At 52.6% G+C, this 115,343-nt stretch carries 101 protein-coding genes, 2 tRNA genes and 3 pseudogenes (1 of these 106 cut by a window edge); 63 read left to right on the top strand and 43 right to left on the bottom strand.

Annotated elements, in window-relative coordinates:
- On the bottom strand, positions 1-1,518 hold the 5' portion of the coding sequence (locus G7064_RS18230) for a DNA topoisomerase (RefSeq protein ID WP_317172861.1). The gene continues 141 nt to the left of window position 1, outside the view; the window shows 1,518 of its 1,659 coding nt (coding positions 1-1,518); its start codon is at positions 1,516-1,518; the stop codon falls past the left edge of the window.
- A complete protein-coding gene (locus G7064_RS23125; protein ID WP_317172786.1) occupies positions 1,515-2,399 on the bottom strand; it encodes a DNA topoisomerase in 885 nt (294 codons plus the stop codon). Before G7064_RS23125 ends, G7064_RS18230 begins: the two co-directional genes overlap by 4 nt.
- 234 nt (positions 2,400-2,633) lie before the next feature.
- On the opposite strand from G7064_RS23125, the gene G7064_RS18225 reads away from it, so the two are divergent.
- The gene (locus tag G7064_RS18225; protein ID WP_166074699.1) at positions 2,634-3,713 is read left to right on the top strand and encodes an NAD(P)-dependent alcohol dehydrogenase; all 1,080 of its coding nucleotides are present in this window, start codon (positions 2,634-2,636) and stop codon (positions 3,711-3,713) included.
- 94 nt (positions 3,714-3,807) lie between these two features.
- On the opposite strand, the gene G7064_RS18220 is transcribed toward G7064_RS18225, so the two are convergent.
- The 5 genes from G7064_RS18220 to G7064_RS18200 all read right to left on the bottom strand — a co-directional run bounded on the left by G7064_RS18220 (position 3,808) and on the right by G7064_RS18200 (position 10,055).
- Positions 3,808-4,881, bottom strand: coding sequence for an SDR family oxidoreductase (locus G7064_RS18220; RefSeq protein WP_166074698.1), 1,074 nt, complete (start codon positions 4,879-4,881; stop codon positions 3,808-3,810).
- Positions 4,882-5,304: 423 nt separating this feature from the next.
- Positions 5,305-6,021 (bottom strand): carbonic anhydrase, encoded by a 717-nt coding sequence (locus G7064_RS18215; RefSeq protein WP_166074697.1) that lies wholly within the window; start codon positions 6,019-6,021, stop codon positions 5,305-5,307.
- Positions 6,022-6,092: 71 nt separating this feature from the next.
- Positions 6,093-7,712, bottom strand: a complete 1,620-nt coding sequence (locus tag G7064_RS18210) for a SulP family inorganic anion transporter (protein WP_166074696.1) — start codon at positions 7,710-7,712, stop codon at positions 6,093-6,095.
- A gap of 160 nt (positions 7,713-7,872) precedes the next feature.
- Positions 7,873-9,291, bottom strand: coding sequence for a sensor histidine kinase (locus tag G7064_RS18205; RefSeq protein ID WP_166074695.1), 1,419 nt, complete (start codon positions 9,289-9,291; stop codon positions 7,873-7,875).
- 86 nt (positions 9,292-9,377) lie between these two features.
- A complete protein-coding gene (locus tag G7064_RS18200; protein WP_166074694.1) occupies positions 9,378-10,055 on the bottom strand; it encodes a response regulator transcription factor in 678 nt (225 codons plus the stop codon).
- 316 nt (positions 10,056-10,371) lie between these two features.
- On the opposite strand from G7064_RS18200, the gene G7064_RS18195 reads away from it, so the two are divergent.
- The 16 genes from G7064_RS18195 to G7064_RS18120 all read left to right on the top strand — a co-directional run bounded on the left by G7064_RS18195 (position 10,372) and on the right by G7064_RS18120 (position 30,225).
- On the top strand, positions 10,372-11,154 hold the full coding sequence (locus tag G7064_RS18195) for a polysaccharide biosynthesis/export family protein (protein ID WP_240935570.1): 783 nt from the start codon (positions 10,372-10,374) through the stop codon (positions 11,152-11,154).
- A gap of 102 nt (positions 11,155-11,256) precedes the next feature.
- Entirely contained in the window at positions 11,257-13,641 is a 2,385-nt protein-coding gene (locus G7064_RS18190; RefSeq protein ID WP_166074693.1) for a polysaccharide biosynthesis tyrosine autokinase, read from the top strand.
- Positions 13,642-13,697: 56 nt separating this feature from the next.
- Positions 13,698-14,792, top strand: a complete 1,095-nt coding sequence (locus tag G7064_RS18185) for a lipopolysaccharide biosynthesis protein (protein ID WP_166074692.1) — start codon at positions 13,698-13,700, stop codon at positions 14,790-14,792.
- A gap of 62 nt (positions 14,793-14,854) precedes the next feature.
- Positions 14,855-16,348 carry a glycosyltransferase family 61 protein gene (locus G7064_RS18180; RefSeq protein WP_166074691.1) on the top strand — a complete coding sequence of 498 codons (1,494 nt, stop codon included), beginning with the start codon at positions 14,855-14,857 and terminating at the stop codon, positions 16,346-16,348.
- 90 nt (positions 16,349-16,438) lie between these two features.
- The gene (locus tag G7064_RS18175) at positions 16,439-17,194 is read left to right on the top strand and encodes a hypothetical protein (protein WP_166074690.1); all 756 of its coding nucleotides are present in this window, start codon (positions 16,439-16,441) and stop codon (positions 17,192-17,194) included.
- Positions 17,191-18,129 (top strand): hypothetical protein, encoded by a 939-nt coding sequence (locus G7064_RS18170; RefSeq protein ID WP_166074689.1) that lies wholly within the window; start codon positions 17,191-17,193, stop codon positions 18,127-18,129. Before G7064_RS18175 ends, G7064_RS18170 begins: the two co-directional genes overlap by 4 nt.
- 40 nt (positions 18,130-18,169) lie before the next feature.
- Positions 18,170-18,400, top strand: a complete 231-nt coding sequence (locus G7064_RS18165; RefSeq protein WP_166074688.1) for a hypothetical protein — start codon at positions 18,170-18,172, stop codon at positions 18,398-18,400.
- Positions 18,401-18,408: 8 nt separating this feature from the next.
- Positions 18,409-19,482: a glycosyltransferase family 4 protein gene (locus tag G7064_RS18160; protein WP_166074687.1), complete on the top strand. Its 1,074-nt coding sequence runs from the start codon at positions 18,409-18,411 to the stop codon at positions 19,480-19,482.
- Between the two features lie 24 nt (positions 19,483-19,506).
- A complete protein-coding gene (locus tag G7064_RS18155) occupies positions 19,507-20,832 on the top strand; it encodes an O-antigen ligase family protein (RefSeq protein WP_166074686.1) in 1,326 nt (441 codons plus the stop codon).
- 4 nt (positions 20,833-20,836) lie between these two features.
- Positions 20,837-21,790, top strand: a complete 954-nt coding sequence (locus tag G7064_RS18150; protein WP_166074685.1) for a nucleotide-diphospho-sugar transferase — start codon at positions 20,837-20,839, stop codon at positions 21,788-21,790.
- Between the two features lie 80 nt (positions 21,791-21,870).
- Positions 21,871-23,052, top strand: a complete 1,182-nt coding sequence (locus G7064_RS18145) for a glycosyltransferase (RefSeq protein WP_166074684.1) — start codon at positions 21,871-21,873, stop codon at positions 23,050-23,052.
- A gap of 30 nt (positions 23,053-23,082) precedes the next feature.
- On the top strand, positions 23,083-23,919 hold the full coding sequence (locus tag G7064_RS18140) for a glycosyltransferase family 2 protein (RefSeq protein WP_166074683.1): 837 nt from the start codon (positions 23,083-23,085) through the stop codon (positions 23,917-23,919).
- 642 nt (positions 23,920-24,561) lie between these two features.
- Positions 24,562-27,138 (top strand): Ig-like domain repeat protein, encoded by a 2,577-nt coding sequence (locus tag G7064_RS18135; RefSeq protein WP_166074682.1) that lies wholly within the window; start codon positions 24,562-24,564, stop codon positions 27,136-27,138.
- Entirely contained in the window at positions 27,105-27,695 is a 591-nt protein-coding gene (locus G7064_RS18130; protein ID WP_133273525.1) for a T9SS type A sorting domain-containing protein, read from the top strand. Before G7064_RS18135 ends, G7064_RS18130 begins: the two co-directional genes overlap by 34 nt.
- A gap of 397 nt (positions 27,696-28,092) precedes the next feature.
- Positions 28,093-29,205 (top strand): GDP-mannose 4,6-dehydratase, encoded by a 1,113-nt coding sequence (locus G7064_RS18125; RefSeq protein ID WP_166074681.1) that lies wholly within the window; start codon positions 28,093-28,095, stop codon positions 29,203-29,205.
- A gap of 57 nt (positions 29,206-29,262) precedes the next feature.
- Positions 29,263-30,225 (top strand): GDP-L-fucose synthase family protein, encoded by a 963-nt coding sequence (locus G7064_RS18120; RefSeq protein ID WP_166074680.1) that lies wholly within the window; start codon positions 29,263-29,265, stop codon positions 30,223-30,225.
- Between the two features lie 74 nt (positions 30,226-30,299).
- On the opposite strand, the gene G7064_RS18115 is transcribed toward G7064_RS18120, so the two are convergent.
- The 9 genes and pseudogenes from G7064_RS18115 to G7064_RS18075 form a co-directional block, all read right to left on the bottom strand.
- Entirely contained in the window at positions 30,300-31,505 is a 1,206-nt protein-coding gene (locus tag G7064_RS18115) for a glycosyltransferase family 4 protein (protein ID WP_166074678.1), read from the bottom strand.
- A gap of 6 nt (positions 31,506-31,511) precedes the next feature.
- On the bottom strand, positions 31,512-32,876 hold the full coding sequence (locus tag G7064_RS18110) for a glutamate-1-semialdehyde 2,1-aminomutase (RefSeq protein WP_166074677.1): 1,365 nt from the start codon (positions 32,874-32,876) through the stop codon (positions 31,512-31,514).
- Between the two features lie 54 nt (positions 32,877-32,930).
- Positions 32,931-34,184: a DUF4910 domain-containing protein gene (locus tag G7064_RS18105; protein WP_166074676.1), complete on the bottom strand. Its 1,254-nt coding sequence runs from the start codon at positions 34,182-34,184 to the stop codon at positions 32,931-32,933.
- 211 nt (positions 34,185-34,395) lie between these two features.
- Positions 34,396-35,718 carry a class I SAM-dependent methyltransferase gene (locus G7064_RS18100; protein WP_166074675.1) on the bottom strand — a complete coding sequence of 441 codons (1,323 nt, stop codon included), beginning with the start codon at positions 35,716-35,718 and terminating at the stop codon, positions 34,396-34,398.
- A 126-nt stretch (positions 35,719-35,844) separates the two neighbouring features.
- A pseudogene (locus G7064_RS18095) lies at positions 35,845-36,385 on the bottom strand (dTDP-4-dehydrorhamnose 3,5-epimerase family protein).
- Between the two features lie 227 nt (positions 36,386-36,612).
- A complete protein-coding gene (locus tag G7064_RS18090) occupies positions 36,613-37,530 on the bottom strand; it encodes an NAD-dependent epimerase/dehydratase family protein (protein WP_240935569.1) in 918 nt (305 codons plus the stop codon).
- 56 nt (positions 37,531-37,586) lie between these two features.
- On the bottom strand, positions 37,587-38,444 hold the full coding sequence (gene rfbF / locus G7064_RS18085) for a glucose-1-phosphate cytidylyltransferase (protein WP_166074674.1): 858 nt from the start codon (positions 38,442-38,444) through the stop codon (positions 37,587-37,589).
- 186 nt (positions 38,445-38,630) lie between these two features.
- Positions 38,631-39,380, bottom strand: a complete 750-nt coding sequence (locus G7064_RS18080; protein WP_240935567.1) for a WecB/TagA/CpsF family glycosyltransferase — start codon at positions 39,378-39,380, stop codon at positions 38,631-38,633.
- 204 nt (positions 39,381-39,584) lie between these two features.
- Positions 39,585-40,979, bottom strand: a complete 1,395-nt coding sequence (locus tag G7064_RS18075; RefSeq protein ID WP_166074672.1) for an exopolysaccharide biosynthesis polyprenyl glycosylphosphotransferase — start codon at positions 40,977-40,979, stop codon at positions 39,585-39,587.
- A gap of 811 nt (positions 40,980-41,790) precedes the next feature.
- Here G7064_RS18075 and rpiA point away from each other — a divergent pair.
- Both rpiA and G7064_RS23335 read left to right on the top strand, forming a co-directional pair.
- Positions 41,791-42,348, top strand: a complete 558-nt coding sequence (gene rpiA / locus G7064_RS18070; protein WP_205711138.1) for a ribose 5-phosphate isomerase A — start codon at positions 41,791-41,793, stop codon at positions 42,346-42,348.
- Positions 42,243-42,539 (top strand): ribose-5-phosphate isomerase A, encoded by a 297-nt coding sequence (locus G7064_RS23335; RefSeq protein WP_205711137.1) that lies wholly within the window; start codon positions 42,243-42,245, stop codon positions 42,537-42,539. The genes rpiA and G7064_RS23335 overlap by 106 nt, the downstream gene beginning before the upstream one ends.
- A 12-nt stretch (positions 42,540-42,551) precedes the next feature.
- On the opposite strand, the gene pgl is transcribed toward G7064_RS23335, so the two are convergent.
- From pgl to G7064_RS18040, 6 genes are all read right to left on the bottom strand, one after another.
- On the bottom strand, positions 42,552-43,298 hold the full coding sequence (pgl, locus tag G7064_RS18065) for a 6-phosphogluconolactonase (RefSeq protein WP_166074671.1): 747 nt from the start codon (positions 43,296-43,298) through the stop codon (positions 42,552-42,554).
- A complete protein-coding gene (gene zwf, locus G7064_RS18060; protein ID WP_166074670.1) occupies positions 43,291-44,805 on the bottom strand; it encodes a glucose-6-phosphate dehydrogenase in 1,515 nt (504 codons plus the stop codon). The genes pgl and zwf overlap by 8 nt, the downstream gene beginning before the upstream one ends.
- Before the next feature lie 39 nt (positions 44,806-44,844).
- Entirely contained in the window at positions 44,845-46,317 is a 1,473-nt protein-coding gene (gene gndA / locus G7064_RS18055) for an NADP-dependent phosphogluconate dehydrogenase (RefSeq protein ID WP_205711136.1), read from the bottom strand.
- A 201-nt stretch (positions 46,318-46,518) separates the two neighbouring features.
- Positions 46,519-46,935, bottom strand: a complete 417-nt coding sequence (locus tag G7064_RS18050; RefSeq protein WP_166075202.1) for an EamA family transporter — start codon at positions 46,933-46,935, stop codon at positions 46,519-46,521.
- A gap of 145 nt (positions 46,936-47,080) precedes the next feature.
- The gene (locus G7064_RS18045) at positions 47,081-47,476 is read right to left on the bottom strand and encodes a two-component system response regulator (protein ID WP_133273540.1); all 396 of its coding nucleotides are present in this window, start codon (positions 47,474-47,476) and stop codon (positions 47,081-47,083) included.
- Positions 47,477-47,483: 7 nt separating this feature from the next.
- Entirely contained in the window at positions 47,484-48,923 is a 1,440-nt protein-coding gene (locus G7064_RS18040) for a PAS domain-containing sensor histidine kinase (protein ID WP_166074668.1), read from the bottom strand.
- A gap of 336 nt (positions 48,924-49,259) precedes the next feature.
- Between G7064_RS18040 and G7064_RS18035 the strand changes: the two genes are divergently transcribed.
- The 8 genes and pseudogenes from G7064_RS18035 (at position 49,260) to G7064_RS18000 (ending at position 59,955) form a co-directional block, all read left to right on the top strand.
- Positions 49,260-49,667 carry a hypothetical protein gene (locus G7064_RS18035; protein WP_166074667.1) on the top strand — a complete coding sequence of 136 codons (408 nt, stop codon included), beginning with the start codon at positions 49,260-49,262 and terminating at the stop codon, positions 49,665-49,667.
- A gap of 65 nt (positions 49,668-49,732) precedes the next feature.
- On the top strand, positions 49,733-51,532 hold the full coding sequence (locus tag G7064_RS18030; protein WP_166074666.1) for a T9SS type A sorting domain-containing protein: 1,800 nt from the start codon (positions 49,733-49,735) through the stop codon (positions 51,530-51,532).
- A gap of 179 nt (positions 51,533-51,711) precedes the next feature.
- Positions 51,712-52,050: a hypothetical protein gene (locus G7064_RS18025; protein WP_166074665.1), complete on the top strand. Its 339-nt coding sequence runs from the start codon at positions 51,712-51,714 to the stop codon at positions 52,048-52,050.
- 171 nt (positions 52,051-52,221) lie between these two features.
- Positions 52,222-53,553 carry a glycoside hydrolase family 28 protein gene (locus G7064_RS18020; RefSeq protein WP_205711135.1) on the top strand — a complete coding sequence of 444 codons (1,332 nt, stop codon included), beginning with the start codon at positions 52,222-52,224 and terminating at the stop codon, positions 53,551-53,553.
- Between the two features lie 126 nt (positions 53,554-53,679).
- Entirely contained in the window at positions 53,680-55,746 is a 2,067-nt protein-coding gene (locus G7064_RS18015; protein ID WP_166074664.1) for a HelD family protein, read from the top strand.
- A 338-nt stretch (positions 55,747-56,084) separates the two neighbouring features.
- On the top strand, positions 56,085-56,711 hold the full coding sequence (locus G7064_RS18010; protein ID WP_166074663.1) for a (2Fe-2S)-binding protein: 627 nt from the start codon (positions 56,085-56,087) through the stop codon (positions 56,709-56,711).
- Positions 56,712-56,721: 10 nt separating this feature from the next.
- Positions 56,722-57,704, top strand: a pseudogene (locus tag G7064_RS18005) (FAD binding domain-containing protein).
- Between the two features lie 13 nt (positions 57,705-57,717).
- Complete coding sequence (locus G7064_RS18000) at positions 57,718-59,955, top strand: xanthine dehydrogenase family protein molybdopterin-binding subunit (protein WP_166074662.1); 2,238 nt, start codon at positions 57,718-57,720, stop codon at positions 59,953-59,955.
- Between the two features lie 91 nt (positions 59,956-60,046).
- Here G7064_RS18000 and G7064_RS17995 read toward each other — a convergent pair.
- Positions 60,047-60,123: transfer RNA gene (locus tag G7064_RS17995), tRNA-Ile, on the bottom strand.
- A gap of 50 nt (positions 60,124-60,173) precedes the next feature.
- Here G7064_RS17995 and G7064_RS17990 point away from each other — a divergent pair.
- The 3 genes from G7064_RS17990 to G7064_RS17980 all read left to right on the top strand — a co-directional run bounded on the left by G7064_RS17990 (position 60,174) and on the right by G7064_RS17980 (position 62,764).
- Positions 60,174-60,875 (top strand): HAD family hydrolase, encoded by a 702-nt coding sequence (locus G7064_RS17990; RefSeq protein WP_240935565.1) that lies wholly within the window; start codon positions 60,174-60,176, stop codon positions 60,873-60,875.
- Positions 60,876-60,989: 114 nt separating this feature from the next.
- Positions 60,990-62,105 carry a site-2 protease family protein gene (locus G7064_RS17985; RefSeq protein ID WP_240935563.1) on the top strand — a complete coding sequence of 372 codons (1,116 nt, stop codon included), beginning with the start codon at positions 60,990-60,992 and terminating at the stop codon, positions 62,103-62,105.
- 35 nt (positions 62,106-62,140) lie between these two features.
- Entirely contained in the window at positions 62,141-62,764 is a 624-nt protein-coding gene (locus G7064_RS17980; protein ID WP_133273549.1) for a hypothetical protein, read from the top strand.
- Positions 62,765-62,825: 61 nt separating this feature from the next.
- Here G7064_RS17980 and G7064_RS17975 read toward each other — a convergent pair whose 3' ends face one another.
- Positions 62,826-64,022, bottom strand: a complete 1,197-nt coding sequence (locus tag G7064_RS17975) for a phosphoglycerate kinase (protein ID WP_166074661.1) — start codon at positions 64,020-64,022, stop codon at positions 62,826-62,828.
- A gap of 108 nt (positions 64,023-64,130) precedes the next feature.
- Here G7064_RS17975 and G7064_RS17970 point away from each other — a divergent pair, with 108 nt between their 5' ends.
- From G7064_RS17970 to G7064_RS17945, 6 genes are all read left to right on the top strand, one after another.
- Entirely contained in the window at positions 64,131-66,881 is a 2,751-nt protein-coding gene (locus G7064_RS17970; protein WP_166074660.1) for a D-alanine--D-alanine ligase, read from the top strand.
- Positions 66,882-66,939: 58 nt separating this feature from the next.
- Positions 66,940-67,725 (top strand): PASTA domain-containing protein, encoded by a 786-nt coding sequence (locus G7064_RS17965; protein ID WP_166074659.1) that lies wholly within the window; start codon positions 66,940-66,942, stop codon positions 67,723-67,725.
- Positions 67,726-67,797: 72 nt separating this feature from the next.
- Positions 67,798-69,651: a T9SS type A sorting domain-containing protein gene (locus G7064_RS17960; protein WP_166074658.1), complete on the top strand. Its 1,854-nt coding sequence runs from the start codon at positions 67,798-67,800 to the stop codon at positions 69,649-69,651.
- 106 nt (positions 69,652-69,757) lie between these two features.
- A complete protein-coding gene (locus G7064_RS17955) occupies positions 69,758-70,054 on the top strand; it encodes a rhodanese-like domain-containing protein (RefSeq protein WP_133273553.1) in 297 nt (98 codons plus the stop codon).
- 212 nt (positions 70,055-70,266) lie between these two features.
- Entirely contained in the window at positions 70,267-70,716 is a 450-nt protein-coding gene (locus tag G7064_RS17950) for a MarR family winged helix-turn-helix transcriptional regulator (RefSeq protein WP_166074657.1), read from the top strand.
- 34 nt (positions 70,717-70,750) lie between these two features.
- Positions 70,751-71,182, top strand: a complete 432-nt coding sequence (locus G7064_RS17945) for an organic hydroperoxide resistance protein (RefSeq protein ID WP_166074656.1) — start codon at positions 70,751-70,753, stop codon at positions 71,180-71,182.
- 65 nt (positions 71,183-71,247) lie between these two features.
- Here G7064_RS17945 and G7064_RS17940 read toward each other — a convergent pair whose 3' ends face one another.
- The 3 genes from G7064_RS17940 to G7064_RS17930 form a co-directional block, all read right to left on the bottom strand.
- A complete protein-coding gene (locus G7064_RS17940) occupies positions 71,248-73,170 on the bottom strand; it encodes an ATP-dependent DNA helicase RecQ (protein WP_166074655.1) in 1,923 nt (640 codons plus the stop codon).
- Between the two features lie 97 nt (positions 73,171-73,267).
- The gene (locus G7064_RS17935) at positions 73,268-74,077 is read right to left on the bottom strand and encodes a hypothetical protein (RefSeq protein WP_240935562.1); all 810 of its coding nucleotides are present in this window, start codon (positions 74,075-74,077) and stop codon (positions 73,268-73,270) included.
- A gap of 269 nt (positions 74,078-74,346) precedes the next feature.
- Positions 74,347-75,000 carry an ABC transporter ATP-binding protein gene (locus G7064_RS17930; protein WP_084444691.1) on the bottom strand — a complete coding sequence of 218 codons (654 nt, stop codon included), beginning with the start codon at positions 74,998-75,000 and terminating at the stop codon, positions 74,347-74,349.
- 160 nt (positions 75,001-75,160) lie between these two features.
- On the opposite strand from G7064_RS17930, the gene G7064_RS17925 reads away from it, so the two are divergent.
- Both G7064_RS17925 and sucC read left to right on the top strand, forming a co-directional pair.
- Positions 75,161-76,195: a glycoside hydrolase family 113 gene (locus tag G7064_RS17925; protein WP_166074654.1), complete on the top strand. Its 1,035-nt coding sequence runs from the start codon at positions 75,161-75,163 to the stop codon at positions 76,193-76,195.
- A gap of 175 nt (positions 76,196-76,370) precedes the next feature.
- Positions 76,371-77,573 carry an ADP-forming succinate--CoA ligase subunit beta gene (sucC, locus tag G7064_RS17920; RefSeq protein WP_166074653.1) on the top strand — a complete coding sequence of 401 codons (1,203 nt, stop codon included), beginning with the start codon at positions 76,371-76,373 and terminating at the stop codon, positions 77,571-77,573.
- Between the two features lie 73 nt (positions 77,574-77,646).
- On the opposite strand, the gene G7064_RS17915 is transcribed toward sucC, so the two are convergent.
- Entirely contained in the window at positions 77,647-78,174 is a 528-nt protein-coding gene (locus G7064_RS17915; protein WP_166074652.1) for an Ohr family peroxiredoxin, read from the bottom strand.
- A gap of 133 nt (positions 78,175-78,307) precedes the next feature.
- On the opposite strand from G7064_RS17915, the gene G7064_RS17910 reads away from it, so the two are divergent.
- Together G7064_RS17910 and G7064_RS17905 are read left to right on the top strand one after the other, a co-directional pair.
- A tRNA-Arg gene (locus G7064_RS17910) sits at positions 78,308-78,379 on the top strand.
- Positions 78,380-80,012: 1,633 nt separating this feature from the next.
- Positions 80,013-80,252 carry a hypothetical protein gene (locus tag G7064_RS17905; RefSeq protein WP_166074651.1) on the top strand — a complete coding sequence of 80 codons (240 nt, stop codon included), beginning with the start codon at positions 80,013-80,015 and terminating at the stop codon, positions 80,250-80,252.
- Positions 80,253-80,322: 70 nt separating this feature from the next.
- Here G7064_RS17905 and G7064_RS17900 read toward each other — a convergent pair whose 3' ends face one another.
- Together G7064_RS17900 and G7064_RS17895 are read right to left on the bottom strand one after the other, a co-directional pair.
- The gene (locus G7064_RS17900; protein ID WP_166074650.1) at positions 80,323-82,686 is read right to left on the bottom strand and encodes a PAS domain-containing protein; all 2,364 of its coding nucleotides are present in this window, start codon (positions 82,684-82,686) and stop codon (positions 80,323-80,325) included.
- 184 nt (positions 82,687-82,870) lie between these two features.
- Complete coding sequence (locus G7064_RS17895) at positions 82,871-83,512, bottom strand: response regulator (RefSeq protein WP_133273562.1); 642 nt, start codon at positions 83,510-83,512, stop codon at positions 82,871-82,873.
- 290 nt (positions 83,513-83,802) lie between these two features.
- Between G7064_RS17895 and G7064_RS17890 the strand changes: the two genes are divergently transcribed.
- Positions 83,803-84,312: a phosphoribosyltransferase family protein gene (locus tag G7064_RS17890; RefSeq protein ID WP_166074649.1), complete on the top strand. Its 510-nt coding sequence runs from the start codon at positions 83,803-83,805 to the stop codon at positions 84,310-84,312.
- Between the two features lie 54 nt (positions 84,313-84,366).
- Here G7064_RS17890 and G7064_RS17885 read toward each other — a convergent pair whose 3' ends face one another.
- On the bottom strand, positions 84,367-84,921 hold the full coding sequence (locus G7064_RS17885) for an NUDIX hydrolase (protein WP_166074648.1): 555 nt from the start codon (positions 84,919-84,921) through the stop codon (positions 84,367-84,369).
- 284 nt (positions 84,922-85,205) lie between these two features.
- On the opposite strand from G7064_RS17885, the gene G7064_RS17880 reads away from it, so the two are divergent.
- Positions 85,206-85,610, top strand: a complete 405-nt coding sequence (locus tag G7064_RS17880) for a hypothetical protein (RefSeq protein WP_166074647.1) — start codon at positions 85,206-85,208, stop codon at positions 85,608-85,610.
- A gap of 25 nt (positions 85,611-85,635) precedes the next feature.
- Here G7064_RS17880 and G7064_RS17875 read toward each other — a convergent pair whose 3' ends face one another.
- Entirely contained in the window at positions 85,636-86,094 is a 459-nt protein-coding gene (locus G7064_RS17875; RefSeq protein ID WP_166074646.1) for a hypothetical protein, read from the bottom strand.
- A gap of 524 nt (positions 86,095-86,618) precedes the next feature.
- Between G7064_RS17875 and G7064_RS17870 the strand changes: the two genes are divergently transcribed.
- Together G7064_RS17870 and G7064_RS17865 are read left to right on the top strand one after the other, a co-directional pair.
- Positions 86,619-87,119, top strand: a complete 501-nt coding sequence (locus tag G7064_RS17870; protein WP_240731753.1) for a fasciclin domain-containing protein — start codon at positions 86,619-86,621, stop codon at positions 87,117-87,119.
- A 237-nt stretch (positions 87,120-87,356) separates the two neighbouring features.
- On the top strand, positions 87,357-87,725 hold the full coding sequence (locus G7064_RS17865; protein WP_166074644.1) for a hypothetical protein: 369 nt from the start codon (positions 87,357-87,359) through the stop codon (positions 87,723-87,725).
- A 71-nt stretch (positions 87,726-87,796) separates the two neighbouring features.
- Here the strand turns inward: G7064_RS17865 and G7064_RS17860 are convergent, their stop codons facing one another.
- A complete protein-coding gene (locus tag G7064_RS17860) occupies positions 87,797-88,081 on the bottom strand; it encodes a GNAT family N-acetyltransferase (RefSeq protein WP_133273568.1) in 285 nt (94 codons plus the stop codon).
- A 196-nt stretch (positions 88,082-88,277) separates the two neighbouring features.
- On the opposite strand from G7064_RS17860, the gene G7064_RS17855 reads away from it, so the two are divergent.
- From G7064_RS17855 to G7064_RS17840, 4 genes are all read left to right on the top strand, one after another.
- Positions 88,278-88,724 carry a hypothetical protein gene (locus G7064_RS17855; protein WP_166074643.1) on the top strand — a complete coding sequence of 149 codons (447 nt, stop codon included), beginning with the start codon at positions 88,278-88,280 and terminating at the stop codon, positions 88,722-88,724.
- 83 nt (positions 88,725-88,807) lie between these two features.
- Positions 88,808-89,047, top strand: a complete 240-nt coding sequence (locus G7064_RS17850; RefSeq protein ID WP_166074642.1) for a hypothetical protein — start codon at positions 88,808-88,810, stop codon at positions 89,045-89,047.
- 194 nt (positions 89,048-89,241) lie between these two features.
- Positions 89,242-89,733 (top strand): GNAT family N-acetyltransferase, encoded by a 492-nt coding sequence (locus G7064_RS17845; protein ID WP_166074641.1) that lies wholly within the window; start codon positions 89,242-89,244, stop codon positions 89,731-89,733.
- A gap of 150 nt (positions 89,734-89,883) precedes the next feature.
- A complete protein-coding gene (locus G7064_RS17840) occupies positions 89,884-90,588 on the top strand; it encodes a universal stress protein (RefSeq protein WP_166074640.1) in 705 nt (234 codons plus the stop codon).
- Between the two features lie 177 nt (positions 90,589-90,765).
- Here the strand turns inward: G7064_RS17840 and G7064_RS23330 are convergent, their stop codons facing one another.
- Positions 90,766-90,909: a hypothetical protein gene (locus tag G7064_RS23330; protein WP_166074639.1), complete on the bottom strand. Its 144-nt coding sequence runs from the start codon at positions 90,907-90,909 to the stop codon at positions 90,766-90,768.
- Between the two features lie 68 nt (positions 90,910-90,977).
- A complete protein-coding gene (locus tag G7064_RS17830) occupies positions 90,978-92,885 on the bottom strand; it encodes a TonB-dependent receptor (protein ID WP_166074638.1) in 1,908 nt (635 codons plus the stop codon).
- 145 nt (positions 92,886-93,030) lie between these two features.
- On the opposite strand from G7064_RS17830, the gene G7064_RS17825 reads away from it, so the two are divergent.
- The 3 genes from G7064_RS17825 (at position 93,031) to G7064_RS17815 (ending at position 96,077) form a co-directional block, all read left to right on the top strand.
- On the top strand, positions 93,031-93,843 hold the full coding sequence (locus G7064_RS17825; protein ID WP_166074637.1) for an alpha/beta hydrolase: 813 nt from the start codon (positions 93,031-93,033) through the stop codon (positions 93,841-93,843).
- 227 nt (positions 93,844-94,070) lie between these two features.
- Complete coding sequence (locus G7064_RS17820) at positions 94,071-94,823, top strand: hypothetical protein (protein ID WP_166074636.1); 753 nt, start codon at positions 94,071-94,073, stop codon at positions 94,821-94,823.
- 21 nt (positions 94,824-94,844) lie between these two features.
- Entirely contained in the window at positions 94,845-96,077 is a 1,233-nt protein-coding gene (locus G7064_RS17815) for a PQQ-dependent sugar dehydrogenase (protein WP_166074635.1), read from the top strand.
- A 17-nt stretch (positions 96,078-96,094) separates the two neighbouring features.
- Here G7064_RS17815 and G7064_RS17810 read toward each other — a convergent pair whose 3' ends face one another.
- Positions 96,095-96,502: a hypothetical protein gene (locus G7064_RS17810; RefSeq protein ID WP_166074634.1), complete on the bottom strand. Its 408-nt coding sequence runs from the start codon at positions 96,500-96,502 to the stop codon at positions 96,095-96,097.
- The gene (locus tag G7064_RS17805; RefSeq protein ID WP_166074633.1) at positions 96,466-96,903 is read right to left on the bottom strand and encodes a hypothetical protein; all 438 of its coding nucleotides are present in this window, start codon (positions 96,901-96,903) and stop codon (positions 96,466-96,468) included. Before G7064_RS17805 ends, G7064_RS17810 begins: the two co-directional genes overlap by 37 nt.
- A gap of 282 nt (positions 96,904-97,185) precedes the next feature.
- On the opposite strand from G7064_RS17805, the gene G7064_RS17800 reads away from it, so the two are divergent.
- The 7 genes from G7064_RS17800 (at position 97,186) to G7064_RS17770 (ending at position 102,281) form a co-directional block, all read left to right on the top strand.
- Positions 97,186-97,743: a hypothetical protein gene (locus tag G7064_RS17800; protein WP_166074632.1), complete on the top strand. Its 558-nt coding sequence runs from the start codon at positions 97,186-97,188 to the stop codon at positions 97,741-97,743.
- Positions 97,744-97,950: 207 nt separating this feature from the next.
- A complete protein-coding gene (locus G7064_RS17795) occupies positions 97,951-98,253 on the top strand; it encodes a hypothetical protein (protein WP_166074631.1) in 303 nt (100 codons plus the stop codon).
- A 10-nt stretch (positions 98,254-98,263) separates the two neighbouring features.
- A complete protein-coding gene (bamE, locus tag G7064_RS17790) occupies positions 98,264-98,581 on the top strand; it encodes an outer membrane protein assembly factor BamE (protein WP_166074630.1) in 318 nt (105 codons plus the stop codon).
- A gap of 190 nt (positions 98,582-98,771) precedes the next feature.
- Positions 98,772-99,695 (top strand): alpha/beta fold hydrolase, encoded by a 924-nt coding sequence (locus tag G7064_RS17785; protein WP_166074629.1) that lies wholly within the window; start codon positions 98,772-98,774, stop codon positions 99,693-99,695.
- 96 nt (positions 99,696-99,791) lie between these two features.
- Positions 99,792-100,400 carry a DUF7010 family protein gene (locus tag G7064_RS17780; protein WP_166074628.1) on the top strand — a complete coding sequence of 203 codons (609 nt, stop codon included), beginning with the start codon at positions 99,792-99,794 and terminating at the stop codon, positions 100,398-100,400.
- A 79-nt stretch (positions 100,401-100,479) separates the two neighbouring features.
- Positions 100,480-101,556: a sensor histidine kinase gene (locus G7064_RS17775; RefSeq protein WP_166074627.1), complete on the top strand. Its 1,077-nt coding sequence runs from the start codon at positions 100,480-100,482 to the stop codon at positions 101,554-101,556.
- On the top strand, positions 101,553-102,281 hold the full coding sequence (locus G7064_RS17770) for a LytR/AlgR family response regulator transcription factor (RefSeq protein WP_166074626.1): 729 nt from the start codon (positions 101,553-101,555) through the stop codon (positions 102,279-102,281). The genes G7064_RS17775 and G7064_RS17770 overlap by 4 nt, the downstream gene beginning before the upstream one ends.
- Before the next feature lie 82 nt (positions 102,282-102,363).
- Here the strand turns inward: G7064_RS17770 and paaN are convergent, their stop codons facing one another.
- On the bottom strand, positions 102,364-104,043 hold the full coding sequence (gene paaN, locus G7064_RS17765) for a phenylacetic acid degradation protein PaaN (RefSeq protein ID WP_166074625.1): 1,680 nt from the start codon (positions 104,041-104,043) through the stop codon (positions 102,364-102,366).
- 150 nt (positions 104,044-104,193) lie between these two features.
- Between paaN and G7064_RS17760 the strand changes: the two genes are divergently transcribed.
- A complete protein-coding gene (locus G7064_RS17760; protein ID WP_166074624.1) occupies positions 104,194-107,040 on the top strand; it encodes a S8 family peptidase in 2,847 nt (948 codons plus the stop codon).
- 185 nt (positions 107,041-107,225) lie between these two features.
- Here the strand turns inward: G7064_RS17760 and G7064_RS17755 are convergent, their stop codons facing one another.
- On the bottom strand, positions 107,226-107,699 hold the full coding sequence (locus tag G7064_RS17755; protein ID WP_166074623.1) for a LexA family protein: 474 nt from the start codon (positions 107,697-107,699) through the stop codon (positions 107,226-107,228).
- A 234-nt stretch (positions 107,700-107,933) separates the two neighbouring features.
- On the opposite strand from G7064_RS17755, the gene G7064_RS17750 reads away from it, so the two are divergent.
- On the top strand, positions 107,934-108,182 hold the full coding sequence (locus G7064_RS17750; protein ID WP_166074622.1) for a hypothetical protein: 249 nt from the start codon (positions 107,934-107,936) through the stop codon (positions 108,180-108,182).
- A gap of 244 nt (positions 108,183-108,426) precedes the next feature.
- A complete protein-coding gene (locus G7064_RS17745; protein ID WP_205703427.1) occupies positions 108,427-108,837 on the top strand; it encodes a hypothetical protein in 411 nt (136 codons plus the stop codon).
- A 91-nt stretch (positions 108,838-108,928) separates the two neighbouring features.
- Here the strand turns inward: G7064_RS17745 and G7064_RS17740 are convergent, their stop codons facing one another.
- Positions 108,929-111,223: an aconitate hydratase gene (locus tag G7064_RS17740; RefSeq protein ID WP_133273590.1), complete on the bottom strand. Its 2,295-nt coding sequence runs from the start codon at positions 111,221-111,223 to the stop codon at positions 108,929-108,931.
- Between the two features lie 270 nt (positions 111,224-111,493).
- On the opposite strand from G7064_RS17740, the gene G7064_RS17735 reads away from it, so the two are divergent.
- Complete coding sequence (locus G7064_RS17735) at positions 111,494-112,684, top strand: peroxiredoxin family protein (protein ID WP_240935561.1); 1,191 nt, start codon at positions 111,494-111,496, stop codon at positions 112,682-112,684.
- Between the two features lie 110 nt (positions 112,685-112,794).
- On the opposite strand, the gene G7064_RS17730 is transcribed toward G7064_RS17735, so the two are convergent.
- The 3 genes and pseudogenes from G7064_RS17730 to G7064_RS17720 all read right to left on the bottom strand — a co-directional run bounded on the left by G7064_RS17730 (position 112,795) and on the right by G7064_RS17720 (position 114,798).
- Positions 112,795-113,343 carry a GNAT family N-acetyltransferase gene (locus G7064_RS17730; RefSeq protein WP_166074620.1) on the bottom strand — a complete coding sequence of 183 codons (549 nt, stop codon included), beginning with the start codon at positions 113,341-113,343 and terminating at the stop codon, positions 112,795-112,797.
- Positions 113,344-113,411: 68 nt separating this feature from the next.
- Positions 113,412-114,133: pseudogene (locus G7064_RS17725) on the bottom strand (cytochrome P450).
- Complete coding sequence (locus tag G7064_RS17720) at positions 114,028-114,798, bottom strand: cytochrome P450 (RefSeq protein ID WP_166074618.1); 771 nt, start codon at positions 114,796-114,798, stop codon at positions 114,028-114,030. Before G7064_RS17720 ends, G7064_RS17725 begins: the two are co-directional and overlap by 106 nt.
- Before the next feature lie 232 nt (positions 114,799-115,030).
- On the opposite strand from G7064_RS17720, the gene G7064_RS17715 reads away from it, so the two are divergent.
- Positions 115,031-115,342: a hypothetical protein gene (locus G7064_RS17715; protein WP_133273594.1), complete on the top strand. Its 312-nt coding sequence runs from the start codon at positions 115,031-115,033 to the stop codon at positions 115,340-115,342.
- Position 115,343: the final 1 nt, after the last annotated feature.

Here is a 115,343-nt window from a genome sequence, read left to right as displayed (position 1 = left end):
CGTGAGCATACGTCCACACAGCTCCAGCGGCACCCGAAACTGGCAGTCTTCGCGGAAGCGGGAGCAGCCGTAGGCCGCCTTGCCGCGCAACATCGTACCTAAGCGGCACACCGGACACGGAATTTGCTGCGGGGCTTCGGTGGTAGCGGGCTTGCTTTCGGCGGCGCGCACCAGTTCTAGCGTATGCTGGGGCGTCAGGCGCACGGCCGCATCGAACTTCTGGCCCACGTCGTCGATAAAGCTTTTGATGACGGGTGTGCGGCCTTTCGCGAGCAAAGCTGATACTTGCTTATCCGTCAGGTTTTTACCTTCGAATTGACCGGGCAGGCGCATGGCGCATCCTTCCCGCCAGCGCGAGCAACCGAAAGCCGTTTTGCCGCGCACTACATGGCCTTGCCCACAAGCCGGGCACGCGCCTAAGCTTCCCGGCACAGCTGGCGAGGCGGTTGTGGGGGGCGTTTTGCCGGCTGGTGCAGTAACTTTTTGCCCCCCAGTGGCTGTATTTCCCGGCGCACTAACGCTGATACCACGCCCCGAGCCATCAGCTTTCACCTCCAGCACCATCTCGCGCACCAGTGTTTTCAGTTCACCCAAAAATTGGTCAGAGTCAAGGTTGCCGGCTTCAATCTGACGCAGCTTCTGTTCCCACTGGCCCGTCAGCTCCGCCGATTTCAGGGTAGGGTTGCGTATGAGACCAATTAGCTCGACACCGGTAGGCGTGGGCAGAATCTTCTTTTTGTCGCGCCGGATGTAGCCGCGTTTGAATAAGGTTTCGATGATGGCGGCGCGGGTGCTGGGGCGTCCGATGCCGTTTTCTTTCATGGCCTGCCGCAATTCTTCGTCGTCGACGTTGCGGCCGGCGGTTTCCATGCCGCGCAGTAGCATTGCCTCGGAGTATTCGCGGGGCGGCTGGGTTACTTTCTGGTCGAGACGGGGTTTGTGGGGGCCATTTTCGCCTTGGGTAAACGACGGCAGCACGGTGCTCACCACATCGTCGTCGCCTTCACCAGCAGCCTTGGGCGCCGATGGAGCTTGCTGCTTTTCCGGGTCGCCATATACCACGCGCCAGCCGGGATTGAGGATCTGGCGGCCCCGCACGCGGAACGGATGCGCAGCAGCCTCGCCCGTCACGGTTGTGTTGCTGACTTCGCAATCGGGATAAAAGGCAGCCAGAAAGCGGCGCACGATGATATCGTACACGCTGCTTTCGGAGCCGCCCAGGCCGCCGGCACTCGCGCCCGTCGGGATGATGGCGTGGTGGTCGGTGACTTTGTTGTTGTTAAAAACCTTGGTCGACTTCCGGATTTTTCCTTGCAGCAAGGGCGCAGTCAGGCCAGAATAGCCCCCCAGTCCGCGCATGATGCCGGCTATTTTGGGGTATTGGTCGTCGGGCAGAAACGTGGTATCAACGCGCGGATAGCTGACTACTTTCTTCTCGTAGAGACTCTGCACGGTTTTGAGCGTATCCTCAGCCGAGAGCCCCAACTGGTTATTGCACTGCACCTGCAACGATGTCAGGTCGAAGAGGGAAGGCGGCGTTTCGAGAGCCTTCTTGATTTCAACGTTGGTGACGGTGAAAATTGCCCCCGCACCGCCGCCAAGGCCGCATCGGCCTCTTCCTGACTCACGAAGTAGCCGCGCGCTTTCAGGCGAGCTTTCTCATCCGGCTCATCGTCGTCGCCTTTGCCTTTTTTGAGCGGCGCGACGTGGCTAAACATGGTGCCCCGATACTCCGTGCGTAACACCCAGTACGGCTCGGGCTTGAAGTTCTGAATTTCGTGGTAACGGTCGACGAGCAGCGCCAGTGTGGGCGTTTGCACTCGCCCGATGCTGAGCACTTGCTTCTGGCCGGCGGCGTATTTGAGCGTAAATAGGCGTGTGGCATTCAGGCCCAAGAGCCAGTCGCCCACGGCGCGACTCTTGCCGGCCTGGTACAAACGGTCGAACTCGGAGCCTTCGCGCAGATTAGCAAAGCCCTGACGGATTGCCTCTTCCGTCAGCGACGAAATCCAGAGGCGCTTGAAGGGCTTGCGGTATTTGGCTTCAGTGAGTACCCAACGCTGAATCACTTCCCCCTCCTGCCCCGCGTCGCCGCAGTTGATGACTTCCTCGGCGCTGGCGAGCAGGTTTTTAATAACGTTGAACTGCCGCACCACGCCGTCGTCGCGGCGCATGAGCTTGATGCCGAAGGAGTCGGGCATCATGGGCAAATCGTGGATGCTCCAGCGCTTCCACTCGGGGCGGTAATCCTCGGGCTCGCGCAGCTGGCAAAAGTGCCCAAACGTCCAGGTGACCTGGTAGCCGTTGCCCTCATAATAGCCATCCATGCGCCGGTTGGCGCCGAGTACGTTGGCTATTTCGCGGGCTACGCTGGGCTTTTCGGCAATGCAGACTTTCAAATCGGTATTTCTTGCTGACAATACAAAGTTCGCTGAATGGGCTCAGCTCATGATCAACAAAGATAACGCGCTAAAAGGTCGTTCGGCGTGTGCAGTCAGAAGCGGCGGCTATTGAGGTTTATACTGATCAACCCTACGCTTAAGCAGCCGTAACTCCTCAGTACTCAACGCCCCGCGGCCGTTGGCACATACGTCCCTCATTTCCGCCTCCCAAACAACCTTCTTATCTATTCTATGGAAACGATTAAAACCAAAGCCTACGGTGCCACCAACTCTATTTTTAGCGGCCTCTCGCCCATGGAAATTGAGCGGCGCTTGCCTCAAGCCGATGAAGTACACATTGATATTCTGTACTGCGGCGTGTGCCACTCCGATTTGCACCAGGTGAAAAACGATTGGGGCAATACCATATACCCCTGTGTGCCCGGCCACGAAGTAGTAGGCCGCGTGACGGAAGTAGGCAGCGGCGTAACCAAATTCAAAGCCGGCGACATTGTGGGTGTGGGCTGCATGATTGACTCGTGTGGGCAGTGTCAGCCTTGCCAGCACGGCGAGGAAAATTATTGCCAGGGCCCGGTGAGCTGGACTGCGACGTACAATGGCCCAATGAAGCCGGATGGTAGCGGCGCTAACACTTTTGGCGGCTACTCCACCAATATGACGGTGAAGGAATCGTTTTTACTCCGCATTCCGGACGGCCTCGACATCAGTGCCGTGGCGCCTATTCTCTGTGCAGGCATCACTACCTATTCGCCCATGAAACACTGGAAGGTAAAAGCTGGCGACCAGGTAGGCGTAGTGGGCTTGGGTGGCTTGGGCCACATGGCCGTGAAGCTAGCCAAAGCGCTGGGAGCCAATGTAACTGCCATCACCACTTCCAAAGACAAGCAAGCCGACGCCGAAGCAATGGGGGCCGATAACGTTCTGTTCTCGACGGATGCCGACGCCATGAAACAGCACGAGGCCAGCTTCAGCTTCATCCTCAACACCATCCCCGACGAGTACGATATCAATGACTACGTGAGCCTGCTCAACCTAGATGGAGCCGTAGTAGCGGTGGGGCTGCTGGGCGAGTACAAGAAGCCGCTTAATAACATGGATGTCGCCAAATTCCGGCGTACAGTGGCTGGCTCCATTATCGGGGGCATTGCCGAAACCCAGGAAGTGCTGGACTTTTGCGCCGAACACAATATTCTCCCTGACGTGGAAATGATTCGGATGCAGGACATTAACAAAGCCTTCGACAAGATGATGGACAAGGAAGTGCGCTACCGTTTCGTCATCGATATGCAGTCGTTGAAAGACGCCGAATAGGTACTGTTAAGTCAGGTTTTGGCTCTACAAAAAAAGCCCCCCAGAAGCTCTTTCGAGGCGTCTGGGGGGCTTTTTTAAAGATTGCACTTACTAATTAGTGCACTTCGCGAGTACCATCGGGGTAAACGGTAGTACCGTGCTTGGGTCGCTTGGCCGATTTACCGTTTTTTGATGAAACTACCAGCGCCGCTGTAATGGCCACTGCCGACCCAATCAGGGCAGCGGCGGCTAGCGGATGGGTAGTGGCGGCGGTGTAAAAGCTACTCTCACGGGTGTAGCCGGGATAGTTGCCGCGCTCTTCCAGGGCACCGGCGGGTCTATCTAGGCCATTCCGATCAAGTGGCTGTGGCGGATACTCGGCCTTTTCCTGCTTGGCAAACACATTCTCCATAAACTTGTCTACCAGGGCCGGCACCCAGTTGTTGAGCGCCGTAATGGCACGGCCACCACCGCCCACGGTAATTTCGCGCTCAGGCGTTTCGGCGCAGTGCAGGATGGCGCGGGCCACGGTTTCGGGCGCGTAAGCGGGCGGCGCATGCTGGGCTTCGCGCTCCATGTAGTTTTTGGCGTGCAGCGGATACGGCGTGTCGATGGCCGATGGCTTAATGAGGGTAACCACCACTGGCGCTTCGTCCATTTCCAGCTCCATACGCAAGCCATCGGTAAAGCCTTTCACGGCATGCTTGCTGGCGCTATAAATAGTTTGCAGAATGGCCGTGGTTTCGGACAGAATACTACCAATATTAATAATGGCGCCACCCTTCTGCTTTAGGTGCTTCACCGCCTCCAGCGAGCCGTAAATCAGACCCCACACATTAGTTTCGAACAGCTTGCGCATATCCTCGATGGGCACCTCTTCTATCTTCCCATAGATCGAAACACCCGAGTTATTCACCCACGTATCAAAGCCGCCAAACCGGTCGTGGGCAGCTTGTGCAATGCGACGCACCTCGTCCTGGTTACTAACATCAGCCACTACAGAAATAGCCTGACCACCAGCCGTTTCAATTTCCCTAACAAGTTGCTGCAAAGCATCCTCGCTACGAGCGGCCAGCACGAGTCGGGCACCTTTTTCGGCGGCCATCCGGGCCGTCACAAGGCCAATGCCCGATGAGGCACCCGTAATTACAATTACCTGATCAGAAAGCTTTTTTAGTTTGGTTTTCATAGTAGTAAGGATCAATTTGTTCCTCACTCTTACGGCATCGCTACAGGCAAGTGTTGCGCGGCAGAGCTTTTCTATTAATTCGCTCCCCAAAAATTTGGTGCTCTCTCCGACGCTCGCTGACACCAACCGGCCATAGGCTTTGCCAACAGGTCGATACGGACGGGTTCGCTGCTCGCTACGGCCTTTTTATTGGGTAAGCAGGCGATTGGGGGGCTTTTTTGGGCATAAAAAAACCTCCGTGACCAAATAGCCACGGAGGTTCCCAGTTGCCGACGTATCCCCCTCAGTTTACGTCAGCTAGTGGTTATTTGAAGTACCACCCGCAAAGCACTAGCTGCTAATGATACTAAGTAAGAGAGTACCTTGCTGAGCTACCTATGCTGCTTGGTGCATAATAGAGTTGCTCTGGCCTTTCTCTTTATTCTAGCTTTTGGAGTTGCTTGTCTCGGAGGATGTCGAAGCGCCTAAATCTTCCGTAGCCTCTACCTGCTCTTCGAGCACTTCTTCGGCATGCTCCATAGCTTCTGTGCCATAGATGTGCTCAAAGTCGGCCATCATGTTCTCACCCACTTCCAAATCTTTCAGCAAACCAACCCGAATATCGTATACCAACCCGTGCAAACGAGGAGGATTATCGCCTTTCATAGCGTTCTGAATGATATTGGTTTTGCCCAGGTTACGTACCTGCTCAATTACATTCAGTTCTACCAAGCGCCGTAGCTGCTTTTCTTCATCCTTGATACCTGCAAACTCGGTTTCGTGCAGGCGGATAACGTCGCGAATATTAGTTAGCCAGTTATCAATCAGGCCATACTGTTTGCCGGCTGCTGCTGCTGCTACACCGCCGCAACCGTAGTGTCCAACCACCAGAATGTCGCGTACCTGCAAAACTTCCACCGCGTACTGAAGCACCGACAGTAGGTTCATATCAGTATGTACCACCATGTTGGCGATGTTGCGATGTACAAACATCTCACCTGGGCCGGTGCCAGTGATTGCGCTGGCGGGCACACGTGAGTCGGAGCAGCCGATGAACAGGTACCGAGGCTTTTGGCCTTGAGCGAGCTTTTCAAAGTATTGCGGATCCTGAGCCTTCATCTGCTCAACCCAGATGCGGTTATTTTCAAAAATCTTTTCCATTGGAGGTGGGTAGAGGTAAGTCCGACAGCCGCGCGTAGGGCGGTGTATGACATTGCAAGGTGGGTTTAAAATTAGTGCGCGATAAGCTTTACTTCCGGAATATTGCGTAGCTCCAGCTTTATATCACGCTCGGCTGCCGTAGTCCGGTAGTTCTGAATAGCTTCGAGTACATCATAGTCAATATACGATGATTCGGTGCCATCCACGATGACGTGCTTACCAGCAGGAATTCTATCCAAGGTTGTAACGATGCTCGCCTTGTTCAGGAATGAAACGTGCTCCGACAACTTAAGGTGCACGGTGTTAGGATCCTGGCTGGGCTCATGATGATAGAAGTAAGCCGACTCGAGGTTAGCCTTCAGAATGTAGAACACACCCACAGCCAATCCTATGCACACGCCTTTCAGCAGGTCAGTAAACAGGATAGCAACAATGGTGATAATGAAAGGCAGAAACTGGGCTAATCCTAAGCGCCATTGCGTTTTATACAAAGTGGGCTTAGTAAGCTTGTAGCCCACCATTAACAAGACGGCGGCCAAAGCCGACAGCGGAATTTCATTAAGGAAGTCAGCCAGAAACAGTAAGCTAGCTAGCAACAACAAGCCGTGAAAAAAGGCTGAGACCTTCGTTTGCCCTCCGGCGTCGATGTTAGCTGAACTCCGAACGATAACGGCAGTAAGTGGTAAGCCACCAATCAGACCGCTAATAAGGTTGCCTACGCCTTGTGCTTTCAATTCACGGTTTTGGGGGGTGTGACGTTTATGCGGATCAAGCTTATCAACTGCTTCAATACTAAGCAGAGTTTCTAGAGAAGCTACAATAGCAATGGTAGCTGCAACAACATAAGTGGAGCCATTAGACAACGCACTCCAATCTGGAAAACGCAGGATACCAACTACATCGTTAAGGGAGTTGATAACGGGCAGATTAACCAAGTGCCCTGATTGAACTTGTACTTCGGGAGCTACTACACCCAACAATTGGTTTATGGCTATCGAGAGAACAACTACAATTAGAGCACCGGGTATCATACGAACAAATGGCAGGCGGCGCATAAAGCTGGAGCCCCACGTCAACAGAATGAGCAACGACACTATACCAATGAAAGCGGATCCCAACTTAATAGAGCCTAAGGCTGCTCCAATAGCTGAAAAGGTGTTCTGACCATTAAACTGCAAGAAGTCTAGATCTTCAAAATAGTCGCTATCGGCACCTAAAAAGTGCGGTATCTGCTTCAGAATCAGAATCAAACCAATAGCAGCCAGCATTCCCCGAATAACAGAGGTGGGGAAATACATGCCAACAATACCCGCTTTCGCAAAGCCGAGAATGAGCTGTAAAATGCCAGCTATTACTGTCGCCGTCAGCACGGCCTCAAACGAGCCTAATGTGCTTATAGCCATTATCATAATGGCTGTAAGGCCCGCGGCCGGACCACTCACGCTTAACTGAGAACCACTCACCCAGGAGACCACAACGCCCCCTACAATACCCGTGATAATGCCTGACAGCAAGGGAGCATTGGAGGCGAGCGAAATTCCGAGACACAGTGGTAGCGCTACCAGAAATACAACCAGACCGGATGGAATATCTTTCCCGAGTGTCTTTAAGTAGTTGGTAGGTGGTGGCTGCACCTCCGGAGGAGATGCGGACGGAGCTACGCGTGGAGTAGATGAAGCAACTTGTGGCATGAGGGGGAGTGCATTGTAGGTACAACAACTGCCAGCAACTATTGCTGATACAGCTTTTAGATACGATACAAACCTATCCCTCAGTCGTTAAGTCTCAGTTAAAATAGAATTAAAATAAGATTAAAAAGCTTTAAGCATTCAGGTTCCCAACTCCTGCTTATTAGACTTTGACCCTTAGTTTAGTGGAAACAGGCCAATCGAGCCGCACGCGGGTACCAATGTTCAATTCGCTGTCTACCTGTACGGACCCACCATGCAGACTCATTATTTTGGCGGTAAGCGGTAATCCAATACCGTGGCCCGGTACATTTCGCACCGTTTCGGCCCGGAAAAAGGGCACGAATACCTGCTGCCGGTCGGCCTCATTCATACCTAAGCCATAGTCTAGGACCTCAAGTACAACCTGGTCGTCGTTAGTGCTGAGGGTGGCTATAATGGGCTTATTGGAACCGCGAGAGAACTTACAGGCATTCTCCAGCACATTAAGCACAGCAGCCAGCAACAGCGCTTCGTTGCCGTGCACTTCGAATGGTGTACCGTGGTTCGCTTTGCCGTTCTCATGAAAGGCTAGGTCGATACGACAGGTCGGCTGACGGCGCTGCATCTCTTCGTGCGCTTGCAGCAAAAGCTCCTCCAGCCGGACTAAGCCCAGCGTAATTTGGGAAGGGTCGTCGGAGGCGCGTGCTATCTGGAGCAGGCCGTTGGTCAGGTTGCTGAGCAAGCGGGCCGCATCGAGTGTGCTGCGTAAGGTGCGCCGATACTCTTCGGGGGTTCGTTCCTGTAGTAGAGCAACTTCCAGTTCACCCATCAGCGCCGCCAAAGGCGTTCGTAGCTCATGAGAGGCATCGCGAACAAATGTGCGCTGCCCCGCAAACGCCGTTTCCAGCCGATCGAGCAGGCTATTGAAGCGCTGCGCCAAGTGCGATACTTCGTCTTGGCCATCGGCCTGCGACAGGCGGCGGTGCAGGTCGGAGGCCGTGATAGTATCTACTTCCTGCACAATGCGCTGCATGGGGCGCAGGGCTTGCCGAGCGAAAAACCAGCCCCCAATTCCTACAATAGTGAGCGAAGCCAAAAAGCCCCCCAACAGAATTCGCTTCAAGCTACTGAGTTTCTGCTGGCTATCTGTATCAAGAGACGAAGCCACTACTACAAAGTCGCCGCGCTGGGCATCGTGGTAAAGCACGCCAATGGTCTGGCGGAAGTCCTTCTCCAGAACGACAGGCTTCCGATTCAACCGAACCGCTTGTAGCAACTCTAGTGGAACCGACTCCGGCTGGACTTGCCCTTCCCGAAACACCACTTTGTTCTGCGAATCGTAAACCCGGGCTTCCTCTTCAGGCAGCGTCCGATAGAATTGCCGCAGGTAGCGCCGGTACGAGGCTCTACTCGCGGCGTTCGTCCGGTTGGTGCCGTCCAGATAAACGTGGGCAACTACACGGGTGCGGGCCAGCAGGTTAGCCGTAAAAAACTCCTGGCGTGATTGGTAGGTGAAAAAATAAATCACCAGCGAAAACACCAACAGCGTGACGGCCAGAATGGCAGCAAACTGTAGCGCCAGACGCGTCCGAATGGTCATAAGAAATTACTAAATATTCGCTACTGCTGTTCTGCTACTACACGATTAGTGACGGGCACACAGTCAGCACCAAAAAAAGCCCCCGCCTATTCTTCCTTCATCACGTAGCCCATGCCTACCAGCGTATGAATAAGCTTAGGCGAAAAATCCTTGTCAATCTTCTTTCGCAAGAAGTTGATATACACATCAATAACGTTGGATCCGGTATCAAAGGACGTTTCCCAAACCTGCTCCAGAATATCGACCCGCGATACGACCCGTTCTTGGTTGCGAAGCAGGTATTCCAGCAAAGCAAACTCACGGGCGGTTAACTGAATCGTCTGATTGGCGCGCTGCACCAGCTTGCGACCCGGATCTAGGGTCAGATCGGCCAGACGCAGCACAATATCCGGTGAGGGAGTTTCGTGGCGGCGCCGCACCAGCGCCCGAATACGCGCCAGCAATTCCTGGAAAGCAAAAGGCTTCACCAGATAGTCGTCGGCGCCTGCATCTAGTCCCCGAATTTTATCATCTGTTTCGCCCAAAGCAGTGAGCATTAGAATGGGAACCGCAGAGTTCTGGGTGCGGACCTGCCGACATACATCCAAGCCGTTGAGGCCCGGTAGCAGATTATCTAGGATCAACAGATCGAAAGATTCCGCCAAAGCCCGCCGCAAACCAGTAGGACCATCGCTTGCCACTTCTACGGAATGCTGCTGTTCCGTCAAGCCTTTTTGCAAGAAGGCCGCAACTTTGGGCTCATCTTCTACCAACAAAATTTTCATAGACAAGTATACGAACCGCCTTTCTGGAACAAACATTTGCCCCCCAAACGACTCTGATTGAATGGTGGAAAGCTGCTTCTGATCTGCTTATTACACAGTCAAAAAACTATTAGTGTTGTAAATCCGTAAGAACCCAGAATTGTTAAGTACAAAATTTTATTATTAATATTTAACTATTTCTTGATATCACAAAGAATACGAATTACTTTTACTATATAGTACTAAATAAGCTTGTCATTTTTACAGTTTCGCCTGCTTTTTGCTTCTGCTTTTGATTCTCCTTTACTCTACTCTCCTTCGAACACACCATTTTTTTATGATCCGTTCCTTCTACGCGTTGGCTCTCCTGTTGCTCAGCGGCCTATCTTCCTGTATTTCAACCAAGGATATCAGCTATTTACAGGATTCCGATTATTCCAGTACTCAAGCTAAAGCAGTAACCAATGAGCGCCAGGAGTATAAGCTTGCAACCAATGATGTCCTGAATATTACGGTGCAAAGCGCCCAGCCCGAGCTTACGCAAGTATTTAACCTGAACACGGGTCAGGGAACGTTCATCAACGGTGACCCAGGCTCTCAGTATACGAACGGATATGTGATCGATGCGGGGGGCAATATTATGCTACCTACAGCTGGCCGGCTCATGGTAAAGGGACTTACTGTAACAGAGGCTCAGCGCGTTATCCAGAATGCTGTTAATAATTATGTACGCGGTGCTACCGCTTCAGTCAAACTGGTCAGCTTTAAAATTACCGTTTTGGGTGAGGTCAGAAACCCCGGTTACTTCTTTATACAAAATCCGCAGGCTACTATACTGGAAGCCCTTGGCCTAGCTGGTGATCTTACCCCGTTAGGCAACCGTCGCAACGTTAAACTCATCCGTCAGACCCCAACTGGCTCAGAAGTGGTGTTGCTCGATCTTACACGCCCCAATCTGCTCTCCTCCCCTTATTTCTATCTGCAGCCAAACGATGCGGTGTATGTAGAGCCTGAGTCAGCCCTTACGCAGCGTGCTAACATCAACAACTTAAGTATTGTATTCGCGGGCCTGACTACAATCGCCGTAATAGCAAACTTAATTTTATCTGCGAACAAATAGTATAAGCTCACGACAGCCAATGCTTTGCTAACCTACAGCGGCATAAATCCTTAGTTCGTACCTTGTATATAAACGCAGGCCTTTTCTTTTTTAGTTATTCAGATGAATAAGCAAGAATCTTCGGATGAGCTGAACCTGAGCAATTTGCTCTTCAAATTCGGTCGCTATTGGTATCTTTTTGTTCTTGTACCACTTGTGTTGCTGGCTGCCACCTGGGTTAAAGTTCAGACCACGGCGCCAGTTTATCGCTTTCATTCAACCCTTCAGCTGGCCGATCGGGCAACCCCAGGCTCTCGTCAGGCGCAGGAGGTGCTTACGCCCAGTGAAAGCCGCAATGACCTAACCAGCGTAGAAGATGAGATAAGTGTGCTCACTTCGGCTTCCCTGGTGCAGCAAGCCCTCGATAAGCTCGACTTCGAGGTATCTTATTTTGACGTTACTAATTCATTAATTAACAAGCTTGGCGACCTAAAAGTCCAGGAGCATTACCAGGATGCCGGTTACACAGTAAAGCTTGATACAATTGCCCCCCAGGTAACGGGGGTATCGCTGTATCTAGAGTTGCGCCCCGATGGATTTTACCATATTCAGGGTGAGGCGGACAAAGCATACTTAACTGATATGCGCACCGGCGCGGTCCTAGAAACCATCGACAACTTCACTTTTAATGAGGTAGTACGTCCTGGTCAACTGCTACGCACGCGCCACTTAACTCTAACCATCACCCCAACCGATTCTATCCGGTCTTTGCCTGAAGTTGCAAAGCGCTATTTCGTTATCAATCACCCACAAGCCCTAGTTGGTGAATATCAGGGCAAGTTAGTGGTAGAACCTACGGAGCGCTTTGCTCGTGTACTCCGGCTCACGACTAAAGGCTCCGTAGGTGGTAAGGAAACGCGTTTTCTGAACACCCTCATGGAAACGTATGTACTTAACGATCTGGTTGATAAGAACCGAAAAGGCAGCAAGACCTTTGAGTTTATCGAATCACAGATCACAAAGGTTGCCGATTCGCTACGCCGTTCAGAAGCCGCACTTGCTTCTTTCCGAGCTTCGCGTGGCATGGTCGACGCTGGAGCTCAATCGAGTTCAGGTATCGGTAAGATCAGCGAGTTAGAAAACCAGAAGGCTCAATTATTGACTACCCGACGCACATATGAAAGCGTTCTAAGCGCTCTTCGTACAAATTCGAGTGAAGAGGCAGTTAGTACATGGGCAAGCGCAGGCGTAAACGATCCGGTACTTGATAGCCAGCTAAGTGACTTAGCGCAACTCACTAGCCAGCGGGCTGGCTTAGCCGTCAGCGCAAATGATGATAACCCAGTATTGCAGGCTTTAGATAGCCGCATCCAGAGCCGTCGTCAGTCACTTCAGCGCAGCCTCACTGGGCTGATACGCTCATCTGATGCAACGCTTGCTGATATAACCAATCGACTGGCTTCTATCAAAACCGCCATCAATCAGATGCCGGAGAATCAGCGTCAGGAAGCTCGACTGCGCACCCAGACTACGCTGAATGATCAGAACTATAACTTCCTAATGCAGAAACGAACAGAGGCAGCTTTGATGCTGGCGACGAACGTGAGCGACAAGAAAATAGTTGACCGCGCTCAATTGTCTGATAGTGCTCCGGAAAGCCCAAAAGGCAAACAACTGTACATGTTTGCCGTATTGGCTGGACTCATGCTCCCCGCTGGCTTCCTTTTATTGCGTGACCGGACAGCTCAAACTGTCCAAAGTGCTGATGAACTTAAGCGCGTTACAAATGCTCCATTCTTGGGATTGATAGCCGATGCTGGTCGTAAAATCCGGTTAGCTCGAATGGAGATGCCGCGTTCTGCTGTTACAGAGTCATTCCGTACAGTGCGCGTAAATCTGCAATATGTAGCAGCCGGGCCCGATCGACGTGTTATTGGCTTTACCTCCTCTACCTCTGGTGAAGGCAAGACATTTTGCTGCACCAATTTAGCCGCTGAACTGGCTCTTTCAGGTAGACGCACTATTATAATTGAGACTGATATGCGGAAGCCAACCGTAGCGGGCTACTTCGGTTTCGACTCACGTCATGCAGGCTTGTCGTCTTACTTAAATGGGGAATGCACTTTAGCCGAAGCTATACAGCAACCTGATATTCCTAATCTGGCTATTCTGGCAGCTGGGCCTATACCGGAGAATGCTTTGGAGCTACTGGAAATGCCACGCATGGCTTCGCTGATAGCTGAACTGCGTAAATCATATGACTACGTAATTGTAGATGCTCCTCCTCTGGGCCTCGTATCAGAGTATTATATCCTAAATCAATACACAGATGTAACGATCTTTGTCGTTCGTCACCGTTATACACAGCGCAACATGCTATCACAGGTGCAAGAATTGGCTCAACGCCAGACTGGCAATCAGCAGCTTTATGTATTACTAAACGGCGTTAATTTCTCATCTACCTACGAGTACCGCTATAAGAGCGAATCGGCTTACTATACAGCCTAAATTCGCCAGGCGTAACTGTCGAGTTTGACAGTTTTGCTCCCAGATTTCCTGTGTCAATGAGCCAGAATCTATCCTCACGTATCCTGCACAGCATTAAATGGACCACAACGGCCACCTTCGCGATTGCCGCGATGCAGGTAGGCTACAGTGCCTTAATGTCGCGCTTGCTTACTCCGGCCGATTTTGGCTTAGTTGGTATGGCTGGAGTTGTGTTAAGTTTTGGCAGCTATTTCGCTCAAATGGGCTTAGAACAAGCCCTGATTCAACGTACTGAACTTAGTGAAGACGATGTACGGGTAGCCTTTACGGTTTCGGTTCTACTCGGAATTACGTGTACCACAATACTCTGGTTTGCAGCCCCTATAGTTCCCCTTTACTTTAAAAACCCCCATGTAGTACCAATTCTACAGGTAATGGCGGTAAGCTTGTTGATTACCGGGTTATCCGCTACGGCTATAAGCTTGCTCAAGCGCCGCATGGCATTCGAAACACTAAGCAAAATAGAGGTTGCCTCTTATATAATTGCTTATGGTGGTGTGGGCTTAGGAATGGCTTTCCGGGGTCATGGTGTCTGGAGCTTGCTGGGAGCGACAATTACGCAGGGCATACTGTTAGGTATACTGGCTTATTGGAATGTTCGCCATAGCATACGGCCACTCTTCAGCTGGAATGTATTCAAGCCACTGTTTGCTTTTGGTGGTAAGGTTTCAGTCATAAGTTTCCTAGAATTTCTTGGTGCTAACCTCGATCAGTTATTTATTGGTCGACTACTAGGTGTGCGCATGGTGGGTATCTATAATCGAGCATTCATGTTGGTGTATCTACCCGTACACAACATGACGACCAGTATAGCACGGGTACTTTTACCAGCCTTCAGTACACTACAAAATGATCGTAAGAGGCTAAGTCAGTCTTACTTAACTACCCTTTCCCTTACTAGCTATGTGGTGTTGCCTACCTGTGTAGGAATTGCCACTACAGCTGAGCCTTTGGTCCAAGTGATGCTTGGTGATCAGTGGCTAGAAGCAATACCGATTGTTAAAATTGTAGCCTTTGTTGTAGGGCTAAATATGCTATCCACTTTTGGAGGTATTCTATTTGAATCGCTGGCAGATCTCAACTTCAAGTTGGCGCTACAAGGGGATATGTAATAATTCAAGCCCTGCTTATGATCTATGCCAGTCGCTTTGGCCTGGTAGGTCTGACTGGGGCCATGTTATTAGGTGAAGTACTACGTCATTTGGCCTATCTGATAGCTGGCAGACGCTTACTAAGCTATACCTTCTTTGATATTGTATCTACTTACCTACCCGCCACTGTAACAGCACTTGTTGTTGGGCTAGCTTCTTATGGTCTAACAAAAGCCTTTGCTGGTTCAGGAGTACCAGCCTTGGTGCAGTTGCTGGCTCACATATTGCTCTGTGGATCCTTACTGATTGGTATGCTAACAGTTGGTATCAATCGTCCTATCCGCATGCAACTTGATGAGCACGTATTGAGCAAGCTTAGCTTTTTACAGCAGTCGCGTCCTTTTAGCCAGATGCGTCTGTCTGTAGCCAAAGTGCGGGTACGGCTAGCACAAATACTTCAGCGCAAGCTATTAGGCTCAATGGTTGGCAACTTACCTGGCACGGCATTGCGCTCTTTGGAGGAAGTATGTGGTTGGGATGATGTTCGTCCGCACGTTCGCACCATGCGTACGTTATCAGCGCCACTTACGCAGCACTATTCTTTTCCAGCACATTACCCCCCCTACTTTCGGCGCAATAAGGCTTTTGAAGCTCGTCTGGCTTACTGGCTCCGTGATGTATGTGTTGCCCCGGCCAATGGACTTACTTGGCTACCGGATGCTGATTATGTTCTGTCCGAAAGTATAGGTGATGTGCGCCGGTTGATGGGCTGGGGGAATATTTTGCCTCACTTACACCTTCTACATTCTCGTCGTCCTACTCCTCTCGATGAGCAAGGATTAGTAGTAGCAGCCGCTCCCGCTCCTTTTTTCCATTGGATCTTCGAGACGCTACCTAACTTGCTGACAGCACTGGAGCTTGATCCTGAAGTGCGCATCTTGTTACCCGCACAGTACCCTACCTTCGTGCGTCAGGCTTTGGAGCTACGATTGGGGGACAATTTTGATCAACGAGTTTCTATTGCCGAAGGACCTGTACGTGTTCCAAACCTATTGCTGCTGCAAACGGAAGTAGATGCCGGCTTTGTACCGCCTATTGCAGTAGATATTCTTCGAAATTACTACCTCCCCAATCATTCCAGCCTACCTGCCGGCTACCGTGACGTTTATATATCACGACGGTATGTTCCAAGGCGTGCTATGTCCAATGAAGCAGCACTCGAGGAAGCTCTCCGCAAAAGAGGTTTTGAAATAGTTTATAGTGAACACCTCTCCTTCGCTGACCAAGTAAAATTATTCAGCCAAGCTCGAACAGTGGTAGCACTTCACGGGGCTGGCATGAGTAATATCGTTTGGGCTCCGGCAGGCCTGCAAGTGCTGGAGATTTTCCCTAATGGCTATTTCAACGATTGCTATGCCCGGCTAACAGTGCAGCTCGGCCATGACTACGACTACATTACCTGTGGACCATCACAGGGCAAAACTGCTTCCGGCACGATTTCGGTTGCAGATGTAGTTGACCGCCTTCCCGTTGCGCAAGCTCCTCAAGCGGCAGGCTTAGCATCAGCTCTTCAATAGAGGCAAGGCTTTAGGCTCGCCTTCTAACCCTTTGCATTTGATGAAACCCAATTACTCCATCCTAGTTAGCAGCACTGATTCTTATTCTGATTGTTGGGGCCATTTTTTACGCTATTCAAAAAGTACTGGCCAAGTTTTAAAGGCCGAATTTTTCTGAGCACGGAAACTAAGGATTTCTCGTTTCCAGGGCTTGATATTACCTGTACACGGGTGGCACGCTTTACAGGCAGCGCCAAGACTCCTCACGGCTCGCGCCTACTTGAAGCCTTCAAACAGATCGACACTGATATCGTGGTTTATCTGCATGAGGATATGTTTTTGGATCACTTGGTGCCCGAAGCGAAGGTGCAGCAGATGGTTGACACAATGCTAGCGCACCAAATAACCTATATAGGTTTAGTAGAAAGTGGCAATCAGGGGCCATTTCACCCAAGCCAATTTCCGGATTTGTGGGAGGTAGATCACTCGGATGACTACCTGTTTAGCGCCATGGCCTCCATGTGGAATATCAGACGAATTGGACGCTACTTTCGTCCTCACGAAGACCCATGGCAGACTGAGTACTATGTAAATCGACGGGTGAAACGCACTAACGAGCGTTTCTATACGATCAATCGTGACCTGTACTCGTACCCCGACCATGCCATTATTCCATTTGCTCCCATCACCGGGATCTACCGGGGGAAGTGGCATAGAGATGCAGTAGTAGATTTATTCGCCGCCGAGGGAATAGAGATAGACTATTCGTTGCGAGGCTTTTACACACCAGGGACTGATGATGATGCACCGCCACCAAAGGAGTACTCATTTAAAAAGCTCGTCTCAGTAGTTAAGTCTAGAATATGATGGATATCGTAACCAGTCTCTGCGTAGACGACACTACCACGCCGGATTCGCTATATCCCCAATTGCTCGATGTAAGTGCTAGTAAACGTCGGCGGATTTATTGGCAGTGCACGGCCGTATTTTTTGCTACGTCGGTGCGCTGCAATCCAGAAGCTAGGCATATTTTGTATACCAATGATCAAGAGGAAGCAGCTTGGGATGGTACCGACTTTAGAGCATTCCTGACGGGTTTAGGCGTAGTAACCAAGACTTTGGCTTTTGAGTCATTTCGCCCCCCAGAGCATTTCGTTACTGAATTCCGTAATGCTTTTTATAAGCTCGATGTACTAAAATCACTATCACAGCCAGATGCCGGCTCGCATAGCCTGTTACTAGACTCTGACTGCGTTTGGACGCGTCCTGATCCAAAGCTTGTCCGGCTTGTACAGAGCGATACTCTTTTACTACTGGATGCGGAACCAGAGTCGTTACCTGACACTAAAATTCACGGTCTGAGTCGCCGTGATATGGGCGACTTATATCGAGAGTTAGACCCTGAGTATCCGGTAGCCGTGCCCTTACACTTTGGCGGCGAGATAATTGGTGGTAGCCGAGAGAGATTGGCGGAGGTTGCAAACCAACTGACGGCGACCTGGCAACAAATTGTGCGTGAGTATCCGTCAGCGCCGCCTCGTTTCCGTAACAAGCGGAACATTTTTGATGGTGATGAGTACATGACCAGCTTTGTGTGCAACCGTCTTCCGCGCCCTTGGACAGATGCGAGTCCTTTCATTCGACGTATTTGGACTACTTACCAAAATACGAACGTTCGTGCCGCTGATGCAAGATTGACGCTGTGGCATTTGCCCAATGAGAAAACTCAGGGTATTCCAGTGCTTAGTCGATTAGTAGTAAAGCCAAGCTCTCAATTTTGGAAATTGCCCCCACAGACTTAGCTGATTACTTAGGTAGCTATCTGGGTGTTCCGCATCCCGTATGGCGGCCACGGCGCTTACTGACGCTGGCTACGAAGCTTCCACGCTTATTGCTTATTGCAAAGCGGCTACTTTTTCGGCCGGCACCAGCTACCTGACCTTTGCTTTTTCCCTTGCTATGAAAATCGGGCTTTCTACCACCATTGATGTCAATGCGCTACGTTCGCATTTGAACGTAAAAGCAGATGATATCATCCCTAGCGGGATGGGGGAAGCGCTATTACGCCATTAGTACAAGGATTGCTGGAGGCTGGTCATCAGGTATCTATTTACTCTTTAGATCCTAATGTAACCACACCAGTAATTCTACGTGGAGGCCAGCTTACTATTTACATAGGCCACTTCCGCCCCCGCCCCCGCGAGCGCTGTTTCGACCTGTTTAAGCAAGAGGGCAAGGAGTTAGCTCGCTTCATAGATCAAGATCAACCGGACATGGTGCATGCTCACTGGGGATACGAGTTTGCGCTTGGTGCCTTAATGAGTGGTTATCCTCATCTAATTACTCTGCATGATGATCCTTGGCTCATTTTGCGGTATGTACCCGATGCCTATCGGGTGGCGCGATTGCTCCTGAAATTGAAGGTATTACGACAGGGTAAAAACTTCACTGCTGTTTCTCCGTACTTAGCCGATGCACTAAAGAGTGCTACCCGTCAGCCAGTTGTAATACCGAATGCCGTATGGCCGGCCTCAGGCTATCCGCACACTTTTCCGGCCGGTCCGCGACGCCGTATTGTGTCGATGCTTGCTGAGTGGTCGTCTCGTAAGAACGTAAGCTCAGCGCTGTTAGCCTTTCGTGAGGTGCGTCAGCAGCTAGGTCCCGATACGGAATATTGGTTATACGGCTCTGATTATGGTGTAAATGGGCCTGCTCAGCGCTGGGCCGAGTCGCATGGGGTTGCTGAAGGGGTACACTTTGCCGGTAAAGCCTCGCACCGTGAGATAACAACCCTTCTGCCTGGTTTCGACGTAATGTTGCATCCATCACGCGAAGAGTCATTTGGGATGACGCTTATCGAAGCCATGCAAGCGGGTGTGCCAGTGGTAGCCGGGGCTAAATCAGGTGCAGTTCCTTGGGTGCTTGATCATGGAAAGCGTGGGGTACTCACTAATATCAATTCTCCAGCAGCAATAGCTACATCATTGTGCGATTTGCTGACTCACCCCAAACAGTATGAACAACTAAGTCAACAAGGTATCACGAGCGTACAAGAACGGTTCTCGATCCCCATCGTGACCGCAGCTTATGAGGAACAATACCATCGTATACTCGGTCAAAAAGCCCCCCAAGCTGTATCTGTCTTGTCTCTTTAGGCTAATCTTATCACGATTACTGACATGAAAATACGCTATCGGCTCCTATATGCTCTTCCACTACTGTCCATATTAATACTGGATCTTCTCTTCTCAACCCTTATTACGGGCCGCATTGAGATGGACGAGTTTGGACAATCGGCACCGTCACCACTCGATGGGTATCCCCCTTTGGTTATTGCTGGCTGTATACCGCTGAGCATCCTTCTATATAAATACCTAAGCGGAATTGCACGCTATGTGTTCTGGTGCGCTTTGGCGGGTGTAGGGCTTCTTATGGCTGATTCGTACTTAAACTATGACGTACCAGCGGTGTATCCGCACGTATTTCAGAAAGTAATGGTGCTGTTTACTCTCTCAGCCATGTATGGAGTATACAGAGTCGTCGGACGTATTACACTACCCGACCTGATAGGAATGATCTGGGTAGCTTTTCTCCTAAACGTAAGTATTATCAATCCTGATGCCCTTAGCATGGGGGCCTTCGTCAATCATGAACGGGGACTGGTAGCTTCATCTGTTTATCTGTTGGTGCTGCCTTTGCTTTTTCATTTCAACACTTACCTGCAAACGCTGAAACCGCTTCACCTCGCTCTATTTTTCGTAGCTGCTGTAGCTATTCTGTTTTTTCAGCATCGCACAGTATGGGTGGTTTCCATTGCGTCTTTGGCAATCAACCTAGTGTTGTTATTTGGGGCAGCGCGTCAACGTTTAAATTTCAAGGCTTTGTTGCCTCTGTTAGGCATTCCCGCTGTATTGCTATTCTTGGCGCTTACAACATTAGCCGTCTCAAATCCTAAGATTTTAACCAAAATCGCAGACGATATAGCCGATATCGAGAATCACGACAAGCAAGGTACGGGTGGGTGGCGAGCCGAACAGGCAAGATCGTATTGGCCTTTTATCGAACAACATCCGGTAGCTGGCATGCGGTTTAAAGGATTTGAACTACCAATCCAATTTTATGATCCTGACCAACCAACTTTAGTCGTTTTTCCAGATGGCCACGGTCACTTTTTACACAGCTTTTATATTGACGCCCTGTTCTACCTTGGAGTCATAGGGTTGCTCCTCTTATCAATGCCTCAGCTATATGCACTGCTACAACTGCTGAAGCGCCCTGCCATGGATCCGGAAACTTTGACGTGGTGCATTTTCATTGGCACTAGTTTGGTGTATGGCTATTCGTACAGCTTACCCCCTTATTTTTATGGCTTGGCAGGCTTTGGTTTTGTCCGTATCAAAACCTTAGCGGCTATTGCTGCTACCCCTGAAGCAGAAAATGAGGGATCAACCCCTCTTGTCAACAGCCATCCTCAGGCTGAACCGGCCGTTCATTATTCAGCTTGATTCTATGCTCGTCAACTCTTCTGCTCATTCCGCCGACACGACGAACGGTTCAGCACCTCGCTCGGCAGTTTTGTTTCTGGTATTCAATCGCCCCGACGTTACGGAGCAGGTACTTGCTGGTATTCGTGCTGCGCGCCCCCCACGCTTATACATCGCTGCTGATGGTGCCCGAGCAGACCGGCCAAGTGAGGCGGCAGCTTGTGAGGCTGTGCGCAGCTTAGTTATAAATGGAGTGGATTGGCCCTGTACTGTACATACCCTTTTTCGTGAACAGAACCTTGGCTGCCGCCAAGCAGTGAGTTCTGCTATCGACTGGTTTTTTCAACATGAGGAAGCCGGAATTATTTTGGAGGATGATTGCTTACCGCATCCCACTTTCTTCACTTACTGTGATGACCTCCTGCACCATTACCGTGATGATACGCGAATAATGCATATCAATGGTAGCAATATCATGCGCGGTTGGGTTCACGACTCCGATTACTCTTACTATTTCTCTAGGCACGCTGCTATATGGGGTTGGGCTACGTGGCGCAGAGCATGGCGCCACTATAACTCAGCGACCCCGTTGTTGCCCGAAATTCAGCGAAAGAATTATTTGTGGCGCCAATTCTTTAATCCTCTGGAAGCACGTATGATGCTGAATCCATTATGGGCTACCCATAATGGTCAGCTTGACACTTGGGATTATCAGTGGTCTTTTACTCTGCTTGTGCAGTCAGGTTTGAGTGTAATGCCCAACGTCAACTTGATAAGCAACATTGGCTTTGGAGGAGAAGCTACCCATACTTTTAATAGCTCTCATCCTTGGGCCAATCTTCCCGTTGAGTCAATACCCAGACCATTGCGTCATCCAAGCTTCGTGATCCGCGATACAGTTTCCGATTATCGAGAGCTACGCGGCACTCTTCGCGATAAGATAATGGCTCGCTTGCGCTCAGTGGCTGCGCTATTTTAATGCTAGACGCTCAATAGAATATTATTTGAGGTAGTATCGTCCTATGGATACTTCCTGAACGCTCAGCACACTCCCTTTTTATGGCTTCTTCTACCCTGCCTGCTCCAAAGGTATTGCACATATTACACTCGCTACGTTTTAGCGGGGCTGAAGTGATGTTGCGATTAGCTGCTCCAACTGTGCATGCACAAGGTTATAATCAGCATATAATAGCCGACGGTGCTACAGTAGGAGATTATGCTTCTACTTTGGAAGACGCTGGTTTTACAGTATACCACCGGCCTTTCTCCAAGTGGTCAATCTCTCATTGGTGGAATCTGTACCTGTTTCTTAAGGAGAAGGAGTTTACTGTAATTCATAACCACACAGAGCAAAATTTCTTCTGGTATTTACTCGTAGCCAGGTTAGCTGGTATTCCACGTCTTGTCTCAACGGTCCATAGCGCCTTCAATTTTAAAGGAGAAGTACGCCTCCGACGTGGTACTTACCGCTGGATTGCTAGACGCTTACTCGGCACTACATTCACCGCTATTGGACCATCAGTAGCTCTGGTAGAGGCCGAAACTTACAACAACCCAACAGTGCTTGTTCCTAACTGGCTAGATGAGGAACGCTTTATACCAGCACGTAGCGCCGCCGAAAGGGCAGAAGCACGTCAACACTTTGCTATTTCTGATGATACGGTTGTCCTAATTTCAGTAGGAAGCTGCACTGAAAACAAAAATCATGGGGCTGTGCTGGAAGCGTTGGCTGCTTTGCGCTCGAAAACACCTCATCCTATACTTTATTTACATGTAGGGGAAGGAATCACACATCTTGCCGAGCAAAACCATGCTAAGCAGCTAGGGGTAGATGATATTACTAGGTTTGTAGGTCAGCTGCATAATGTCCGTCAGGCTTTGTTAGCGGCGGATGTTTTTGTGATGACTTCATTCTTGGAGGGGCTTGGCAACTCCTTGCTCGAAGCCTTAAGTTGCGCCGTACCAGCAGTAGTATATGATGTCTACGGGCTGCGTGATTTAGTAATAGAGGGCAAGACTGGTCGATGTGTACCACCCAATGTGCCGTCACTTACCCTGGCTCTGCTAGAAATGATTAACCGGCCTGACTTACGCCAGCAATACGGTATGGCCGGTCGGAATTTTGTGCAGGAGCATTACTCTATGCAAGACTCCCTGTCCCAGCTTCTTCCACTATATGGCACTGAAAAGGTAGGTGAACCTTCAGCATCCAAATCGCTTGACTATTCCGTTGTAGGCTAAATAGCACGCAGCAACCCTGTTTTTTTGTTTATGCTCCATATTGTCATTCCCGTTTTCAATCGCCTTTCCTTTACTCTTGCCTGCCTCGACTCATTGCGGGAGCAGACAGACCAAGATTTTAAAGTAGTTATAGTTGATGATGGTTCTACCGACGGTACTGCGGCCACTTTAGCGAAGGATTATCCTGAGGTGAAGGTGCTTTTTGGCTCCGGGTCCTTATTCTGGACTGCAGGTGTAAACCTGGGTTTACGCTACGCCTTAGATCAGGGCGCTGAATGGTTGATGACCATGAATAACGACGTAATCGTCTACCCCGATTTTGTAGCCAATATGAAAAAGGCCGCCGACAGCCGGCCACCGGCGCTTTATGGCGCTTACGAGTTGGATGCCGTTACGCAAGAGCCCATCTATAGTGGGGGCTGGCTCGATTGGCGCACGGGTAGCTTTCGGCGTCTGCTCGATGATCTGGCTCCAGATCAACGCAAGGGACAGTGGCCTAGTCAAAATTTACCCGGCCGCGGGTTAATGATTCCGCGCGTTGTATTTGATAAAATTGGTTTATTTGCGGCCGATGTTTTGCCCCACTACTATGCCGATTATGACTTTACACACCAAGCTCGTTTAGCGGGCTTCGAGGTATATTTGAATTTTGATGCTCGCCTTGGCACATATCCTGACGAAAGCGGCGACCAGCACAACCGCAAGCGAAAGAGCTTAAGTAATTATTACAATCATCTGTTCAGCATTAGAGGTGGTGCGAACCTACGCGACTTCACTCAATTTGCCCGTCGCAATTGCCCGCCGCTTTATCTCCCACTTTTCTTGGCTAACGGGTATATGCGTCGGATTCTAGGTTACTGGCGCTAGAGGTATTTTTAAATAACAGAACCCCAAAAAGCCCCCCGCGGGGCTCTCCCGTCTTCCAAACGACGGGAGAGCCCCGCGGGGGCTTTTTTACTATCATTAACCCCAATATTAAAAGCAGGCACCAAGTAATAATCTTACTTGGCCCGAGGAAGCTTACTTATCAAAAGGGCTTAGTTGTAAAAACAAATTTTATAGTAAAAATCCTATTATTTTTATTTTGCACTTATTTAACATAGGTGATAACGATTAAGCATGTAAACGCTTTTTTTTAATATTCTTGGTCAAGTATATCCTATTCGCATTTACTTCTAGTAAAATTGTTCAAAAAAAATTGTCACTATTATTGCTAAAGAAGGTTTATATCATTTATATTTATAAAAGCGTTGTTACTTCTAGTACTGTAAAATATTAAAAATTTAACAATCTTCTTTCTAACGCTATGTTCAGCAACCTTACATCCATTATGCCTCACTATATTATATGCAATTATAGAATCATAAAGCCCTCTCATTCACAAGAGGTTTTAACGTCTACTAAACAAAGGGCAAATCTTCTTTGATTGCCATTTTTAAAAGAAATCAATAGAGATAACTTAAACTCAAACTAATGAAGCAGTCTTACTCTGGAGCTTTCATCAAATGTTTGTCCTCTGCAATCATGCTACTCTTGATGCTGGGGCCGGGCACATCAGTATCCTCGGGGCAGTCAACTGATGTTGTTTACAATGGACCGATCGCCATTACCAAAGGAGGAACTTACAAGGGCAACTGGCGGAGTCTTGATTCCAAAACACCAGCCATTTCTATTGAGACATCGGAGCCTGTGATTATTGAGAACTCTAATATTCAAAGCGCAGGCATTCTCATCAGAGCGCATTATCAGAATAACGATGTTACCATTCGCAATACGCGTGGCCTAGCTCTTACGCCCACTATAGATAATGTGCGCCAGGGACGCTTTTTTGATGCGAATAACTTCAAAAACGCCCATCTGGAGCACAACTTCATGGAGCAAACCTCTGGTATCTACTTAGCTAACTATGTAGGTGACAAGAGCGCGAAGCAAAGTATTAAAGTGCTGTATAACCAAGCACGTAATATCGATGGTCGTACTCGGAATGGTGGGAAAGAACATGTTCAATTTGTACAGTTCAATGGTGTACAGGGGATACGTGGGGTGGAAATTGCTTGGAATGAAGTAGTAAATACACCGAACAAAAGCTACGTCGAAGACAACATCAATATCTACAAGTCGAATGGTACTTCTGACAGCCCAATCTTAATCCATAACAACTATATCCAAGGAGGATATCCAGTTCCTGCAACAGCGACGAACCATTCAGGGGGGGGCATTTTGTTAGGCGATGGTGATCCCAGTTTTTTTGCAGAAGCCAGTGGTTTTGTAAAGTGTTACAACAACCAGGTAGTCAGCATGCTGAACTATGGCATAGCGGTAGCAAATGGTCATGATATTGAAATCTATAATAACCGTGTTGTTTCAAGTGGCTATGTTGATGGTCAATACCTTAACTCCGCTAATGTTGGTATCTATACCTGGAACAGCACAAACAGCAATGATACCGATGAGTACTATTTCAATATCTCAGCGCATGATAACCAAATTGGCTATATAAAGAAGGGGAATTGGGAGGACAGAAACGACACCTGGTTTCGCAACATTCATGTCAATAGGAATAACACCTCTCTTCCGAACCCTATTACTCCCCAGACGGAACAGGCAGAATGGACTTCTTGGTTAGAGAAAATCAAGAACCAGAATATAACACCGGGATTAATTGTAGCTGCACCTACGCCGGCTCCGGCCCCGAATGTGGCCCCCAGTATTGTGCTGACGGCGCCAACCAACAACCTAGCTTTGCCCCTGGGCCAGTCGCAGCTGCTGACGGCAACGGCTAGTGACGCGGACGGGGCGGTGCAGAAGGTGGAGTTCTTCCAGGGCAGCGCCAAGCTCGGAGAAGTGACAAGTGCCCCATATCAACTCAGCTGGACGGCCACTACGGCCGGCACGGTCGCCTTCAGTGCCCGTGCCACCGACAACGCGGGGGCTACCACCATGGCCACCGCCGTCACCATCACGGTCAATCCGCCCCCCGCGCAGGCCCCTGCCCCCACGCCGACGCCTGCTCCAGCCCCCGTTGCACCTGTTAACGCTGCCTTTTATCGGGCAATCAATATCAATGGCAACGCCCTTACATTAGACGGTAATAAATGGGAGGCCAGCAGCTCCGCATCCAACGTAAGTATTGATGGAGAGTACTTTTCAAACCAGAATGTTACGCTCAATCCATCAACTGATGTGGAACGCACTCAGATGATTCGCTCATCCATAGGAAGCCGGAACGCAGGTATCGAATTTTCGAATGTTTCTAGCGGCACCTATTTCGTGTACCTATATGTATGGGAAGATAATTTCTCCATGCGTTTCAATGTCAGTGTACAAGGTCAAGTAGTTCAGAGTGATATTGTGAGTGGTTCAGCTGGAAGCTGGACTCGCCTAGGGCCATACGCGGCAGCAGTTACCAATGGTCAGCTGAGCATTCGTGCTATTGGTACCGATAATGCGAATATCTCGGGAGTAGAAATCTGGAAATCTACTACAGCACCAGTGCCTGCGCCAGCCCCTGCGCCAGTTCCGGCCCCAAATGTGGCTCCCAGCATTGCCCTGACAGTGCCCACGAATACCCTGACCGTAGGCCAGAATCAACTGCTGACGGCCACAGCCAGTGATGCTGATGGTACTGTGCAGAAAGTAGAGTTCTTTCAGGGCAGCACCAAGCTGGGGGAAGTAACGACCGCTCCTTATCAGCTAAACTGGATCGCCTCGGCCGCTGGCACGGTAGCTTTTACGGCACGCGCTACCGATAATGCCGGTGCTTCGACTACGAGCGCAGCTACCTCAATCACGATCAATCCGGCCACTACCCCTACGCCCGCTCCCGCACCAACACCGACGCCCACACCGGCTCCTACCCCGACGCCATCCCCGACGCCCGCTCCTGCCATAGCTCAACTATATCGGGCGATAAATATTAACGGGGGGCAATTATATTGGATGGCAATAAGTGGGAAGCCAGCAATGGAGCCTCTAACCTGCAACTCAGTGGCACCTTATTCTCTAATCAGAATGTCAAGCTACGCTCGAATCCTGATCCTGTACGTTCTCAAATGCTTCGCTCTTCAGTGGGTGGTCGAAATGTAAAGGTGCAACTGGCTAATGTTCCTAACGGTGTATATAGTGTATATGTATATGTATGGGAAGACAACAAGCCGGAGCGTTTCAGCTTAGCACTTAACGATAAAACTGTCTTAACCAATTATAACAGCGGTACAGCTGGTAACTGGGATAAAATAGGTCCGTTAGCCGTTACCGTTACCGATGGAATCATACGGTTAGCAAGCTCTGGCGGCGACGCCAACATCTCGGGTATTGAAGTTTGGACTGCTCCCGGCGTCACGCCAGCTCAAATCAGCCCACCAACTACTCTAGCTACCACGAACTCGGTTTCCACGCAATCATTTCCGAATCCTTTTGAAGATGTAGTAACTATTCAGACTGAACTAAAAACGGCTGAAACGATGAATGTTGCTCTCTTTAATCAGGTAGGTCGCCTAATTCAGAAACGCAGCATCAGCTTTAGTGCTGGGGTTGCTCAAAGCAGCATTGACATGAGTGCTTTAAATCTGCCTACTGGGCGATACTATTTGATGTTCATGTCAGGAAGTTTGTCAGGTAAAACAATCAAATTGACCAAATAGCTTTAGTTCACTCACTTAGTAAAGACGTAAAAAAGCCCGACCTAAATGGTCGGGCTTTTTTACGTCTTCCTATCTACTAAATGTGGCTAAAAGGCAGGGCTCTAAATCGATAAATAAGTTCAGGATAGCAGCTAGTAGTACATAACTGTGATTCTACCCAGGGGACAAAACCCCATGATGTGTATTTTGATTAGATAGAGTAAGGAAACTGTCTCTTGCTGTTTAGAGATTATTTATGATCAACATTCTAATGATCAGTTATTTAATGATGAATCATTAGCTAAGTAGGACAATAATTTAATTTAATTTTTACAGTAATTTATTGCACTATAAAATATTGCAAGTACATTTATTGATAAATCTTTACAACAAGACTATATAGTTTCCCCATCTGCACATGAAAAGGGCTTTGATAACGGGCATTAGGGGACAAGATGGCTTCTCCTTAGCTCAGTTACTACTAGAAAAAGGCTATGAAGTGCACGGAATCAAAAGGCATGCTTCCCTGTTCAGTTATGAGCAAGCGGATATATCTTATCAAGCTGGCTGTCTGAATAATAGCAGTTTTAATATGCATTATGCTGACCTTACTGATACGGCCACGCTCACGCGACTCGTGCAAGAAATTCAGCCAGATGAGATATACAATTTCGGAGTAGTGTCTTACATGAAATTACCATTTGAGACACCGGAGTATACAGAGGAAGTTAATGGCCTTTGTACACTACGAGTTTTGGAAGTTGTTCGCGCTAGCAACTTAGCTAACAGCGTACGCGTTTATCAAGCAGCGACCCCACAAACGAAGACTGCATCACAGCCAGTAATTGAGTCGGAATCTAAATCTCAGCATACTTTTTTTCCTTCTCCCACAGCCGCACTTTCTTCCCACAAACTAATTGCTAAACACCGTGCGGCCTACGGATTGTATGCTTGCAATGGATATTTATTCAACTATGAGTTTCCGCGTCGTGGCGAAACGACGCTTGTTCACAAAATCACTCAGGGCGCTGTTCGCATCGCTCTCGGCTTACAGGGCACGCTGTATCTCCACTCGTTAGAGGCACGCCACGATTGGGGTTATCCTCAAGATTATGCGGAAGCTATCTGGCGCGTGTTACAGCAGGAAATACCCGAAGATTATGTCATTGCTACGACAGTTATGACCACTGTGCGTGAATTCGTGCGATTGGTTTTTGCTGAATTAGGAGTGGACGTTGTGTTTCAGGGTAATGACACTCAAGAGATTGGCTACGTTGTAGCATCTCACAACAACGATTACGCTTTAATGCCGGGTCAAACGGTTGTTGCTATAGATTCAACCTATTATCGTGCACACACCGTAGAACCCTCATTGGCCGAAGCTAGCAAGTCGCGACGTCAATTAGGCTGGAAACCCCGTCACAACCTTCACTTATTGATACAAGAGATGGTGCAGCACGACTTACACCTTTTCAGTCGTCAGACTTCTTTAATTAAATCTGGTCAGCAAGTACTGCTTCAGCCCAACTAATACGCTCCCTCTTCTACCCAACCTCACCATTCTTTTCTTTCGCTTTACGTTTTTCCGATGGAGTTATCTGCCAAAATATATATTGCCGGTCACCGCGGCATGGTTGGCTCGGCCATTGAACGCCGCCTGCGAGCTGCGAACTACCAAAATTTGGTGATGCGTACTTCCCAAGAGTTGGACTTGCGCGACCAAGCAGCAGTTGCCGATTTTTTTGCCACTGAACGTCCAGAGTATGTTTTCCTGGCTGCCGCTCATGTGGGGGGCATTTATGCCAACAGTACGTACCCATCTGATTTTCTCTATGATAATCTGATGATTCAAGCTAATGTGTTGCAGCAGAGCTATGTGCATCACGTTCAGAAGCTCCTGTTTTTAGGTTCGTCGTGCATCTATCCACGTTTGGCATCGCAGCCCTTGCGTGAAGAATACTTGCTTTCTGGCCCTTTAGAGCAAACTAATGAGCCCTATGCTATTGCTAAGCTTGCTGGAGTAAAGCAGTGCCAAGCATATCGCCGCCAGCATGGCTGTTCGTTTATCTCGGCCATTCCCACAAATATCTACGGTCCCCACGATAATTACCACGCTCAAAATTCGCATGTATTACCTGCGTTGCTACGTAAGTTTCACGAAGCCCGCATGAATGAGTCGCCGACTGTAGAAGTATGGGGAACCGGTACGCCCCGCCGCGAATTTCTGCATGTTGACGACTTAGCCGATGCCTGCCTTCACCTTATGTTGCGCTACGATGGCGCAGAACCGATTAACGTAGGCACAGGCGAAGATATTTCTATTGCCGACTTAGCCCGTTTAATTCAGCGTATTACCGGCTACCGTGGAAAGTTGCGCTTCAATGCATTGATGCCCGATGGAACACCACGTAAAATTCTGGATGTTAGCAAACTAGCGGGCATGGGATGGCGAGCTTCTATTCCGCTGGATAAGGGCTTGGCTTCTGTGTATGCCTTGGCAGAATGGGAGTCAGAGCCTCAGTCAATGGGAGAGTCGGTATCTACGAACTAGCTGTTTTCATTCATACAAAAAAGCCCCCAAAAAGAATTTGGGGGCTTTTTTAGATATATAGCTTCATATGGCAGCTATGAATGTAACGCTTTTCTAACTCCATTTGCGGCCGTCCGCTCCGTTAATACTGATTGATAGATAGAAACTAGCTGCTGGTAATTGCGCTCTGGAGAGTAACGGGTATCGTATGACTTCCGAGCATTTTGCCCAAGCGTTGCGGCCAACTCAGCGTCAGTGCACAACCGCTGGGCTTGTGTAATTAAACTATCGGCATTACCCGCTTCAAAATGCAGGCCGTTGGTTTCATGTTGAATCAATTCGCCCAGTCCGCCCAGTCTCGAAGCTATTACGGGGGTACCCGCGGCAAATGCTTCTAATACTACTAGTGGCATTCCTTCATACCATGTTGAGGCTACAACCAAGGCGCGGGCGTGCTGGAGTGCTAGTGCCACCGTTGCACGCGTGCTGAAACCAGTATAGGTGATAAACGAACATCGGGCAGCCCATTCCTCCACTTCAGCGCGCAGAGGGCCGTCGCCAATTATATGCAAAGGAAATTTGCCCTTTTCAGCTGCATCCAATAAAACAAGAATCCCTTTTTCCGGAGTCAATCGACCAACAAACAACAGTTGCGCTGACCGTTGTGCCGGACCAATTCCACAATCAGGCACTGAGTTTACTTTCACAACTACTTGCTCAGGCCGCAGCTTAAGGGAAGAATTAATAATAATATTTCGGGCAAAATCGGTAAGGACCAAATATCTATCAACCTTCTCACGCCAAGTACCCAGCAGCTTATGCACACCAGTCATAACTGCGACTGAAGCAGTCTGCATGCGAGAGTTTCGATAGACACCCCGTTTGATTGCGTCCCAGGGAAACAGCTGATGTACACTTTTCTCATAAATCTGCCCGTCGGTATACAATATCGCGCTAGGGCAAATCAGACGATAATTGTGCAAGGTCATCACAACGGGGACACCAGCGGCGGCGGCGGCGTAGAGCAGAGAAGGCGACCCAACCGGAAAGAAATTATGTAGATGAATGATATCGGGTCGGAAATCCTCTATTGTTTTCTTCAACAATCGAGCACTGCTCGGATTATATAGACTTCGGGCACCAGTAAGCAGTTTGTCCCACGCAGACTGAATATTATCATTGTCAAACTCTAGGGTATCGACAGGGTGGCCATGAGCCCTTAGTAGTTCTAGCTCTGCCCTAAAAACCACATCCTCACCGCCTGCTTGCTGATAGCGATTATGAAGCAAAAGAATTCGCATACATTATCAATTGCGGGCACGATACACCGATTGTACTGGGCGGCCTACTAAATATTTATCAATTCCTTCATCCAAAGCCCGGCGATAAACCCCTAGGGCCGCATGCACGCGCTCAATGGTAGTATCTACTACGGCTGGGGTATGGGAATAGCTGATTACAAAGGAGGGCAGCAACAATCCGCGACGCAATGTTTCCTGTAAAAAGAGGGTGCGAAAAGCCTGTGAAGGGTGTCCCTGTGCATCACGTGAACCATAAAAAAGGCAGCTGCTTTGCCCAAAAATGGGAACGTTGTCCTCTAAATTATGATCTCGCACGGCGGCCAGTAATCCCTGTCGCAGTCGCTCACCTTGTTCGTTTAAATGTGCTATTACTGGCTCCTGCCGATATATCTGCATGACTGTGCGTGCTGCTGCTAGTGAATGTGATTCGGCACCATACGTTGTAGAAAGCAGGAATACCCGATCCCGGTCCTTCTGACGCAGACCACCTAGTTCCATCAACTCGCGCCGGCCAGTCAAAGCGGCAATCGAAAAACCATTGCCAAGTGCTTTGCCGAAAGCACTCAGATCAGGCCGCACCCCATGTACTCCTTGTCCGCCGCTAATATGGGAGCGAAAACCCGCCACTATTTCGTCGAATATCAGGATTACTCCATTTTGGGTGCAGAGGTCACGAACGGCTTGCAGATAGCCCGGAAGCGGCGGCACATCGCGCTCTACCTCCATTATAGTGGCCGCAATATTATTAGGATGAGCCGCAAATAAGGCCTCTAGGGAAGCGATATCATTGTAGCGAAAGTGCAGGGACTGTTCGCGTACAGCTTTTGGAATACCCGCACTAACGGCTGTGGTACCGATAAACCAGTCATCAACCGAGAAAAATGGGTGGTCAGCACACACGGCTATCAGATCGCGACCTGTATAGGCGCGGGCCAGCTTAACGGCAGCACTGGTAGCATCGGACCCGTTCTTGGTAAACTTAACCATGTCGCCAGCTTGCGTCAGGTCCAGAAATTCCTCTGCGGTTGCCAGCTCAAGGGTGGCCGGCCGGCCAAAGTTGATTCCCCGCGTCATCTCGGCCTGAGCCGCACTGACTACTGGAGCAAATGCATGCCCCAGCGTGACGGAGCGCAGCCCCATGCCGTATTCGATAAACTCGTTGCCGTCTACATCCCACACCCGGCAGCCCGCGCCCCGCTCAATGTACGGCGCCATGTGTTCCGGAAATTGATCATCTCCCTTCGCATACGTGTGACTACCACCAGGAATTACCGCGTGAAAGCGCTCCTGTAGAGCTTTAGAAGCAGTAAAGCTCGGCTCGGCGTGGCTATTGTCTACAGCTATTGTGTTTGGCTTAGCGGATGAATTCATAGCAGATGATACTTAGCAACAAGCAAATGATTTTGATAGACTTACCTGACTGCTCTATGCAGCGTGGGCGAGCAGGCCACAGGCCAATAAAGCGGCAGCAGCTTTCTCTATCAGCCCGTAGGATAAGCCAGATTGCTCCGCTATAGCAAGCAGAGAATGCTCTTCGTCGGAAAGGTTGAGTACCCAAAGTAATGCCATCTGCCAATCGGCCCCTTCCGTACCACCGCCAACACCTTTGTAAAGGCCGCGACGGCCCAATTGAGGCTCGCCATACGGACTTAGGTTACGGTATCGTCTATTGGTTTCGAGCACGTTGCACACCTGGCTGAATATGTCGATGGCTTGACTCAGGTGCTCGGGACGCACAAAATCGAGGTTATCGGCGGAGGTGTGATACTCGGCAAACTCCCCAAAAGGTGTGCGTGAAAAACAACCGACAGGTAAGTTAAAACCTGGTGAGCAATATTGCCGCTCATCGTAGCCATAGGGCGAAAAGGCGCGTATCTCGTGCGGTAAACGCGAATCGCGCAACACTACAGCCACGGCCCGATCAACATCGGCAGCACCGCGGCGCGATTTTTTATAGGTAAAATTACCAGGGCCACCTAACAGCGTGGCAACCAATCCATGCTGAATGTGCTGAACGGTTTCAGTATTTCGGCTTAGCCACGTAATGGAGCCAATAGTGCCAGGAATGAACACGAACCGATACGAATACTGGCGCGACTGCTCCGCTAAGTGCCGCGCCAAGAACGTAGCCACCGCAATACCCGAGAGGTTATCATTAGCGAGCGACGGATGACAGCAATGGCAGGAGATTAGCACTTCCTCCTCGCTGCTACCAGGCAGTAATAGCTCCCCGTAGGTTAAGGCACCCGCAGAGTCTAGCGTACTATCAATACATACCTCATAACGACTATCCGGAAGAGTCAGGCGTGCTTGATGAGTCAGACAAAAACCCCAATTGGGTTGATAATATGAGGTACGATACGGGATAAGGTCGGGCTGATCAGGCAGCGAGAACAAATGCTCGTCCAGTTCAGCGCGCGTAAACCAACCTTGCACGGGCGTACTGTAATTGAGCACATGCAGGTTATGCTGCTGAAAATCAATAACCCGCTCCCCTTGCTCATTTTTCACCCAAGCATCCCGGATGTTCCATTCAGCCGGAACCGTCCAATCGAGTGCGGGTGTACCGCTGGGCACTTCATGAATGACTAGTTCGGGCAGATACTCACGCAGAATACTCAATGTTTCCCGCACACCATTGCCGGTGATACTGCGGCAAATAGGAAACAACCGCTCCATCAATCCAAACGGCGTTCTTGGCTGCTCAGCGCTTTCTACAACGGTTGAGGGAGCCTGGGGGCTTTTTTGGATAGTGGAGAAGTCATGCGCAGAAACAGCAAATGTGAGTTGAACGCTACCTTAAGTCGGAAGCTCCTTACAGAGAAGCTGGGGGCTTTTTTCAACTTCTATTACTCCTATCTCCCCAGCCTCTCTGCTGCCATTAGGTACCTTAATCGTAAACCTTGACCTCGGGAATGGGCACTACAAATTTGCCCCCCCAGCTACGAACCTCCGCCATTTGTTCCATAATTTCTTCCCGCAGATTCCAGGGCAGAATCAGTACATAGTCAGGCTTGGTTTGCTTGATATGATTGGGGTGGAGAATAGGAATACGCGTACCGGGAAGGAAATTACCCTGTTTGTGGGGGCTCAAATCGACCGTATATTCCATGAAATCGGTACGAATACCACAATAGTTGAGCAGCGTATTGCCCTTGCCGGGCGCGCCGTAGCCGGCTACTTTCTTGCCCTCGCGAGCGGCCTCAATTAGAAAATCCAAAAGCTTACGCTTGGTTTCTTTTGTCTTCTCCTCAAAGGCCGCATACAAAGCCAAATCAAGGATGCCGGCTTCTACTTCGCGTTCCCGAAGCTCAGCAACCCGCTCCGTTACCGACTGGGCCTCGTTAGCGGTGTGACGGGCAAAAATGCGTAGCGATCCACCATGGGTTGGCACCTCCTCCACATCAAATAACGTAAGGCCATGATGGGCGAAAATGCGCTCTACCGTGTTAAAGGATAAGTAAGAGAAATGCTCGTGATAAATCGTATCAAACTGATTTCCCTCGATCAGGCGCAGCAGGTGCGGAAACTCCATCGTGATGACACCTTCGGGCTTGAGCAGCACCTGCATTCCTCCCACAAAGTCATTGATATCAGGCACGTGAGCCAACACGTTGTTCCCTAGCAGCAAATCGGCCTGCCCCACCGTTGTTGCGATGTGCTGTGCCGTATCGCGCCCGAAAAAGCGCACCATCGTGTTAATGCCTTTTGCCTGAGCATATTCTGCTACGTTAGCAGCGGGCTCCACTCCTAGCACTGGGACGCCTTTTTCCACGAAATACTGGAGCAGATACCCGTCATTGCTGGCAATTTCCACTACCAAGCTACTGGAATCAAGAGCAAACCGCTCCGCAGCCATATCGGTGTAACGCTGCGCATGACGCAGCCACGATACTGAATAAGAAGAGAAGTAAGCGTAATCGTTAAAAACCTCTGTGGGGCTCACAAACTCATCAAGTTGCACCAAGAAACACTCATTGCACACGCGGGCATGCAACGGGTAAAAGGGCTCAGCCATATTGAATTCAGATGGCCGCACGTGGTTCTGACACAGAGGCGATGTGCCCAAATTGACAAACGTGTGGGTAAGCGGCGTACCACAGAAACGACACGGACTAGCGGGCGGTGGTGCGAATTCAGGGTGAGCGTCTTCAACTGCGTTATTAGGCGTGGACAAGGCAGAAGCAGTGGATGATGGAGTAGATATTCCCATAAGGCGGGGCAAAAAAATTCGTTTAGGATCTAAAAAAGTAACTCAGCGACACAGATTCTATTTCAATTGCAGTTTGATGGTCGACCTATAACGGTGGGTAAAGCCTATCAGCATTACCCTTCCATTTTACAGCTTGACCGCCATCTGAATATCCGGATGAATACGGTCTTTTTCTGAAAGCAGCACAGGTTCAAAAGGCCATTCAATCCCAATAGCCGGATCGTTCCAGCGTAAAGCCCGCTCAGCGCCAGGCGTGTATTTGGCCGATATCTGATACGAAACGTCCGTGTTGTCTTGCAGTGTGATGAAGCCGTGCGCAAAATACTCGGGCACAAATAGCATACGGAAGTTATCGGCGGTCAGCTCCACTCCTACCCATTGCCCATACGTAGGCGACTGTTCACGCATATCCACAATCACATCATAAATGCCCCCCTTGTGCAGCGCACAAGCTTGCTCTCGCCGTGGGGGCAATTTGATAATGCATACCCCGCAAAGTACCGCGCTTGGGATTTGATGATACGCTCGACTGTAGAGGCGGCTGATGAATACCATGCGCGGCAAACTCATCCTCACACCACGTACGAGCAAAAAAACCTCGCTCATCCGATAACCGCTCTATATCGATGATAAAAGCGCCGGCTAGCTTAGTTTCGGTAAAGATCATTACTTATGCGTATGAAAGCCTTCAACAACAATAACGTTTGAGGCCTTGGTAATAAAAAGCTTAAACGTCCGCAGACTCCGTAACAACGGCTGTATCAGCCCATTCCAAATCGGCAGTTAACTGTCCGCTTTCACGCAGGGCAGCAAGCACTTGTAGTCGCATGAGTTGTGACGAGCGGAAGCTGGTATCGTGGAAGCCCATGCTCATCAACCCATCCCGCAGTTCCGCTATGGTATCGGGTAAAGTACGTTGAGGCTGGTGCTGGGGGCTAATTGTCGAAACAAGCTGAAGTCGACGCGATACGACCGCTTATCCGGCGGTGCAGCAGCGTTCAGGCTAACAGCAGTACCAGGAATGGCAGCCGCTACTGCCTCTGCTAACTCACGTACCTGATAGTTCCACTGATCAGAACCCGCGTTTACAGCCAGAAAATCGCCACCATTGTCCGCTTCCCGACTAATGGCCCACTCAATAGCCCGCGCCATATCCTGCACATGAATAAGCGGACGCCAAGGTGTGCCATCACTCAAAATATTGATCTCCCCCGCAGCTACTGCACCAGCCACAAAGTCATTGACGACCAAGTCTAATCGCAACCGATCGCTCCACCCGCAGGCAGTGGCGAAGCGCAGGCAGGTAATACAAAAATTATCATCAGCCAAGGGCGCTAACTCTTGCTCGCTTAGCACTTTAGAGCGTGCATAAGCGGTGAGTGGGTTCAGGGTAGATGTCTCTGTTTTGGCTCCTTCGCCTCCGGCTCCATACATGCTACAGCTGCTGGCAAATACAAACGCACGCACACCAGCCTCTTTAGCCCGTTGCGCCAGTCCAATTCCAGCCTGATAGTTTACAGCTAGGGTTACCTCCTCATAAGCTGAGCCCATCGGGTCGTTGGAAATCGCCGCCAGATGCACGATGGCATCAACACCTTGAAGTAACTCTGTGGGCAAGTCGCGCACGTCACCAAAATGTTGCCGGTCAAGTCGCGATTCAGGCAAGCGGCCTGCCCCGGTAAGACAATGAGCAAAGAAACCCATGTCAAACCCAATCAGCTCAGCCGCAGGAAACTCCCGACGCAGGTGGCGCACGACGCCGGGCCCTACGTAGCCCATATTACCAGTAATGAGAATGCGTTGCGGTTTCATATATCAAGTTAGAAATTGAGCACTATCCAGTAGCTCTGCGCTTGGTGCTCAATAACTTATTTAATTAACAAAGGAGGCTGACCTACATAGTGCTCATGCCCTGAAGTACTAACAACATGGCTGGTAGTAGGATGATCATTCCATACTTTCCACTTCGCTTTACCAGCGGCCCACATTTCCTCCAGCAAGTTACGGTCGCGCAAGGTATCCATGGGTTGCCAAAAGCCGGTATGACGGTAGGCAACCAATTGATTATCTGCTGCCAACTGCTCCAGGGGGCCTTTTTCCCACACCGTTGCATCGGTTTCGATGTAATCTAGTACTTGTGGCTCTAGGACAAAAAATCCTCCGTTAATCCACGGTGATTCTCCACCCTCGGGCTTTTCAGTGAAGTTTGAAATCAGGCTACTATCCTCCGTAAGGTTGAAGACGCCAAAACGGCCGGGTGGGCGTACAGCCGTGAGCGTAGCCAAGGCACCCTGCTGCCGATGATAAGCAATGGATTCACGAACATTCACGTCACTCACGCCATCACCGTACGTTAGGCAAAAAGTGTTGCCGTCCAGATAATCGCGTACTCGGCGCAAACGCCCCCCAGTCATGGTTTCCTCGCCTGTATCGACCAAAGTCACCGTCCAAGGCTCAGCGCGGTTGCGGTGCACAGTCATCTCGTTGCGGTCCAAACGAAATGTTACGTCGGCATTATGCAGGAAATAGTCGGCGAAGTACTGTTTGATCAGATGGCCTTTATAGCCACAGCACACCACAAAATCAGTGATACCATGGTGGGCATATATCTTCATAATATGCCACAGAATTGGCTTGCCGCCCACTTCCACCATTGGCTTCGGTCGGACGCCACTTTCCTCGCTGATACGAGTACCATAGCCACCTGCGAGTATAACTGCTTGCATGAGAAATAAAGTAAGAGAAAGAGATAGATAAGAAATTAGCAAATATTACTCCATCACGGAATGACCTTGCTAATTTACTTACTCATGCTTTATATAATTATAATAAATAATACAAGACTTGTATTTTAATCTATTCCAGTATGAATGGCATCTCCTCAAGTTTCGGTTGTGAAGTGAATACGTCTCTTAGGAAGCGGCTTTCAGGTTATTTCCAGTCCGAAATATGGTCCGCTGCGCCATCAAGTATAGAAAATGTGAATTGGTGACTAAATAGCGACGCCACAGGCGTTTTGGCTCTAGCCACAGCCGATAAGCCCACTCCAGCCATAGCTTACGCGCCCACGTTGGCAAGCGCTGCTCTAGGCCCGCATACACTGGGAAAGCTTGTCCTACTCCCAGCATACAGGCACGAATTTGTCCTTGGTGATTAGCCATCCAGCGTTCCTGGCGTGGGCAGCCTAACGCCACAAAAACTAGATCAGGGTCGGCGGCGTTGATGGCGGCTACTTCCGCAGCATCTTCCTCAGGACTAAGTGGGCGAAAGGGCGGCGAATGTGTGCCGGCAATTCGTAGGGTAGGCAATTCACGCCGGGCGCGGGCGACCATAGTAGCCAATACCTCTTCGGTAGTGCCATAAAAATAAACGGACTGGTTGCGTTGAGCTGCCTCAGCAAGTAAGGCAGGTAACAGATCCATGCCTGCTACGCGTTCCTGCTGTTGACCATGAAACCAGCCCACGGCTGCAGCCACGGGGCTGCCATCGGGTGATACAATGGCGGCACCATCCAATATTTTACGAAAGCTAGGATCGTTGTGGGCTTCTACCAACATATGTACGTTGGCAAAGCAGACGTAAGCAGACGAACGCGCAGCACCGAGTTGCAGGATCGTATCTATAAAGTCAGTCCGGTTGCCCGTCGAGATACGAGTATCCAAGACAAGTTGGCGTGGTAGAGCGGGAAGTGGCAATGGGTAATTTGTGATTAGTAAGAGACAATGCCCGGCGGGAGCGAAAATCAGAAGTTATAAGAAAAGGCCCCTGTCACAGTTCCCGACGATAGTCGTACGAACGGGGCAGGGGCCTTTACGCAAAGTGATAGTAGTTGGATACACGGGCGAAATTTGCCCCCCAGCGATGGTTTAGTATGCGTTTTTCTCGCCGCGAACCATATTCCAAACTGTCTGGAAGATGATCTTCATGTCCAAGCCAAATGACCAGTTCTGCACATACTTCAGATCATACTCGACACGCTTTTCCATGGTACCAGCCTCGCGGGTTTCGCCACGGTAGCCATTTACTTGGGCGTAACCCGTGATACCTGGGGTTACAGCGTGACGCATCTGATATGTACGGATGTGCTTAGAGTATTCTTCCAGTTGCGAGAGCATGTTGGGGCGAGGGCCTACCACCGACATCTGCCCCATCAGTACGTTGAAGAATTGAGGTAACTCATCAAGATTATACTTGCGCAGGTACTTTCCAATGCGAGTGATCCGCATATCGTTTTTGGTAGCCTGCAACTCCGTTTGGCCATGGTTAGCTTGCATCGTGCGCAACTTGTAGCAAGGAAACAGTTGGTTACGCTTGCCAGGACGCAGTTGCTTGAAGAAGATCGGGCCGGGAGAGTCGAGTTTGATCAACAACCCTAAAATTCCCATCACTACTGGAAACACGGTGACGATAACTGTCAAGGAGAAGAATATGTCAAACAGACGCTTCATTGCCTGGTTGGTACGCATTCCCAAAGGCTCATTCCGAATAGTGAGAATGGGCATGTGATCGTAGAAGTACACATTCACATCCTGGCGAACAGTACCACTAAAGTCGGGCACGATACGGAAGGAAAGGAAGTGGTCGTCGGCGAAGCGTGACAGGTCTTCAATAAGATCACGCTGATCAAGCGGCATTGCGAAGTAGATTTCATCTACCTGCGTTTTAGAGCAAAACTCCTTTAGGTCTGCAATAGAGCCTTTTACGAGTGATTGAAGATGGTCAGCAACCTTCTCATCAGTGAAGAAGCCCAGGAACTTGTTGCTTGGGTCGTGTGACTCAAGAAAGCGCTGTAATTCTTGACCGCTATTGCCTGTACCTACAATAATGAAGTGGGTATGAGCCCGAGCGATATGCGTGCAGTATAAGCGGTAGCCAAAAGCCAGCAGAAACCGACCAAGCGCTACACCTACAACTGATAGAGAGTAGACTAATACAATGTAGCGTACCATCAGCCACTCCGTATCGAACAGCATTGCGCCGGCCAGTACAAGGCTGGCATGGATCAGGAAGGTACGAATCAGATACAGGAGCTTCTCGGGATAGGTAATCAGCCGGTCTATGCGATATATGTTAGCATACTCCTTCGACAGAATCCACCACAACAATCCGAAAATAGCGAAGAAGAAAGGATAATAGCTGGTGAACTCCCAGCTATCGAATATAAAAAAGCCGGTGAGACGGAAAGCGCCAAAGATGATGAGCACGTCCACCACGGGCAAGATGATGCGCGATGCATCAGTGTAGTGTTTGTAGCGTTCCATGAGTTAGTACAAGTAGGCAGTAGGCAATGAGGAAGTGGTGTTTGATGGTCTTGTACGCATGCAAAGTAAAAGCATTCTGTAGTTAAAACAATATTTTTTATAACTTTTTACCGTAAAAAGATAATATTTTGTTAATACAACAATAATATTCCGTTATGCAACTTTAGTAAATCCAGTAAAAAGCACATATTTCTATATTATTTAGTGATTTTATGTCCTTTTACTCACAACTCTCTATAAGGTTTCATATAATTTCTGTCAAAATTGATACCACCCAGGCTTTTAAGCCTGGATCTTAGTAAGACAAGCGGTAACGAGGAAGACAGTCAAAAACTCCACCCAAGCTCAACAGACACCAATTTTTATCGCAAATACCTCATTTATAGCCACTATCAACATATTAAATATACAATATTAATAGTCAAGTAGATAGTGAAATCTTACCTTAAAATAATTTTTGACAGCCTGGAAATAGTGTAGAAAAAGCTTAAAATATTTTCTTTTCATTCAGTTAGCCGCCAGAATGGGTAGCCTGACACAAGACTCTGAGACCTATTACTTCAGTGCAATCCACTCTCTGCCTCTACTGAGCGGACTTTATGCAACACTAACTTCTCGATTGGGCTAATAGAAATGCCTTTGATGTCAGTGAGCAGAGGTTAGGTGCTATTTTGAGGTTATAAACAGAAAAAAGCCCCCCAGAATGCTTGTTTGCTGATTTATCATTTTTGTAAAGTCTGATACTATGCTTCACTAAAGTGGCTTACCTGGATTGTCGTTGAAACTTACTGTCAAGCTTAAATTGGTTATTATGGCAAACTCTGAATTGCGCGGCTTAGTGGACAACGAAAAACGGCGTGCGGCGGCGCAAGCCCTACATTGGGTGAGCGATGGTATGTCGGTGGGACTAGGCAGTGGTAGTACGGCTGCTTACTTTATTCAACTGCTTGGCGAAGCGCTTCAAGCAGGAAAGCTTCGAGTGCAGGCAACGGCTACCTCGCTGGCCAGTGAGACATTAGCTCGGAGCGTAGGCATTCCGTTGTTAGCGCCCCGGCGCGGGTTGCGCTTTGACCTGACCGTAGATGGAGCCGACGAAATTGACCCGCAACTCACTCTTATAAAAGGAGGTGGCGGTGCCTTGCTGCGCGAAAAGGTGCTGGCAACAGCATCAGATTATCTGTTGATCATTGCCGACTCCTCGAAGCTGGTGCCGCAACTGGGCCAGTTTCCGCTGCCCTTGGAAGTGGTACCTTTTGCGCTGCCTTGGGTACTGGATGCCGTAACGCAGCGCGGAGGCGAGCCAACAGTGCGGGTAGACAAGAAAAAAGCCCCCAGAATGCTCTTTCCGACCAGGGCAACTTACTGTTAGATTGTCATTTCCGCTCTATACCCGACCCGGCGGAGCTTGCACTTCAACTGCAAGCCATTCCAGGTATTGTAGAACACGGCTTATTTCTGGGTTTGGCGCACGCAGCTATAATTGCTCAAGAGGAAAAGCTGCTTGTGCTGCGGCCCGGAGCTGAGCCGGCTGATGCAGTCGACTTTACAAAATTGCCTTGACCTGAGCTGGTTCTATTTCTGACTATCAGGTAGCTGTGCGGCAGCGGAAGCATCTAAAAACCACTGTAGCTCGCCGGAAACAGCAGTAATAAGTTGGGCCGGAAGCTCCTCTACATTGCGTTCGGCGGTTAAGACGCGTTGCACGGCAGCGGCTTTATCAGCCCCATACACCAGAAAAGCAATAGCTTGAGCCTGATTGATAAGCGGCGCGGTAAGCGTTATCCGGTAAGCTTTCTTCTCTTCCACAAACACTTCCTTCGCCCCCACCCCGGTTTCATGCAGTACTGGAGTATGCGGGAACAAGGACGCGGTGTGCGAATTATCTCCCAGGCCCAACAGAACCAAGTCAAAGCGCGCTTGCTTTTGACCGAAGTAGTCCTCAATGGTCTGGGTGTACTGCTGAGCCGCCTCTGCGGGAGCAAGCGCGGTATCAATAGCAAAAACCTGGGAGGATTCGATCTGCAAGGGGTCAAAAAGGGCCTTTTTGGCGAGCAGGTAATTGCTTTCCGGGTCGGTGTGGGGCACGTAGCGCTCATCACCGAAGAAGAAATCGACTTTTTCCCAAGCTACTCGGCTCCGATACGATGATGAGGCTAGAAGCTCGTAGAATTTCTTGGGAGAATTGCCCCCCGACAACGCCACGGAGAAGCGGCCTCGCTTCGATATAGCCTGGTTGGCCAACTCCACAAAGTAGTCAGCCAAGCCAGTGAGTACCTCGGCGGGTGTGGCGCAAATGTGCAGGTGGGGGGCTTTATTCATTGCCATTAAGCGGGAGCGTAAACCAATGGAATCCGTCGCGGGCGATGAGCGCCTCCGCCACTTCCGGTCCCCACGAGTCGGCCGAATAGTTAGGGAAGCTCTGGCTGGCCCTGCCCTGCCACGAGTTCAGGACAGGCATGAGCAAATCCCAGGCGGCTTCTACTTGGTCGCCGCGCATAAATAAGGTCTGGTCGCCCAGCATCGTATCCAGCAGTAAAGTTTCGTAGGCTTCCGGCGCCTGACTGGTGTAGGTTCCTTTGTAGTCGAACACCATATCTACGGTATTGAGCATCATATCGAGGCCGGGGCGCTTGGCCTGAACTTGTAATCGGATGCTCATTTCAGGCTGAATACTGATAACCAACCGATTTTGCTGCCAGCTTTCGGCGGTTTCGGGCGGAAAAACAAAGTGCGGAACGTCTCTGAACTGAATGGTGATGCTGGATGCTGAGCGGTGCATGCGCTTGCCGGTGCGTACATAAAAGGGCACATCTTGCCAGCGCCAATTATCCACGAAGAACTTCACCGCGGCAAAGGTTTCGGTGTTAGACTTAGGGTTAGCACCGGGCTCTTCCCGATACCCGGGCACTTGTTCGCCCTGCATCCAGCCCGCCCCATACTGTCCGCGCACCGCCGATTCGCGAATGTCTTCTGGCGTAAACCGTCGCATCGCTCGCAGCACATCCACTTTGCGGTTGCGCACTTCATCGGCGGTAAAGTTGACGGGCGGCTCCATGGCTACCAGGCAAAGAAGCTGCAACAGATGGTTCTGAATCATGTCGCGCATGGCACCGGCGCCGTCGTAGTAGCCACTGCGCTCGCCTACACCTAGCTGCTCGGTCACGGAAATCTGCACGTGCTCGATGTAGTTGCGGTTCCAAAGAGGCTCAAACAGCGCATTGGCAAAGCGGAAAGCCATGATATTCTGCACGGTTTCCTTACCCAGATAATGATCAATCCGGTAGATCTGGCGCTCATCAAAAATATCGGACAGCAGCTTGTTCAGCTCCCGCGACGATTCCAGATCGTGGCCAAAGGGCTTTTCGATAACAATGCGCGTGCAGGTGGTATCGGAGGCGAGCTTGCTCTTGGCCAGATTGGAGGCGATAGTCGGGAAGAACTCGGGTGCCACTGCCAGATAGTAAATTACGTTGGGCTGCACACTCCACTCCTTCTTGTACTCGTCGATGCGCTGGCCAAACTTTTTATAGGTAGCCGCATCCTTCACATCGGCCGCCTGATAAACGATATGCTGAGCAAACTCCTTCCACTTATCCTTATCGGCCTTACCACTGCGCGAAAACTGGTTGATGTCGTCCAGTAGCTTCGTGCGAAACTCCTCATCCGTTAAGGGCGTGCGGCCACTGCCGATAATGGCAAAGTGCTGGGGCAGCCAGCCATCCAGATACAGATGATAAAGCGCTGGCGTCAGTTTGCGGGCATTCAAATCTCCGGTGCCGCCGAAGATGACGAAGATAGTGGGCTGAGTTTCTTTGCTGGAGCTCATGCGTAGGATGTAGCGAATAGGTTAATGAATGGCCGCAGCCTACTTATTAGGAATGACTGGCTCCTCGGTTTTCTTTTCCGGGTCTTCCTGCACCGACTGTTTATTGGCTGCGTCCTCGTGCACTGGCGTCCACTGCGTATGGAACACGCCTTCGTGCCCAATCAGCTCGTAGGTGTGGGCGCCGAAATAATCGCGCTGGGCCTGAATCAGATTCGAGGGCAGGCGGGCGCTGCGGAACGATTCAAAATAGCTGAGCGAAGCCGCATACGCTGGCATAGAAATGCCCCCCGCAACGGCCGCTGCCACTATTTGACGGGTGCCGGGCACCGCTTGGTTCACTACCGCGGCTACCTGCGCATCCAGCAGCAGATGCTCCAGCGCAGGGTTTTGCTGATACGCGTTGAATATGTCGTTCAGAAAACTTGAGCGAATAATGCACCCTCCACGCCATATTCTGGCGATGTCAGCTAGTTGCAATCCGTAGTCGTAAGCCGCAGAGGCCTTAGCCAGCAGATGCATGCCTTGGGCATACGTGACGACCATGCTGAAGTAAAACGCTTGCTCTAGGTTGCTGAGAAAAGCCCCCCCATCTGCGGCTGCCGATGCCGTTGGTGCCAGGTTGCTGTATAGCGTAGCCAGTTGCTCGCGCAGCCCCTTATACTTAGATAAGTTGCGCAGGGCAACGGCCGTGTCGATGGTCGGAATGGGCACTTCCAGCTCCATTGCTACCTGCGAGGTCCACATACCAGTGCCTTTGGAGCGCGCTTCGTCTTTTATATCGTCGAGCAATAGATGGTCGGTGTGGGGCGCGCGGAAGACAAAGATATCTTTAGTAATATCCAACAGGAAGGACTGCAACCGGCCCGCATTCCACTGCGCGAACACCTGCCCGATGGCGTCGTTGTCGAGGCCTGCGCCCCGCTTCATCACCTCGTAGGTTTCGGCAATTAGCTGCATCAAACCGTACTCGATACCGTTGTGCACCATCTTCACGAAGTGACCGGCAGCGCCGGGTCCGATATACGTCACGCAGGGCTCATCATTCACGCGGGCCGCAATGGCTTCAAACATGGGCTGCATTACCTGGTAAGCCTGTTTGTCGCCGCCGGGCATCATGCTGGGGCCAAAGCGGGCACCCTCTTCGCCACCCGAAATACCCATACCGAAGAAGTGGAATCCAGCCTCTTTCAGGAAAGCCGCGCGGCGCGTGGTGTCCGAGAAATGGGAGTTTCCGCCATCGATGATAATGTCGCCGGGCGCCAGCAACGGCCGCAGCTCTTCGATGACGCTGTCCACGATTTTGCCGGCCGGCACCAACAGCATAATGGAGCGGGGCGTCTGGATGCTGTCGATAAACTGCGTCAGATCGGTAAAGCCCTGCACGGGCTTGCCCGCGCCTTCCTCGGCCAGCAGCGTTATTTTGCTGGCGTCTTTATCGTAGCCCGCCACGCCAAAGTTGTGGTCAGCGAGGTTCAGAAGCAGGTTGCGGCCCATGGTACCTAGGCCAATCATTCCAAACGAAAAATTAGTCGGCGTTGCGCTCATTATCTGTGCTTTTGGTAGTTAGGCTTGTCCTGCAGGCAGGTAAGTATAAGCGAAAGAAAGATTACTCGTAGCAGAAGCGCACCTTAGCCCTGGGGTTAGAGATGCTATTCCACAGGAAGCAAACGGTACTTAGTGTCGAGCCGTTGTGACCAATCAGCAATTACTTGATTAGTCCCAAACCAATACCAGCGTTCCCGTGATGATAAGTGCAGCCCCTACTCCCGTTTGCCAGGTTAGCTTTTCGCCCAAAAACACGATAGAAAGCACGATTGCCAAGGCCACACTCAGCTTATCGACGGGCGCAACCTGCGACACCTTGCCCAGCTGCAAAGCCCGAAAATAGAAGATCCAGGAAAGACCGGTAGCCACCCCCGACAAACCTAAAAACAACCAATTGGTGCGCGTAAGGGAATGTAGCTCCCCCAGGCTGCCCCGCGCCACTACGATACCCCAGGCCAGCACCAACACAACCACCGTGCGCACGGCAGTAGCCAGATTAGAGTCGACGCCCTTAATTCCAACTTTGGCCAGCACGGCAGTAAGTGCCGCAAAAAGAGCGGACAGCAGGGCAAACATCCACCACATAGCAGCACCCGAACAGAATAACAAATCGTAAAACCTTCTTCTACGCGGACCCGCGCTGTCGGGTCACATCAAATTTGCCCCCCAGCTTTCTCTAAAGAATTCGTACGCAGCAAATGCCCTTTTATGTGGCACTCGACGCGAAGAGTCAGGAGCGGCTTTCCAGCACCTGCGTACGAATGGCTTGCAGTTTCGGGCCGTCCAAGGGTTTATTTATCACGCTAGCCACCAGACTGTATTCTTCTGCTTTCAGCTTGTCGGAAGGAGCCAGAGACGAGGTAAGGATATAGATGGAACACCGCCCGGCTAGTTGAGCTTCTAGGGGTCTCAAGGCATCCAAAAAGTCCCAGCCGTTCATGATTGGCATATTCAGATCCAGAAAAACGACGTCTGGCACTTGGTTCGGCAGCGCATTCTGAAGGTAGTCGAGTGCTTCCTGGGGCAACTGAAAAGAGGTGATAGTATCGGTGAAGTTTTCTCGCTGCAATATTCTGGTGGTGAGAAATATGCTGATATAATCATCGTCGATTAGGACTGTATGCATAGCTAGTTTAAGGCAAGTATAAAAAGAACTGCGTACCCGTTTCCACTTGGCTTTCAACCGCAATAGTGCCCCCCATCGACTCGACGTGGGCTTTCACTAGGTACAAGCCCATGCCGCGGCCCGCGGGCGTGGGATGAAAACGCTTGTAGAGCTTGAATACGTCGGCGCCCGCTTTCGCCTGATCGAAGCCCGAACCGTTGTCGGCAAAGGTGAGCTGGGCACCTCCTTCGGGATGTGGGCTGCCGGTAATAGTAACGACGAGGGCACGCTGCTGCGAGCGATACCGAATGGAATTGGAAAGCAGATTTAGAAGAATGCTGTAGATATAGGCTCGGTTGCCGTGCGTGTGCAAATCCTGCGGGAAGTCGCGAATAATTTGCCCCCCAGCCTGCTGCAGCGGCTCATTCATCTCCTGCAGCACCAAGTCCAGCACATCAGCAAGGCGTGTGGGCGCGGGCACATCAGCCACGTCCTGCTTGTCGCGCACGGTAAGAATGGTGTTCATATCCTGCAGCACCACATCGAGCTGCACGAGGCTGGTTTGCAAATGACTCAGCAGCGTGGCCTGATCCGGATCGGGGGCCAGCAGAAGCTGTGATAAGCCCATAGCATTAGCCAAAGGCCCCCGCAGATTATGCGAAACGATGTAGGTAAACTGTTGCAGATCCTGATTTTGCCGGTGCAGGTCCTGAGCTAGCTTTTCTTGGCTGGCTTGGGCTTCATGGCGCAGCGAAATGTCCGAGAAATACACGGACAATCCTTCTTCTGAGGGGAAAGCCTTAACTTCCAGCCACAGCCGCAGGGTAGCGTAATAGGCCTCAAAATGTACGGCTCGGCCCATTTCGAAGGCCTGATGATAGTGCTGATAAAACTCGCCGCCAACCTCGTCTGGAAATAAGGTCCAGAGGTTTTTGCCCAGCGCCTGCTCACGGTCTACCTGCAGCAGGCGCTCTACTTCGCTATTTAGAAAAGTCAGACGCCACTCCCGGTCAACTAGAAAAAGCGCGTCCGTGATGCTCTCAAAGATGGTGTTGAGCTTTCTGGCCTGCTGCTCAATCATCTGGTGAGACGCCGTTAGGTCCGTGATGTCGCGCGCAACCATGTGTACGCCTCTCACTAACCCATCCACCAGCAGCGGCACCTTCGAGACACTGAGCACTTTCGGCTCCGCACCCCTAAACTGTACCGCTACATCAAATTGTACCCGCGTGCCCTGAAAAGCTTGGATCAGCTTCTCCCGAAACACAGGAATCAGCTCCGGCGGCAGAAAATCAGAAATATCCTTACCCAGCACATCTGCTTTGGAGCAGTGCAAAAGCTGCAGAAAAGGCTCATTTACATCCAGAATAACCCCATTTCGGTCCTGGAAAAGAATAAAGTCCAGATTGTTCTCAAATAGCGACCGAAACCTCTGTTCGCTATTTACAAACTGTGCACTCTCACTCATAGAGGATTTGTGGATGACGTGGGCCCCTCTATGCCAGAGCGAGACCGTTTGAAGACACTATCAGTCTTTTCAAGCGCATGAGCAACATGAATGCAGAGTACGCGCCGGGACCAGTAGAAGTTCGATCGTGAGGGTTAGCCGGCAAGCCTTATGCAACCCTTTCCATTTGCTTAAGAACTACTCTGGGGGGCAAAATCGTGCTTTATTCAGTCGCCTCAAACAAGTCGGGGCGTTTTGGTTGTATTGGCTTGAATTTCCAGTTAGATTTCCTGCCCTTAGCGTTGCTTACTTATCTATTTTGCTTCCGCCCAACTGGCGCTTTTCTGCAAGCTTCTCATGCCTCTTTCTATTCACTCTCTTTACTACGAAAACGCGGTCGGCCGCCTCTCAGAACACGCCGATGCGTATGCCGTGGTGCAATACAAACCGGGCAAGCGCCAGTTCAGCGACTTCAAAGCATTTCTTATCCATACAGGAAATCTCCTTACGCGTCGGGGCTGGACCCATGTATTGACTGATCAGCGGGCCATGTCGCCCTTCACGGAGGAGGAGCGCGCTTTGATAAACCAGGAATGGATTCATAACGAGCAACGCAAAATCATTGCGGCCATTCTATTGCCCAATGATGTTTTTGCCCGCTTATCTTCCACGCAGATTATGCACGACGCCCGAGAAGGCAGCCTGTTTTATCATGTATTTCAGGACGAAGTAGCCGCCGCCGCCTGGTTGCGCCAGATGCGCTAAGTTGAAACACTGACTCAGAAAGCGACCAAGCGGGAATAATATCTCAGACATATAACCAGCGTCGTATGGTAGCCAATCAGTTCCCGCCGCTTCTGCGCTACACTCAGCCTTGGTTTGCCTATTGGGCTTTCTTTTTAGTCCTGATACTGCGGGCCACCACAGCGCAGGCCCAGACGCCAACTTGGCAAATGGCCATGGCCGTTAGTCAGGCCGCCAGTAGCATCACATCCATTAGGGCAACCGCAACGGATGCAAACGGCAACGTGTTTTTGGTTGGCAATCTGTATGGCACTGCCACTTTCGGCGGCACTACTTTAACGAGTGCAGGCAACAACGACATCTTTGTAGCTAAGTGGAGTTCAGCTACTAAGAGCTTTGTGTGGGCGCAGCGAGCCGGAGGAGCCGGATTCGGCAGCGACTACGCGACGGCAATTGCTGTGAATGGCTCCAATATCTATATCGCCGGTGCGTTTCAGAGCCCGACGGTTGATTTTGGCAGCATTACGCTCGCTAACTTCGATAACAGTACCAACACGGCCGATATAGTCGTGGCCAAGCTCGTTGATGCTGGCTCTAGCGGTAGTTTTGTGTGGGCGCAGCGGGCGGGTGGCGTGGGGGCCGATGAGGCTAAAACCTTAGCTATAAACGGCACGAGCATTTACGTGGGGGGCTTTTTTTCGAGTCCTACGGTCAGCTTCGGTAGTCTCAGCCTAACCCACGCGAACGCAGGCACCAAGGATATGTTCGTGGTGAAGCTGCGGGATGAAGGCAGTAGCAGCAGCTTCGTATGGGCACAACAGGCGGGCGGCGGCGGCGAAGACATAGCCGAAGGCTTGGCGGTAAGCGGCCAGAGTGTGTATGCCGTTGGCTCTTACACCAGCGCGGTAGCACAATTTGATGGCACTAGCCTCACTAATACCGTCGCTAATACCAGTATCAGCGCCGATGGATTCGTGGTGAAAATTACCGATGCGGGCACTGCCGGCAGTTTCGCGTGGGCACTTCGCTGCGGTGGCGACCGGCTTGACTACGCCAACTCCATAGCCGCAAGCGGCACGAGCGTGTACGTGGGGGGCTTTTTTTCAAGCCCCACGGTCGGTTTCGGTAGCCTTAGCCTGACCAATGTGAGTGCCGGCACCTACGATATATTCGTGGCCAAAGTGACCGACACCGGCTCAGCGGCCAGCTTTATTTGGGCACAGCAAGCGGGTGGGATAAAAAACGAATATCCATCGTCATTAGCAGTGAATGGGCGCAACATATACATAGCGGGCTACTTTCTAAGCGCTACGGCCGCTTTCGGGAGCACCTCCGTTACCAATCTTGATAATAGTACCAACACGGCCGATATAGTTGTGGCCAAGCTCACCGATGCTGGCCCTAGCGGCAGCTTTGTCTGGAGTCAGCAGGCCGGTGGCTCAGACAGCGATATGGGTTGGGGGCTAGCGGTTGACGCGCAGGGTATGAATGTATATGTGGTAGGCTCTGTCGTCGGAACCACAGCGAAGTTCGGCTCTCAACCTATTGCAGCGGCCGACAGCAGAAATCAGGTTGCTTATGTTGCCTCGTTGAGCGACAACACCATCCTAGGGTCAAGTTCTCCGGGGCAGCTTGCGGGCGTAAGCGTGTACCCAAATCCGGCCCATAACACGGCGACTATTCGGTTACCACTAACACGCTACTCTGCTCGTGTACGCTTTACTATTATCGATGGCCTAGGTAGAGTAGTACAAACCTGCTGGGCTGCCTCCCAAGCCAACAATCTGGATTACCCACTTGATTTAACGGATTTATCTCCAGGGCTCTATGCCTTATGGGTACAGGCAGGCGCCGAGTCTTCTGTCCTGCGTTTAGTTATCGATTAGGTAGCAAATCATCGCGCAGCAATTGGCACTACTCCACAGGAGCACGATCTGACTATCAGCCAAGTACAGATCGGCTGACTCTCGCCTCAGCTACCGAACAAATTGCCCCCCACTGCGGCTAGCTTCGTTAAGCTAATGAGTGTCACTCGCTAAGTCAGCACTTTTCCTACCTTGTGCCCATGCACAAATCCATCTCGCTTGTAGTACTATCCGCCACTCTGGCGGGACTATACAGTTGCCAGCCTGGCCAACCCGTGACCTCTACCCCATCGCAGCAACCTGCCAATGCTAGTGCAGCAGCTTCCACCGAAGCGCAGGCCCGCGCTGCCGTTGCTCGTTTTGTGGAGCAGCAGCCCAATGCCGCCCTCTACCAGCTGGATTCGGCCCGGGTACTTGAGGTAAATGACCACTGGCAAATATTAGTACCCCGCACCGACTGGGCCGGCCGCATGCCGAACAAAGCCGCCTTCGACGTAGACAAACAAACTGGCACTGTTAGTCCTCTTGCCGTGAAGTAGGGGAGGCGTTTGCCCCAAGCAGAGTTTATAAGATGAAGTAATTGGCTGGTCAGAGGTTACCGCCGTTGCCTAACAACTGGCAGTTCGGCGGAAAGCGGCTGGCAGGTCACTACAGGACGGTACGCTCCCAAGGAACCTGCTTCTTTGGGCTCTCTAGCCTATTCTCCGCCTATGAAAGCTCTTTTTGCCCTGCTCCCGCTGATATTCACGGCCTTCTGTTTGCCCTTCCAAGCAGAGATGCCTGAACCGAAAGGTGTCGCCCCTAAAGATTACATTATCACGGAATTTGGGGCGGGCCCCGACAGCACCCAGCTCAGTACTGAGGCCATTCAGCGCACCATCGACAAAGCCAATGCCGACGGCGGCGGCACCGTCGTGATTCCTAAAGGAGTGTTTCTGAGCGGGGCCCTGTTTTTTAAGCCGAACACGCAGCTGCGCTTACAGGCAGGCGCCAAACTCAAGGGCTCCGATAATATCGCTCACTATCCCCTCATTCCCTCGCGGATGGAAGGCCAAAGTCTGGATTACTATGCGGCGCTCGTCAATGCCTACCAGGTGAATGGCTTTCGGATAACGGGCCCCGGCACCATCGACGGCAATGGGCTACGGTTCTGGAAGAACTTCTGGGCGCACCGCGATTCTATGCAGAAAATTGGCAAATCGTCTACCAATCTGGAGGTGCACCGTCCCCGCCTACTCTTTATCTGGGGCTGCAACAACGTAACCATTGAGAATGTGAAGCTGCACAACGCCGGCTTCTGGACCACGCACTTGTACAAGTGTACCAATGTGCTGATAGAGGGCTGTGATATTCGCTCGCCGTTCCGGCCAGTGAAGGCGCCGAGCACCGATGCCGTAGATATCGACGCGTGTAAGAAAGTGACCGTGCGCAATTGCTATATCTCCGTCAACGACGATGGCATCGTGATGAAAGGAGGAAAAGGCCCCAATGCCCAAAAACTCCCGGAGAATGGGGCGGTCGAAGACGTGCTGATAGAGAACGTTACCTTTGGAGAAGTGCATGCGGCCGTAACCATGGGCAGCGAGTGCATTCACGCCAACCGCATCACGGTGCGCAACTGCCGCGTGGACAATGACCGGCCGCTCCTGCTCTTCAAGATGCGCCCCGACACCTACCAACTCTACGAGAACATCACCGCGGACAACGTGACCGGCCGCTGCGGCACTATCGTTACGCTCTCGCCCTGGACGCAGTTCTTCAACATGGCGGGCAGCACGGAAAAACCCTTTGGCACTATCCGCAATATCACCCTTTCTAATATCAAAGTGAAGTGCAAGCAGTTTGCGGTCTTAAATGGCAATCCAACCGATAAGGTATCTAACATCACCTTTAAAAACGTGGATGCTACGGCGGAAACAGCGGCCTTTCCCAATAAATACTCAGACGTAAAATTCAAGCAGGTCACCCTCAATGGTGTAGCCCTGAAGGCGGACCCAGGGAAGCAGGACGGCCCGGTGGTGAAACCCTTGAAACCAGACTAGTCCGTTACACGACAAGAGAACACGTTAGAGCACCAAGCGGACACCAGCCGAAGCAGAGTAGCGAGCCTAATAAAAAACCAAAACGCTTCTGCCGACCGGAATTTGATGGCACCTTTGGGGTCCATTATGCAAGTGCTGCCTGTGATGAACGCAACAGAACGAGAAGAAAGAGAATACTTAGAAGAAATTAAAGAGCAACTGACGCTGGCTGTTCGGCGGGTTGATGACGCCGTCCGGCAGTTCTCCAACGAGCTTCGGCAGAAAAAAGAGTATATCCACGAGCACCAGTCCGGCATGGACGACGCCGACATGGTCGCCGCCGGCCAGTCGATTAATCGCATGGCCTTTACGGGCGACGCTGCCGTTGCCCGTAAGCGGAAGCTCCTCAAGCTCACCCAGTCCCCCTACTTTGGCCGCCTAGATTTTGCCCCCCAGAATCAGGGTGCGGCGCCGGTCTACATTGGCGTGCATTCCTTTTTTGATGAGCAGCAGCGCCGCAATCTTATCTACGATTGGCGCGCTCCCATCTCTTCCCTGTTTTACGATTTCGAGCTAGGTAAGGCTTCCTACGCCACCCCTTCCGGCACCGTTCACGGCACCATCGAGCTGAAGCGGCAATACAAGATCCGGGATGGCAGCCTGGAGTTCATGCTGGACAGTGAGCTGAATATTCACGACGACGTGCTCCAACGCGAGTTGGCCAAGTCCTCGGATGATAAGCTGAAGAACATCGTCGCCACCATCCAACGGGATCAAAACGCAGTAATCCGCAACGAAACGACCTCGGTGATGGTCATTCAGGGCGTGGCCGGGTCGGGTAAAACCTCCATTGCTCTGCATCGCATTGCGTTCTTGTTGTACCGCTTCCGGGAAACCATTGCGGCCAAAGACATTCTCATCCTTTCGCCCAACAAGGTCTTCGCGGATTACATCTCGAACGTCTTGCCCGAGCTGGGGGAAGAGCATATTCCCGAGCTAGGCATGGAAGAGCTGGCAGCCGACCTGCTCGACCCTCGGTACTCATTTCAGACCTTTTTTGAGCAGGTGTCCGCGCTACTGGAGAAGCACGAGCCGGCGTTCATCGAGCGCATCCGTTTCAAGTCCTCGTTCGAGTTTCTCAGCCAGTTAAATCAGTACCTGCTTCACGTAGAGAATACTTACTTCACCGTAACCGAGCTGCGGGTGGGCCGGACTGTGGTGCCCGGCGCATTTATTCAGCAGAAGTTCAAAGCCTACCACCGGGTGCCGCTCTTGAAACGGTTTGCGCTGGTTGCGAATGACGTGAGGGCTTATGTGCGCGATGCCGCCGGCCGGAAGCTGACCGGTCCGGAAAAAGGAATCATCGGGGAAGCCATTCCGCGCATGTTCCGGTTTCACCATGTGTCGGACCTGTACCGGGATTTTTACCGCTGGATCGGCCGGCCCGAACTCCTTAAGCTTGACCACCGCTTGCACCTGGAATACGCGGATGTCTTTGCCCTGATCTACCTGCGCCTGCGCCTGGAAGGACTGGCTCCTTACGACCACGTGAAGCACTTGCTTGTGGACGAGATGCAGGATTACACTCCCGTTCAATACGCCGTCCTGTCTCGCCTGTTCAACTGCCGCAAGACCATTCTGGGCGATGTCAGCCAGACAGTGAACCCTTACAGCGCGTCTTCCGCCGAAACTATTGAGCGAGTATTTCCGCAAGCCGAAGTTGTCAAGCTCTACCGCAGCTACCGCTCGACTGTGGAAATCACGGCCTTCGCGCAGCGCATCACTCCCAACCCGGATATCATTCCGCTGGAACGGCACGGGCAAGAGCCCGCGATGGTGCACTGCAACAGCCACGAGGAGGAGTTAGAAACCATCCAACAGGTAACTCTCTCCTTTCAAAACGCCGGTCATCATTCTCTGGGCATTATCTGCAAAACCCTCCGCCAAGCCGAGCAGGTGTATGAGGCCCTAAAAAAAGCCCCCCACATTCAGTTACTCACGGCCGAGTCCACCACCTTTAAGGAAGGGGTCGTCATCACCACTGCTCACTTAGCCAAGGGACTTGAATTTGATACGGTTTTGGTGCCCTTTGCCTCTGCTCGTAATTATAGGACGGAGGTAGATAAAAGCATGCTCTACGTCGCCTGTACTCGAGCCATGCACCAACTCACCTTGACGTACTCCCATACGATAACAGCTTTCTTGGCTTCCTAAAAAACGATTGATTCGCCTTCCCCTTCGCACCTTAAACCATTTCAGCATACTAGTAAGGCATACGAACAATCTTAAAAATCTATCCGCTTTCACGGAATAAAGGCGATATTTTCGATGAGGTCAAGTACTCCCGATTTAATGCCCTTGTTATCCTCACCATCTGGCGGGGTGTCGAAACCAACGCTACGGCCACCGACACGTAGATTAAATAAGACCGACGGTTAACCCGCACAGTCGGACCTGCTCTGTAATATATAGGTAGCAAAGGCAGCGGTACTAGAATACATAAGCCTTTTAGCTACCAGCATCTGTTTTCTATCCTCTCACTCTCCCTAGCGATGAATACTGAACCTGAGCAAGGAAGCCATCACGACGACTCCCGGCGTACCTTCCTTAAACAGTCCTCCCTGCTCACGGCCATGGCCTTCACGCCCGGCCCCATTGTGCAGGCCGCCGCGGCACAGCTCGACGAAACTGTAGCCGCTGCTTTCGAGAAAGTGCCGCTTAAACTAGAAGTAAATGGTGTGAAGCACAAGCTCTCAGTGGAGCCGCGCACCACCCTTCTCGACCTGCTTCGCGAGCAACTGCACCTCACCGGCACTAAGAAAGGCTGCGACTATGGACAGTGCGGCGCCTGCACCGTCCACCTGGATGGGCAGCGCATCAACTCTTGTCTGACATTAGCTGTGATGCAGGAAGGCCGCAAAATCACGACCATTGAAGGCCTAGCCAACGGGGACAACCTCCATCCTATGCAGGAGGCTTTCGTGAAGCATGATGGCTTTCAGTGCGGCTACTGCACGCCCGGTCAGATCATGTCGGCGGTGGCTTGCATCCGCGAAGGCCACGCCGATTCGGAGGGCGAAATTCGCGAATTCATGAGCGGCAACATCTGCCGCTGCGGCGCCTACTCCAACATTGTGGCGGCTATTCAGGAAGTAAAAAACGGCGGTCAAAAGGTTTAACAGCGCAGCAATGAACCAGTTTCAATACGTACGGCCGAGCAAGCAGAAAGCCGCCATCGACACGTTGGCCGAAGATGCCAACGCCCAGTTTATCGCCGGTGGCACCAACCTGCTGGATCTGATGAAGCGCGGCATAATTGCCCCCAGAAACTTATTGACATCAACCGACTGCCGCTCACCAAAATCGAGAGTCAAAACGGCAGCATCCGCATTGGTGCACTGGCCTTGAACGGCCCCGTAGCCGAAGACAAGCTGGTACTGGAGCGGCAGCCTCTGCTTGCTCAGGCTCTGAATGCTGGTGCTTCGGCCCAATTGCGCAACATGGCAACGGTGGGGGGCAATATGTTGCAGCGCACCCGCTGTCCTTACTTCTACGATACAGCCCTGCCCTGTAACAAGCGCGAGCCCGGCTCAGGCTGCGGGGCACTGGAAGGCTTCAACCGCATGCATGCCATTTTTGGCTTCTCGGATAAGTGCATCGCTGTGCACCCCTCCGATATGAGCGTGGCTCTAGTGGCCCTTGATGCCACAGTGCTAGTAAGCGGCCCTAAAGGCGACCGGCGTATTCCCTTCAACGACTTCCACCGCCTGCCCGGCGACACGCCCCAGCGCGACACTAACCTCGAACAAGGCGAGCTGATTACCGCCGTGGAGGTGCCCGATGGCCCCTTCACCAAGCATGTGCATTACCAGAAAGTGCGTGAGCGCGCCTCCTACGCCTTCGCGCTTTTGTCCGTGGCTGCGGCGCTGGACCTTGACGGCAGCAACACCATCAAAGCTGCTCGCTTGGCTATGGGCGGCGTCGCCCACAAGCCTTGGCGCCTGATGGCGGCGGAGCAAGTATTAGTTGGCAAGCCCGCTACCGAGGAGACCTTTCGGCAAGCTGCAGAAGTAGCCATGCAGGGCGCGAAAGCCTTCCAGCATAACGCCTACAAGTTAAAGCTGGGTCCTAATACCATCATTCAGGCGTTGAAAACCGCCGCGGCTGCCTAACCCCCGAGTAATTATGAAAACGCCAGAAAAGCAAATCGGAGCGCGGATGAACCGGGTGGATGGCCGCCAGAAAGTGACGGGTGCCGCTACCTATTCGGCCGAATACCAGCTGCCGGGCATCACCTACGCCGTGCTGGTGGGCAGCACCATCACCAAGGGCCGTATTACGTCCATCGACACTAAGGCGGCCGAACGGGCACCGGGGGTGCTAGCCGTTATCAGCCACTTCAACTCCCCTAAGGTGCCGGGCTTCGATACGGCGGGCAAAGATCCCTCGCAGCCGGCCACGGTGGGCGGCCCCATCAAGGTGTTCAAGGACGACAAAATCCGCTTCAACGACCAGCCCATTGCTATTGTAGTGGCTGACTCGTTGGAGCGGGCGCGCTTCGCCGCGGGCCTGGTGAAGGGGCAATACGCGCCGGAAAAGCACCAAACTAACTTGGAAGCCAACAAGACGCAGGCCTTCCTGCCAACCTCCGCGAAGAAGAACCCGAAGCATCCCATGAATGACTACCAGCGGGGTCAGGTGGATGCCTATAAAACCGGGACCATCAAGCTGGAAAGCGAGTACGTGGTGCCTACCGAGGTGCACCATCCCATGGAGCTACAGGCCATCACGGCGCACTGGGAAGCCCCCGACCGCCTCACAATTTACGACAAGACCCAGGGCACAATGGCCACGCGCCGCGACTTTGCCCGGGAGTGGGGCTTACCCGAAGAAAACGTGAAGGTAATTGCCACATACGTGGGCGGTGCCTTTGGCAACGCTCTGCACAGCTGGCCTCACGAGTCGGCTGCTATCATCGCGGCTCGGGTGGTAAACCGGCCGGTGAAGCTCATGCTCACCCGCGAGCAGATGTTTACGATGGTGGGCTATCGGCCCTACACTTGGCAGAAATTGGGGATGAGCGCCACTCCCGACGGCAAAATTACGGCCATCACCCACGAGGCCATCGGTCAGACCTCCACCTTCGAGGAATTTACGGAGTCGACGCTGGCCCAGACGCGCATGATGTACACGTCGCCCAACCTGACCACGCGCTACCGCATTGCCTCTCTAGATGTGAACTCGCCCATCTGGATGCGCGGCCCGGGGGAGGCGACTGGCGCGTTTGCCTTGGAGTCGGCTATGGACGAAATGGCCCACCTGCTTAATATCGACCCTCTAGAATTTCGCTTGCGTAACTACACCGACCAGGATCCCGAGAGAAACCGGCCTTGGTCGAGCAAGTTTTTGAAGGAGTGCTACCAGCTCGGGGCCGAGCGCGTCGGCTGGAGCAAGCGGCAGCTCAAGCCCGGCTCCCTGCGCGATGGTGACTGGCTCGTTGGCTACGGTATGGGCGTGGGCACCTTCGGGGCGCACCGCGGCTCCTCGAAAGCCAACATCCGCCTGCTACCCAACGGCACGGTGTTGCTGCAAAGTGCCGTCACCGATATTGGTCCCGGCACAGCCACGGCCATGACCCAGATTGCCGCCGATACGCTGGGGCTGGCGCCCGAGAAAATCAAGTTTGAGCTGGGCAACTCCGACTTCGCGCAAGCACCTACGCAGGGTGGCTCGGCCATTGTGAACACGGTGGGTCCAGCCGTGCAGGAAGCCTGCATAGCACTGAAGGAAAAGCTGCGCACGCTGGCGGCTCCCAGCAACGCAGCCTTTGCCTCGGCCAAGAAGGAAGACATTGTCTTTGATGACGGCTACCTCACGTTGAACAGCAACCCCGCCGCCCGTGTCCCTTTTGCCGACCTGCTCAAGCAGACCGATGGAGGCTTTGTCACGGTGGAGTCGAAGCCCCAGGGCGATGCCTCCAAGAACTTCTCCATGTACTCGTTTTCGGTACACTTTGCTGAGGTGCGGGTTCATATTCTCACCGGTGAGGTGCGTGTGAGCAAGCTGGTATCCTGCGCGGATGCTGGCACCATCGTGAATGAAAAAACGGCCGGTAACCAGATGAAGGGCGGCGCCGTGGGCGGCATTGGTATGGCGCTGATGGAGCACGCCGTCATTGACGACCGGTTTGGCCGCTACATCACCAAGGATTTCGCTGACTATCACGTGCCGGTGCATGCCGACTCACCGGACGTGCAGGTAGCATTCGTGAACAAGCCCGACCCCTACGTCAATGCCCTGGGGACCAAAGGCATCGGTGAAATTGCCATCATTGGCGTAGCTCCGGCCATTGCCAATGCCGTATTCAACGCCACTGGTAAGCGCGTTCGGGAGTTGCCTATTACGCCGGATAAGCTAATTTAAGTTAACTAATCAAAAGGCATTTTTATACCAATAGCCTACACGTAATAAAAAAAGCCTAAGCCACTGAAATGAAGTGGCTTAGGCTTTTTTATGGTGGGCCCACTTGGAATCGAACCAAGGACCTACTGATTATGAGTCAGTTGCTCTAACCGATTGAGCTATGGGCCCGGTGCGTTCGCAACCGTATAGGTTGGTTTCGGCGGTGCAAACTACGACTTTTGCCCGTCAATTTGCAACGCTATTCTCTAAAAATGCCCCCCAGCCCTGCTCCGCGCCGCTTGCCAAATCTGCTTTTCGACTTTGGCGGCGTACTTATAAACATCGATTATCAGCGCCCTATTGAGGCCATGCGCCGCCTTGCTACCAGCGGGAGCACCATCGAATACAACCAAAAAAATCAGTCGGAGTTGTTTGACCTGCTCGAAACCGGACGCATCACGCCGGCCGAGTTCCGGGAAGGCCTGCGTACGGGCTACCAGCTTACCGCCACCGATGAGGAGTTAGACGCAGCCTGGAATTCTATTCTACTCGATGTGCCCGCCGACCGGCTGGCGTTGCTGGCTAAGCTGCACGCGCAAGGTCATCAGATGGCGCTGCTCAGCAACACCAACGTGATTCATATTGAGGAAGTAAACCGGCGCCTCAAGGCTGCGTATGGATTTGAGCATGGCATTGCGGATGTGCTAGACCGGGTGTTTTATTCCCAGGAAGTAGGGTTACGTAAGCCCGGCCCAGAGATTTTTGAGCACGTACTGCGCGAAATGAACTGGCAGGCCGAAGAAACTCTTTTCATTGAAGACAGTTTTCAACATATCGAAACGGCGCAGCGCTTGGGCTTGCACACGCTCTTCCTAGCCCCGCCGCTTACGCTCACCGACGCTTTGCCTGCCGCTATCCGTGCCTTCACTCCCTCTGCCTGACGCTCCGGCGCCCCAGCCCGATCATAACGACGATTTTCGACCTCGCTACCGCGGCTATTTCCGCCGTCACCGGGGACAGTTCAACGCCTATAAGCCCCCACGCCGCGCTGGCGCGTGTACACACTGCATCTGCTGCTGTTTGTTATCACCCTGATAACGACCACGCTGGCCGGGGCGGAGTGGATGACGGGCCGTACTTTTTTTGATCCGCGCACAGTTGGATCTTTAAGTGTGTGGCTTTCACGGGCCGAAATACGGGAGGGACTGTGGTTTTCCTTGCCATTTTTGGGCGTACTCACCGTGCATGAGTTTGGGCACTACTTCACGGCGCGCTACTATAAGGTGCGGGCTACCCTACCCTACTATATTCCGTTTTTTACTGGCTTCTTTAATACCATTGGTACGTTTGGGGCGGTTATCCGCATTAAGGACCGGATTTTCTCTCGAAAGGAATTCTTTGATATTGGGCTGGCCGGGCCATTAGCAGGTTTTCTGGTGGCTATACCCGTGCTGATGTATGGCTTTACGCACCTGCCGCCTTTAGAATACATCTTCCAAGTTCACCCAGAATATCGCGTATATGGCGCTGACTACGCGCAATACGTGTACAAAAGTGCTGGTGGTGATGGTCTAGTCTTGGGCAAGTCGTTCATTTATCAATTCTTGGAGTCGTGGCTGGCTGATCCGGCGCTACTTCCTCATCCCAATGAGCTAATGCACTACCCCCTGTTGCTGGCGGGCTCGTTGGCGCTATTCTTTACGGCGCTCAACCTGTTGCCTATTGGTCAGCTTGATGGGGGGCATATTCTATATGGCTTGCTAGGTTTCCGGCGCTTCAATCAGATTTCGGCGGTACTATTTATTGGGTTTATTTTTTATGCGGGACTGGGGCTGTTTACTGTTGATAGCTCCGATGACTCGCTGCTGTATGGCGGCCCGATTTATCTGTTTTACTTATTTACCGTGTTTCGGCGGGCCGTGCCCACGCCGCGCCGGGCGCTGATGCTGGTGCTGGGCGTAGTGGCGGCCCAGCTGGCGCTTAGTTTGGCGGTACCGGGCATTGCGGGCAACCCAGGCTGGCTGGTGTTTGGGTTTCTGCTGGGCCGCGTGATGGGCATTTATCACCCACCGGCTCCCGACGAAAGTCCGCTAAGTGCGGGTCGTAAGGTGCTGGGCTGGGTAATGCTGGTTATTTTTGTGCTCTGCTTCACGCCTTCGCCTTTCGGTTAAGTCGGCGGAAGCAACGTCGCTTGTTTGCTTATTCTATGCTACTTGAACAACGCCAACTGACGCAAACTACGCAGTTGGCTCTTCGCCCCCACGGGCTTTATATCTGTCGAAAAGACCGGCGTGGTCAGATTACGCTGGAAGTGGAGATGCCGTACGAGGAGGTGCTGCCTGTGCGCGTGGAGCGTCGCCGCCAGTTACCATCGCGCTGGCAACTGCTGAGCTTACTGTACACGTGGATCATTTGTACCCAGTTCGCGCTGAAGCAGTCTGAGTCAGTGTATGGGCTTGTTGCGCTGGGTGTAGGCTTGGGCTTGGTGGCCCTTTATTGGTACGCCCGCCGCAACTGGTGGAATCACTTTATCCTGAGTACTACACACGCCCGCGTAGTGCTGGCCGACCGTCCCAATGAGCGCAAAACGCTGTACCGCTTTACTGAAGCTCTGGAGCAGCGCACCAAAGATTACCTGCGCGAGAACTACGGCAATATTAACCCATTAGGCCTCATTGAGCCCCAACTACAACGGCTGCGCTGGCTACACAAGCTGGAGGTGCTTACCGATAAAGAGGCCCGTGCCCTCTCCACCCGCCTCACCGGCCGAATGGACGATTCGCCGCTACTGAGTATGGGCCAGGAATTGGAAGCGCCTTATGCTAATTGATGAAAAAAGCCCCCCCAGCAACGTTGCTGGGGGGCTTTTTTGTGTCATTGGTTGGCCGCTTCTAACGTCCTTCTAAGGCCGCTACGCCGGGCAGCTCTTTGCCTTCCATGTATTCGAGCAGCGCGCCGCCGCCAGTAGAAATATAACTTACGCGGTCGGCATAGCCCATCTGGTTGACGGCCGCGGCTGAGTCGCCGCCGCCGATGAGGCTAAAGGCGCCATTGGCGGTAGCATCAGCAATAGCCGCGGCTACGAACTCAGTACCGGCCGAGAAGTTTGACATCTCAAAAACGCCCATCGGACCATTCCAAAGGATAGTGCGGGACTGGCGAATGATGTTGGCAAAGTTCTCGCGCGACTCCGGGCCGATATCTAGGCCCATCCAGCCGTTTGGAATGTGGTGGTTGGGGGCCGTTTCTACGTTGGCGTCGTTGGCGAACCGGTCGGCAATGAGCGAGTCGGTAGGCAGCACTAGGTTCACGCCTTTTTCCTTGGCCTTTTGAATCAGGTGTAAGGCAAGATCCAGCTTGTCGGCTTCGAGCAAGGAGCCGCCAATGTCACCGCCTTCCGCTTTGGCAAACGTGTAAGCCATGCCACCACCAATTAGCAGGTTGTCAACTTTATCCAGTAGCTGCTCAATGAGTTGGATCTTATCCGAAATCTTCGCTCCGCCCATAATAGCCGTGAACGGACGCTCGGCTTTGGTGAGCACGCGGTGGGCGTTATCCAGCTCACTTTGCATCAAATAACCCGCTACGCGGTCTTGGGGGGCAAAATACTGGGCGGCCACGGCCGTGGAGGCGTGGCGGCGGTGGGCAGCACCAAATGCATCGTTCACGTACACGTCGCCTAGCTGCGCCAATTTCTCGGCGAAAGCCGTATCGCCGGCTTCTTCTTCTTTGTAAAAACGCACGTTTTCGCAGAGCAGAATCTGGCCGGGTTGCAGCTCAGCGGCCATTTTGGCGGCGTCGGGGCTCAGTACATCATTGGCAAACAGTACCGGCGTACCATATTCTTCCTGCAAGCGTGGAGCGATGCTTTGCAGGGAAAATTTCTTTTCCGGACCTCCCTTGGGCCGACCCAGGTGGGAAAGTAGAATAACGCTGCCGCCGTCGGCCAGAATCTTGCGAATGGTGGGCGTGGCGGCGCGAATGCGGGTGTCGTCGGTGATGTGCAGCTCGTCGTCGAGGGGCACGTTGAAATCGACGCGCACCAGGGCTCGTTTGCCGGCGAAGTTGTACTGATCGAGGGTTTGCATAAGTAAGTTGTAGGGTTTGGTAGGCCTTATACGGGACGAATGTAGTAGAAGCTTTGACGTGGCCGTGTTTCGCATCCGTTCTACTTTCCCCGTACCTTTGCGCTACGTATGAAAATAGGCATCTTCTTCGGCGGCCCGTCGCGTGAGCGGGAAATATCCTTTGCGGGCGGCCGCACTGTGTACGACAACCTGGACAAAGGCTTGTTTCAGGCCGTGCCCATCTTCGTGGACAGCCGGGGCAACTTTATTTTGCTCGACTGGCATTATATCTATAAAGGCACTATCCGGGACTTTTATCCGCCCGTGTCGGCGCTGCCGCCTTCCGAGCACCGCTTGCAGGTGTATCTAGAAAGCTTGGGCGAGCTAAGTCAGGAGGAACAAGACCGCATTATTGCGGAGGTCGGACGGCGCGTGCAGCCGCATGAGCTGCGCGAACTGATGGACTTCGCCTTCCTAGCTCTGCACGGGCCCGGCGGCGAAGACGGCGCTATTCAGGGCTTGCTGGAGTGGTACGGCGTTCCCTATTCGGGCTCAGGCATTCTGCCCTCCGCGTTTGGCATTGATAAAATTGCCCAGAAGAAATTACTGCACGCCCTGAATCGGCCCACGCCTGCTTTCCGCGTCATCAGCACGGAAGAGTGGGACGCCGCGGATCCAATAGCTACGCTTGAGTACTTAGTACGTGAGCTGGGCTTACCGCTCGTGTTTAAAGCCCCGCGCCAGGGTTCGAGCATTGGCGTCTCGATTCTACGCGAGAAAAATGCCCCCCAGTTTGCGGCCGCCGTGGAGCGCAGCTTATTCCGCAAAACCCTGACGCGCAGTGAGTGGCAGGGCAAGAGCGACGAGCAGAAACTCCTGTGGCTGCAGCAGCTCACCGACATTCGGGAAGGCATCGGGCTGCCGGTAGTATTGGAGGTTAAAGGTGAACAAGCCGCGACTGATGTTCCTACTACCCCTCAGGAGCCTCAACTCATTTATCATCCTGAGAAGCTGCTGCACACACTCAACGAGCAATTTGAGACGGCTGAGCAAGTGTTGCTTACCAACGTCGATGGCGAGTCGCAGGTATTGATAGAAAGCTTCGTGGCAGGGCGCGAGTTTTCGTGCATTGTGGTGGAAGATCCGAACGGCGAACCGCTGGCTTTGCCCCCCACCGAGATCGTGAAGGGCGAGGAGATGTTCGATTACCGCTCCAAATACCTGCCCGGCCTGAGCCGCAAAATCACGCCCATCGACCTGCCGGAAGACAAGATTCAGGAAATCCGAGAGGCTTGCCAGGAGATGTTTCGCACCTTCGGCTTTCAGGTGTACGCTCGCCTAGATGGCTTTATTCAAGCCACCGATGGCAGCCTGTTCCTGAATGATCCGAACACCACGTCGGGCATGTTGCCAGCCTCTTTCTTCTTCCATCAGGCCGCCGAAATTGGCCTGAATCCTTCGCAGTTTTTAACGTATCTAATTCGGACTTCGCTGGCCGCGCGGCGCCGCGCAGGCATGCAGCCAGTTCGGCTGGGGGGCATTTTGGCGCAGCTAGATGCGGCCGTAGCCTCACGCCAGCAGCAGGAACGGCAGCGCACCAAAGTAGCCGTAATTATGGGTGGCTACTCTTCCGAGCGTCACATTTCGGTGGAAAGTGGCCGCAATATTTACGAGAAGCTTAGCTCTTCGGTAAAATACGAGCCCATTCCAGTGTTTCTGACGGGCTCAGCCCAGGAGCATAAGCTCTACGTGCTGCCCATCAACGTGATGCTCAAGGACAACGCCGATGACATCCGCGAAAAAATCGAGTACGCTGAAGCCGGCCACGAGCTGCATCCAGTATTAGCCCGCATCCGTCGTGAAGCTGAGGCTATTACGGGCACCTACGCTGGTCAGCCGACTGCCCAACCCCGCCGCATTTCGTTTGAGGAGTTGGCCGAGATGGTCGATGAGGTGTTTATTGCCTTGCACGGCCGGCCCGGCGAGGATGGCGCTTTGCAAAAAGAGCTGGAGCAATTTGGCTTGCCCTATAATGGCTCTGGCGTCGAATCGAGCAGCATAACCATCAACAAGTTCGAAACAAACCGCCGCCTGCGCGAGGCGGGCTTGCGCGTAGCCGAGCATCGCATGGCTACCCGTCTGGAGTGGCAGGCTGACGCCGAAACCTTCTACCGCTCACTGGAAACACAATTTCATTATCCTTTTATCGCCAAGCCCGCCGACGACGGCTGCTCTTCGGCAGTAAAGAAGATCAAAAACCGGCAGGAGTTGGAAGCGTTTAGCCAGCTCATCTTCCGCAACCAAGAAGATCTGCTGCCCGAACCGGCCCGCACCCTGCATCTTGGCTTCAAGGAAGAATTCCCACAGAAAGATGCCTTCTTGGTAGAAACCTTAATTAGTCGCGACGGTGCCCAGCATTTCCTCGAAGTAACTGGCGGCCTGCTCACGCACTGGCGCCCTGATGGTTCGTTGAATATCGAAGTATTCGAAGCGTCCGAAGCGCTGGCTACCGGTGAGGTGTTGAGCTTAGAAGAGAAATTCCTGGCTGGCGAAGGTCAGAACATCACTCCCGCCCGCTACGCCCCCAACCCGAAGGAGCGGCAGCGTATATCGGAGGAAGTAAAGAAAGAGCTGCGCCGCGTGGCCGAAGTGCTGAATATTCAGGGTTATGCCCGCATTGATGCCTTCGTGCGAGTGCGCGAAACCGGGGCCGTAGAGGTACTAATTATCGAGGTAAACTCGTTGCCTGGAATGACGCCCGCCACCTGTATCTTCCACCAAACGGCGCTGAACGGCTACACACCCTATGACTTCATTGACCGGATTCTGGAATTTGGCAAAGAGCGGCAGCGGAAGCTCGAGATAGAAGCGAAAAGCTAATTTGCGCCCTGCTTTCAAGTCAGCATATTTAAAATACATAGCACATCAGCATACCACAATGGCTTTTCTTAAATCCGATACCCCACTCGACGTACTGAAACACTTGGTGGTAATTGGCTTGGCGGTGGCCTTGCTGCTGTTCGGTTTTTTCTTCGTGTACTTGCCCATGACCACCAACCACGGCGAAACCATTGTGGTACCGAAGGTGACCGGGATGCGGCAAAGCGACCTAGAAGACTACCTCGACGAGCGCAACCTGCGCTACTTCGTCGATGACTCCAGCTATAGCCCCAACATCCCGGCGTACACGGTGCTCACGCAGGACCCGGCCCCCGGCCAGCAGGTGAAGGAAGACCGCAAGATTTATATCTCGGTGAGCATGAAAAACCCGCCGGTAATTAAAATGCCCAAGCTCACGGAAGGCTCCGTGAAAAATGCGCAAATGATTCTGGCTAGCTACGACCTAGTCGTGGGCGAGATTCAAAAGGTGCCTGATCTGGCCCAAAACTCGGTATTGAAGCAACTGGTGAACGGCAAGCAGATAGAGCCCGGTTCGCCTATTGCGAAAGGTACGCGCGTAGATTTAGTAGTCGGTGACGGACAGGGTAACCAGGAGTTTCCGGTGCCTAATGTTATCAATATGCCTGCTGATGAGGCCTCTACCCTACTCGTAGGGCAGGGCTTGCAGGTAGGAGAAATTTTCTATCAACCCGCTGAAGAAGGGCAAGTGGATGGCACCATTGTAAAGCAACGCCCCGTAGCCACTCCTGGCGCTACTATTCGCATGGGTCAGTTGGTGGATTTATGGGTAGCGGGCAATGAGCCGTTGAAGGCGGTGCAGTAAGTAAGATGCTTTCAATGCTTCAGGTAAAATTTCTCCGATCCGCAGCCGTTTACCTTGCGTAAATTGCTGTCTATGAGCTACCCGAAACTTCTACTTTCCTTGTTGACGCTTGGCTTGCTGGTGCCCTTAGCCGGACATTCTCAAGTAGTTACACCGCTCACCGTTGACAAAAGCCGCCAATCTGTTATCCGTACGCCTCCCGTAGCTCGACGCGGCACGGCAGTCACGTTGCCTTTATTCGATGATTTTGCCCCCCAGGGCGAAGGCTTGCCAAAACCACTGTTCTGGGAGCCCGGCGGGGGAACCTTAGTGAATAACCGCTTTCCGGTAGCGCCTCCTTCCCGGGGTGTAGTCACGTTCGACGGGCTTTCGGCTACTGGTCAGCCTTATGGCAGTTCCTCAGCTTATAACGATACAGACACGCTCACTTCGCAGCCCATCGATTTAAGTGGGCTTACGGCCGCCAGTGGCGTGTACCTAAGTTTTTTCTGGCAATCGGGAAGTATTGTGGGGCCGCCGAAGGCAAATACCGGCAGTCAGCCCGTGCGCCTAGAACTGGAAATGCTGGACAATACTGGCTTGTGGCAGCAGGTTTGGGTACAGCTCAGCACGGGGGCACGCACCAATTTTCAGCAACAGCTCGTTGCCGTCGATCAAGCCCGATACCTGCATTCGGCTTTTCAGTTTCGGTGGAGGGCTACGGGCAACCTTGCTAATACCCGCGACGCCTGGAGCCTCGACTACATCCTGCTGAACCGCGGCCGCTCTGCCACCGACAATTCTTACCGCGATATTGCCATCAGTGCCCCACTCACCAGCCTGTTGCGGCGCTTCGCGGCGATGCCCATAGAGCAGTTTAACGCCAATGCCGCCAGTGAGCTAAACTCCAACACGCTTACCACCATCAATAACTTTGATGTAGGCCCCGCCCCCACGCCTATTACCTGGACTGGTACGCTGCAAGTCCTCCCAAGCGGCCCAAGGGCTACTTTTCTGACGGGCAATAAGTCGTTGTCGGCACGGCAGCAGCAGGACGTAATTGCGGGTGACGTTCGTATTTCTCCTTTGCCCAATACGCCTGAAGCTAAGCGCATAACGCATCGTATTGCCATTCAAACCAACGAAACGAATCCACTCACTTTATCCAACGACACTATTTCACGCATTACGGAGCTAGCCGATTACTACGCTTACGACGATGGCTCAGCGGAAGCCACTGTGAGCCTCCCCGCCCTTTCTACCGGGCCAGCCAGCTACCTCGCTTACCGCTTCGACCTGAACCGTCCTGATCGGGTACGCAGTGTCCGCATCTATCCGTCGCCGACGGGTGTAAGCCGGGTAATAACGATGAACGTGTGGGATCAGGACCCGCTAACTAATTTGCCCACGGCCGAGCCAAAAGCCTCCCAGACCTTCACTATTCCGGCCAGTTTGCCTGCCGGACAAGCATTTGTAGATATTGCCTTCTCGCAGCCAGTAAACGTGACCGGGACTTTTTATGTGGGCTATGGTCAGGCGTCGCTGGGCTTTTTTATCCCTTTCGGCATTGACCTCAACAGCACTGTCCCGGAGGGCTATCTACTTACGAATGCGGCTAATGCATGGACGGCAACCTCTACCACGCCTGCTGGTGCGCCCCTGATTCGGCCTGTAATGGCAGGCAGCATAATCACCGCTACTTCCAATCCATTGCTAGCGGCTAGTATCAGCGTTTATCCCAATCCTAGTGCTGGATTAGTGCGCGTGGAGGGCCGATACCTGCGCGTTACTGTGCTAGATGCCGTGGGACGTACTATTTGGGAAAAAGCCGACGTGCAGACCGGACAGTCTGAGTTGGACTTGCGAAATCTACCGTCAGGAGTGTATATGGCGCGGTTTTTACTTCCTCAAGGCGAAGTTGTCACGAAGCGTATAGCACTAAATTGATACGTTAGGATACAACAAAGAAAGCCTGGAAGATGGATGAGTTAAATTTTCTTCCTAAACTACGCTCCGAAACCGACGATCCCCCCCACAAATAGTCCCCCATATTATGAGCGATATTACTTCCGAAGAGTTGAAGAAGCGACAGGCTACTGGTGAAAAGCTGGTTATTCTGGACGTACGTGAAGGCTGGGAATACGAAGAATCGCGTATTGAAGGCAGCCAGCACATTCCACTGGGTTCTTTGCCCCAGCGCGTAGATGAGCTAGAAGACCTGAAAGAAGGAGAAGTCATTGTGCATTGCAAGGGTGGCAGCCGAGCTAATGCAGCGAAGGCTTTCTTGGCCCAAAATGGATTTCGCAATGTTCGCAACCTGATTGGCGGTATCACGGCATATCAGCAATAAAAATGGCGACACATAGCTGAGTCTGATCAGATGCGTAAGCGCAAAAAAGCCCCCCAACTACTAAAGAGCGGTTGGGGGGCTTTTTTGCGCTTACGCATCTGTTTTGATTTAATTTTTTATCACTCATTGCCAATTGGTTATGCCTGATTTTCAAATTTGGTTGTACACAATTTAATTGTGTACGTATAAGTGGTCACTATCATCATTACTCAATGGCCAAGGACCTAAGCGTGTCACCCGAATCTTTGCTGAAGCTCGACAATCAGCTGTGCTTTCCGCTGTATGCGCTCTCCCGCCTAGTGACCAAAGCTTACCAGCCCTATCTTCAGGCCCTCGACCTCACATACCCACAGTATCTAGTGATGCTTGCGCTGTGGGAACATCAGGAGCTGACCGTTAAAGCGCTAGGTGACAAGCTTTTGCTCGATTCAGGCACCCTTACTCCCTTGCTCAAGCGCATGGAGCAGCGCCATCTGCTCAGCCGTACCCGCGACCCGGACGATGAACGGTCGGTTAGGGTTGCGCTACTGCCGGCCGGTCAGGATTTGCGAGCTAAGGCCTGCGAAGTACCACAGCAGATGTTACACAAACTCCAGCTTTCGCCAGTTGCGGCAGAATCATTACGCACTCAACTTCAACAACTTATTTCTGTTCTCACTTAAAATTAAGTGAGCATATTTCATTTCTAACACATCCATGAGTTACCAAAAACTGTATACCGCCAAAGCGAAAGCTACCGGTGGCCGCGACGGCCGCGCCATTTCGTCCGACAATGTAATTGACCTGGCTCTGACTACACCCAAAGAACTGGGTGGTCCTGGTAAGCAAGGTGCTACCAATCCGGAGCAGCTGTTTGCCGCCGGGTACGCTGCCTGCTTCGATAGCGCCCTCAACCTGGTAGCGCGTTTCGAAAAGCAAACTATTGTGGGCAGTTCCGTAGCTGCTGATGTCAGCCTCGGCCACGAAGGCGACAAATACGACATTGCCGTAGATCTGCACGTAAATATTCCCGGCTTGGAACAAGCACAGGCCGAAGATCTGGTAGCCAAAGCGCACCAGATCTGTCCATACTCCCGCGCTACTCGTGGCAACATTGAAGTAAACCTGACGACTTCGACGCACGCCTAGTTGGGTGCTACAGTATAAAAAGAGCGCGCAGCCACGTGGCTGCGCGCTCTTTTTATGGGCTTACTCTACGCCCGCAGTTTTCCATTCGGCTCATACTGAAGCACTCGTGTATCGACCAGCTCGCGCAGCAGCTGAGTTACGGATTCGGCCTGCTGGGGGGCAAATTGGGTGAGTAGTTCGCGGGGTGTTTGGGGGGCATTTTTTAGCAAGTCTACGAGTTGGGCGCGTAACGTTGGCGAAGGCTGAGCGGGTTGTTGGGCTTTCTTCCTAGCTAAGCAAAAATCGCAGACGCGGCAGACAGGCGCGGCCATTTCGCCAAAATATTCCAGCAACAACTGCTGCCGACACCGGCCACCCAAGCTGTACTCAATCATGGCCTCCGTCTGGTGCTGAGCCAGTTCACGCGCGGCCCGCAGGGCCGGCTGATTCAGCGGCAGCTTATCCACGTCGTGGCGGGGAGTGGTGAACAGAGCTTGGGGTGAATTGTGCTGGGGTTGATATTGGATAATGCCCGAGCGGTGCAAAAACAGCAACATTTTGCGTACTTCTACTACACTCAGCCGCAGGTGCTGGGCTAGGCTATTCTCAGATATCTTCTGAAAGCCCGCGAAGATTTCTCCTCCATTCAGACGCAGTAAAGATTTGATGAGCTTATCGTGCGCGGCATTGGCTACCTGAAATCGGTACAGATCGGTATGATCGATAGGAATGTGCACACGAGCGGGGTTGTTTACCGCCTCATTAATCTGTACTAGGCCTTGCCGTGCCAATGCTTTCAGGGCATTATGCGCGTCGAGGGCTTTGATCCGATATGTTTCGGCAAATTGCTGAATATCAAAATCAAAGGCTACCAACTCGCCCCCGCCAACGGCCGTACGCGAGAAGTTCGCTAAGGCCTGATATACCCGCCGAACTGTATCGAGGGGCGGGTGGGCCAATTCAGCGCGACGACGCTGCTCCGCCGCTTCGTTGGGGCCAGCTAGGAGCACAGCAAAGGCATACTTCTCGTCGCGGCCGGCGCGGCCAGCTTCTTGGTAGTAAGCTTCTAGCGTATCGGGCGCGTCGAGGTGCACGACCAGGCGCACATCGGGCTTGTCGATGCCCATGCCGAAGGCGTTAGTGGCTACTATCACGCGGGTTTTGTTCTGCATCCAGTCCTGCTGGGTACGGTGGCGTTGCTCACTAGGCAAGCCCGCGTGGTACGCCGCCGCCGATACCTTATGATGCTGCAAAAAAGCCGCGGCATCCTCCACCTGCCGCCGCGTGCGCCCATATACGATGGCCGTTTTATCAGGACCCACACCGCGCAGCACTTCCTGCAAGCGCCGCAGCTTATCCTCGGTCTGCAGAACAGAATAAGAAAGGTTAGGCCGGGCGAAGCTTTGCTGAAAAACCTGATGGTTGGGCCCAAACTTTAGTCGCTCGATAATGTCCGCCTTCACAGGTTTGGTGGCAGTGGCCGTGAGAGCAATAACCGGCACCTTCGGCAGCAACTCGCGTAGCTCCGCAATCTGCAGATAAGGTGGCCGGAAGTCGTAGCCCCACTGTGAGAGGCAGTGCGCCTCATCCACGGCCAGCAGGTTTACTTTCATCTTCGCTACCCGCACCCGAAACATCTCCGTCAGCAGCCGCTCTGGCGACACGTACAGAAACTTCACCGGCCCATACACGCAATTATCCAGGGTCTGGTCGATTTCCTGATGGCTCATACCCGCGTACACTGCCTCGGCCTTAATGCCCCGCGCCCGCAATTGCTCCACCTGATCTTTCATCAGCGCAATCAGCGGCGACACCACTACACAAATACCCTCCCGCGCCAGCGCTGGCACCTGAAAGCACACACTTTTGCCCCCCCCTGTGGGCAGCAGAGCCAGCGTATCTTGCCCCGCCAGCACCGAGCGAATAATATCCTCTTGAAACGGCCGAAAAGCCGTGTGACCCCAATGCTGGCGCAGCAGGTGCAGGATGTCGTCGGTAGGTAAAGGCATACTACTGCAAAGGTAACTTCTACCTGAACTTACAGACCAACAAAAAAGCCCAGCTCCAAACGGAACCGGGCTTTTTGTGTATGTAGTGAGTTAAACTTTAAGCGGCAGCCGACTCACCGTTCTCACGGTCTTCGATAGCCTTACGCAGCTTGGCTACAGCTTGGTTAGCGCGCTCCTCGTCCAGACGGTTGATGTTAAGCAACATCTTGGTCTTCTCCTGGCGCGTAATCACCGGATGGTTGAGCAAACGGATAATTTCCTCTTTCTGCGCAGCCGTAGCATACGCGATGGCTGGTGCCGGAGCCTCGGTAGGCTCAGCGGGTACGGCCTTCATGGGCGTAGCCTCAGCAGCTACAGTGGCCGGAGTAGCAGCAGGGGCTACAGTCAGGGCGGGTTTAACCTCTGGCTGATTGCCACCATACTCCATCTCCTCAGCAGGCGTAGGCTCGTAGCCAGCAGCGCGAATAATCCAAGCGAGAATATTGCGGTACGCCTTGCCAATAGCACGCGTCTGCGCCATACTCATGATGGCAAACTCCTGGTAGAACTTCTTACCCGACTCTTTATTCGAGCATACGGCAAAGCCAGCGCCTACCGTATGACCCGAACGCAAATCGAACAAGGTCACCTTAGCTTGATATTTCAACTCCGTCTCGGTGCTGACATTGATGACATGGTCAACGATAGGCACGATGCCCAAGCGCGAGCCAGCATACTGCCAGCCTTCCACGTTCACAAACTCTTTGCCCTGCACTGTCGTCGTGAGCTTGTTGTCTTTGATGAACTTCGCCAGATCAGTAGCCAAGTGCAACGTCTCATCGGAGCGCGAAATATCGTAGCTCTCAATCTTGCTCTTGCGAGCCTGGTCTTTAACGGGTTTGGTTACTTCGTTCATGGCGGTTTCCATAAGTGTCCTGTAGTACGTTTTGTTATTTGGGTATATAACTAAAGATACGAGCGAAAGGTGCAAAAAGCGTGCTTTTTATATGTAATTTTTATTGCTGATTATCAGATACTTATGAATTAAATTCCTAAAATTTTTAGAAAACTAAAAAACGGGTACTTTTTCGTTCTCTCTAAACACCTTTTTTGGCTTATCTGGTTTCCATTTAACTGCACAAAAAAGCCCCCAGAAACGTTTCTAGAGGGCCTTTTCAATTATTTCTTAACCGGACTCTACTCCGTAATGTAGCCGTCTTTCATAGTAATCGTGCGGTCGGCCATTTCGGCCAGTTGGTCGTTGTGCGTCACGATAACAAAGGTTTGCCCTAGCTCCTTGCGCAACAGAAAGAAAATCTGATGTAGCTCCTGCGCATTCTGCGAATCGAGGTTGCCGCTGGGCTCGTCAGCAAAAATGATTTCGGGCGAATTAATTAGGGCCCGAGCTACCGCCGTACGCTGCTGCTCCCCGCCCGACATTTCCGAGGGCTTATGGTCGGCGCGGCGCTCTAGGTTCAACATCCCCAAAAGTTCGCGGGCTCGTACGCGCACTTCCTTCTCCGAGCGACCTGCTAAGTAAGCTGGCAAGCATACATTCTCCAGAGCCGTAAACTCGGGCAACAAATTATGAAACTGGAAAATGAAGCCGATGTGTCGGTTGCGAAACCGCGCTAAGTCGGAGCGCCCGAGGGAGCTAACCGACTGACCATCGAATAGCACCTCGCCCGTATCGGGGTTGTCCAATGTACCCAGAATGTGTAGCAGGGTACTTTTGCCCGCCCCCGATGAACCAACGATGGACACGATTTCCGACTTCTCAATCGTCAGGTCGATGCCCTTAAGCACTTCCAGCGTGTTGTAGCTTTTGCGAATATTTATGGCCTGCAGCAAACGATAAGCGAATTGGGGTGAGCAGTTGGGAACAAACAAAGCTACGGATCAATCGCAGATTATGACGTCCAATTCAATTCCTTAGCTTGTGGAAAAGTGCTGGGGGCAAATTCCGAATTTGCTGCCTACATTTTAGCTTCCTGCAGCTACTAATCTGTTTATGCCCAACTCTCTACTGTTCCGTCGCTGGTGGGCGTTTGTGCCGCTGCTCACCCTACTAGGGTTGGCAATTGTATTAGCCGCTGGCTGGTGGTGGCCGCGGTTGGCTCCCTCCTACCCAATTCCGGCTGCTACGGCGAACGTCAGCATCGCGGTCAACTTGAATAATCGCATACGAGGGGTAAGCTGGGTAGGCAGCGACTCCATTACCGATGTTGAGCTGGCCCCATTGCAGCAGCACAACGTAACTTGGATAGCGCAAACGCCCTTTGGCTGGCAGCGCGGTGCCACCTCTCCCACCATTGGTATGCACACCGGGCGTGGGCGCGTGTATTGGGGCGAAAGCGACGCAGGTCTGATTCAGACAGCTCAACTAGCCCGCAAGCGCGGTCAGCATATCCTGCTCAAACCTCATCTATGGGTGCGCGGCGATGGCACCTGGCCCGGCGACATCCGCATGACCTCCGAGGCCGACTGGAAAGCCTGGTTTGCGAGCTACACGACCTTCATACTGCACTACGCCGAACTGGCTGAGCAACAAAAACTCGACGGCCTGTGTATCGGAACCGAGCTAGAGCAAACAACGACTCCTGCCCACGAAACCGAGTGGCGCGCCCTTATTCGCCAGATACGCCAAGTGTACCACGGCCCGCTCACCTACGCTGCCAACTGGAGCGGTGAGTACGAGCATATTCGATTTTGGGACGCGCTAGATTACATTGGCATTCAAGCCTATTTCCCGCTCACCAAGAACAGCAAGCCCACCAAAGCTGAACTGCTGGCTGGCTGGCAGCCACATTTGAAAGCCATCGAGCGGGTGCAAAAGCGTTTCGACAAGCCTGTGGTTTTCACTGAAATGGGCTACAAATGCACCGCCGATGCTGCCGTGGAACCCTGGGTCTGGCCCGACCGCACCACAGCTTTCCTACAACTCGACGAGGACACACAAGCCACTTGCTACGCGGCCATGTTCGAGACGTTTTGGACGAAAAAATGGTTTGGGGGCTTTTTGTCTGGAAGTGGTATCCGAAACTAGCTCCTGACGGCCCAGCCCGGCGCCACGCTGATTTTACGCCCCAACATAAAGAGGCTGCCCAAGTTATGGCACAGTGGTTTGGAAAGTAGATGTGGCATTTGTAACGCCCCGCGTCGCATTTTTGCCTACTTTCGTGCACTGAACACCACCCCATCATCCCATTGAACTGACCTCTATGAACATTCACGAGTATCAGGGTAAAGAAATTCTTAAAAGCTACGGCGTACGCATTCAGGAAGGAATCGTGGCCGAGACGCCCGAGGAAGCTGTTGCCGCTGCCAAGCGCCTAACCGAGGAAACCGGCACTAGCTGGCACGTTATCAAAGCGCAAATCCACGCCGGCGGACGCGGTAAAGGAGGCGGCGTAAAGCTGGCCAAGAACCTGGACCAAGTGAAGGAAGTAGCTGGCCAGATCATTGGCATGCAGCTGGTTACGAAACAAACCGGTGCAGAAGGTCGCAAAGTACATAAAGTACTTGTTGCTCAGGATGTCTACTATCCCGGCGATTCAGAGCCGAAGGAATATTACATGAGCGTACTGCTAGACCGCTCAACTGGCCAAAACGTTATCATCTATACCACTGAAGGTGGCATGGACATCGAGGAAGTTGCTGAGCAGCACCCCGAGAAGATTCACCGTGAGCACGTTGACCCGCGTGTAGGCTTGCAGGGCTTCCAGGCTCGCAAAATTGCTTTCAACCTGGGCCTCACCGGCGAAGCGCAAAAAGAGATGGTGAAGTTCGTAACGGCTCTGTACAAGGCCTACGACGAAACCGATTCAGCCATGTTCGAAATCAACCCCGTGTTGAAGACGTCGGACAACAAGATTCTGGCTGTTGACGCCAAAGTAAACCTCGACGACAACGCTCTCTATCGTCACAAAACCTTCGCCGACCTGCGCGACACCAACGAGGAAGACCCACTGGAAGTAGAAGCTTCCGAGTCGAACCTCAACTATGTGAAGCTCGACGGCAACGTGGGCTGCATGGTAAATGGCGCTGGCCTAGCCATGGCTACCATGGACATCATCAAGCTTTCGGGTGGCGAACCCGCCAACTTCCTCGATGTAGGGGGTGGGGCCAACGCCCAGACCGTTGAAGCTGGCTTCCGTATCATCCTGAAGGACCCGAACGTGAAGGCTATTCTCATCAACATCTTCGGCGGCATCGTGCGTTGCGACCGGGTAGCGAACGGAGTAGTTGAGGCCTACAAGAACATCGGCGATATCAACGTACCTATCATCGTACGTCTGCAAGGCACCAATGCTGAAGAAGGCGCCCGCATCATTGATGAGTCCGGTCTGAAAGTGTTCTCGGCCGTATTGCTGAAGGATGCCGCTCAGAAGGTGAAAGAAGTATTGGAATCACAGAAGGCATAAAGTCTTTCTGCTGTTACAACAAAAAGCCCCCCAGAATAGCTCTGGGGGCTTTTTGTTGTAACAGCAGAAAGACTTAAGCTGTAACGTTTGTATTCTCAGCAGTATTTGATGCTTCAATGCCATTACCTCCGGCTACGCCAGCATTTTCTTCGGGCTGTACTGGAACGGACTTACCCATCACGCGCAACTCTACTTCCATATTGCCGCGAGTACCCACCGAATAAGGACAGATAGTATGCGCCTGACGAACCATGTCAATGGTCTTCTGTTCGTCAAATTTTTTCAGATCTACGTCCAGAATAGCGCTTAGGCCGTAAGCCTCACCTTCCTGAAATAGCGTCACAGAGCATTTTACTTCGCTTTGTGAGTCGAGCCGGTCGCCATTACGCTGGGCTATCACTAATAGAGCCTGCTGAAAGCAAGAAGCATAGCCTGCAGCGAATAACTCTTCGGGGTTTGTAGCGCCTTTTTTGCCTCCCAAGCCCTCAGGTACTGACATATCCAGATCAATAATGCCCGTGGCAGAGCGTACGTGGCCGCTACGGCCACCGACAGCCGCAGCATCGGCTGTATAAAGCGTTTTCTTTTCGTTAGTAGACATAAGCTAAGGGTTCAGGTTGTGTGTTTGAATTAACTGATTTTAGCCCTTTAAGGTTATACTGACCCACAGAACTACCCAAAAAGCCCCCACGTTTGGCTTGACGTATTTTTCTCTCTACTTTTGCCCACCTTCCGGTCACGTCGTACAACGGATAGTATGAGAGTTTCCGAAGCTCTTGATCTAGGTTCGATTCCTAGCGTGACCACTTATAACTATTGAAAAGGCCCTCTGCGCACCGTAGAGGGCCTTTTTTGTTTTTACTTTGGAGCTCCTCAACACAAGCCGCTGCTTACTTCGCTCTTTTCCGTCTTACTCAGGCGGCTGCCATCATGTTACCGGGGGTAGACTTCGGCTCTGATAGCGAATAGTAAATCAAGAAGCGATTACTTATATTACTTGTTCGAAATAATAACGATTGGGAGGTTATCAGGTAGTAAAGGGTATTATTTTTGAATTCCGTCCTCCTTCATATTACCTCTGCACTTAGACTTTCGCGTAGCTAATTCATCTTTATAACCATATGGAAGTACATCTACTCAATACCCCTCCGGATTCTCAATCGCTCAGCAATAAATCATCGGGTCCTAAAGTTGTGCTGGCTAGTCAGCATTGGATAGTGTCAGACAATGAAACGGCGCGAAAAGTGAAGTACATTTTTCGGCCAAATGGTGATCTATTAATTGCTCAGGTAAAAGAACGCAAATCTTCCAAATGATGGCAATTCGCCCCAGCAATGAGGCAACAGTTGGCTAAACTAGGCAAGTGATTAGAGCAAATGCTCTCAACAGGTGGCTAGTTGTGTATGTATAAAGCTCTGAAAGACACGAAAGGCGAAACAGAAAGCGCTGCATAGCTTTTTTGGCTAGGTGCGCTTCTGCGTAAAAGTACTGTGACTGGCCAATTCTGCTACTACCAGTTCGTTTACGCTCACTATCACGCAGGTCCAAGTAAAACCAAATCTGCTTTCCGTTTTTCTATCAGACTATACTGTTTACTCCCACTATTTTACGCATGTGTCGGTTACCTTCTTAGCTAAAGCCTTACCACAACACTGGCAAAACTGGAAATGACTAATCGGGGTACTATTATTCAGAGAGTCGATTCGAGAACCGTAGAGATTATGGTAAGATTCGATTTAACTCTGACGTGGCAGTTTCTTGATATATAATGTTTCCGTAAACGTTTAAGTATATTCAGGATAGTATGAACTATTATTTTTTACTGTAAAATTTTGATGTTTAAGCATTTGCTATAGCTTATAGATGTATATTAGCTAAATGAGAGCTATTTCTCAACTATAACTATACTAATATGACTGCTTGGATAATTGCGCATCAGGACTGGTTACTAACGTTAACCGGAATTCTGCTTTCAATTTTTGGAGTGAACTGGCTCCTAAACAGATGGCATTCTCTTGCTACAAAGGATCGTAAGGACACTAGCATCAGTACAATCGGCAGTAACCGGCCAGATTTTGACGTTGAAACTACAAATCGTTAAGCACTAAAGCCTTTGAAGCATACGAAATTATAGTCATGCCGTACCTAGTGTCGGAAATTTTACAGCTGGTAAGAAATTGATACTACAAGCTAAATCAAATTTCAAATTTGTATTTTGCTTTTAATATATTTTAAAAATGTGATTATATATTACTTAGTAATTATTTACTATTCAACAATTTGTGGAAATAACAGCTTTAATACTTTTGAGTAATTACACGATTTAGGTAGTATTAATATCTACATCTCAACAAGGAAAACGCAATAATCATTGGGAATAAATTATAACTTTCTTAACTTGTCATATATTTATAAAGGTTGTGATTATTACTTGAAGATATGACTGAATGGTTAATTGAAAACAGAGAGTGGCTAGGTACCGCTATTCCTTTCTCTGCTATTATGAGTGCAATTATCTTTTGGCTTCTAAGCAGCGAGGATAAACCAGCGGTTATCCACTTACAGGACAAGCCGAAAGGTGTATCTTTTATTAGTAATACTCATGGCTACGCTGTTAGCAGTAGGATTGAGTTTCCTCTTCTTATGCCTGAGCATAAGAATGTTATGGTTATGAAATAAGTATTTATCCGAATAAGTTGGTATGAGCATTTCACCAATTTATTTAGGTAGCGTATCTTCCTAAGCAGTATTACTCACTTTTGGCAGGCATAGGCAGTGCCACTCGCACTGTTGTTCCCCGATCGGGATGGGAATCGAGCGAAAAACGCCCCCCAAGGAGTTCAGCACGATTTCGAATGCTGATAATGCCCATACCTGGGTCGGAAATTATTTCAGGAGAACTGGGCATTCCTTGGCCATCATCCTGCACACTAAGAACCACCTGATCGTCCTCTTGCTCTACTTGGATATGTACTATTCGGGCGTGAGCATGTTTGATAACGTTGGTCAAGAGTTCCTGAACAATACGGTATACAGCTAGCTCAAGCAGGAGCGGGCGAGGCTGGTCTAGGCCAGTCAGATGCAGGTGAACCTTAAGCTTGCCTGGAGGAATGTGCTTAACCAACTCCTGTAGTGCTACTTCTAACCCAAAGTCTTCCAGAATACCAGGTGTTAATTGGTGCGACACATTGCGTGTAGCCTGAATCGCTTCATTCAATGCTTGCCACACCGCCGGGTCGGGAGGAGAGTGTCGGCCGTTCTCAAGGTTAAGTTTGGTCACGTAGAGCAGTTGGCCCACTCCGTTGTGCAAAGCCTCAGCAATTCGCTTGCGCTCCGCCTCTTGGGCAGCAAACACAGCCCTTACAACGGTTTGCTGCTGCTGACGTTGAAGCTGAACGGCGTCGGCAAGCATGCGGTTTCGCTCGGTTATGTCACAAATAGTTATCAAGATACCCGTCACTTCGCCCTGATCAGTGTTTCGGAGGGGCACAAAATACATGTCGTAACTACCGGGTCGGAGCCTTAAGCGCTGGTTAAATAGTGTAATAGGCTTACCATCCCGGACCTTCTCCAACAGGTTCCTCATCTCAGGCGTTTCGAGGTAATGAGGAAGAACATCGAAAAATGAACGACCCAGCGCCTGCTCTTCCGGCACAGATGAATACTGAGCGGCGGTCTGGTTCCATGCCATCACACACAGGTTCAGGTCTAGCGCAACCAGAGCGTCGGGGCTGTGGTCAATCACTTGCTTAGTAAATGCCTTCTCAGCACGCAAATTCTTCTTCATCTGCTCCGACTCGGTGATGTCGAGGGAGAAGATGACAGCCTCCTGCTTTGCTTTATCGAAGAAGCCGTAGTTCTGATAATACACTTCGTTGCCTTCCCAGGCCACAAAGCTTACCGTACTGATAGAGTTACCGGCCAAAAGGTGACGTATGTGCTCGGCTTCATCCGGAAATCCTTCAAAAATGCTAGCTCCCTGCAGCTGATTATCCTGGATACCCAAGGGGCGCAAACCTAACCCTACAAGATCCAGAAATACTCCCCTATGATCAAGCCTGGTCAATACTACCGGCATATTATGCACCATGTAATCCAGAAGGCGATTCTTATAGCTTAACTCTTGCTGGGCCCGACGTTTGGAGCTGATATCACGCAGTACTCCCAACAACTGATCGGGTTGGCCTTCTTTTTTTTGTAGCTCACCCCGAAACCGTATATAGCGAATGGCTTTAGCGGCGTCTAACACCCGAAATTCCAAGACTAAGGGCCGACCGGTTTGCTGAGCCTGTGCTAAGATTTCGCTAACCGGAGCCAGATCCTCTGGATATATTTGTTGGGAAACTTCCTTGGCAGGAACAGGTTCCGTTCCGGGAAGCAGGCCGAGTAAGTTGCGGGCGAGTGCATCGAGTACGACCTTTTTGCTCCCTAGAATGTACCTCACAGTGCCTACGCCGGCAGCATCCAATGACCGCTGTTTGTCTTCTTCGCTTTCGAGGCGGTGCTGCTCAGCTATTTTGAGCGGAGTTATATCGCGCCAAACGGCATACAGAAGAGTGCGTGTGTCCATCTGGACCGGCGTGAGCATGATTTCCCCCCAGAACTTCTCACCAGTATACCTCTGGCCCAGCCACTCATAGCGATAGTGGCCCTGATCTATAGCCCGACGGCAGTAATCGTCGGCACGCTCACGGCTGGGCAGGCCGTCGGGCTGATGCTGGGGGGCAAATTCAGCGACATGACGGCCCAAAAGCTGTTGCTTGTCTGTGGCCTCAACCAGTGCCAGCATGGCAGCATTGCAATCGACAAAGTAGTTATCGAGCAGCAGAAACACGGCATCGCTACTGTATTCAAACAGGCGCTGAAAATTGTCGGCGGACGGGTTGGCGGAGGTGTGGGCCGTGGCCACCTTAGCGGCTTGTTGGAGGGCTTTTATTTGCTTCTGGGCGCGGTCCAACTCCTGCTGCTGCAAGCGTAGCATGGTTTCATAGAGCAACTTTGGGGGCGGCTCCGCACTCAAGTAGGCAGCATCTGTGGTGGCCAGATGCTGCAATGCCTGTTGGCGCAATGCGTTAAGTTCTGTGGACGCAGGAACAGAAAAAGATCTAGCCATAATCAGATCAACTAGCTACGGCATGCGGCCATTGTCAGCCGAACGGTTTGAGTATTAGCAAATTTGCCCCCAGTACTGAGGTTGAGTTAGTAAGCCACCGCCGTACAGTGGTTTACTACTACGGATACACGGCAATCGACTTGGGCACTACTCATGAGCCTAGCACTGCCTGCGCAAGCGAGAGCTAGTCCAGCAAGCCGTGCTCAACGGCATATTTGATTAAAGCAGCGGTGTTTTTTACCTGGGTTTTTTCCAGAATATTCTGGCGGTGGGTTTCTACCGTGCGCCGGCTGACAAATAGCTTCTCCGCAATGGCATTGTTCGTGAGGCCTTCCGCAATGAGCCGGAGCACTTCCAACTCCCGATAAGACAGGCCATCCACTTTTTTGGTTTCGGCGGAAGCCTCCGGGTGAAGCACTTTTTGCAGCAGCGACAAGCCAATGTCGCTGCATATAAAGCGCTTGCCAGATGAAACCGCGCGGATAGCCGCGATGATCTCGGCCTGATCCGCGCTTTTGAGAATGTAGCCCGCCGCGCCCGCATCCAGCGCCTGGCCCACGTACCGCTCATGGGCCAGCATGGTAAGCACCAAGACGCGTATTTCCGGAAACTGCTCCCGCAGCACAGGCAGCGTAGCGAAGCCATCGAGCACGGGCATTTGTAAGTCCATGAGCACGATATCAGCGGGAGTTGTTGGCAGCCGATCCAGCAGTTCTTGTCCATTGCTGGCATCGCCCACGATAAGCAGGCCGGGTACCCCCGTTAGCAAGGCCTTCATTCCATCACGAACGAGGGAGTGGTCATCGACTAGGAACAAGCGAATCATGGGAGAGAATGTAAGTAAAATTTCGAATCACCCTACAGAGCAGCTAGCGAAGCGGCCCATCTCCCTGCATTTGTATATGAATGTAAGTAATTGCAAATGAGGTAAAAAACGATTCTTAGGAATGGATCATTCAAATACCGAAAGGGAGTAAAATAAATCAAAAATTGCCCCCCATTTTCTACGAAACGAGTATAAGGCAGTAGCAAAATGTGCGGGTCGAAAATCTATCTTGACTGACTCTATTTTATCTACCTATCAGCTTATCCGACGCGTTATACTATTTGATATATATGGCTGCTATTTTATCTGACCGCCAATCGGCCGCTTTTCGCTTAACCGATCGTCTTTGGCACCTGCGCGGCGTCGATGCCCTGCTCATGGCCGTTGACCGGGGCGGCGTAGCCATTGGCTCCGTGCTGGCGAGACTACTAGGTTTTCCGCTGGAGTTCTTGGCTGAAACAGAGGATTGGTTTGGTGAGAGAACACAGGAAGAGGCTGAGTTGGTCGCCCCATCATCGGCTCGTAAAGGCCAGACATTAATCGTAGTAGACGACGGAATGGCAACCGAAACGCGACTGGCTGCGGCCTTACGTATTGCCCGCGCCCGCCAGCCGACACTGTTGGTACTGGCTTTGCCCGCGGCTCTGCCTGCCACCACGGCTCGCCTGCGCACTATGGCTGATGCCGTGATATATCTACAAAGCCCTACTCACAGCCAGGCGGTAGAAGAATGTTATGAGAAGCTACCCCCGGTAACCGATGCCGAGGTGGCCGAAGCAATGCGCGCAGCTAATGCATAATGCTCGGAAGTAACAGTCATTTTCCTCAACGGCTCTGAGTATTGAGGGGGTATGCTAACGCTGTAGCTTACGCAGCGCCAACAGGCATAAAGCAACGGAGCCCGCCACCCGAATCTGGCCGCTAAGAATCATGCTTTCAACTTGTGTGAGGGGCACTGTGAGTACCTCAATATTTTCGGTCGGATCGAGCTGCTGGTCGGCTACCAGCCGTGCGTTGCGGGCCAGAAAAAATGAGATAGTGTTTGTGTCCTTGGTGGGGTTATCGCTTACTTCCAACAGCAGCTCCAGCTCATCGGTAGTGTAACCGGTTTCTTCCAGCAGCTCGCGCCTGGCTGCTTCCTGGGGAGCTTTTTCGCCCTCGTCTATTACGCCTCCGGGCAGTTCAATCAGGATTTGGCCCAAGCCATGCTTGTACTGTCGGACCAACACGACCTGCTCGTCTTCGGTCACGGCGAATATCAGCACCACATTGGAGCGCACACTCACAAAGTAATCGTCGAGTTGCTGCCCGTCGGGCAGTTCCACATGGTCGCGGCGAACTTTATACCACGGATGATCAAATACCAGTTCAGATGTAAGCGTCTTCCAGGGCTCAATTTTTTTTGTCATGCTGTATCAATCAGAAATCAGTTGGCAAGGTACTAAACGCCCCCGCAGAAGGAACAACAGTCAGGGTTTTCGGCTGTGTCGGCAACACCTGGCACCAAGCAGTGAGAAGCTATATGACAAATGCGCTTTAATTATTAGAACGAGGGCTGGTAACTCAGTATCTTACATACACTTTGGAAACGATTGTAAGCATTGATGCGACGCTTGCACCATAATATAGCTTCTGTCAACTAGTACCAGAGGCGTTGCCCACAACGATAATTTGCTCATTTTTCCTATCGCCTGTGAGTACTATTACTCAGTATTTCCACAACGCCGCGGCAGTCATTACATACCACACGGTGGGGTATCTGCGCGTTACCTGGCACCCAACGGCCGTATCCGTAACCGAGCTACAGGCGATTTATGAGCATATACTCCACGCCATGCTTCACTATGGCTCCACCCAGCTGATGAGTGTGCATGGTCAGCGGCCGCCTATGCCGCCGCCGCTGCAGCAGTGGCTAACTACGCAATGGGTACGGCGGGCTATTGCGGAAGCAGGCTACGACAAGTGTGCCGTGGTAGAAGCCGAAACGCCTTTAAGTCGGCTGGCGGCTCGCTCTATTGGCAGTGGCCTTTCGCAAATGCTACGCTACAACTATTTCTCAACCATGCAGGACGCGGCTGACTGGCTCCAGAAAAAATAACCAATTAATTGCCCCCCAGAATTTTCTAACCCACCTCGCTCGTCACTAGACCGCGATGATAAACATATTCGGTCGCGGTAGCCATCAGTACCTGGCTGCTTAAAGTAAAATAGGCATTCTCGGTACGGGTGCGAAACGAGAGAACTGAGGCCGTTACCTGCTGCCCTACCCACTCCTCCCCCAGCGGTCCGCTGGTAGGTGGACCGTAGAGCCGAATAAACTCCTGCCGCAGGCCCGCAATTACCTCAGTACCAGTGGCCAGCAAATCGATACGGTACAGCTGCTCGTCGAAAAAGCGGTAGTGAATCTGCCGGAGCGGATGGCTTAAGTACAGCAGGTCTTCCTGTTCGCGGGCATAAGTCGCTACGCGGGGGTCGTGCAGGGCCGACACGAGTATCAGCCCACTCAGCTCATGCACTTTCTGCCCGAACCGAGCCTCCCGAAAGCCGTTCTGCTGATCAAGATAACGCGTGCTGTCTACCATTACTTTTCACTGAAATTGCGCTAGGAATGACAGTCTTACCAGAGCAAATATATAATTTTTATAGGTTGATGCAAATGTTAATCTATCCAATACCGATAGCTTACTAGTAGATACACGCCATATCAAAACAGCTTAAATAGCTATTCAGGGCATTTTTTAGGTATTTAAGTAGATAGCTAGTAGTTTCTGCCACCAATTTAAGTAACTGCTGAGCTTGTTTTTATAATCCAATATCGCTGCGCTTGCGTATAGCAAGTTAGATTCCCTTATTTCTTAACTCAATCGTAATGAAAAAGTCTTTGTTGACTACCCTCGCTTTCGCTTTCACCATTAGTCTAGTCACGCCGGCTGTGGCCCAAACAACGGCCAAAACCAAGTCGGATGCCGACAAGATCAAAACCAAGGAAGATGGCAACATGTCGAAGACCAAAATGGCCGACGACGGAAAAATGAAAATGAAAGGCAAAACGGCTGCCGGCGACAAAATGAAAGCCAAAGGCAAGCCCGGCAAAGCCGCTGAAACCATGGTAAATGCCGCCGACTTGCCCATGAGCAGCGCTGAAGGCGTGATGGTAGGCGGCGCCATGATGGTGCCAAGCAAAGACATTGTAGACAACGCCGTAATGTCGTCGGAGCATGGCACGCTGGTAGCAGCTGTGAAGGCGGCTGGCTTGGTAGAAACACTGAAAAGCGCGGGCCCTTTCACCGTATTTGCGCCCACCAACGCCGCTTTTGACAAACTACCCGCTGGCACCGTGAACACCTTGGTAATGCCCGAGAATAAAGCCAAACTCACCACTATTCTGACTTACCACGTAGTGCCCGGCGCCGTGCGCGCCGCCGACCTGCAAAACGGCCAGACCTTAACTACCGTGCAAGGCGAGACCCTAACGGTGATGAAAAGTGGTACCAGCGTAATGCTGAAAGACGCCAAAGGCGGCATGGCTACCGTGACTACCGCCGACGTAATTTCTAGCAATGGCGTGACCCACGTTATCGATAGCGTATTGATGCCGGCCAAATAAGCTGAGATACCAACGATAAAAAAGCCCCCCAGACGAGTCTGGGGGGCTTTTTTATCGTTGGATACCTTGGGTTGACAATGCGGGAAGTCAGCCCATTTTTATTGAAGTTTGGGCCTGATAGATTGCGTTGGGCTTGTCCTGAACAAAATATTTTTCTGGGCGGCAACAGTTGTTGAGTAAGCGTTTTGCGTAGAAAGAGAACAGTGCCCCAAATGGGCCATCAACCTCTACCAACCTATGAAAGACTCTTCAAAAAAAGCCCCCCAGAACCCCGACGAGCAGCCTCCACGCCGTACCACCCAAAACCAGCCGGCTACAGCCGCTGACCCAAATGCATCGTTTCCGGGCACTGGCGATGAGCACCGACCTGGCGAAAACCTTTATACCCTGCCCGAGATGCAGGAGCCACAGCCCCGCAACCCAACGGAGCCGCAGCCTAAATCAACCAACGAGCCAGCCGCCGAAACGTCGATGCTGGACCGAGAAACCCACGGCCAACTCCTCGATGAGCCGGTGCCAGATGGCAAGTCGGGCATCAGCGACAGCGTCATCAACCCAGTTATTGCGCAGTCGAGCCGCCTCGAAGACAATAACCGCGGCGAGTAACCTCCATTTCTTACGGCTGGGATAACGCCTGCGGGCCGCACGAACTACAGCGTTCAGGCGCCTCGCAGGCGTTATTTTGATAGTAGGTCTTTGTATTCAGCTTGATTGCGCTTCACGAAAGCCTCCACAAAATGGCAGCTGGTCAGCACCTTCAGGTTTTGGTCGCGGGCGTACGCGAGGGCGGTGCGGGCCATTTCCTCGCCTACTCCCTGCCCGCGCAGATTTTCGTCCACAAACGTGTGCGTAAAATCGATGGTGTCGTTGGCGGGCATGCTGTAGGCGAGTTCGGCTTCGTAGCCATGAACGGTGGCGTAAAAGGATTGATCTTCCTGATTATGAATGACGGAAACGGCCATGTTGATGGAAATTATAAAACGGGAAATGCGCCGCCTAACTGCTACTACCTAGCGAGGCAACTTGTTATCCACTACGCGGCTGGGACCAAATGGGTGGAATTTTGTTGACCCTTCAACCACGCTTTTGCGTACTAGCCAACTAGTTGCTTGATACCAAGTGTCTTGCTACACCTTCACACTTCACTCCACCTCTTCTATGAAAACACAAGCAGATGAGCCAAATACGGACGATAACAACAACCGTCCGCTGGCCGAAAATGAGAAAGTAGGCGCAAAATTGGCCAACAAGCCCGTTGGTCAGAGGTCAACTCAACACTCAGATACCCCCAACTACGGCGATTTTGGTCACGCCCCTCTTTCCGACGAAGAAATGAATGGCCCGGTAGCCGCGGGTGCCAATTATGGCACCGCCGCTTCGAACACGCCAGCCCCCGACCAACGCGGCTCGGCCCCTCAAAACCTGAATAATGAGGCCGTGCGCGCTACCATGAACGACGAATCGGACGACCGCCGCGAGGCCGCCAAGCTCGACGACCCGCGCTACGGCAGCGGCACCCGCAACTGGGAAACCGCTGAGCCCGCCAACCGCACCACCCAAGCCGACATTGACACGGACGAAGAATATCGGCCCGCGGCTAATTAAGCCAACGCAAATTTTCCGGAAAAAGCCGGGTGTCGCGCGGTGCGAGGCCCGGCTTTTTCTTTCACTCTGAAACGAAGTCCCCGATGAAAACGCCTGAAGAACAAGCCAGCAACCAACAGATTAATCCTGCGGCCACCCAGCCCACCGACGCGCCCCGCGTAGACGCGGCCTCCGACGAAAGTGCGGGCTCAGCCGCTATGCTCGACGCGGCCACGCACGGTCAGGTGCTGGACGGCACCACCCCCGACGAGGACACCTCCGACATGACCGACGAGCGCATGAACCCCGGGGCTAACCAAATATCGGATACTGACGAAGCCTAGAAGCTGTCTTATGAGTCAAAAAAGCCCCCCAACATATTGCTGGGGGGCTTTTTTGTGCGCAAAAACATCTAGCCCGGAAGCTTTTGATGCAGAAGAAGTCCTAGTAAACTTGCACAGATTACGCACGGCTCCAACGCGCTGAGTATGGTGCAGTGCGTAACAACCAGCGAGTTGCACTCTTCCCCCTCATGCCCATGTCTATTTCTGCCCTCACCACCTTACATTGGCCTGCTGTAAAACTCATCTACACGCAAGGCATTGCGACCGGCAACGCTACGTTCGAAACACAAAGCCCGAGCTGGGAAGCCTGGGACGCTGGGCATCTGGCGCACAGTCGGCTGGTGGCTACCGACGCTGCTGGCAACGTGCTGGGCTGGGCGGCCTTGTCACCAGTTTCGGGGCGGTGCGTGTACGGGGGCGTGGCGGAAGTGAGCGTGTATGTCGCCGATGCCGCCCGCGGACAGGGTGTGGGCCGGCAGTTGCTGGGTGCATTGATAGCAGAATCAGAAAAGAATGGCATCTGGACGCTACAGGCAGGTATTTTCCCCGAGAATAGGGCCAGCATCCGGTTGCATGAGGCTCACGGCTTTCGGGTGCTGGGCCGACGTGAGCGAATTGGCAAGCTGGCCGGCGTGTGGCGCGACACGGTGCTCTTGGAGCGGCGAAGTGCCGTAGTAGGCGCCTAAGAGCTTATCTCAATTTCTTTATCTTACTTGCCTGCCTTTGAATGCGCCTGCTTAATAAAAAGCCCCCCGCGACCTGCCAATAGCTATAGGTATCCTGAGGGCAACGGCGGCGTATAGTAATAGATACCTTCGCTTCCTTACCTGCCTATCATGCCTGCTCCCCTCCTAGTCCTCACCGATTTCACGCCTGACGCCGATCTCGCCCTGAGCTACGCCGCCGCCATTGCCACTGAGTTGGAGGCACCCATCGTGTTGCTGCACATTCGTCGCACTTCCCTGCTCGATCCGGAAGCCTTAAGTGGCCGGATTCCGCAATGGAGCGAGGGCGAAATAGCGTCGGAGCTTAGTAAACGAACCGCGGATCTGACGGTGCCCGCTACGGTGGATATTTCCAATGATCTGCTGGAGAGCGCCGTAGCCGCGGCTGTAGCCCAACATCAGCCCCAGCTTATCGTGCTGGGTCGCCCCGATTATAACAAGCCCGACGAGCTCATTGATACTACCTCGCTGACTTTGCTACGGCATACGCCCGTGCCGCTGTTGGTGGTGCCCATTACGGCTCCAGCCCAGCCAAATCTGCGCCGCGTAACTATTGGTGCCGATAATCAGCCCTTTTCATTGAGCCCGCAGGTAGTAGAGTTTTGCCAGAATCTGCTGAGCGCCTTCAACGCCACCATAAACATCACGCACGTAGTAGAGCCCGAAGACGACGACAATTCCTCTCTGGCTTCACAGCAGGTAGAAAAAAGCGGCCTGACAACTGGTTTTCAGCGCATCACGACCCGCGGGCAGCGCCATTTGAGCCCCGTAGATGGCATTATAGCGGCCGTAGAAGAGGATGGCGGGGCTTATTAATCCTCATTGCAAGACGGCACAGCATCCTGCAACGAATGTTTCACCAAAGCGTATCGGCGCGCGTAGTACGAAACAGTCCGGGCCCGGTGCTGGTACTGCCAGCCCAGCCGTAAGCATTAACCCGAACGGGGATGTTGTTTCGTAGACAAGACGTTTGAGTTAACTAAGTTGAGCAGCTTACCATCGCCAACCTAGCTGCACCCCGCTGTACCAATTGCGGCCAGGAGCAGGCTGGAAGTAGCGTTGGCCAAAGGCGTTAAGGTCATTGCCGAGACTGTAGCGCCGGTTGGTGGCGTTTTCGAGGCCGGCGAAGATGTCCATCTCTAATTTGCCCTCCAGCACCCGCCGCCACCCGGCGCGCGTGGCAAACGTCCAGTAGCCGACCGCATTTACGGTATTAGCATCATTGAGCGGAACTTGGGCTTGGTGGCTAAGGGAAGGCTGAAGGTAAAAACCAAGCTCCTGGTTGAAATCGAGGCCGGCGGAAAGGGTATGCGGTGCGGTGCCGGTGAGGCGGTTGCCACTGTAGTTTTGGTCGCCCTGCTGGTAATCACGGAAGCGGAAATGATTGTAAGCGTAGCTGGCCCAGGCACGCAGGCCGGTAGGTGAGCTGTTGGGTGCGGCGGCAGAAAAGCCCCCACCGCTGTCGGCGTCGGCCGCCATAGCCAGCCGCTCACGGCCGCTTCTACGCCGCGCTGGCGGGTGGAGCCGGAGTTGAAAAACACGTTTACGCCCGATTCTGTGGTGCGCGTGACGATAGTTTGCTTCAATCTGAAATCAAACAGCGCTACATCGAAGACCAGGCGATTATTAAACAGATTGCCTCGCGTACCTAGCTCGTAGCTTGTGCCGCGCTCGGCTTCCAAGTCGCGGTTGAGGCTACCGTCGGACGGACGAATTTCCTCTTCGCTGGGGGGCGAGAAACCGCTGCTCACGCTGGCATAAGCGGATATCTGGGGAGTAATTTCCTTGAGCAATGCCACTCGCGGAGACACTACAGGCTGAAAATTGCGCCGAAACGCAAAGCTATCCGGCCGCGCCGCCGCATCCGAAACCCGCGCAATCCGGTAGCGCAGGCCATTCAGACTGGCGCCCGCCGTGAGCAGGAAATTGGCGGGCAGTTCCCAATCAGCCTGGGCAAAACCGAAACCCACGCTGGTACTAATTTCATCGTCGTAGCGCAAAGTGCCGGGCGTACCGCGGCGGTTCTGGTAGTTGCGCGAATCCTCGAAGCTGTTTTGAAACTCGCCCCCGGCGCTCAGGCGTAGCAAGCGTCCCGCCAGGGCCGCGCGGTAGCCAAACACCGAGCGTCCGCCCCAGCCAAGCGACGTATTGCGCTCCAGATCGGTCAAAAACGGCGTTTTGATAGTTGTAGCGGTGGTGTACAGTGTGGTCTTATTCGACCACCGGCTGTTGAATCGGTAGTCGTGCGTGACGCCTAGTAGCGCCGTTCGGGAGGCGTAGCCGGCCCGCTGATCTACGGTACCGAGTTGGGTGCCCACAGTTGGCCGCGCCTGCCGCGGATTCTGCTCAAACTGCGCCCTGGTCAGGCTACCGGGTATCTCGTAGTCCAGATCGGTGTAAAGAGCATGAACGGAAACTGTTTGCTTATCAGAAAAAGTAAATTCCCCATCCAGGGTCAGCACGTCGCGGCGTAGGGCGCTGTTTTGGCGGTAGCCGTCAAGGGTTTGGCGAGTATACTGGGCGCGCAGGGTAGCGGTAGCCGAGCCCGTTTCGGCCGCCACGGAGTAGCGCCGCAGCCCGAAGCTGCCGGCCGTAAATCCGGCTTGTACCCGCGCTTCGCCGGGCAATGGGCGACGGGTGCTCAGCAGCACCGCACCGCCCGTTCCGGCCCCGTACACGCTGCCTGCTGGCCCCTTTATTACCTCAATGCGCCCAATGGAAGCCGGATCAAGCAGATTGAGCGGACTGCTGCCGCTGGCTTCGGTGAAGGGAATATCGTTGTAATACAGCTTCACATTGCGCACCCCGAACGGCGAGCGGAGTGTGCTGCCTCGTACGCTGAGGCGGTAGCTGGCCGTGGCCCGCTCCTCCAGCCGCACACCCGGCAGCGTATTTACGGCCTGGGTAAGCGAAGTTTGGTTGAAGCGGTCGATAACGGTAGCATCGAGTACGCTTACGCCGGCCGCCGTGCGCCGCAGCGGCAGGTTCTGGCCGTAGCCGACCACCGTGGCCTCGGGCAAGCGCACGGTGCGGGCAGTATCCGGAGTTTGGGCGTGTGAGGGAAGCTGAAGCAGCAAAAGCAGCGGCAGCAGCTGGCAGTAACGAAGAAACATTGGAAAAGTGTAGCGTAACCCTTGACCGAACGGGAAAGCCGCCGGCCAGGTTGGAAAAAAGCCCCCCAGACCGCATTTATCCCGTTCCTATATTGCCTCGTCCCGCTGGACGGGCTTTCTTTCAACGGATTCTCGGTTATAGCCCATGAAGTCTAAGCGGCCTGCTCCTATCATCGTTTTCATCACGGGTGCTTTTGTAACGCATAATTGCTGGGACCAGTGGAAACCGTTTTTCGAAAGTCAGGGCTACGCGTGCTACGCCCCGGCCTGGCCCCACAAGGATGCGCCGGCCGCGGTGCTACGGAGCCAGCATCCCCACTCGCCCATTGCGCAAAACGGCCTGCAAGACGTGCTGAAGCTGTATTCGGATTTCATTGCCCAGCTACCGGCCAAGCCCATCGTCATTGGGCACTCCTACGGCGGGCTCATTGTGCAGCTCCTGCTCCAGCAAGATTCGGTGGCGGCCGGCGTGGCCATTGAGTCGGCGCCGCCGCTGGGCGTGGTGGCGTTGAGTTGGTCGCTGGTGCGCTCGGTGCTGCCCATGCTGGGCTTGTTTTCCTCCACCAAGACCACCTTTCTACCCAGCTTCTCGCAGTGGCAGAACGCTATTGCCAACGGCCTGCCGCTAACCGATCAGGAGGCCTTTTACGAGCGCCTGCTGGCCCCTGAATCGAAAAAGGTAATTCGGGAGGCCCTCAGTCTCCGAGCCCGCGTTGATTTTCGCCGGCCGCACGCGCCGCTGCTGTTTCTGGCTGGCGGCACCGACCGGATTATGCCTGCGGTGCTCAACCACGCCAACTTTCAGCGCTACCGGCATGCGCAGTCTGTAACTGACTACCACGAGTTGCCCGGCCGGTGCCATGCGATGCTGGGTCAGTCTACTTGGCGGGAAGACGCAGCGTTTGTGCTACGCTGGCTATCTGAATTGAAGGTGGCAGCAGTCGCTCCCCAAACCTAAAGACGAGTGTACCCATTTGCACAACTGCGCCATCTCCCCTGCTGATGCTAGAATAGTAACTGTCATGCAGAGCGGAGCGAAGCATCTTGCGTGCTTACGTTGGATTACTAATCTAACCGGCGCGAGCGCGATGCTTCGCTCCGCTCTGCATGACCGCCTTTCTTAAACCTAGCTAAAGAATATTGGCTTGTTCTTATCTTACAACACCTCACTTTTTACGGACACTCATGCTTTACATCCCGGGCCGTCATCGTCGCAAACTGCTGCTTCCGCCGGGCCTGCTGGCGCTGGCGTTTTTGCTGTTGGTGGGGTGTGGAATATTGCGAAATCACCCCAGCCTAAGAAGATATTCAGTTTTTCAGTTTGCTATGCCTATTTATGGGCTTTGCAAGCAGAAAGACTTTTTCGACAATAATGAGCTGCCACCTTTTTGCTTATCGCCAATAGAATTGGAGGGCTTCCGCTCTTGGCAGACAATTGAATTTACTGGAAATCGAATGGAAGATTCCTTGCACTTCCACCAGGCTGTAAACAGCATAACTACACTAAAACAAGATTCAAGTTCGGAACGGGGAATCCGATTTATTCTGGGTAGCGAAGCACGTTATGGAAGTTTAGTGCAGATAATGGATCTGCTTTCTTCAAATATTGGGACGTATTGGCTGGACACAAGACAACAACACACCATCCTATACGCTTACACAAAGGAAAAGAGGCCACAAGCAACCGCCAACAAGTCAGCGCGTTTACCTATTATTAGTTGCGGCACAGGTGCGCTAATGGAAGCTGATGACAAAAGAATGCAGGAAGAGAGTCGTCGTTTAGCGAGGCGTGAAGCTGTAATTGCGAATTTTACCGACTTTACTGATTCTCGCGACGGTATTAAGCTACTTCTATTCTACTCGTTAGCATTCACACTAATATTGCTCTCGATAAGGCATATATTCTATAACCTATTTTCATACAGTTCAGTTGAATAGAACGACCTCATCTATTCAGCTATGACCATCCTTAGAAATACGCTTACAGCCGCGGCACTATGCTCGGCTCTGACGGCCGCCGCTCAAAACGATTACCAAAAAACCGTCACTGCTTCCTACAAAGGCAATATTTTCAAGCCCGGCCAGGTAGATGCTACCGACGCTCGGGTAGCGCAGCTCAAGGCACCCGCCGGCTTTGCCGTTACCAAGTTTGCCGATAAGCTCGAAAAGCCTCGCATGCTAGCCGTAGCGCCCAACGGCGACGTGTACGTGAGCAACCGCGATAAAGGCACCGTCACGCTGCTGCGCGACTCAAACAAAGACGGCAAAGCCGACCTCACCAAGCAAGTAGCCCAGCGCGACAATCTGCACGGACTGGCTTTGAAAGATGGCAAGCTCTATATAGCCGCCGTGCGCGAAGTGTACGCCGCCGATGTAAAATCAGACGGCACATTGAGTGAGCTAAAAACCCTCTACAAAGACCTGCCCGACGCCGGTCAGCACCCTAACCGCACGCTCAACTTCGGGCCCGATGGCAAGCTCTACCTCTCGGTGGGCAGCACCTGCAACGCCTGCGACGAGCCCAATAAAGAAAACGCTACCCTGCTGGAAATCAAGCCCGACGGCTCCGGTCGGCGCGTGGTGGCCAAGGGCCTGCGCAATACCATCGGCTTCGGCTGGCACCCAACTACCAAAGTGCTCTACGGCCTCGACCACGGCATCGACTGGCTCGGCGACGAAGATCAGCGCGAGGAGCTAAACGAGATAAAAGAGGGCGCCGACTACGGCTGGCCCTTCGTGTTTGCCGAGGGCAAAGCCAACCCCGCCGACGAGCCACCGGGCGGCCTAACCCACGAGCAGTACGCAGCCAAAACCGAGAAGCCCAAACTGCTCTACACGGCTCATTCGGCTCCGCTAGGCATGATTTTCAACACTGGGGGGCAATTTCCCAAAGAGTACCAGAACGATGCCTTCGTAACCATGCACGGCTCCTGGAACCGCGCCGAGCCCAGCGGCTACAAAATCGTGCGCGTGCACTTCAACGAGCAGGGTCAACCCGAGAAGTTTGAGGACTTTGTGACAGGCTGGCTGGTGAATAACAACAAGGAGCAGTTCGGCCGCGTCTGCGGCATTGCCCAGCACGCCGATGGCTCCCTGCTGGTTTCCGATGATGCCAATGGCGTGATTTATCGGGTGGCGTATGCCGGAACTGCGCCGGGGGGCAAATCTGTGAAGAAAACGCAGAGCCGTTAGTCAGGAAAAGGCAACAATTACTTGAGCTTGGCAACGGGCGTTTTGCTGGTCATTATACCCTCGGGGATAGTTTGGGCGGCGGCGATGTTGTCGAGGCGGCTGGGTTTAGTGGCTTCGTCGCGGCCGGCGGCCAGCAGCAGTTGGCCGTGCTTGGTGTAGTCGTTCCAGCGGCGGCGAAAAGCAGGCTGCGCGTCGGTAGCCTTGGGAAAATAGGCCCATTCCTCTATCAGATTGGTAACGCGGTTTACCAGCAGCTCGTAGCGGTTTTGGGGTGTTACGCCCACGTTTTTGAAGGTCATTTGCAGGATATCGGCCGCGGCGCCATCCATGGTTTTGCCTTCGCCCTTGTAGGTCAGCGTTACGCCGGAGTCTTTGAGCTTAAAGGGCATTACCAGCCAGTAGGAGTTGTTAATCCAAATGGGCATGAGCCGGTCGAGTACTTTCTGGCCGGCCGGCGTGGCTGAAATATCTTGGCCGCGGCTGTATACCTCCCCTTCTTATAGTTGAGGTTGTAGTTGGCCACCAACGTATCTTTTTCCCAGTGAAAGTCGCCGGTGTATTTGTCCCAAATCTGATATTGCCCCCCAAAGAAGCTCCAAGCCAGATAGCGGGTATTGCGCCAAGCATCGTAGCCGCCCATAGCGTTCATCACCTTGTCGGCAATGGCAATGGCTTTCGGATCGGAGCCCGCTTGGTCGAAGCCTTCGGCGGCTGGGTAAGCGCCTTTTTTTGTTTGTGCTTTTTGGGCATGGGCCGGACCAGCCAGCAACAACCCACCACACATGACAGCTGCGGTCAAGCGCAGAAATTGGGATAACGGACGCATAGTTCGGAGCAGTAAAATGAGTCGGAGCCACGGGCGGCGGCATTGCAAGATACGGCCAAGTTTCGTCCTTCAACATAGCGGAATAGCGGAGAAATTGCGAATGCTTTTAAATGACCGTCATGCAGAGGCGAAGCCGAAGCATCTCGCTCGCTTCGTTGAGATACCATTGCAACACCAGCACGCAAGATGCTTCGCTGCGCTCGGCATAACCGCCCTTATTTTCCAGACAGCTTACTCACACAGCTCGGTACAAAACGGTCGCTTTTGTAGCTTTGAATTTCTATGGCCGCCCTCCCACCCGATCTGCGCAAAGCACTGCTCAATTTGCCCCAAAAGGAGAAAGATCAGCTCCTTACCCGCCTTGTGAGTCAAGATGCTGTGCTGACCGAGCAGCTGGCCTTCCGCCTGCTCGAAGGCCCGGAGGCGCTGGACGACCGGCGTTCATTTCTACGAACCCAAATCGACGACCCCATCCGGGGCTACCACCAGACACCTAACGACTTACTGATCATCGTGCGGCAGCTGCAGGCGCGGATTGGTTATCACGCTAAAATTACGGGCGACACTTTTGGGGAAGTAGAATTAACAATACGGCTGCTCAACCGGGTGCTGGAACACCAGCCGGCTGCGGTAGCTCGCCTGCATGGCCCCACGCAGCCATTATTGCAGCATCTGGCCCGGCGTGCGCAGGAGGCGCTGCGGCAAGCGGAGAAGCTTCACCCCGACTATCACCTGGAACTAGCCGAGGCAATGAACGCGCTGCTGACCGGCCTGTGGGCGTCGGGGGCGGCACCGCTAGCGCGGGAGCTGGGCTTGCCGCCGCGCTGGGGGGCTTTTTGATACTGCTGTTAAGCTGAATTTGAGGCAGGAATCAGAGCATAAACTTCCGTGCTATCTACAGGGCGGCTATGTTCATTTTGCGAAAATTGGGTTGGTTGTGGGCATCGGCGGGCATCTTTTATTTAGCAAAAACAGTACATAGGAATAGCCCAACGTATCTGTTTCTTTTGGCTGGCCCGCGCGGGCTGCCGCTTTTGCCGAACCTGTATGTCCTACACTCCCAAACCCGAAAATATGCGCGTGCCCAACCACCTCTCCGACACCGAACTACAACAAGCACTGGAAGAGTTGGATAGCAAAATAAAGACGCTGCAAAACCGCGCCCACGCCACCACGGCCAATTCCCACCACACCTACCACGAGCATGTGGCGGCGCTGGAAGTAAAGCGCGCCAAGCTTACCGAAATGCTCAGCCGTGATACCGACAGCACAAAGCGCGAGCCCAGCACCTGGGACGAAATTCGACGCGGCATTGATACCCTGCGCGACGATTTGCGCAACCTAATTTAAGCTGTTCTTTATGAGAAATTTATTCTCCCTGGCTGCTCTGGCCGCCGCCTTGCTGTTATTGCCGGCCTGTACTGCCCAGGAAAGCTACCAGAATGCCAAGAGTTGCGCCGAAGTTGAAATTGGCATGAGCCAGGAGCAGGTACGCCGCATTATGGGCGAGCCTACGGGCCGCGACACCACCTCGGCGCCCGGCCAAGTGTGGTCGTACCTTTTCGGCAGCGCCACCGACACCAGCCCCATCCGGGTTGAGTTTGGCGACGATGGTAAAGTCAAGGCCAAGCAGTGTGCGCCGGAAGCTTCCGGCTCCGAGCGCCCAACGGGCAATTAAGGTCAGCGATACTCCTCATTACAGAAAAGCCCCCGAGTCGCTTGGGGGCTTTTTTGTGTAGTATGCTTTTCCCATTCAGCCGATTTATTCACCACTAACCCGCCGCAGTTACCGTTCGCTGAAATTCCGTTTCCGGGGGGCAAATCCACCACTAGGTTTGAGATAGTTATTCATCTCAAACCTTACAGCTGTGAACAATCTCTCCTCCTTCCGCCGGTATTGCTACTCGCTCATTCTGCTTTTGCTGCTGAGCTTTTGCCTGCCCGTTCTCCTGTTTGCCGCCGACAACCCCGCGGCCCATCCGTCCTTCTCCGTCACCGTAACGGGCAAAGGCCGACCCATGCTGCTGATTCCGGGCCTCACCTGCCCCGGCGGCGTGTGGGACGAAACGGTGGCGCGCTATCAGAAACAGTACCAGTGCCACGTGGTATCGTTGGCCGGTTTTGGGGGCCAGCCAGCTCAGGCCAATATGCCAGAGCATCTGCTCCAAACTGTCCGCGACGAGCTGCTCGCCTACATCAAAACGCAGAAGTTAAACAAGCCGGTGGTGGTTGGTCATAGCTTGGGGGGCTTTTTAGGGCTTTGGATGAGCACTACCGCGCCCGAAGCCGTTGGCCCGCTGGTTATTGTCGATTCGCTACCGTTCCTAACGGCGGTTCAAAACCCCGCTATGACCGCCGAGATGGCCAAGCCAATGGCCGAGGGTATGCGCAAGCAAATGACCGGCAAAATGCCAATAGCCGCGCAGCGCCAGATGGTAGCAGGCCTGATAACCGACACCGCCCGCATCAGTCAGGCCACGCGCTGGGGCCAGGATTCGGATGTTCGCACCGTGGCCCAAGCCATGTACGATATGTACACCACCGACTTACGCGCCGACTTGGGCCGCATTCAGCAGCCGGCGTTGGTGTTGGGTGCCTGGGCGGCCTACAAGGCCTACGGCTCAACCAAGGAAAGCACCCGCGCTATTTTCGCTCAGCAATATGCCAAGCTGCCCCAGCATACTATTGAAATGTCGGAGGCCGGCAAGCACTTCCTAATGTGGGACGATACCGCGTGGTTTTTTGCCCAAACCGATGCTTTTTTGAAGCAACATGCAGTAGCTAAAAAGTAATTACTTTTCGCCCCCGTGGGCGCCCAAATAACGGCCACCGCGGGGGCAAAAGTTATCTTCTAGTAATTCATAAACGCACCTACTATTTCGCTCCCTATGCTACTCGAAAAAGACTTCACTGCCTTGCGGCTTGAACTGTCGGTGAAGGCAAAAAATGGTGTCGATTTTATCGTGGCTGCTAGCATTTTATGGTCGGTTATTACCGTCATCTGGATGCAGCCAAACCCGCCGAGTCGCAATGCGCTATTCACGTTTATTGTTGGTGGCGCAATGCTGCCTTTAGCTTTTGCTTTTTCTAAAGTATTCAAGACTACTTGGGCGATAAAGAACAACCCGCTGGATCCGCTGGGTTTGTGGCTAAATTTTGCTCAGCTCTTTTACTTCCCTTTCCTTATTTTCATTTATATCAAGGAGCCTCAATACTTTATCATGACGTACGGCATTATAACCGGCGCCCATTTTTTCCCTTATGCCTGGTTTTATAACGTAAAAGCCTACGCCGTGATGGCGGGTGTTATTGCGTTCGGCTGCCTATTTATTGGCTTAAGTGTCACTATCCAAAATCTGTATTTGATTCCGCTTTTTATCGCTGTTTCACTCGTCGTGTTAAGCGTCATAATCTCGGTTTCTTACCGAAGAAATAAAGAGATTTATGATAACCAATCTGCACAGGTAAACCAACTAGCACAAGAGCAATTCGCATAACTTTCAGCAACGGTCATGACGTCTTTTAGCTGACATACTTACTGCATCCTTTTATCTCGTCTTTGCCCGACACTTTCCTATGTCCTTTTCCTTCTCCCGACGCCGGCTTTACTGGACTTTGCAAGTGGTATGCTGGGGGCTGTTTGGCGCCATAGGAACCCTGATAATTGTGCTTACCGGCCAGAAGATTACGCCCGGCATGCTGGCCACGCAGGCCTTTATGATGGGCCTTTACATCACCACTACGCATGGGTTGCGGGCGCTTATCCGGCGGGGCAACTGGTTGAAGCTGTCGGTGCCCAAGGTGTTGCTGCGCCTGCTGCCACTCAACCTAACGCTGGCATTGCTGACGCAATGTGTGGTTTGCGTGCTTATGATTTACGGATTGAAAGTGTTCACGCTGGAGCAGTTTCGGTGGAGCTATCTGCTGCTGTACACCCTGAATATGAACTTCGTATTCTGGCTTTGGTCGGGTTTATATTTCAGTCTTCATTACCTCGACAACTACAAGCAGGCCGATATTGATAAATGGAAGCTGGCCGCTGCCGTGCGGGAAGCCGAGATGCGTACGCTGAAAGCTCAGATCAATCCGCACTTTATGTTCAATGGCCTGAACAACATCCGGGCTCTAGTGACGGAAGACCCACTGCGGGCCCGCGAGATGATTACGCACCTGTCGGACTTGCTGCGCTATTCTATTCAGCTCAACAGTACGGAGCAGGTAACGCTGGCCCGCGAAATCGAAATTGTGGAGCATTACCTGGAGTTGGAAGCAGTGCAATTGGAGGAGCGCCTCACCTACTCACTCGATGTTGACCCGGCAGCGTTGGACGTGCTGATTCCGCCCATGACCTTGCAGCTTTTGGTGGAGAACAGCATCAAGCACGGCATCGCGCCCCGGCCCGCTGGGGGGCAAATTACGATCAGCGCCCGCCTCAACGACGCGCACGAATTGCTGCTGGTAACCGTGCGCAACACGGGCCGCTATCAGCCCATTCCCGGCCACGAAGGCGTAGGATTGCGCAACGCCCGCGAACGGCTACAGCTTTTATTTGGCCATAAAGCCGCCCTCAGTATTGGTAATGATGCTGCTACGCCCGATGTCGTAACGGCTCAGCTACAACTCCCGCTCACCACCCAACTGCACCCGGCATGAACGCCCTGCTCATCGACGATTCCCGCCTGGCCCGCACCGAACTACGCCACCTGCTGCAAGCCTTCTCCGATGTAAACGTAGTGGGCGAGGCCAAAAATGCCGCCGAAGCCCGCACCCAGATTCAGGCTCTCAACCCTGACCTTCTGTTTCTGGACATTCACATGCCCGGCGGCAGCGGCTTCGATTTGTTGGCTTCCCTAGAAATTGCCCCCCAGGTCATTTTTACGACCGCCTACGACGAGTATGCCCTGCGTGCCTTCGAAGTAAACGCCTTGGACTATCTGCTCAAGCCGGTGCAGGAAAACAGGTTAGCGGCTGCCCTCGATAAAGCCCGTACGCAGACTGGAGCGTCACCCATTTTGCCCCCCACCGAGCCCGCTGCTACTCCCCTCACCGCCAACGACCAGGTATTCGTGAAAGACGGCGAGCGGTGCTGGTTTGTGCGCCTCTCCGACATTCGGCTTTTCGAAATCAACGGCAGCTACACCCAAATCTATTTCAACGACTGCCGCCCACTCATCCCACGCACGCTTCAGCACCTCGAAACCCGCCTCGACCCAAAAGTCTTCTTTCGCGCCAACCGCCAACAGATTATCAACCTGAGGTGGATTGACACCATTGAGCCGTGGTTTAGTAACACCCTGAAGATTAAGCTAAAGGACGGACCAGAAGTAGAAGTGTCGCGCCAACAATCAGTGCGATTCCGCGAGGTGATGAGCTTGTAGGCTTATCGTGGCTTCACCCACAAAAAAGCGCCTGCTCTCTGTGATGAGAGCAGGCGCTTTTTTCTTTACTTCTAAAACTGGATTAAACCGTCGCCGCTTGCGCTGGCTCACGGAAGCCAACCCAGGTAAAGCGCTTGATTACAAACTCAGGATTCGTGAAGCTAGCGTTACCCGCCGGATTGCCGCCCGTCACGTGGAAGTCGGAGAAGCCAGCGTTTTGATTCACATAAATGCCCCCCGTAAGGTTGAAGCTTACCGGCGTGCCAGCCAAGCTCATCTCATCCATGATCTGCTCCTTTATTTCCTGATTGGTAGTGTAAGCGCCGCAGCTGATAGCACCGTGCTCCCGGGCCAACTGCGCAGCCAAACGGATGCTTTCCTGGGTGTCTTTGGTTTTGATAACCAGCATAATCGGCCCAAACAGCTCTTGACTGTACTTCTCCACTTGGCTCGACTGCACTTCATAAATGCTTGGCGAGCAGGTGCGAGCGTTCTGGAAAGTTGGGTTGTTGACGGTGCCGTGGGCCAGAATGCTGCGGCCACCGTTGAGGGCCATTTGCTCCACACGTTTCTGCGTATCAGGGTTCTGAATGGCGCCCAGAACGTGCGGACCAGCTTTGGGATTGGTAGCCAAGCCCGTAACCGCGGCCGCCAGCTTCTGCACCACTTCCTCGTAGGGAATCTGCGTGCCGTTCACAGTTACACCAGACTCAGGGATAAAGAAGTTTTGGGGAGCCGTGCACATCTGACCTGAGTACAAGCTCACGGAGAAGGCCAGATTTTGAGCCACCTTATCCAGATCGTCGCAGGAGTCGAGGATGATGCTGTTGACGCCGGTTTTTTCGGTGAATACGGTCTTGCCTTTTAGGCTCTCTACGTAGTCGCCAAACTGGGTACCACCGGTGTAGTCGATGAGCTTCACGGCGGGGCTTTCGCAGAGGTCCTTCGTAATCAGGCGGTCTTCCGCATCCACGGCTAGCTGGCAAATATTAGGGTCCAGGCCATTTTCAGCCAGCACCTTTTGTACCTCGGCCACCACAATGGCAATGGGCAGCACCGCTTTGGGGTGCGGCTTGATAATAACCGGGTTGCCGGTTACCAACGAGGCAAACATACCGGGCACCGTATTCCAGGTTGGGAAAGTGGAGCAGCCAATTACGAGCGCAACACCTTTCGGCACGGCGCGCCAGGTTTTTTGGAGCGTGATATTGTACTTGCCCATGGGCTTTTCCCAAGTCGTCTCTTCTGGGAAGCGCGTCTGCTCTTCGTAGCCAGCGGCAATGGCTTCAAGGGCACGGTCTGCCGCATGGGGGCCCGAAGCCTGAAAAGACATCATATACGCCTGCCCGGTAGTGTGCATGGTGGCATAGGCAATTTCAAAAAACCGCTCCTTCATGCCGTCCAGCACTTCAGTAAGCAAAGCGGCACGTTGGGCGGGCTTTACTTTGCGCCACTCACCAAAGGCCTTTTCGGCCCGCTCAATCAGGGTCTGGGGGGCAAAATAGGGATATTTAATACCTAGCGATTGTTGCTCGTAAGGCGACTCCTCCTGGCCAGTCCAAGCTTCGGGCTCGCCTTGCAGAAGCTCGGTATAATGCTGATTGCGGCGGGCTTCAAATGCCTCACGGCCAAGGCGGTCGGCATCGGCACCGTAGATCTCAGGCGAAGGGTTTTCGGGGAAATGCGCGAAGAAAGTACGGCCGTGTAGAGCCTTAATTGCCGTGTCGAGGGTGGACTGGTGTTTTTGGGTGGTTTCAGTCATTGTGGGGTCAAAAAAGTAACGTAGCTTGTAGATGGGTACTGAGTGTTGTGTTTTCCTTGAATAGTGAAACCACGGCATGAAAAGTGTTTTCACTTTACAGAGCCTAAATTTACAGAATCCGCCCCGAACAGCCCCTATTGCAACTTGTGTATGAAGTCACGATTACTTGCTTTTATCTTTTTACTAAGTACCAGCTTAGGGCTAACGCTGACGGCTAAGGCGCAACTAGGCGGCACAATAGCACCAGAGCCGGCAACTCAGCCGGGCACTCTGGTTTTCAAACTCAAATCGGGCGATGCTTCCAGCGCTCAACCGCCCGGAATTGCCCCCCAGCTTGCGGCGGCATTGCGTACATTGGGAGCTACTCGGGTTGAGCAAAAGTTTCCACGGGCAATTTCGCCAAGTGCTTATCAGCCAGGCTCTGTGGAGCTGCGAGGCATCTATCAGGTTTGGTTTGCGCCTTCTGCTTCGCTGCAAAAAGTCCGCTTCGCCCTGCTTCAAACCGGCACGTTGGAATACGCCGAGCCTCTTTACGACCGTGGCCTCCTACGTCAGCCCAACGATCCTTTGGCCGACTCCACCCGCGCTGATGGGCAGTATTACCTCAAAAACATTCGGGCGTATCGAGCCTGGGATGTAACTCAAGGTGACACCAGCGTCGTGATTGGGGTGCTGGATACGGGTATTGTCTTTTCGCACGAGGACATGAAAGGCCAGATAAAGTACAACTATGCTGACCCCGTTGATGGCGTCGACAACGACGGCGACGGCTACATCGACAACTTTCGTGGTTGGGACTTTGCCGATAAAGACAATGACCCTACTATTTCTGGCGAACGTGATCATGGCCTGCTGGTAGCGGGCTGCGCCACCGCCCGGGCCGACAATAGCGTGGGCATTGCGGGCGTCGGGTTTCGCTGCAAACTATTGCCCATTAAAGTATACTCAAACAAGCCGGGGGGGCCTTTTGGCGGCGGCTTCGAAGCCATTGTATACGCCGCCGATCATGGCTGCCAGGTAATTAATTTATCGTGGGGCTCGGCCGGCGGACGCTCGCAGTACGAGCAAGACGTAATCAACTATGCCGCCATTAACCGCGATGCGGTAATTGTGGCGGCCGCGGGCAACGACGGCCGCGACACGGAGTACTTCCCTGCCAGCTACGACAACGTGGTATCCGTAGCGGCCCTTACCGCCACCGATACTCAGGATGCTACTTACAATACCCACGTAACACTTTCGGCGCCCGGCCGCGATGTATTAACGACCTGGCGGGTCAACAACAATTCCTACGCGGCCGTGCGCGGCTCCTCTTTTGCGGCTCCTATTGTAGCAGGCGCAGCGGGGTTGGTGCGGGCGCGCTTTCCGCAATATTCGGCGGTGCAGGTAGCCGCGCAGCTTCGCCAAACGACGGATGATATCTATGCCTTGGCGGCCAATGCACCTTTGCGCGGCAAGCTCGGTACGGGTCGCCTGAATGTGCACCGCGCCGTGGCCCTCACCGACCGCCGCCAGGTGCGTGTAGTAGCCAGCCGATTTGCCCCCCAACGCACCTATTTCCGTCCGGGCGAAGCCGTGCGCCTCTCCGCTGAGTTGCAAAATCAACTCCGGGCAATATCGGGCCTTACGGTCACGCTCACCTCGCTGTCGCCTTACTTGAGCGTGCAAAGCGGAACGTTTTCGGCGGGCTCCCTCGTCACGCTGGGCCGCGCCACCAATACTGCGTCACCTTTTTTGCTGACGGTAGGGGCAGCCGTGCCGCCGAACACCCGCGCCACGCTTCGCTATGCCTTTACCAGCACCGATGGCTACACCGACGAGCAATTGCTGGACGTAGTGCTCAACCCCGATTATGTAGTGCTCGATGCTGGCAACCTGCGTGTCTCTTTGAACAGTCGTGGTAATCTGGCTTTCGACGATGCGTACTCCACGGTGGGAGCCGGCGTAACGTACCAGGAAGGACCTTCGCTATTGGCGGAAGGCGGTTTGCTGGTGGGCACCTCCCCTACTCGCGTTGCCGACCGGGTTCATAATGACCAAAGTAGCAGTGGCCGGTGGCGTATTGATGACGACTTTCAATCCCTAAACCAGATAGCCATGCGGGCTCAGTCGGTGCGCGCAACGCAGGAGGCAGAGGCCAACTTTCAAAATCTACGCCCTACTGGAGAGTTAGGAGCGGCCTCGGTTGGAGTACGCGTCCGACAGCGGGCGGCTGCCTGGTCCGATGCGCCGCACCGCGATTATGTGATGCTCGAGTATAAACTCACCAACATAACGCCGGACACGCTCAAATCGCTGCACGCGGGTCTTTTTCTCGATTGGGACCTGCCGCCCGCCATTAGCAGTAACCTGGCCGAGTGGGATGCCGCAGGCGGCTTCGGCTATGTGCGCGCCGTGGGCCCCACTTCTCAATATACCGGAGTGAAGCATCTGGGGGGCGGCACGCCAACTTATTACGCCATCGATAACCAGATTACAGCCGATGAGGCAGTGACGATGGGCAATGGCTTTAGCACGGCCGAAAAATATGCAGCGCTCAGCAGTGGCACCACCAAGCGCACCGCCGGTGCTGCGGCTGGCAGCGACGTATCGCAGGTAGCGAGCGCTATGTTAGGCTCATTGGCTCCCGGCGATTCTATAAAGGTGACGTTCGCGTTGCTGGGGGGCAATTCTTTGTTGGATATACAAGCAGCGGCGGCGGCGGCTCAGAGCCGGTATCGGGCGGTGGTGCTGCCAACCCGCACGGCAGCATCCCCTACGGCGTGGCAGCTTTATCCCAACCCCACCAACGGCACTGTTCGGGTAATATTACCTACCTCTTTTGGTGCTAAAGAAGTGCTGGTGTGCAATGCTTTAGGGCAGCCGCTTTTACACCAATCCTTCTCTCCTAGCACCTTCGCCGATTTAAATCTCTCCGCTTTGCCTACGGGCCTTTATATAGTTCAGGTTAAAGGTCTGGGGGGCAATTTGCAGCAGCGTGTAGTAGTTCAGCATTAACAACCACCTTACTTATTCGCAGACAATCATTTTCGACAGCACATACATGAAATCTAGTCGTAGCTAACAAGGCCCGCCTTAGTAGTTACGCAACACAAAAGGCAGCGCTGAGCTGCTTTTTGCAATTATGCCAAAACGGCCTGCCACAAACTACTTACTTAGCTCATCCATAGTATAGACTATGGTTATAGCCGCGGTGGCAACGGCCGAACCAAAGCCGATTTCTTCGTTACGAGTGCATGAATAACGTGGGTCACGACGCCCCATACATCCAGGCGTGCGCCAGCCAGCAGTTCCAGTGCTGGATAGTCGTCATTTTCGGCTTCAAGCCAAATCCGCCCATCGCGCAGACGCAGGCGCTTCAACGTATGCTCACCATCAACCACGGCCACCACGATATGCCCATCGGTGGGCGAGATGGCCCGGTCGACGGCAATTAGGTCGCCAGCATAAATGCCCGCCCCAATCATGGAGTCACCCGTGACGCGGGCCAGAAAAGTGGCAGCGGGGTTGGCAAACAGATGACGCGATAAATCGAGGGCCGCTTCCTGATGATCATCGGCGGGCGCGGGAAAGCCAGCTGGTACCGGGCAGGCATAAAATGGTAGCTCGAGATTCAGGCTCTCCAGCGGAAAATCGTAGATCAGAACAGCACTCATCAGCTAAAGGGCGGCTTGTGCCTGCCCGGCTGCTATTTACTAAATAAATTAGTAAATAGTTTCGCTTAGCTTGTTTAAAAGCTTGATTAAACAATTTGATTAGCACTCTGCTTTATTACTTAGATAAACAAAAAAGCAGCCTGAAATAGGCAATCAATAGCTATTGCTATCAATCTCAAGCGATAAATAAAGGCTAATAATTTTAGTTTATCTGAAAAATCTGTATCTTTGTATATGTCGAAAGTAAAGCTCCCTACTCCGCTTCCTGTTCAGCAATACGCACGGTGCGTAGATGACAGTCGCCGCCCCGCCGACTACATCGGTGACTGGCCGACTGCTCAGAAGGTATATCCGGTGCGGGTGTTGCCGAATGCTCGCACCAAGCAGCCACAGTTTCATGTTTTAGGCTTCTATGCCGAGCGTCCCTATGGTGCATTTGCCCCCCACCGCTTCGAAATGGTGGCGCAGGTGTGGCTCAATTAACCAATCGACTTTTTCATCAACTCATTGTAGCCTTTCGGCTGTTTCCGTGTCCCGGAGGCAGCCGTTTTGTTTTCATACCTCTTTCAATTCATCTTCAGGGTAGGCTTAATTTACTGATTGGGGGGCTTTTATAGCTAATTAACAACATGCTTTGTTCAGAAAGCAGGCTTCACTTGCACACCATTTTACAGGCAGGGTTCTAAACAACCATCTCAAGAATATATTTGGGAGTAATTTATCCCTTATGGAACAGCCCAACGATCAGGTTTACAGCATCCCAGCTCCCTATCGCCGCATGGAAAACATGCATATTCTCTTCTGGCTACTGAAAGATATTGGCTGGTGTATCATCTGGAAGCCTTTGGCCCTCAGCATGATCGTACCAACGCTGAGCATCGCCCTGATTATTACCTGGCGCACCCGCACAATCAAGGCTGAGCTGGCCCACAACCTTGCCATCGTGTTCTGGATTAGCGCCAACTCCTACTGGATGATTAGCGAGTTTTTCAACTTCGAAGAGGTTCGGGTATGGGGCAATGTCACCGGCAAACACATGGCGCTCATTCCCTTTCTGCTGGGCCTATTGACGCTGCTTTACTATTATCTGGTGCAGAAACCCCGGGAAGGGAAGTTGGAGCCAGCAGTAATTGTGTAGGCTTTTTAGCTCGTCTATAGCGTCCAGTACCTGAAAATAAAAAAGCGGCCCCTCCTGATGGAGAGGCCGCTTTTTTTAACAAATCCAACTATTACTTCTGCGACAACTCAGCCGCGCCCGATTCTTTTAAACGAATCAGGTTTAGCGCCGAGCCAGCCTTGAACCACTCAATCTGACCTTGGTTGTAGGTATGGTTGAGGTTGATAAGGTCTGTGTCGCCGTCGGCATGATGCAAGCGAGCCTGAATTTGGCTACCGGGAGCAAAGCTCGTCAGGCCGATGATGTCGATAACGTCGTTTTCTTCGATCAGGTCGTAGTCGGCCTTGTTAGCGAAAGTGAGCGCCAACATGCCCTGCTTCTTCAGGTTGGTTTCGTGAATACGAGCAAACGACTTCACGATAACAGCCCGAACGCCCAAGTGACGAGGCTCCATGGCAGCGTGCTCACGCGAAGAGCCCTCACCATAGTTCTCATCACCCACGACCACCGAACCAATTCCCATCGACTTATAGGTGCGGGCTACCTGTGGCACTGTATTATAAGGGTTACCCTGAGTTACCTGATCCTTTACTGCATTGGCCTCGCCATTGAAAGCATTGGTGGCCCCAATGAGCATGTTGTTGGAAATATTATCCAGGTGACCACGGTACTTCAGCCACGGGCCAGCCATAGAAATATGGTCGGTAGTACACTTGCCCTGGGCTTTGATGAGCAGACGCAGCCCTTTCAGGTCAACACCTTCCCACGGCTTGAAGGGCTCCAGCAACTCCAGACGGTCTGACTCTGGATCAACAATTACCTGTACGCCCAAGCCATTCTCGGCGGGAGCCTGGTAGCCAGCATCCTCTACGTCGTAGCCTTGGGGGGGCATTTCTACACCTGTTGGCTCGTCCAGCTTTACCTGCTGACCATCTTTGGTAGCCAGCGTGTCGGTGAGCGGGTTGAACGTGAGGTCGCCGGCAATGGCGAAGGCCGTCACGATTTCGGGCGAGGCCACGAACGCGTGGGTGTTTGGGTTGCCATCGTTGCGCTTGGCGAAGTTGCGGTTGAAGCTCGTGATGATGGAGTTCTTACGCTTGGGGTCGTCGGAATGACGCGCCCACTGGCCAATGCACGGACCGCAAGCATTAGCTAGTACTACGCCGCCCATTTGAGCGAAAGTATCGAGCAGACCATCGCGCTCCACGGTGTAGCGCACCAGTTCTGAGCCGGGCGTTACCGTGAACTCCGCATTTACGGTCAATCCCTTCTGTACGGCTTGGCCAGCGATGGAGGCAGCGCGGGTAATGTCTTCGTATGAGGAGTTGGTGCACGAACCAATCAAACCTACTTCCAGCTTAGCGGGCCAGCCGTTCTCGCGAACAGCAGCAGCAAACTGCGAAATGGGCCAAGCGGCGTCTGGCGTGAATGGGCCGTTCACATAGGGCTCCAACGTGTTTAAGTCAATTTCGATCAGCTGATCATAGAAGTTCGCAGGGTTGGCATACACCTCGTCGTCGGCGCGCAGGTGCTGGGCCACGCCGTTGGCAAGGTCCGCGATTTCGGCCCGGCTGGTGCCGCGTAGATAATCTGCCATCTTCTCGTCGTAGCTAAACACCGAGGTAGTAGCCCCGATTTCAGCTCCCATGTTGCAGATAGTGCCTTTGCCAGTAGCCGAAAGGCTGTTGGCGCCTTCGCCGAAATACTCAACAATAGCACCCGTACCGCCTTTCACGGTCAGGATACCAGCTACGCGCAGAATTACGTCTTTGGCCGAAGTCCAGCCGCTGAGCTTACCAGTCAGCTTCACGCCAATCACTTTCGGGAACTTCAGCTCCCAAGCCATGCCGGCCATTACGTCCACGGCATCGGCACCGCCAACGCCAATGGCAATCATACCCAGACCACCAGCATTCGGCGTGTGCGAGTCCGTACCGATCATCATGCCGCCGGGGAAGGCGTAATTTTCGAGTACTACTTGGTGAATAATACCAGCACCGGGCTTCCAGAAGCCGATACCGTATTTATTGGAAACAGAGGCAAGGAAATCGTATACCTCACGGTTTTCCTCGTTGGCTTGGGCCAAGTCGGAATCGGCACCTACGCGGGCCTGAATGAGGTGGTCGCAGTGCACGGTGCTGGGCACGGCGGTTTTGTCTTTACCAGCCTGCATAAACTGGAGCAAGGCCATTTGGGCGGTGGCATCTTGCATAGCCACGCGGTCGGGGGCGAAATCGACGTAGGAAACGCCACGCTCGTAGGCTTGCTGCACGTTGCCACCATAGAGGTGGGCGTACAGGATTTTCTCGGTCAGAGTAAGCGGACGGCCAACGGCAGTGCGGGCGGCTTCGATGCGCTCGCCCATGCCAGCGTACACGGCCTGAATCATTTCTAAGTCAAACGCCATAGTCGGGAGGGAAAAAGGGTAAAGTGGTAGGCTTCTTAGAAGCAGTACGCAAATATAGGCGGCCGACGTTGCGGTGCATACATTTTATCTTTGCGAACCTACCTTGCTAAAACCTAAAATTGCCCCGTGCAGTTTCAGTCTGTGTTTCCTTCGTATTTCCTCCCGTTTATGTCGCTGCGTTCCAAAATTTGCCCCCCAGCCTTAGTTACAGCTTTGCTATTGAGCCTGGGTGCCTGTCAATCCAATTCGTCGTCTGAAAATACTGCTGCTGTGCAAAATGAATCTAGCGCTGCTTCTGCCCTGAAGCCCGGCACTTGGCGCGCGGTGCTCTCGACGCAGGGTCAGGAAATACCGTTTTTGTTTGATGTAGAAGCCGTGGGGGGCAAATCGGTGGTGTACCTGCGCAACGGCGAGGAGCGCTTGAAGCTCGACGAAATAACCACGGCCGGCGACTCCACCACGATTACACTGGGCGTGTTCGATGCGGCCTTGGTTGTGCGCCCCGATGGCGCGGATAAGCTGACAGGCACCTGGGTAAAGTACGACGCGAAGGAACCATACCGGGTGCCGTTTGCGGCCACGCTTGGGGGGCAAAAAGTATTCCCCACCGCGTCGGGCAAGCCACAGTCTTTCGACGGCACCTGGAGCGTTACTTTCAAAGATGATGAAGGCCAGACATACCCTGCTGTGGGGGTATTTAAGCAGAATGGCAACGACGTAAAAGGCACTTTCCTGACTACTACCGGCGATTATCGCTACTTAGATGGACAGGTAGATGGCAACAAACTTCAGCTTTCCACCTTCGACGGAAACCACGGATATCTCTTTACGGCCACGCGCAACAGCGATACCAACACCATTATTAACGGGGATTTCTACAGCGGCAAAAGCGGCCACGAAACCTGGACCGCTAAGCTCGACCCGAACGCAAAGCTTCCCGACGCCAACTCGCTCACGTTCTTGAAGCCCGGCGAGAAAAAGCTCGATTTTAAATTCCCCAATATCTATGAGGGCGGCTCCATCTCCCCTTCCGACCCCAAGTACAAAGGCAAAGTAGTGGTAGTGCAGTTGCTCGGGTCGTGGTGCCCGAACTGCATGGACGAAACCAACTTTCTGGCTCCCTGGTACGAGAAGAACAAAAGCCGTGGCGTGGAAGTCATCGGCCTCGGTTTCGAGCGCAGCCCCGACCAGAAAAAAGCCGCTGAGCGCCTCATCAAGATGAAGGAACGCCTCAATGTGGGCTATGACTTGGCAGTAGCCGGCATTGCCGACAAAGACGCCGCAGGCAAAGCGTTGCCCCAAATCAACAAAGTCCTGGCCTTCCCCACCACTATTATCCTCGACAAAAAAGGCGACGTGCGAAAGATTCACACCGGCTTCTCCGGCCCCGGCACCGGCAAGTACTACGATGAGTTTGTAGCTGACTTCAACCAGACGATTGACCAGCTGGTGAAGGAGTAAGAAGTTTTAGTAGCAAAAAGCCCGTTTCTTAATAAGGAAACGGGCTTTTTCAGTTTTGAGAAGCCCATCATTTCAACTATGATGAGAAACGATGCGGTTGCACAACTCAGCTACCGGGCGCGTTCCAACAGCACAATAGGCGCATTGTGGTAAATGGCGCGAGCAAATTCGTGAAACCCAAACTTGCGGGCCAACCCTAACGAGGCCGCATTGCCGGGGTCGATGATGCAGGTCAGGCGGGCGGTGGGAAAGCGAGGCTCAATCCACGCCAGTGCGGCCTGCACGGCCTGGGAAGCGTAGCCGCGGCCATGTAAGCGAGGATCTAGGACCCAGCCGCCTTCTAGGGTGCCTTTAAGAGAGGGCGTCAGGTCGCGCTGAAAATCGAAGAAACCTACGGAGCCGACGTATTGACCAGTTGCTTTTTCCTCAATAGTCCAACTCCCGTACCCAAACATTGCCCAGTGCCCCAACTGGCCGAGCATACGCCGCCACACCTCTTCCTCCGTATGCGGTTTGCCCCCCAGAAAGCGGTAGAAATCGGGGCGTTGGTGCAGGGCCACGGCCGCTGGCAGGTCGCTAGGCTGTGGGCCGCGCAGCAGCAGATCGGGTGTTTCGAGGGGGGGCACTAGCGGAGCAGGCGCATCACGTAAGGATAGCATGGACAATGGGCAGAATTTGTTGGGATAGTTAGCAGGTAATTCTAGAACTGAAGATACGATGAAGGCCACTATGCCTGGCGCCGCCGAAAGCGCACCTTTATTTCCTGCCGGGGCCGGAGCGTAATCATCGGCAATAGATCAATGGGCGGCTGAGCTACCACTTCGATTTCAAAGCGACGCAACATTTCCAGCAACACCAGCTGCATTTCGGTAAGGGCAAACTGATTGCCGATGCACAGCCGCGGCCCCCGCCAAATGGTATGTACGCATAGGGCGCCTGTTGCCGAATCTGGTCGGGGCCAAAGCGCTCGGGGCGGAAGGATTCGGGCTCGTCCCAGAGCTTGGCGGAGTGGTGAATACCATACAGATACCCGGATATGAGCGTGCCTTTCGGCAATGCTAATCCGTTGTAAGTATCATCCTCCTGAGCCACGCGGTCCAGAATCCAGGCCGGCGGGTACAGGCGCATAGTTTCCTGAATGACTTGCAGCGAATAGCCTAAGTTGGGTAAATCGGCGAAGGTGGCGGGCCGGTCGCTGAGCACTTGGGTCATTTCGGTGCGCAGCTTTGCTACTACTTGCGGGTGCTGAGCCAGCAAATACCACATCCAAGACAACGCATTGGCCGACGTTTCGTGACCCGCTACCAAGATAATAGCGGCCTCGTCGAGCACCTGTTCCTCGGTCATGGGCTCGCCATTGTCTTCGTAGCGCGCATCCAGCAGCATTTGTAATAGGTCATCGGGCGGCGGACCGCTGGTTTGCTTCCGCTGCCGGATGTAGCCGCGCACAATATCGCGCAGCTCGGCCGCCAGCTGGTCGTGGTGCCGAAATTGCCCCTAGCGTGCTGCCAAGGCCGCAGATACGGCTGCCGGACGGTGCGCACGTAAAAGGCCTGAATAGCGGTTAGCAACTCGGCCATTCTGTGCAGTTGAGCTTCCGCCAAGCTATTACTAAACACCGAGCGCGCAATAATCCGAAACGCCGTCGTGGTCATGAGCTCATGCACTGCTACTTCTACATAGCTGCTCGGCTGGCTGAACTGGCGTTCCAGCGGCTCTAAGCACTCATTTATCTCGGCCTGCATCAGCGTAACTAAGCTGCTGATGCGCTGCCTGTGGAAGCCCGGCTGAATCAGGCGACGCTGCTGGAGCCAATAGCTACCCTCACTGGTGAGCAGGCCATGACCAAGGTAGCGCGCCACCCCGTGCGACAGTTCGGACTTGGGGTAGTTGCGGTGGTTTTTTTGCAACATGTGCTGCACCAAGCCAGGGTCGCGGGTGAGCACGGTGCGCCGAATGCCCCCCAGATACACTACAATAGTATCGCCGTACGTATCCAGGTAGTTATTGAGCACCGGAATTGGATTGGCCGCCAGCGTAATAGAGTTGCGCAACGACTGCAGGCGCGGCACCTCGGGCAACTTTTTAGCGCCTGGTTGAACAATAGTAAACATAAACGAGCGGGTTAAGCCGACTTCAAATTACATCTGTCTTGGCTTTTCTGGTTATAAGAAAACAAGTGAATGCTTTCGCCTCGTAAGTCGCTGTTTTTAGTTCGCTGGGGGGCTTTTTGGCCAAGAGTAACACAAAACCTTACGCCCTGCGTACACCATCTCAACGGTACCCATCATGTGGCGCTGCCGTTGCCGCTCCTAATTATCTCCAAAAACCAAACACTTCCTCCCTATGTGGATTCAGCAAAAACCCGGCACTCCTGCCCCACTCGACGAGCTACAAGGCCGCACCGTAGGTCTCAAATTCGAGTGCAACCACTGCAACACCGAAGTTTTCACCGACCTGATTGGCGTGCCGGCTCCCGATTTGCTGGCCAACTCCATGGAAGACGACGGCCAATTTGAAACCGAGGAAATAAAGTGCCCCGGCTGCGATATGGTGCATGCTATCACCGTGCGCAGCACCTTCGAAGGCGTGCAGTTTGATGTGTCGGAAGTGAAGCCCGAAAGCGTGAGCTACCAGATTGCTGAGCCCGAAGTATAGC

Source organism: Hymenobacter sp. HDW8 (assembly GCF_011305775.1).
Taxonomy (GTDB): Bacteria; Bacteroidota; Bacteroidia; order Cytophagales; family Hymenobacteraceae; genus Hymenobacter; species Hymenobacter radiodurans.
Note: the sequence above shows the minus strand (reverse complement) of the source record. Positions and strands in the feature narration are given on the sequence as shown.

Excerpts from the sequence above, each read along its gene's own strand:
- G7064_RS18225 (WP_166074699.1), top strand. The coding sequence starts at position 2,634 with ATGGAAACGATTAAAACCAAAGCCTACGGTGCCACCAACTCTATTTTT.
- G7064_RS18220 (WP_166074698.1), bottom strand. The coding sequence starts at position 4,881 with ATGAAAACCAAACTAAAAAAGCTTTCTGATCAGGTAATTGTAATTACG.
- G7064_RS18215 (WP_166074697.1), bottom strand. The coding sequence starts at position 6,021 with ATGGAAAAGATTTTTGAAAATAACCGCATCTGGGTTGAGCAGATGAAG.
- G7064_RS18210 (WP_166074696.1), bottom strand. The coding sequence starts at position 7,712 with ATGCCACAAGTTGCTTCATCTACTCCACGCGTAGCTCCGTCCGCATCT.
- G7064_RS18205 (WP_166074695.1), bottom strand. The coding sequence starts at position 9,291 with ATGACCATTCGGACGCGTCTGGCGCTACAGTTTGCTGCCATTCTGGCC.
- G7064_RS18200 (WP_166074694.1), bottom strand. The coding sequence starts at position 10,055 with ATGAAAATTTTGTTGGTAGAAGATGAGCCCAAAGTTGCGGCCTTCTTG.
- G7064_RS18195 (WP_240935570.1), top strand. The coding sequence starts at position 10,372 with ATGATCCGTTCCTTCTACGCGTTGGCTCTCCTGTTGCTCAGCGGCCTA.
- G7064_RS18190 (WP_166074693.1), top strand. The coding sequence starts at position 11,257 with ATGAATAAGCAAGAATCTTCGGATGAGCTGAACCTGAGCAATTTGCTC.
- G7064_RS18185 (WP_166074692.1), top strand. The coding sequence starts at position 13,698 with ATGAGCCAGAATCTATCCTCACGTATCCTGCACAGCATTAAATGGACC.
- G7064_RS18180 (WP_166074691.1), top strand. The coding sequence starts at position 14,855 with ATGTTATTAGGTGAAGTACTACGTCATTTGGCCTATCTGATAGCTGGC.
- G7064_RS18170 (WP_166074689.1), top strand. The coding sequence starts at position 17,191 with ATGATGGATATCGTAACCAGTCTCTGCGTAGACGACACTACCACGCCG.
- G7064_RS18165 (WP_166074688.1), top strand. The coding sequence starts at position 18,170 with ATGGCGGCCACGGCGCTTACTGACGCTGGCTACGAAGCTTCCACGCTT.
- G7064_RS18155 (WP_166074686.1), top strand. The coding sequence starts at position 19,507 with ATGAAAATACGCTATCGGCTCCTATATGCTCTTCCACTACTGTCCATA.
- G7064_RS18150 (WP_166074685.1), top strand. The coding sequence starts at position 20,837 with ATGCTCGTCAACTCTTCTGCTCATTCCGCCGACACGACGAACGGTTCA.
- G7064_RS18145 (WP_166074684.1), top strand. The coding sequence starts at position 21,871 with ATGGCTTCTTCTACCCTGCCTGCTCCAAAGGTATTGCACATATTACAC.
- G7064_RS18140 (WP_166074683.1), top strand. The coding sequence starts at position 23,083 with ATGCTCCATATTGTCATTCCCGTTTTCAATCGCCTTTCCTTTACTCTT.
- G7064_RS18130 (WP_133273525.1), top strand. The coding sequence starts at position 27,105 with ATGCTTCGCTCTTCAGTGGGTGGTCGAAATGTAAAGGTGCAACTGGCT.
- G7064_RS18125 (WP_166074681.1), top strand. The coding sequence starts at position 28,093 with ATGAAAAGGGCTTTGATAACGGGCATTAGGGGACAAGATGGCTTCTCC.
- G7064_RS18120 (WP_166074680.1), top strand. The coding sequence starts at position 29,263 with ATGGAGTTATCTGCCAAAATATATATTGCCGGTCACCGCGGCATGGTT.
- G7064_RS18115 (WP_166074678.1), bottom strand. The coding sequence starts at position 31,505 with ATGCGAATTCTTTTGCTTCATAATCGCTATCAGCAAGCAGGCGGTGAG.
- G7064_RS18110 (WP_166074677.1), bottom strand. The coding sequence starts at position 32,876 with ATGAATTCATCCGCTAAGCCAAACACAATAGCTGTAGACAATAGCCAC.
- G7064_RS18105 (WP_166074676.1), bottom strand. The coding sequence starts at position 34,184 with ATGGAGCGGTTGTTTCCTATTTGCCGCAGTATCACCGGCAATGGTGTG.
- G7064_RS18100 (WP_166074675.1), bottom strand. The coding sequence starts at position 35,718 with ATGGGAATATCTACTCCATCATCCACTGCTTCTGCCTTGTCCACGCCT.
- G7064_RS18090 (WP_240935569.1), bottom strand. The coding sequence starts at position 37,530 with ATGAAACCGCAACGCATTCTCATTACTGGTAATATGGGCTACGTAGGG.
- rfbF (WP_166074674.1), bottom strand. The coding sequence starts at position 38,444 with ATGCAAGCAGTTATACTCGCAGGTGGCTATGGTACTCGTATCAGCGAG.
- G7064_RS18075 (WP_166074672.1), bottom strand. The coding sequence starts at position 40,979 with ATGGAACGCTACAAACACTACACTGATGCATCGCGCATCATCTTGCCC.
- rpiA (WP_205711138.1), top strand. The coding sequence starts at position 41,791 with ATGGCAAACTCTGAATTGCGCGGCTTAGTGGACAACGAAAAACGGCGT.
- pgl (WP_166074671.1), bottom strand. The coding sequence starts at position 43,298 with ATGAATAAAGCCCCCCACCTGCACATTTGCGCCACACCCGCCGAGGTA.
- zwf (WP_166074670.1), bottom strand. The coding sequence starts at position 44,805 with ATGAGCTCCAGCAAAGAAACTCAGCCCACTATCTTCGTCATCTTCGGC.
- gndA (WP_205711136.1), bottom strand. The coding sequence starts at position 46,317 with ATGATTGGCCTAGGTACCATGGGCCGCAACCTGCTTCTGAACCTCGCT.
- G7064_RS18050 (WP_166075202.1), bottom strand. The coding sequence starts at position 46,935 with ATGTGGTGGATGTTTGCCCTGCTGTCCGCTCTTTTTGCGGCACTTACT.
- G7064_RS18045 (WP_133273540.1), bottom strand. The coding sequence starts at position 47,476 with ATGCATACAGTCCTAATCGACGATGATTATATCAGCATATTTCTCACC.
- G7064_RS18040 (WP_166074668.1), bottom strand. The coding sequence starts at position 48,923 with ATGAGTGAGAGTGCACAGTTTGTAAATAGCGAACAGAGGTTTCGGTCG.
- G7064_RS18035 (WP_166074667.1), top strand. The coding sequence starts at position 49,260 with ATGCCTCTTTCTATTCACTCTCTTTACTACGAAAACGCGGTCGGCCGC.
- G7064_RS18030 (WP_166074666.1), top strand. The coding sequence starts at position 49,733 with ATGGTAGCCAATCAGTTCCCGCCGCTTCTGCGCTACACTCAGCCTTGG.
- G7064_RS18025 (WP_166074665.1), top strand. The coding sequence starts at position 51,712 with ATGCACAAATCCATCTCGCTTGTAGTACTATCCGCCACTCTGGCGGGA.
- G7064_RS18020 (WP_205711135.1), top strand. The coding sequence starts at position 52,222 with ATGAAAGCTCTTTTTGCCCTGCTCCCGCTGATATTCACGGCCTTCTGT.
- G7064_RS18015 (WP_166074664.1), top strand. The coding sequence starts at position 53,680 with ATGCAAGTGCTGCCTGTGATGAACGCAACAGAACGAGAAGAAAGAGAA.
- G7064_RS18010 (WP_166074663.1), top strand. The coding sequence starts at position 56,085 with ATGAATACTGAACCTGAGCAAGGAAGCCATCACGACGACTCCCGGCGT.
- G7064_RS18000 (WP_166074662.1), top strand. The coding sequence starts at position 57,718 with ATGAAAACGCCAGAAAAGCAAATCGGAGCGCGGATGAACCGGGTGGAT.
- G7064_RS17980 (WP_133273549.1), top strand. The coding sequence starts at position 62,141 with ATGCTACTTGAACAACGCCAACTGACGCAAACTACGCAGTTGGCTCTT.
- G7064_RS17975 (WP_166074661.1), bottom strand. The coding sequence starts at position 64,022 with ATGCAAACCCTCGATCAGTACAACTTCGCCGGCAAACGAGCCCTGGTG.
- G7064_RS17970 (WP_166074660.1), top strand. The coding sequence starts at position 64,131 with ATGAAAATAGGCATCTTCTTCGGCGGCCCGTCGCGTGAGCGGGAAATA.
- G7064_RS17965 (WP_166074659.1), top strand. The coding sequence starts at position 66,940 with ATGGCTTTTCTTAAATCCGATACCCCACTCGACGTACTGAAACACTTG.
- G7064_RS17960 (WP_166074658.1), top strand. The coding sequence starts at position 67,798 with ATGAGCTACCCGAAACTTCTACTTTCCTTGTTGACGCTTGGCTTGCTG.
- G7064_RS17955 (WP_133273553.1), top strand. The coding sequence starts at position 69,758 with ATGAGCGATATTACTTCCGAAGAGTTGAAGAAGCGACAGGCTACTGGT.
- G7064_RS17950 (WP_166074657.1), top strand. The coding sequence starts at position 70,267 with ATGGCCAAGGACCTAAGCGTGTCACCCGAATCTTTGCTGAAGCTCGAC.
- G7064_RS17945 (WP_166074656.1), top strand. The coding sequence starts at position 70,751 with ATGAGTTACCAAAAACTGTATACCGCCAAAGCGAAAGCTACCGGTGGC.
- G7064_RS17940 (WP_166074655.1), bottom strand. The coding sequence starts at position 73,170 with ATGCCTTTACCTACCGACGACATCCTGCACCTGCTGCGCCAGCATTGG.
- G7064_RS17935 (WP_240935562.1), bottom strand. The coding sequence starts at position 74,077 with ATGGAAACCGCCATGAACGAAGTAACCAAACCCGTTAAAGACCAGGCT.
- G7064_RS17925 (WP_166074654.1), top strand. The coding sequence starts at position 75,161 with ATGCCCAACTCTCTACTGTTCCGTCGCTGGTGGGCGTTTGTGCCGCTG.
- sucC (WP_166074653.1), top strand. The coding sequence starts at position 76,371 with ATGAACATTCACGAGTATCAGGGTAAAGAAATTCTTAAAAGCTACGGC.
- G7064_RS17915 (WP_166074652.1), bottom strand. The coding sequence starts at position 78,174 with ATGTCTACTAACGAAAAGAAAACGCTTTATACAGCCGATGCTGCGGCT.
- G7064_RS17905 (WP_166074651.1), top strand. The coding sequence starts at position 80,013 with ATGACTGAATGGTTAATTGAAAACAGAGAGTGGCTAGGTACCGCTATT.
- G7064_RS17900 (WP_166074650.1), bottom strand. The coding sequence starts at position 82,686 with ATGGCTAGATCTTTTTCTGTTCCTGCGTCCACAGAACTTAACGCATTG.
- G7064_RS17895 (WP_133273562.1), bottom strand. The coding sequence starts at position 83,512 with ATGATTCGCTTGTTCCTAGTCGATGACCACTCCCTCGTTCGTGATGGA.
- G7064_RS17890 (WP_166074649.1), top strand. The coding sequence starts at position 83,803 with ATGGCTGCTATTTTATCTGACCGCCAATCGGCCGCTTTTCGCTTAACC.
- G7064_RS17885 (WP_166074648.1), bottom strand. The coding sequence starts at position 84,921 with ATGACAAAAAAAATTGAGCCCTGGAAGACGCTTACATCTGAACTGGTA.
- G7064_RS17875 (WP_166074646.1), bottom strand. The coding sequence starts at position 86,094 with ATGGTAGACAGCACGCGTTATCTTGATCAGCAGAACGGCTTTCGGGAG.
- G7064_RS17870 (WP_240731753.1), top strand. The coding sequence starts at position 86,619 with ATGGTAAATGCCGCCGACTTGCCCATGAGCAGCGCTGAAGGCGTGATG.
- G7064_RS17865 (WP_166074644.1), top strand. The coding sequence starts at position 87,357 with ATGAAAGACTCTTCAAAAAAAGCCCCCCAGAACCCCGACGAGCAGCCT.
- G7064_RS17860 (WP_133273568.1), bottom strand. The coding sequence starts at position 88,081 with ATGGCCGTTTCCGTCATTCATAATCAGGAAGATCAATCCTTTTACGCC.
- G7064_RS17855 (WP_166074643.1), top strand. The coding sequence starts at position 88,278 with ATGAAAACACAAGCAGATGAGCCAAATACGGACGATAACAACAACCGT.
- G7064_RS17850 (WP_166074642.1), top strand. The coding sequence starts at position 88,808 with ATGAAAACGCCTGAAGAACAAGCCAGCAACCAACAGATTAATCCTGCG.
- G7064_RS17845 (WP_166074641.1), top strand. The coding sequence starts at position 89,242 with ATGTCTATTTCTGCCCTCACCACCTTACATTGGCCTGCTGTAAAACTC.
- G7064_RS17840 (WP_166074640.1), top strand. The coding sequence starts at position 89,884 with ATGCCTGCTCCCCTCCTAGTCCTCACCGATTTCACGCCTGACGCCGAT.
- G7064_RS23330 (WP_166074639.1), bottom strand. The coding sequence starts at position 90,909 with ATGGACATCTTCGCCGGCCTCGAAAACGCCACCAACCGGCGCTACAGT.
- G7064_RS17830 (WP_166074638.1), bottom strand. The coding sequence starts at position 92,885 with ATGTTTCTTCGTTACTGCCAGCTGCTGCCGCTGCTTTTGCTGCTTCAG.
- G7064_RS17825 (WP_166074637.1), top strand. The coding sequence starts at position 93,031 with ATGAAGTCTAAGCGGCCTGCTCCTATCATCGTTTTCATCACGGGTGCT.
- G7064_RS17820 (WP_166074636.1), top strand. The coding sequence starts at position 94,071 with ATGCTTTACATCCCGGGCCGTCATCGTCGCAAACTGCTGCTTCCGCCG.
- G7064_RS17815 (WP_166074635.1), top strand. The coding sequence starts at position 94,845 with ATGACCATCCTTAGAAATACGCTTACAGCCGCGGCACTATGCTCGGCT.
- G7064_RS17810 (WP_166074634.1), bottom strand. The coding sequence starts at position 96,502 with ATGCCCATTTGGATTAACAACTCCTACTGGCTGGTAATGCCCTTTAAG.
- G7064_RS17805 (WP_166074633.1), bottom strand. The coding sequence starts at position 96,903 with ATGCGTCCGTTATCCCAATTTCTGCGCTTGACCGCAGCTGTCATGTGT.
- G7064_RS17800 (WP_166074632.1), top strand. The coding sequence starts at position 97,186 with ATGGCCGCCCTCCCACCCGATCTGCGCAAAGCACTGCTCAATTTGCCC.
- G7064_RS17795 (WP_166074631.1), top strand. The coding sequence starts at position 97,951 with ATGTCCTACACTCCCAAACCCGAAAATATGCGCGTGCCCAACCACCTC.
- bamE (WP_166074630.1), top strand. The coding sequence starts at position 98,264 with ATGAGAAATTTATTCTCCCTGGCTGCTCTGGCCGCCGCCTTGCTGTTA.
- G7064_RS17780 (WP_166074628.1), top strand. The coding sequence starts at position 99,792 with ATGCTACTCGAAAAAGACTTCACTGCCTTGCGGCTTGAACTGTCGGTG.
- G7064_RS17775 (WP_166074627.1), top strand. The coding sequence starts at position 100,480 with ATGTCCTTTTCCTTCTCCCGACGCCGGCTTTACTGGACTTTGCAAGTG.
- G7064_RS17770 (WP_166074626.1), top strand. The coding sequence starts at position 101,553 with ATGAACGCCCTGCTCATCGACGATTCCCGCCTGGCCCGCACCGAACTA.
- paaN (WP_166074625.1), bottom strand. The coding sequence starts at position 104,043 with ATGACTGAAACCACCCAAAAACACCAGTCCACCCTCGACACGGCAATT.
- G7064_RS17760 (WP_166074624.1), top strand. The coding sequence starts at position 104,194 with ATGAAGTCACGATTACTTGCTTTTATCTTTTTACTAAGTACCAGCTTA.
- G7064_RS17755 (WP_166074623.1), bottom strand. The coding sequence starts at position 107,699 with ATGAGTGCTGTTCTGATCTACGATTTTCCGCTGGAGAGCCTGAATCTC.
- G7064_RS17750 (WP_166074622.1), top strand. The coding sequence starts at position 107,934 with ATGTCGAAAGTAAAGCTCCCTACTCCGCTTCCTGTTCAGCAATACGCA.
- G7064_RS17745 (WP_205703427.1), top strand. The coding sequence starts at position 108,427 with ATGGAACAGCCCAACGATCAGGTTTACAGCATCCCAGCTCCCTATCGC.
- G7064_RS17740 (WP_133273590.1), bottom strand. The coding sequence starts at position 111,223 with ATGGCGTTTGACTTAGAAATGATTCAGGCCGTGTACGCTGGCATGGGC.
- G7064_RS17730 (WP_166074620.1), bottom strand. The coding sequence starts at position 113,343 with ATGCTATCCTTACGTGATGCGCCTGCTCCGCTAGTGCCCCCCCTCGAA.
- G7064_RS17720 (WP_166074618.1), bottom strand. The coding sequence starts at position 114,798 with ATGTTTACTATTGTTCAACCAGGCGCTAAAAAGTTGCCCGAGGTGCCG.
- G7064_RS17715 (WP_133273594.1), top strand. The coding sequence starts at position 115,031 with ATGTGGATTCAGCAAAAACCCGGCACTCCTGCCCCACTCGACGAGCTA.